Source organism: Mesorhizobium sp. B2-3-12, from assembly GCF_006442205.1.
GTDB lineage: Bacteria > Pseudomonadota > Alphaproteobacteria > Rhizobiales > Rhizobiaceae > Mesorhizobium.
The window spans coordinates 1-111,962 of the sequence record NZ_VFVR01000009.1; the positions used below are offsets into that span (position 1 = coordinate 1).

The window sequence follows — 111,962 nt, forward strand, 5'->3', positions numbered from 1 at the left end:
CCCCCGACACCGCCCAGCAAAGCGCCGACCGGTTGCTGCGCGACCAGTTCGGGGCGGGCAAACAGCCGCGTCACGAAATCGAGATCTGCTGCCGTTGGCTGCCGCAGCAGCAAGCGGGCGGTGCGCCGACCGCCGGTTGGCCGCGCGTCGCCGCCATGGTTCTCGGACATGGGCTGCCTTCAGGTGCTGGGCCGAAATGACGGCGGGACCGGATCGCGCCCAGCTATGCAGCCAATTGCGATGCGATCATGGCAGCGCCATGCGACCGAGCCGCCGGCTCACTTCGTATTGATCACCGATGCCGGCCGGTAAGTGTCCATCGTCGCGCCGTTGCGGTCCTCGTCGAAGAGGGAGTCGCTGCCGAAGCTGGCGCGCAGGCCGATGACGAGCTTATTGGCCCTGGTGTCCTGGGTGGACGTTTCGAACTTCCTGCGTTCGAATTCATAGCGTCCGAACACCGACCACGGCGTTTCGTCGAACCGGTACATGGCCTGGACGGCGGCACCGACCACGTCCTCGTTGGTGCCATCATAGTCGGTTCGGTTGAAGTCGAGTTCCGCATCGAGGCGAAGGTTCCTGCGGACGAAATAGCGCGCCACGGCGCGCAGGCCCCATTGGTCGCCGTGAAAGTCGTTGATGGTGAGCTGGCCGACGCTGGCCTGGCCATAGAGGGTCAGCTTGCCGAAATAGAGCTGCGCTTCCGGGCCGACGGCATGGTTGTTCACGGTCACGCCGCTTTCGCCGAACGATGTGTAGGCGGCGAAGAGGCCGGCGGCAAAACGATCGGGATCGCGGTAGTAGCCATGGATCGTGCCGCTGGTCCCGTCCAGCGGGGAATAATGGCCCCATATGCGGTCATAGGTCAGGTCGCCCTGCAGGTTCCAGCGCTGGGCGAACGGAATGTTGACGCGCACCGCACCCCCGCCGGCCCGGGTGGTGTAATCGTCGCCGACGAAGCGAAGGCCGCCAAGGTAGAGTTCGCCGTAACCGGAAACACGCGGCGTCACCACCGTCTCCGTGGCCAACGGCTGCAGCGTATCGGCGGCGTACGCGGTGGTCGCGGCGACCAGCGACGACGCGGCGAAGATTGAAAAGCGATGCATGTGAAAGCCCCGAAGATGAATATGAGTTCTGGATGCGTGTATGATGCGCGAGGCCAATCACCCGGGCTCAGTTGATGTTTATCACCGCGTTGGCTCGGTAGGTGTCCATGGTCGCACCAGTGCGATCCTCGTCGAGCAGCGAGTTGCTGCCGAAGCTGGCGCGCAGGCCGATGACGAATTTGTCCGCGCCGAATGATCCGCCCTTGGTGCGTTCGAATTGATAACGCCCAAACAGCGACCATGGCGTTGCGTCGAACCGGTACATGGCCTGCACGGCTCCGCCGATTACGTCCAGGTTGAACCCCTCATCCAACCTGTTGAACAGGAACTCGCCATCCAGGCGAAGGTTCTTCTGGATGAAGTAGCGGGCGACGGCGCGCACGCCCCATTCGTCGCCGTGAAAATCGCCGAAGTTTAGCTGGCCCACATAGGCCTGGCCGTAAAGGGTCAGATTGCCGACATAGACCTGGACTTCCGGGCCGACCGAATAGCTGCTCGGGTTCAAGTCGCCACCGAAGTCAAAGGCTGTGTAGGTGGCGAAAACACCGGCAGCGAAACGGTCGGGATCGCGATAGTAGCCATGGATCGCTCCGCCGCTGCCATTCCGATCGTCGAAGTCATCCCAGGTGCGGTCGTAGGTCAGGTCCCCCTGGAGGTTCCAGCGCTGGGCAAATGGGATGTTGACACGGGCAGCACCGCCCGCTGTGCGGAGCGTGTCATCGCCGTCGGGATAGCGAAGTCCTCCCAGATAGAGTTCGCTGTAGCCGGACATATGCCGCGTCACCACCGTCTCCGCGGCCAGCGGCTGCAGGGTATCTGCGGCGTAGGCGGATGTTGTGGCGACCAGCGACGCGGCCATGATTGAAAAGCGATGCATTGAACCCCCGAAGTGCGAATGTGTTCCGGACCCCACATCCGGTAATGGAAGACGTGACCCGTCCGGCCCCGCTGCCGGCCTTGTCAGCCTCCGGTGTTGCATTGTTCGCCGTTCCGCGTCTTGGGCTGGGCCGCACTCGAATTGTCAGGGAAAGCGCGGCGGTGCTTTCCCGGTCAGTGTGGCCATCCGGCCGCACGCCATTTGGGGATGCCGGGGGGAATCGCTGTCGGGTGAAACTACCTGGCGCTGCTCGGCGTCGAGCCGAAGCGGCGGCGGAAGCATCGGTTGAAATAGGAGACGTCGGAAAAGCCGCTCAAGAGCGCGATCTCGCTGACCCGCATGCGGTCGTTGCGCCGGTCGCGCAGCATGCGATGGGCTCTCTGCAGGCGCAGTTCGAGAATATGCTCGGCGAAACTGGAGCCGGTTTCCTGCAGGAGATCGTGGACATAGCGCGCGGAAAGCCGCAATTGCCGGGCGATGTGCTGGGCCGAGACGCCGGGATCTGCGAAGTTGTCCCGCATCTTCTGCAGGATGGCCTGCAGCCTGGCCGCGCGCAGGCCGCGCACGCCCGCCAGCTCGGCGATCTCGCCCTTGGCGCCGGTCGCCAGGCCGATCAGGTCGACGATCGTCTCGGTGGCGTGGGCGACAAGATCGGGCGAGAGCAAGGCCGGCCCCGCTTCGAGGAAGCCGCAATAGCGCTTGAGCATGTCGAGCGCTTCATTGTCGGCGCCGATGGTCAGCGCCAGGCGGTCGTCGACATGGGGAAAGGCGTTTTCCAGGATTTCGCGGGGCACCACGACATTGGTCCAGACATTGCGGTCGCCGCCGGTCATTTCCAGCGCCTCCGAGGCCGAGACCAGCGCGCCCTCGCCCCTGCCGATGCTGTAGTCGCGGCCGGTCTGCACGCCGCTCAGCCTGGTGTCGCCGTCATTGACCAGCAGCAGATAGCCGTCGCGCCCGTCATCGGCGATGTTGCGTGTCTTGCGGCTGGCATGCTTGATCGTCCCTGCCATCCGCCCGAGCACCAGCGGCCCGATGGCGGTGGCTTCGATGTCCGCCTGGAACGGCACATTGCCGGAGATGGCGTATTCGACCGACCATATCTCCGCGACATGGATGTCCTGCCAGAGCGCGAAACGCGCCCGGTCGTCGAGATGCGGCGGCAGATCGAGCGATGAGAAGACGTTCTTTTTCAACGAGCAACCGGCCTTTCCCGCGCACGCGTCTTCCCTGAAGCCGCACCGTATGGGACCGATTCGCCTCTTGTCCAGAGCCGGCGCCATCCCTTGCCCTGCAGGACAATTCCAGTGCCGCCCAGGTCAAGAATCCGGCCGGATTCGCCCGCCCTGGCGTTCGAATTTCCAAGAATGCCTGGAAAATGCGGCGTGGGAATCACCCCAGGCTCGCCCTGGCGCTGCAACTTGCAACACCGTCACGGGCTCGGGTGTGTTGAGATTCAGCTCAGGCCGGCCTCACCTGAATATCGATACACCCTAGAAGGTGATCTTCACGGAGGCCACGCTGCGGTTGGCCGGGCCGTGGTGGACGGCCTCGATGTTGTTGCCGTCGGGGTCGAGCAGGAAGGCGGCATAATAGCCGGGATGATAGGGCCGTTCGCCCGGCGCGCCATTGTCTTTGCCGCCGGCCGCCAGCCCGGCCTTGTGGAAGGCGTCGACCATGGCGTGGTCCCTGGCCTGGAAAGCCAGATGATGACGGCCGGTCAGCTTGCCCAATGCGGCCCGGCTGTCCGCGCTGGAGATGAACAATTCGTCGGCCCAGAAATAATCCTCGCCGGCGCCGCCGATCGGGATGCCAAGCACCTGGAACAGCGCCTCGTAGAAACGCCGGCTGGCGGGGAGATCCCTGACCACGAGCTGGAGGTGGTCGATGAGCCGGCCGCGATGCAATTCCTGGGTTTCCATGAAGCTCCTCCTCGCAAGCTCCTCCTCGCAATGCCTCGAATTTAGGCGCCGGCGGCAAGGCGTCAACGCGGGGCGCGTGCATCTGCTGACAACCAGCGACAATTTTTCGGGCCGGATGGAACTTTTCGGCTGAACGCAAGTTTGGTGCCGCGGCGGGAGGGAATTGCCATTGGATTGTTTTGAGAAGCTGGAAGCGCTGGTCGACGGCGCCGATGCCGGTGCCATCGAGGAAGCGAACGCGTTGCTGGCAAGGTTCAGGGACAGGTCCGAACAAACGAAGCGGGCCATCGAGGAGTTCATGCTGGACTTCAAGACCTTGGTCTTCGTCGTCGAAACCGGCGAGGAAGGTTTCCAAAAACCGATCCGCAAGCTCGCCCGCGCCAGGCTCGCGAAGCTCAAGCATCTGGTCAGCCAGACGGCATGAAGGTCTGGTTGCGGCCTATCCCTTCAGGACGGCCGCCAGCCGGGGAATGCCCTCGCTCACGGCGCGGCGGTCGGCCAGCGTGAAGGACAGCCGCAGCGTGTTGCGTCCGGTGCCGTCGGCATAGAAGGCATTGCCGGGCACGAAGGCGACACGCGCCTCCTTCACCGATCGCGCCAGGAGTTCGGTGGCGTCTGCGCCTTCCGGCAGCGTCACCCAGACGAACATGCCGCCTTCCGGGCGGCTCCAGGTCACGCCCTTGGGCATGTGGGCTTCAAGCGCGCCGAGCAACCCGTCGCGGCGCTCGCGATAGGCGCCGATCAGCTTGTCCACCTGGCCGTCGAACACGGATTCGGCGACGCGGTGCATCACCATCTGGTTGACCGACGGGCTGTGCAGGTCCGAGGCCTGCTTCATCAGCACCAGTTTTTCGACCACATGGCGAGGCGCGCAGACCCAGCCGACACGCATGCCCGGCGACAGGATTTTCGAGAACGAGCCGCAATAGAGCGTGCGCGCCTTGTCGATGCCGCCAGACCTGATGCAGTCGAGCGCCAGGATGGGCGGCACGGCCTCGCCGTCATAGCGCAGGGCACGATAGGCGGCGTCCTCGATGACGGCGATGTCGAGTTCGCCGGCAAGGTCGAGCACCGCCTCGCGCTGCTTCTTGTCCAGCGTGTTGCCGGTCGGGTTGGCGAAGTCGGGCACCAGATAGGCGAACTTCACCCGCCCGCCATTCGCGGCGGCGGCCGCGCGGTAGGCCTCGGGCGTCATGTTGCCGCCCTCGGGCCGCAGCCGGTCGTAGCGCGGCTCATAGGCGTTGAAGGCCTGCAGCGCGCCGAGATAGGTCGGCCATGTCACCAGCGCGGTGTCACCCGGCGACAGGAACAGTTTGCCCAGATAATCCAGCGCCTGCTGCGAGCCCGACGTGATGAAGATGTTGGCCTCGTCGCAGGCGATGCCGAGCTTGCCCATCTGCCCGGCAAGCCATTTGCGCAGCGGCGCATAGCCTTCCGAGACCTGGTACTGCAGCGCCGCTCCGGCTTCCGCGCCGCTGAGCACATCGGCATAGGCATCGCGGATGGCATCGGCCGGGAACAGTGAGGGATCGGGAATGCCGCCGGCGAAGGAGATGATGTCGGGCTGGTCGAGCAGCTTCAGCAGCTCGCGGATTTCCGACGCCTTCATGCGCGACGAGCGCGAGGCCAACAGGTTCAAAAGGGTCACGACACGCCTCCCCGGACGTTTCTTATATAGGTCAACTTGGCTGACCTATATCCGCTCTTGCCGGCAAATTGAATAGGGCCTGGAAGGCTTCCGCTATACGCCAGTTGCCGCCGGCGTCCGTGTCTGAAGGCTCTTCTTGTAACCAATATGGCTGGCCGTGAAGCCGAGCCCTTCATAGAAACGGTGCGCATCCGCCCGGCCCTTGTCCGTCGTGAGCTGCACCAGGCCGCAGCCGCGCGCCTTGCATTGCCCGATCGCCCATTCGACCATCTTCCTGCCGATGCCGTCGGAGCGCCTGCCATCGGCGACACGAACCGCCTCGATCTGCCCCCGCCACGCGCCCTTGCGCGATAGCCCGGCGAGGAAGGTGATCTGCAACGTGCCGATCACCGCGCCGCCATCCACGGCCACCGCCAGCAATTGGTTGGGATCGGCGTCGATGGCCGCGAAGGCATCGACATAGCCTTGCGCCAGCGGCAAGGAAGCATCCTCGCGGCCAGCGCCCAGCGGATCGTCGGCCAGCATGGCGACGATGGCCGGCAGGTCGGCGGCGACAGCTTTGCGGAATTGGATGTTGGTCATGGGCGGATGAGATACGGCTGGCCGGCCCCGGCGGCAAGGGTGGATGCGCGGCCCAATCACCAAACGCCAGCGCCGCCCCTCATCTGCCTGCCGGCATCTTCTCCCCGTATAGGGACGGGAGAAGGACGCTGTGGCATCCCTCGGCGCCTATTTCCCAGCGCCGGCAATTGGCGAAATCGCCAGCGACTGCGTCTTTCTCCCCGTCCTATACGGGGAGAAATGTCCGGCAGGACAATGAGGGGCGGCGCCGAGGCTCAATCCCCGTCCGCCGGCTTGGCCTTGCCACACTGCGCCAGCACCTTGCCGATCGCCCCACTGGAGCCCTTCAGCGGAAAACCGATCTCGCCATATTTGGCCGAACTGACCGACAGGTCGCCCTTCGAGCGTAAGAGGTCGAGCAGCGGATCGGCTTTCGCCAGATTGACCACGAAATATCCGTACATTTCCTCCAGCTGCAGCGTCCTGGTCACCGTCTTGCCGTCGGCCTTGAAGTCGAAAACGCCGCTGGCTCCCGGTTCCAGCTGCTGGCCGCTGGCGCCCAGATCGTAGCTCAGCACCGGTTTGTCGTAACAATTCAGCATCAGATACGCGTCGCCCTTCGGCCCGCCGCAGACGGAAGCTGTCAGCACGCTGCCGCCCTCGTCTTCTTCCATCTTCGCGCTCCAGCCGCCGCAGGACGCGGCGAAGGACGATTGTGCGCCCAGCAATGCCGCCAAGGCACCGGCGGCAACGAGATATCTTGTCATGGCTTCCCCCTCCGACATTTGCAGCACCCGCCGCCAGCATATAGGAAAAGCCGTTGAATGGCATTGCATCTACGGCAAGGCCGCGCGTCCCGGAGAGAGCGGTGTTGAAAGCCTGTATTCGCCTGTGTCTTCTGACCGCCGCCCTGATGGCCTTGCCGCTCACCGCCCATGCCGAATGGAAGCCGGTCGAGAAGGTCGAGACCTACGCCATATCAGGCCAGTCCGGGCTGGAGCTCTACCGGTCGATCGGCGAGAACGGGCCGAATGTCGGTATCACCCGCGCCATCGCCTACACCAACTTCAAGCTGACCTGGGGTGTCAGGGACTACAAGCCCAGGGGCAAGGACTGCGTGCTGACGGCGGGGAATCCGAAACTCATCATCACCTACACCTTGCCAAGCCCTTCCGAGCCGCTGCCGCCAGCCCTCCAGAAGAAATGGGAGGTGTTCATCGCCGGCGTCAGCGCCCATGAGAAGGTGCATGGCGCCAGCATGATCCAGATGGTCCATGACATCGAAGCCGCGACAGACGGCCTGACCGTCACTGACGATCCCAAATGCAGCAAGACCAGGGCCGAGGTGGTCCGTCGGCTCGACGCGATCTCGAAGACGAGGATACAGGGCAGCCGCGATTTCGACCGCGTCGAGTTCGGCCAGGGCGGCAATTTGCAGAAACTGGTTTTCGCTTTGGTGAATGGCGGCTGAGCGCCAGCCTCACCCCTCCCAACACTAGGCAAGGAAAGGCGCCAAGCTCGGCAAACGCGCGCCTTTCCTCTCCCCCGTCGATCGGGGGAGAGGTGGCTCGGCGAAGCCGAGACGGAGTGGGGGTCGACCTGGTTCGGCCGCTGTGTTTCAAGCCCGGGTGATATCTCGCTGTGACTGAGGCCTGGGTGTCAGCGGCAGCGCGGTCGAGAACCGCCTTCCCCCACTCCGTCGCTGCTTCGCAGCGCCACCTCTCCCTCCGGAGGGCTCCGGAGGGCGAGGAAAGGCACCAAGGTCGGTGAACCAGCGCACCTACCGGCTGAGATCGAGCGCCGCCGACAAATCCCCCATCGGCGGCTCGCCATTGGCGGCCAGCGCCTTGTCGCGGGCGACGATGCCTGAAAGCACCGGCAGGTCGTAGCGCGCGGTGATGAAGCGCAGGATCGACGTCGTGTCGTATTGCGTGTGGTCGACCGTGCCCATCCTGGCATAGGGGGAGACGATGAAGGCCGGGATGCGGTTGCCCGGGCCCCAGCGGTCGGCCTTGGGCGGCGCGACGTGATCCCAGAAGCCGCCATTCTCGTCATAGGTGACGACCACCAGCATGTGGCCCCATTGCGGGCTCCTCTCCAGATGCGAAACGAGGTCGGCCAGATGCTGGTCGCCCGAGGTCACGTCGGCATAGCCCGAGTGCTCGTTGAGATTGCCTTGCGGCTTGTAGAAGGCGACTTGCGGCAGCTTGCCGTCGTCGATCGCCTTGATGAATTCCGCGCCGTCCATGCCGCCGTCCCTGAGATGCTCGGTGCGAGCCGCGGTGCCCGGCGCGTAAGCGGCGAAATAGTTGAAGGGCTGGTGGTGGAACTGGAAGTTCGGCACCGGCGTGGCGTTCTTGCCGTCCAGCGTTGCCTGCCAGGCGCCGGCGTACCAGGCCCAGCTCACACCCCTCAGCGACAGGAGATCACCGATGGTGACGTCGTGCTGCGGCGGCAGCGTGGTGGGCGCGGCCGGATCGGCCAACGCCTTGTCGCCGCCCTCGGCCGGCTTGTTGGCGCTCGGCTCGTAAGGCGGCTGCATGGTGTTGACGGCATGGAAGTCGGGCGTGATGGCGCCGTCATTGACGAATTTCGGCACGCCGCCAAGCGCCGAGGCCGGCGAATTGTCGGCCACCTTCAAGGTCGTGCCGTCGGCCTCGACCACGGCGATCTGGCCCTTGATCGGGCTGGTGTCGGCGTTGGGATAGACCGGCGCGCAGGCGCAGGCGAGCTGGAAATGGTTGAGGAAGGAGCCGCCAAAGGCGCCCTGGAAGAAATTGTCGGCCAGCACGTATTTCTTCGCCACCTGCCACATCGGCAGCCTCGAGCCGTCATAATGGCCCATGACCAGGCCGCCGGAATCGGCCCAGGCGACGAACTTGTCGTTCTTCCCGCCGTCGATCTGCATCTGCTCCTGGTAGAAGCGGTGCCACAGATCGTGGGTGATGACGTTGGTGCCCTCGTGAAAACCCTTGGGATCGTCGATGGCGAAGGCGGCGTTGGCGAGATGCGCGGTCTCGGCCTCCGTCACCACGGGCGTGACGCCCTTGCCGGTCAGCCCACCCCAGGCCGGCGGCAGTTCGGTCAGCGGCTTGCCGTCACGGTCGAGCTGGCGCGCCTGATCGGCCGAGACACTGGCCAGACCATTGGCGCCGGGGAAGCCGCCGTAGAGATTATCGAAGCTGCGGTTCTCGGCATAGATGACGACGACGGTGTCGATCTTGTCGAAGCCCGGAGGCGCGGCATGGGCGGCGGCAGCGAGCGATGCCAGCGCCGTGGAGGCGAGGCAAAGGGAGAGAAAGGACCTGGTCATGGGAAGACGCCTCGTGGCTGGGGAGTGGCTGGAGGAACTTTTGGACGCTAGGGCCGCTGCTTGTCAGCTTTGTGACAGGGGCCGTTACGCGCAGCCGCATTGATACAACCTGATACGTTGGCGGGACAGCACCTCCCTCTGGCCTGCCGGCCATCTCCCCCGCAAGGGGGGAGATCGAATACGGCTATGCGTTCGCCAATCACCAAAGTGTGAGGGGCGCAGTCGCTGAAGCTGCCAATCTCCCCCCTTGCGGGGGAGATGTCCGGCAGGACAGAGGGGGGTGTGACGGAACTCGGCGTCGGCCGCATGTCCTTGCTCGGACACGGGTCATCAATTCGTAGCAATGCCAGTTCCAGACTAGCAGACCACATAACAGGCCAACCGACATGCCAGCTGCACAATGGAAGAAACGCGCCTTCGCCGCATCGATGCTCGTCATCATTGCGATCTCCTCTGCCAGCATCGTCAGCGCCGGAACCGGCAGCGTCCATCCCGGCCCCCTGTCGCGCGCCGACGCCTTCGCCCGGGCCCAGGCACTCACCGCGCTTGGCAAGAAAATGTTCTTCGACCCGGCGCTGTCGGCCTCGGGCAGGCAGGCCTGCTCGTCCTGCCATGACCCGCGCCATGCTTTCGGGCCGGCCTCGGCCTCGCCGGTCGAGATGGGCGGGCCTGATCTCGACCAGCCGGGCGTGCGCGCCGTGCCGTCGCTGCGCTATCTCCAGGCCGCACCCGCCTTCACCGAGCATTTCTACGATTCCGAGGACGAGGGCGACGAGAGCGTCGACAACGGCCCGACCGGCGGCCTGACCTGGGACGGCCGCGTCGACCACGGCAAGGACCAGGCGAAAATACCCCTGCTCTCGCCCTTCGAGATGGCCAACAAGGATGCCGGGGCGGTCACCGCCGCCTTGCGCAACTCGGCCTATGCCGGCGACATCAAGGCGGTGTTCGGGCAGGACGTCTTCGACCGCCCGGGCGACGCCTTCGACGCCGCCGCCGAAGCGCTCGGCACGTTCGAGCAGAGCGCGGCCGACTTCTACCCATACTCCAGCCGCTACGATGCCTTCCTCGCCGGCAAGGCGACATTGTCGACGCGGGAACTGCATGGCCGCGAACTGTTCGAGGACGAGAAAAAAGGCAATTGCGCCTCCTGCCATCTCAGCGAACCCGCCAATGACGGCGAGCCGCCGCAGTTCACCGATTTTGGCCTGATCGCCATCGCCGTGCCGCGCAACCCGGCCATCCCGGCCAACGCCGACCCCGCCTATGCCGATCTCGGCCTGTGCGGCCCGCTGCGCACCGATTTCCATGGCCGGCCGGAGTATTGCGGCCTGTTCAAGACGCCGACGCTGCGCAATGTCGCGCTGCGCCAGAGTTTTTTCCACAATGGCGAGTTCCACACACTGCGCGACGCCGTCGCCTTCTACGCCAGCCGCGACACCGATCCCGGCCGCTGGTACCCGAAAAATGCCGAGGGCACGGTTAAGAAATATGACGATCTGCCAAAGGCTTACTGGGGAAACCTGAATCAGGATCCGCCCTTCGACGGCAAGAAACCCGGCGACAAGCCGGCGCTCGATGACGCCGAGATCGACGACATCGTCGCGTTTTTGCAGACGCTGACGGATGCGGATCAGGTGGGCCACTGAGGCCTAGCACGGAAGCCAAAAACGAAATGCCGGCGGGCCAGCGCCCCCCTCTGTCCTGCCGGACATCTCCCCCACTTGGGGGGAGATTGGCAGCTTCCGCGCCCCGCGCGATTCTACACGTTGAAGATTGGCGAACCCGATGTGCCACCGATCTCCCCCCTCGTGGGGGAGATGTCCGGCAGGACAGAGGGGGGCGCTGGCCCGCCGGCGTCTCCAAGATTCCTCACAGCGCCCGGATGACACCCCCATCGACACGGATATTCTGCCCGGTAATGTAACCCGCCCCTTCCGAGGCCAGGAAGGCGATCGTCGCGGCAATCTCCTCACTCGTCCCATAGCGCTGCATCGGCACGTTGTCGCGGCGCTCTTCGGTCGCCGGCAGGCTGTCGATCCAGCCGGGCAGCACATTGTTCATGCGCACATTGTCCGGTGCATAGGTGTTGGAAAAAATCTTGGTGTAGGCCGCAAGGCCGGCGCGGAACACGGCCGAGGTCGGGAACATCGCGTTCGGCTCGGCCACCCACGCCGTCGAGATGTTGATGATGGCGCCGCCCTTCTGCTTGATCATTTGCGGCGCCACGATGCGCACCGGCCGGATGACGTTCATCAAATAGACGTCCATGCCGGTGTGCCACTGCTCGTCCGTGATCTCCAGGATCGGCGCGCGCGGCCCGTGGCCGCCGCTGTTGACCAGCACGTCGATGCGGCCCCACTTTTCGAGCGTCGCGTCGGCAAGCCGCTGCAGATCGTCATTCGACTGGTTGGAGCCGGTGACGCCGAGCCCGCCAAGCTCCCTGGCCAGCGCCTCGCCCTTGCCCGAGGAGGACAGGATGGCGACCTTGAAGCCATCCGCCGCCAACCGCTTTGCCGCCGCCGCCCCCATGCCGCTGCCGCCGGCGACGATGACTGCTGTTTTTTCTGAGCTCATTCGGTTTTCCTCATCGGGGTTGGCGATTGCAGCGGTCCTATAGCCGGTTTCGCCAGCCAGTTCGAACCAGAAAGACTGAACCGACCTGCAAAAAACTTGGGCGGGCAGCGCTGCCCCTCACCTGCCTGCCGGCATCCTCTCCCCGTATAGTGACGGGAGAGGGGCGCTGTGTCAGGCGCTTTCGCCAATCCCGAGCGGTGCAAGAAGGGTGTGCCGGCGCTGCGGCCAGCTTCTTTCTCCCCGTCACTATACGGGGAGAAATGCCCGGCAGGGCAATGAGGGGCGGCGCCAACCACGGCAATCGAAACGAGACGCCCCCTACCCCTCCACCGTCTCCAGCACACTGAGCAGCGTGCCTTCCATGTCCGGTTCGTCGCCGGAGCAGACGCACAGCATCTCGGCGTCGCCCTCGCCTACCGAGAGGTAGGCGTGGCCCATGGTGGAATCGATGTAGACGCTCTCGCCCTCCTTCAGCCGCACCGGCGCGTACTGGTCGGTGTGCAGTTCGATCTCACCCTTGAGCACGATCAGGAATTCCTCACCGGCATGCCGGGTCAGCGGGCCGAACTGCTGCGGCGTGCGGGCGCGCGCATAGGCATGGATCGGCACCATGCGCTTGTGCACCAGGTCGGTGGCGAGATACCGATAATCGTAGTTGCGGGTCAGCTGGCGCAACGTGTTGGCTGGCGACGTCACCGAGCGGCGGGTGCGCGATGCCGGCTGCTTGCGGTCGCCGCTGAGCAGTTCCGTCACATGGATGCCGAGGCCCTCGCAGATCTGCAGCAGCTTGTCGTAGCTCAGCGACATCTGGTCGTTCTCGACCTTGGACAGGGTCGACACCGCGACACCGGTGAGAGAGCTGACCTCCTGCAAGGTCCAGCCATGGGTTTTTCTCAAGGCCCGCAGACAATCACCGAGGTTCGGTTGCTCCGACATTGCCAGCTCCATGGCGGCGATCGCGCCGTTCTCCACCCTAGGTAGTCGAACTCTCCGTCGTCATCAACAACACCAACAATTTTCTTATACGCTAAATGTTGACTGGATACGAAAATATTTTTACGACTGATGGATGCAGTCAAAGTCCTCCCAGAAAATCGTCGTCATCGGCGGCGGCATTGCCGGCCTCTCGTTGGCCGCCGCCGTCGCCGGCTGGGCTGACGTCACCCTCATCGAGCGCGAACCGCATCTGGGTTATCACGCCAGCGGCCGCTCCGCCGCTTTGTTCACCGAGACCTATGGCAACCGGCTGGTGCGCGCACTGACGCTGGCCAGCCGGCAGGCCATCGTCGAGGGCGGCTTCGTCGCCCACCGGCGCGGCGCGCTGCATGTCGGCTGGACCGGCGACGACGCTGCCATCGACCGGCTGGCCGGCGAATTGCAGGCTCTGGTGCCCAGCGTGCGGCGCCTGTCGGCGGCCGAGTTGCACGCGCTGGTTCCGGTCATTGCTGGGGAAACCACCTGCGGCGGCGTCCATGAGCCGGGCGCGGTCGATGTCGACACGGGCAAGATGCTGGCGACCTGCGCGTCCAGGCTGAAGGCCAGCGGCGGCATCATCCGCACCGGCGAGGAGGTTCGCGAGATCGCCCGTACCGGAAATGGCTTCCACGTCATCACCAATGCCGGCACCCATCAGGCCGACATCGTCGTCAACGCCGCGGGCGCCTGGGTCGATGTCGTCGCCGGCATGGCGGGGCTCTCCGGCCTCGGCTTCCAGCCGAAACGGCGCACCGCTTTCCTGTTCGATCCACCCATGGGCATCGACATTGCCGGCTGGCCGCTGGTGGTCGACCTGCACGAACAGTTCTACTTCAAGCCCGATGCCGGCAGGCTGATCGGCTCGCTCGCCGACGAGACGGACTCCGAGCCTTGCGATGCGTATCCGGAAGACATCGACGTCGCCATCGCCGTCGACCGCATCGAACAGGCGACGTCGATGCGCATCGGCCGTCCGTCGACGCCATGGGCGGGCCTGCGTACCTTCGCGCCCGACCGCACGCCGGTCGCCGGCTTCGACCCGCGCCTGCCCGGCTTCTTCTGGCTCGGCGGCCAGGGCGGCTACGGTTTTCAGGTGTCGCTGACACTGGCCAGGCTGAGCGCGGCGCTGATGCGCGGCGAGCCCCTGCCCGGCGATGTCACCGCGCTCGGCGTCACTGCCGCGGCGCTGGCGCCCGATCGCTTCCTTACCCCGGCGGCGACGCCGTGAAGTTTCCTCCCTCAACCCCGAATGTGTCATCAGGAGCGTTTGCGATGAAATCCCTGCGCGCAGTGCTTGCCCCATCCCTTGTGGCCTCGACCCTTCTGGCTTCATCCGTCCTTCTGGGCGGGCAGGCCCATGCCAAGACGCTGGTCTATTGTTCGGAAGCAAACCCCGAGACCTTCAACCCGGCGATCGGCATCGCCGATTCCACCATGGACGCCGCCGCCAAGACGATCTTCAACCGGCTGGTCGAGTTCAAGCCGGGCACGACCGAGGTCGGGCCGGCGCTGGCCGAAAGCTGGGATGTCTCGCCGGACGGCAAGACCTACACCTTCCACCTCAGGCACGGCGTGAAATTCCAGTCGAACGAGCATTTTGCGCCTTCGCGCGACTTCGACGCGGATGACGTGCTCTACACATTCAACCGCCAGCGCGACGCCAACAATCCCTATCACAAGCTCGGCGGCGGCTCTTACGAGTACTTCAACGCGCTGGGCATGGGCACGCTGATCGACAAGATAGACAAGGTCGACGATTACACGGTGCGCTTCACGCTGACGGCTCCCAACGTCACCTTCCTGGCCGGGCTGGCGCTCGACTATCTATCGATCCTGTCGCTGGAGCAGACCGAAAAGATGGTGGCGGCCGGCACGCCGGAACTGATCGACAGCGCCCCGGTCGGCACCGGCCCGTTCGTGCTCCAGGCCTATGTGCCCGACAGCCAGGTCCGCTACGCCGCCAACAAGGATTACTGGCGCGGTGCGCCGAAGATAGACACGCTGGTCTTCGCCATCACGCCCGAGCCGACCACCCGCGTCGAGCGCATCAAGGCCAATGAATGCCAGGTCGCCGCCCCGCCGCCGCCAAGTGCGGTCGCCGACCTGCGTTCCGATCCCGACATCACGGTGCTCGACCTCAAGGGCCAGAACATCGGCATCCTCGGCTTCAATGTCGAACATCCGCCGCTCGGCGATGTGCGCGTGCGCACCGCACTGGCCAAGGCCATCGACCGCAAGGCGATCGTGGAAGCCGTCTATGCCGGCGCCGGCACGGTCGCCGGCAGCGTCGTGCCGCCGGCGCAGCTCGGCGCGGTCACCAATGCCGGCATCGACTATGATCCCGATGGCGCGAAGAAACTGCTCAGGGAAGCCGGCCACGAAAGCGGGCTGAAGATCAGCCTGTGGGCGATGCCGGTGTCGCGCCCCTACAATCCCAACGCCAAGCGCATGGCCGAGATGATCCAGGCCGACTGGGCAAAGGTCGGTGTGCAGTCGGAAATCGTCAGCTTCGAATGGGGCGAATATCTCAAGCGCACCGCGGCGGGCGAGCAGGACACGTTCCTGCTCGGCGGCAGCAGCGACAATGGCGATCCCGACAACATGCTGAGCTATCTGCTCTCCTGCGACGGCGTGAAGGGCGGCTCCAACCGTTCGCGCTGGTGCGACAAGGATTTCGAGAAACTGCTGGACGAAGGCCGCGTCGCCGCCGACCCGAAGGAGCGCGCCGCGATCTACGGCAAGGCGCAGGCAATCCTGAAGGCCGAGGCGCCGGTGGCGCCGATCGCCCATTCGATGGTGGCGATCCCGATCCGCAAGAGCGTGCTCAACTACGTGCTCGACCCCTTCGGCCGGCAGAATTTCGCCGCCGTCGATATGGCCGAGTGAGGCGGGGCACCGTCCCCTCATCCGGCCGCTACGCGGCCACCTTCTCCCCGGTGGGGAGAAGCGATCTTCGAGCGCCGAGTTCCTCTTTCAGCGGCTCCGACAGATGAGCCTGATGAAGCGTGGCGCCCTCTTCTCCCTGACGGGGAGAAGGTGGCCCGAAGGGCCGGATGAGGGGGTCTCTCCAAGGGCATAACGCCAGCCGATCTTGCGAAAATCCCGTGCTCCACAAAAGCGAGACCATCATGCCAAAAGACCTGAACGCCCTCCTCGCCTCTTACCTCGCCGATGGCGCTGTAGGCGCCTCACTGGCCTATGCGCGCAAGGGCGAAACGCCGACCGCCCTCACCGCTGGCCTCGCCGACAGCGCGCGTGGCACCCCTGTCACGCCGGACCGGCTGTTCAAGATCGGCAGCTGCACCAAGACCTTCGTCGCCGCGGCCCTGGTCAAGCTCGCCGAGACCGGCAAGCTCGATCTCGGTGCGCCGATCTCGGCCTGGTTCCCGGACCTGCCGGGCGCCAAGGATATTTCTGTGCGCCAGCTGATCAACCATCGCAACGGCCTGCCGGAATTCGAATATTACATCCCCATGGACCCGAGCCGGCAATGGACGCCGCGACAGCTGGTCGACATCGCCTTCGCTTCCGACAAGCAGAAGGCGCCGGGCGGACCCGCGGTCTACAACAACACCGGCTATGTCCTGGCAGGCATGGTGATCGAGGCTGTCACCGGCCAGCCGCTGGGCGCCTACGTCAGGAGCGCGATCCTCGAACCGCTCGGCCTGAAAAACACCTGGTCGCCGGCGACCGAGGCGTTTCCCGAGAAATCGATGGTGCGCGGCTATTATCACCGGCCGCCGCCAGCGCCCAACGCGCCCACCGACATCGCCTCGGGCGGCGAGATGTGGCGCATGGACGGCGTGCTGCCCTATTCCGACGCATTGCAGGATTCTTCCGATTCCTTCCCGTTCGGCGCCGCCTATGGCTGCGGCGACATGGTATCGACGCCATCCGACATGGTGGGCTTCATGCGCGGCCTGTTCTCAGGCAAGCTGTTGTACCAGCCCTTCTTCGCCGAGATGTTCGAACAGCGCGTGCCGGCGAGTTTTCCAGGCACGCGCATGCGCGAGACGGGTGCCGGCATGTTCCAGAGCGCCTATGCCGGCCGCGCCTTCTACGGCCACCAGGGCAGCATTCCAGGCTACGTCGCCGTCATGCTGCATGATCCCCTGACGGACCTCACCATCGCCATGACCAGCAATGTCGGCTCCGGCAACCGCCTGTCCTTCCAGGCCAGCGGCCTGCACCCGGTGGTCGATCAGGCGATCGAGGCAATCTTGGAACGATGATCTTCCAGGGGGAAATCGAGTTGCGGCTTTCAGAGGACTGACGCGGCGTGGTGCGCGAACGTCAGCCACCTCTGCGCCTTTCGAAGAGCTGAAGGTATCGTTCGAACACGAAAAGCCGATTACGCCTTTGGCCGGTGACTTCGGCCAGAACGCCGTGGCTTATGAGATCGGCAATCAACGACGTGGCCGTGTTCGTCGTCGTGTCCAGTAGAATGGTGACGCCTTTTACGTCGACCAATGGACGCTTGTAGAGATGTCTTACAAGCTGTTGCGCGTTTCCTTGACGGCGATGGCTGAAGCGCGGCAGCGTTTCCCGTTCTATCCGCTCTTTGAGCACCAAAATCTTGCGGAACACGTCAGCAGACGCGCGCGCTGTCTCCTCAACCCCATGGAGAAAGAAGATAAGCCACTCCCGCATGTGGTTACCTTCGCGCACGGCCATGAGGTGATCGATGTAGGCGGTCTTGTTGCGTTCAAAATAGTCGGACAGGTAGAGCGCCGGTTTGACAAGGAGGCCCTGCGAGGAGAGGTAAAGCGAGATCATAAGGCGGCCTAGCCGCCCGTTGCCATCCAGGAACGGATGGATGGTTTCGAATTGATAGTGGGCGATCGCAATGCGGATGAGCGGCGGCACGCGCAGGCTGTCGTCATGGATGAATTTCTCCATGTCGCTCATGAGCTCGGACACATGCTCATGATGCGGGGGCACGAACGCCGCGTCTCTTAGACTGACGCCAATCCAGTTCTGACTGTTTCGAAATTCGCCGGGCTGCTTGGTTTCGCCGCGCACGCCTTGCATGAGGATGGCATGTGTTTCCTTCAGCAGTCTGTTGGATAAAGGCAGGCGCTCGAGGCTAACAATGGCGCTATTGATCGCTTGGATGTAGTTCTGTACCTCTCCCCAGTCGTCACGCGCTTCGGGAGACAGGTCTTCGATCTGTTTGAAGGCGTCCTCGATATTGGTCTGGGTGCCCTCGATGCGGCTCGACTGCGTGGCTTCCTTCGCGACATACATGCTGATGAAGAAATCAATGTCGGGGACGAGTTGCGCGAATGCGTTCAATTCGGCCAATGCGCGGTCGGCGCGACCCAGCACATCTATGACTTCCGGGCTGGAGATGATCCAGGGATGATGGACCGGGGTCGGCAAGAAACTACGATATTCCAGCCGCTTTTCGTAGCGTCCCGACCTGTAGGCTGACAAATCCATATTTCAGAAACATCCCCGATTTCTGCAATAAGGAAATCCATATGTCAGATTCTGCCAACTTCCAACAGATGTTTCATTTTCGGGGGCATGTTTCTGAAATAACGGTCGACCCTGTTTCAGAAACTTTCCGCTACGCGGCGCGGCGAGATGATGGATTGCATCCCGCCATATGAGACGCTGTCCGACCCTGACACGAGATGCCGCCATGAAGTCCATACTGCTGTTGCGGCTCGCGTCGCGGGACGAGAAGGCCAGGTAGGCAACGTCAATCTTCGTCCGTCCAGATCAGGCGCAGCAGGCGGAGCAGCGTTGCCCGCTCCTTGGCTGTCAGCCGTTGCAGGAACCGGTCTTCGTGCCGGCGCACCTGTTGGCGCCATCCAGGCATGGCCTTGCGCGCGGCCGGTGTCAGCGTCAGCACCCGCACGCGCTTGTCGTCCGCGTGGTCGTCGCGCTCCACCAGCCCTCGCTCTTCGAGGTCGGCCAGCAGCGGCGCCATGTTGGCGCTCTTCATGCCGAGCTGGCGGCAGAGTTCCGCGGCACGGATGCCGGGCTGTTCGTCGATAAGCGCCAGCATGCCGTAGGTGACCGGGCGCAGCGCCGCATCGGCCAGCTCGACGGCGAAATCACTCAAGGCCAAGGTCGAGGCACGCCTGAGATTGTAGCCGATCTGCGCGTCGAGCGCGTCTTTTGCCGACACGTCCGGGGCGCCGGGAGCAGCGTGAGCTTCTTTATCATCCATGGCTGAACCGATCGCCGCGACCAAGGTCCTTGTCAAGCGAAAAAGACTATGCGACATAGCAAAGTAGATAGCTATGCAACATAGCAATTTCCGAACGGAATGGGAGGACGCAGACCATGACCGAAGAGCCCGTCGCCTTCGATGTCGAGAACGGCATCGCCTGGGTGCGCTTCAACCGGCCGGACAAGCGCAATTGCATGAACCCGGCGCTCAACCGGCGCATGATGGAGGTTCTGGACGCGCTCGAATTCCGCGACGATGTCGGCGTGCTGGTGCTGTCGGGAGAAGGCAGCGCCTGGTCGGCCGGTATGGACCTCAAGGAGTATTTCCGCGAGACCGAAGCCAAGGGCCTCGGCGCCATCCGCAAGGCGCAGGCGGAAGCCTATGGCTGGTGGCGGCGCCTGCGCTGGTACGGCAAGCCGACCATCGCCATGGTCAATGGCTGGTGTTTCGGCGGCGGCTATGGCCCGCTCTTCGCCTGCGACCTCGCCTTCGCCGCCGACGAGGCGCAATTCGCCTTGTCCGAGATCAACTGGGGCATCCTGCCCGGCGGCGGCGCCACCAAGGTGGTGGTCGACCTCCTGTCGATGCGCGACGCCATGTATCACGCGCTGACCGGCGAACTCATCGACGGCAGGAAAGCCGCCGCCTGGAAGCTGGTCAATGAAAGCCTGCCGCTGGCCGACCTGAAGACGCGCGTCACCGAGGTCGCGAACGTGCTTTTGAAGAAGAACCCGATTGCCCTGAAAGCGACCAAGGACGCCATCCGCCGCGTCGCCGAAATGACTTATGACAATGCCGAGGACTATCTTGTGCGGGCGCAGGAAGCGGCCAACTCCCACGACAACGAGGGCCGCAAGGAAGGCATCCGCCAGTTCATCGACGAAAAGAGCTACAAACCGGGTCTCGGCGCCTACGACAAGGCGAGATGACGCGGTAAGACGCAATCTGGGAGGAGATGCGAATGCCGGCCCCGACGACATCGGATCCCATCGCCCTGCATGCCGGAGGCCAGCCGGACCGTCTCGCCTGTGTCGACCTGGCAACCGGCCGGCGCTGGACTTATGCGGCGCTCGACGAGGCCATCCAGCGCGCCGTCGGCGTCCTCGAAACCGCTTGGGACGTCGAACAGGGCCAACGCATCGCCACGCTTGCCCGCAACAGCGCCGATCTCCTGATCCTGCAACAGGCCGCGATGCGGCTCGGCGCCATCTTCGTGCCGCTCAACTGGCGCCTCGCCGGTGCCGAACGGCGGGCGATCCTGGCCGATTGCGGTCCGGCGCTGCTGCTGCATGACGCGGCCCTTGGATTGGCGCCAACCGACGGCTGCATGTCGGTGGACATCGCTGCCTTCGCAAGGGCGGTCGAGGCCCAGGCGCCGGCGCCGCGCCGCGTCTTGCCGGCCAGCGATGCGCCGTCGATCATCCTCTACACGTCGGGCACGTCGGGCCAGCCCAAAGGCGTCGTCGTCACCGAGAGCAACGCCTTGGCCACGGCAGTCAATTTCGGCGTGCTCGGGCGCGTCGGCAATGCCAGCGTCTTCCTCTGCGATGCGCCGATGTTCCATGTCATCGGCCTCGTCACCAGCCTGCGTCCACCGCTGCTGCAGGGCGGCACGGTGCTGATCTCGCCCGGCTTCGATGCCGATGTGACCAACCGCCGGCTGGCCGATCCCTCACTCGGCGTCACCCATTATTTCTGCGTGCCGCAGATGGCCCGGATGCTGCGGGAACATCCCGACTTCGCGCCGTCGCGCTGGACGTCCCTCACCGCCATCTTCACCGGCGGCGCGCCGAACCCGGCCATCGATGTCAACTGGTGGCTGGCTCAAGGCATCCGCATGGTCGACGGCTTCGGCATGACCGAAGCCGGCACCGTGCTTGGCATGCCGGTCGAGGCCGGGCGGATCGCCAGCAAGGCCGGCTCGGCCGGCCTGCCGGCGCCGACGATCGGCCTGCGTATCGTCGACGACGACGGCAAGGAGGTCGCGGCCAACGAACCGGGCGAGATATGGCTGTCCGGCCCGTCGATCACGCCGGGCTACTGGAACCGGCCGGAAGAGACGGCGCGCGCCTTCACCAGCGATGGCTGGTTCCGCACCGGCGACATCGCGCGGCGCGATGACGAAGGCTTCGTCACCCTCGTCGACCGCCGCAAGGACATGTTCATCTCCGGTGGCGAGAACGTCTATCCCGTCGAAATCGAGATGGTGCTGCTCGAGCATCCCGACATCGCCGAAGCCGCCGTGATCGGCGTCGCCGACGAGCGCTGGGGCGAAGTCGGTCGCGCCTTCGTCGTGGTCAAACCCGGCCGGACCGTGGATCCGGCCGCGCTGGCAAGCCATTGCGGCGACCGCATCGCCCGCTACAAGGTGCCGAAGCAGTTCCTGCTCGCCGAGGCGCTGCCGCGCACCGCGTCCGGCAAGATCCAGAAACACATTTTGCGTGGCTGGACAGCACCGGACGGGCAGCGAGTCTGACCCGAGCCGAGGTTCAGCTTAACTCGCGGAGCGGAAGATTGCTGTCGCCTCGGCAACGATCCGCGCATTGTCCTTTGCCACCGTTCCGTCGGCAAGCGTCTTGCCGTCCTCCAGCCCGACCCGCGTCGACCAGCGCTTTTGCCGCGCCAGGTCCACGAACGGCCAGACGGTGCCGTCGACGCCATGCAGCAGGATCGGCCGCCGCACCCCGGCGCGTTCGAGCACGGCGGCGATGCCGTGCGCCTCGTCGAGGGCCGTGGGCAGGTCCGGTATGTCGATCTCGATCAGGATACGCAGCACGCGGCCGCGGTCGGCGAGCCCCACGAAGCGCTCCGCATCTTCCGTGGTGGCAAGCCCCGCCTCGATGCCGACGCCCTGCTCGCGCAACAGCGCCATCACGGCGGGCGCGTCGGCTTCCGAGAGATTGACCGAGGCATAGTCGGGCAGCTCGCGCCAGGCGGCGATCGCCGCGCGGGTCCGCGCCACATCGTTCTCGATCCAGGCGCCGGTCGACACGCCGATCAATGTGCCCGGGCAGGCCTGCCGCACGGCAAGGACCGTCGCATCCACCGCCGCCAGGCTTTCGCGGCCGTTCTCGCCGCGCGGATGGATGTGCAGTTCGGCGGCACCCGCGCCGACGCAGGAAACGGCATCCGCGGCCATCGCGTGCGCCGTCAGCGGCAGGCTGGGATGGAAATCGCGCGGCCGCGCGCCGTTGATGCAGGCCTGGACGATCATCGATTTCACCTCGGACAAAAGAGCGCAGTCTAGACAGCCCGCCACACCGCGCAAAGCCCGTGGCGCCGTCACTCCTGACAAACGGGCACCGCCACCGGCTGCCCCTCTCCAGTGCGTTCGCCGGCATTTGAATAAAAGGCGCTTGTGGATATTTACCCCACATTGCGCCAGACCGGCCAAGATACATTAGGGCGGGTTAATGGAGGGACCATTGACCAGCGATTTTTCAGCCGCCCGTCTCCATCTCGAACGCGCCTACCACTATCTGCGCGGCAATGACGAGACGAGCCGCGCCACATGCGAGGCCCTCGACCTGTTGATCGAGATGGTGGCGGAAGCACAACACAGGAAGCCGGAACCCGGGGTGCTGGAATTTCCCCGAGCGGCGGCGCGTCGTCACGGCTGACAAAACGCGTCGCGTTCAGCGGATTCAGCCCGCGCGCATCGGATCTTCGCCTTCACGCATGTCGCTGTCCAGATCGCTTAGCGACATGCGTTTTGTCCAATCAGGACGCCGTGCGTCTCGATGCGCCGCCGGCCAATCCCGCCGCGCGCGCCACGATCCCATCCAGCGGTTCGGGCCGGTGCAGCAGAAACCCCTGGCCGAACTCGACGCCCATATCGTCCAGCATGGCCACGATGTCCTGCCGCTCGATCTTCTCGGCCACCACGGCGCAGCCGAGGCTGCGGGCGATGCTGGTGATGGCCAGCACGATCTCGCGGTCGAAGCGGCTTTCGGCGATGTTCTCGATGAAGGAGCCGTCGATCTTGATGGCATCGACCGGAAAGCGCCTGAGATATTCGAACGAGCTCATGCCGGCGCCGAAATCGTCGAGGCTGACCCTGCAGCGCCGCTCGCGCGCCCTGCGCACGAAGGTTTCGGCGGCATCGAAATTGGTGACGGCGGCGGTTTCGGTGATCTCGAAGCCGATGCCCGAATGCGGCGCCCCGGTTTCCTCGATGATGCTGTCGACGAAGTCCCACAGTCCGGGATCGCTCAGCGTCTGCGCCGACAGGTTGAAGCCGAGCGTGATGGCGCCGGATTTCATCGCCGCGCCGTGCCGTGACAGCGCCGTGCGTATGATCCAGCGGTCCAGCCGCGCGGCAACGCCGAAGCGCTCCGCCGCCGGAATGAATTCGCCGGGCGGGATCAGCCGGCCGCCCTTTGCGGCCAGCCGCGCCAGCACCTCGACGTGGCGGCTCTCTTCCCAGGGCCTGCCCAGCCGGTGGATCTCCTGGCCGAACAGTTTCAGCCTGCCGTCTTCCATGGCGTCCACCGTGTCGGCGGCCAGCCGTGCGGCGTTGAGGCCGCCCGAACCGGCGGCGGTCTCGGCCGAAAACAGCGCGAAGCGATCGCGCCCGGCGGCCTTCGCCGCGTAGCAGGCATCGTCGGCGCAAGCCAATGCGTCGGCAACCGTGGTGAGAGGGTCGTGGATGATGGCGATGCCGATGCTGGCCGCCAGTCGCCGCGACGTCGCGGCGAGGCCGAGATCGGCGTCGCGCACGGCCGTCAGGATCGCGCCTGCCAGTTGCTCGGCCTGATCGACATCGCAATCGGGCACCATCAGCGCGAACTCGTCGCCGCCGAGCCGCGCCGCATGCGCCGATGGCGGCAGGCAGCGGCCAATGCCCGCCGCGACGCCCTTCAGCGCCAGATCGCCGGCGGCATGGCCGGCGAAGTCGTTGAGCGCCTTGAAATAATCGAGGTCGACATAGAACACCGCCAGCGGCACGCGCGTGGCGATATGATCGGCGAGCAGCCTGTCGAAGGCGGCGCGGTTCCAAAGGCCGGTCAGCGCATCGTGGCGGGCGGCGAAGGCAAGCTCCTGTTCGCGCAGTCTGTCCTCGGTGATGTCGCGCACGGTGCCCAGGACCTGGCCGGTGGCACCGGCGGCGGCGACGAAGCGCAGCAGCGATTCGACATGGCGGATCTGGCCGTCACGCTTGATAATCCGGTACTGCGCGGCGATGACGCCGTCGGTTTCCAACGGCACCTTGTGGGCGCTTTCGGCGGCGTCCTTGTCGTCGGGATGCAAGTAGCTGTGCCAGAGATCCGCCGTCACCTCGTCGGTCACCGCGACGAGGCCGAATATCTCTCTTGTGCGCGAGTCCCAATAGCTCTTGTTGGTAGCGATGTCGTAGTGCCAGATGCCGGTGCCGCTGGCGGCGAGCGCCAGTCGAAAGCGGATGTTGACCTGTTCGAGCGCGGCTTCGGCCGCCTTCTGCTTGGAGATGTCGGTCTGCACGCCCATCAGCCTGAGCGGCTTGCCGTCAGCGTCGCTCTCGACGATGCCGCCTCGGTCGAGCACCCACACCCAGTGGCCCTGCTTGTGCTTCAGCCGGAGTTCGGTCTCGATGGCGTCGGTCAGCCCGGCAATGTGGCGGTCGCCGCTTGCCAGCGCCCGCTCGCGGTCATCGGGATGGGTCAGTTGCAGCCACAGGTCGCTGGTGGCGGCAAGCTCGTTCTCGTCGTAGCCAAGCATCCGCGCCCAGGTCTCGGAGTAGAAACAATCGCCGGTGCGGAGATCCCAGTCCCAGACGCCAAGATGGGCACGCTCCAGGGCCTTGGCCCAGAACGCTCCGTTGCGATTTTTCCTACCCTGACGCGCCATCGTCCGTTTCGCCTGCCCCATCCCGCGGGCAATCTGCGGCAAAACCAGAGAAGAAACAGTTACTGGGACGCCGGGGCCGGCGTGCTGGCTTTCCTCGCCTGCCATGCCGCCTTTCGATTGGCCGGCAAGAACCGGAGTTTTGCGCGCGTCCGATCATCGTAGGGATAGCCAGGGATCATCGACCCCGGTGATCCAGACAAGAAGAGGACCTCCCTATGACCAAGCAGGAAGACAACAAGGCCGTCGTCGTCAGATGGTTCACCGACTTCTGGGGTGAAACCTGCGACCTCTCGGTCGTCGACGCGGTCGCCGCGCCCGACATGCTGCTGAAATACTCGCTGCACGAGCCACGCCGGGGCCGCGACGACATCAAGGCCTTCATGACCGATTTCCGCGCCGCCTTCCCGGACCTCAACTTCTGGGCCACCGCCGACCTCATCGCCGAGGGCGACTATGTCGTCGGCCAGTGGGAGGGCGGCGGCACGCATACCGGCCCGGCCTTCGGCGATTTCCTGACCGGCTCGCTGCCCGCCGCCACCGGCCGTACCATGCGCTTCACCGGCACCACGGTGCTGAAGGTGATCGACGGCAGGATCGTCGAGGAAATCGGTCTCGACGACGGCGTCGCCGCCCTCACCCAGCTCGGCCTGATCAAGGCGGCCTGACAAACTTAGCCGAAATCGAGGCTTTGGCCAGGCGGCATTGCCGCCGCCTGGCCATGCCGGTTACTGGCTCGGCGCCATCGCGTGTTCGCACGACACTTTCGGATTCATGTCGGCGAAGGTGCCGGTCGGGTTGCCTTTCCAGGCCCAGACATGCAGCTCGTAGAACTCTCCCAGGCCATAGCGGTTGGGCGCGCTGTTGAAGTTGAACAGCTGTCCCTCCAGCGACGCCGGCCCCTTCGAGGTGATGTATTCGACCGCCACCAGCTTCAGCGTGCCGTCGGCCATCGGCTCGTACATCACCGCTTCGGGACGGGCGATGTCGATCCTGTCGTCCTTCAGATACCCGCCATTGACATAGTGGATGCCCATCGCGCCGCCGGTGGTGCCGCTGGCGCAGGGAATGGGCGCATAGCCTTCCGCCGTCGCCGCATTGACGTCGAGAAACCGGCTGTTGGCGGCCCGCACCTTTTCGGCCAGCGGATTGGCATCCGGCGCGCCCGCGGCCGCCTCCTGATGTGCTTGGGCGAAACCCGTATAGACGGCCAGCATGGCCCCCGCCATGAGAAACCCGTTGCGAAAGTTTGATTTCATATCCATTCCATTCCTGTTGATAAAGCACGGCTGGCCGGCCGCCGGAAATACGGCGGCGCGACAGGCAAGCGCCGTGGCTGTTGCTGCTTGAAGATCCCGAAAACGCGGCGAATGCCGGTTATCCCTTCGGCAGATACGGGATCGTTCCCGCAAGATCGGTGTCGTCGATCAGCTGGAAACGGCTGTCGCTGCCGCCCTGGCGAGCCGAGACGAAAGGCGCGTAGGCCGGATCGCTGGTGAAGGCGCGCGCCGCCGCTTCGGACGGGAACGCCATCAAGGCGATCAGCGTGGTGTCGAGCGGCTGGCCTTCGAGCGTCTTCACATTGCCGCTGCGCGACAGATATCTGCCGCCATGCTTGTGGACGAGTTCGTGCACCGACGCGGCATAGGCCGGCACCCATTTCGGGTCCTTCATCTTGATGTCCGCGATAACGTAAGCAGTCATGATGGTCTCCTGGTTGCGGCGCACAGGAGTATCCCGTGCAGCCGTCCAGAGGGCTCGCATGGCGGGGCCCGAGCCAGCCAGTCCGCGATCTGTACCGGGCCGGTACAGTTTCTGTACTCGCCGCTTCAATCACGAAGGACTAATGTTCTGCCGCAGGTTCGAGGGAGAGGCACGGTCATGACCCAGCACGGATACAAACAGTTCTGCCCGCTATCGATGGCCGCCGAGGTGCTGTGCACCCGCTGGACGATGGTGCTGATGCGCGAGCTGGTCGCGGGTTCGACCCGTTTCAACGACCTGCGCCGCGGCGTGCCGAAAATGTCGCCGACCCTTCTGTCGCAACGGCTTAAGGAGCTTGAACTGGCGGGGATCGTCGAGCGCAAGGAGGTCCAGGGCGAGAAAGGGATTTTCGAATACCGGCTGACCGAGGCCGGCCGGGATTTGCGCCCGGTCGTCGAGGCGATGGGGTTCTGGGGCCAGAAATGGGTCGAGTCCCGGCTGTCGCTGAAGAACCTCGATCCGTCGTTGCTGATGTGGGACATGCGGCGCAATCTGAACCCCTCGCCCCTGCCGGAAGGACGCACGGTGATACAGTTCCTGTATCAGGAACTTCCGGCCTCCAAGCGCTCCTGGTGGCTGATTGTCGAAAAGCACGGCGAGGTCGACCTGTGCTGGTACGATCCAGGCTTCGACGTCGACCTCTATGTCTCGACCGACCTGCACACGATGACGGCGATCTGGATGGGAGTGCTCACCGTCGAGAAGGCCGGCGCGAAGGTCGTCCTGACCGGCGACCAGGCCATCGGCAGGCAAATGCAGACCTGGCTCGGCCTCAGCCCCTTCGCGGTGGAACCCAAGCGCGCGGCGTAGGAGCCAATGCTGTCGGCAAGCGGGTGGACAACGCTTTAGGCGCGCTTGCCGCCCCTATCCTTTGCGAGGTGATAGGGTCGCACGAGGATTTCGGCGGGAATGTTCCATTCCTTGTTCAGTTTGAAGATCATGTCGAGGGTAAGGGCGCGCTTTCTGTTCAGCACCTCGGTTGCCCGAGGCGATGATCCGATCACCTCGGCCAAAGCCTTTCGCGACAGGTTGAACAATTGCATGTGCGAATGAATGGCTTCGACGGGATCGGGTGCCTGAATCGGGTAGTGCTTATCCTCGTAAGCCTCGATCAGGGTTGCGAGGACGTCGAAGCGATCACCGTCGAGAGAGCCGACCTCCGGCTCATTCTCGAAGTATTTGGTGATTTCGGCGATCGCCCAATCGTAATCGGCTTCGGTCTTAATGGGTCGAATGTTTTCCATCACACCTTCTCCGGATCAATCTTGTCATACTCTTTATGTGTCCCGACGAATTTGATCAGGACCCGGTGAAATTTGTAGGCGACGTGGACGATCAACCGATATTTGTTGCCGCCAATATCGAAAATGACGCGGTTATCGCCCACGAAATCGACGGTGGCTCCGAACGCGTCCTTGATGTCGGCTGGCGTCCTCCAATCGGCCCTGCCGACAGCAATATACCAAGCCGTCAAAGGCGCTTCGGACTGATGGTGCTTGGCCCAAAAATCCTTCAGCGCTTTCTTGGCGATGATTTGCATAGCCTGATATAGCGAATTCCCAAATCGGGAACAAGCAGTATTCCCGGTTTGGGAAGGCTGCGCGTCGTTCTCGGCCGGATGGATCCAGTTCGCCCTCAATCACCCTTCTTCCTCTTGGCAGTTGTCAGGAAACGGGTGGCGCGGCTGGCCCTGCGCGGCTTCAATGCGCTTATGTTCATCACCCTGGCCAAACATCTGCAACCCGCCACACTGCTGGTCGCTGACGATCCGCGCTGGGCGCGCATCGTGGCGCGCGACAAGTCGGCCGACGGCGCATTCTGGTATTCGGTGGCAACGACGGGCGTCTATTGCCGGCCCTCCTGCCCGTCGCGGCGCGCCAACCCTGCCAATGTCCAGTTGCACGACACTTTACACCAGGCCAGGGCGACAGGCTTTCGCCCATGCCGGCGCTGCAATCCGGACGGCCCTTCGCTCGAGGCCGCCAACGCCGCGATGGTGGCGGATGCCTGCCGCAGGATCGAGGACAGCGAGGCCGAACCCTCGCTCGCCGAACTGGCCGATGCCGCCGGCCTCAGCCCCGGCTATTTCCACCGCGTTTTCAAGGCGGTCACCGGGCTGACGCCGAAAGACTACGCCGCCGCCCGGCGTGCCGCACGGGTCCGCCAGGGCTTGGAGGACGGCGTCAGCGTGACTTCGGCGATCTACAATGCCGGCTTCAATTCGAGCGGGCGTTTCTACGAGAAATCCACCGGCATGCTCGGCATGACGCCGACGCGCTACCGTGCCGGCGGCGCCAATGAGGAAATCCGCTTCGCCGTCGGCGAATCCTCGCTCGGTACCATCCTGGTCGCCTCGAGCCGCAAGGGCGTCGCCTCGATCCTGCTCGGCCAGGATCCCGACACGCTGGTGCGCGACCTGCAGGACCGTTTCCCCAAGGCGCGGCTGGTCGGCGGCGACCGCGACTATGAGGCGCTCGTCGCCCGCGTCGTCGGTTTCGTCGAGGCGCCGGCGCTCGGTCTCGACCTGCCGCTCGACGTGCGCGGCACTGCGTTCCAGCAGCGCGTCTGGCAGGCCTTGCGCGACATCCCCGCTGGCCGCACCGTCTCCTATGCCGAGATCGCGGGCCGTATCGGCGCGCCCAAGGCGACCCGCGCCGTCGCCGCCGCCTGCGCCGCCAACGCCCTTGCGGTCGCGATTCCCTGCCACCGGGTGATCCGGAAGGACGGCGCGCTGTCCGGCTATGCCTGGGGCGCGGAGCGCAAGCGCGCGCTGCTCGACCGCGAGGCGGCATCCGCCAAGGCCGACCGGTCCTCGCGGGCCTGACGGAGGACCGGCGATGCGCACCATGGCAAGGTCCTCCACCGCCGGTGCGAATGTCCAGATCGCCAATAACGGGGCCGTAGATGCGAAGTCGCTGGTGTTGGCTTCCATCGGCGAATTGGTCGATGGCGGCAAGGCAGAGTGGAGCGGCACCGCTACGGGTGAGATCGAGCTGCGGTTGTTGAGCGGCGAGGTCTTTTTGCTAGGCGAGGTCACCGTCACGCGTGTCGCGTAGGCACACTCGGTGCCTGTGCATCCTTCATCCTCGAACGCGGCAAATTTGAATTTGAAAGCAAGCACCGGAGTGAGGACCAGCCGGCATGGGGCTAGGGTTCAGGCACACAGAAGGAGTGAAGGCAATGAACCACATGCAAACCCATGGGACGGCGGCCACCAGCGCCGCCCTCGAGACCATCACCTACGCCATCGGCCAGTCCGCGCTTGGAAACATCCTCGTGGCGCGCAGCCCTATTGGCGTCCGCGCCATCCTGATCGGTTCCGACGCCAAGACGCTGGAACAGGACCTCGCCAACCGCTTCCCCGGCAGCGTCCTGATCGAGGACGAAGCCGGCCTGCGCGACGATCTCGCGGCGATCGCGCGCTTCATTGAAACGCCCGGCGCCGGTCTCGACCTGCCGCTCGACACGCGCCACGGCACGCCCTTCCAGCAGCGCGTGTGGGAGGCGTTGCGCACCATACCGTGCGGCGTCACGGTCACCTACACCGCCCTTGCCCGGCGCCTCGGCATGCCGGACGGTGCCCGTGCCGTGGCGACGGCCTGCGCCGCCAACGCCATCGCGCTCGGCATTCCCTGCCACCGCGTGCTGCGCGCCGACGGCGCGCTGTCCGGCTACCGCTGGGGCATCGAGCGCAAGCGCGCCTTGCTGGAAAGGGAGGCGGCGATATGAACGCCGACGCCAGGGTTGCCGCATCGCTGGTCGAAGCCGCGCGGACACGCATCGCCACTTACGACTGGTCGGCGCTCACCGCCGAACTTGACGGCTTCGGCTGCGCGGTGATGGAAAAGCTGCTCTCGCCTGAAGAGTGCCGGCAGATCGCCGGCCTCTACACGGACGAAAAACATTTCCGCAGTCACATCCACATGGCCAGGCACGGTTTCGGCAAGGGCGAATACCGTTACTTCCGTTATCCCCTGCCCGACCTCATCGGCGGCCTGCGCACCGCGCTCTATCCCAGGCTGGCCGAAATCGCCAACCGGTGGAACGAGCGCATGGGTATCGCCATGCGCTACCCCGCCACGCATGGCGCGTTTCTCGACCAGTGCCATGCCGCCGGCCAGGTCAGGCCGACGCCGCTGTTGCTGCAATATGTGCCTGGCGACTTCAACTGCCTCCACCAGGACCTCTATGGCGACCTCGCCTTCCCGCTGCAGGTGGCGATCCTGCTTTCAGAGCCCGGCGAGGATTTCACCGGCGGCGAATTCGCGCTGACCGAACAGCGGCCGCGCATGCAGAGCCGGGTCGAGGTGGTGCCCCTGCGCCAGGGCGATGCGGTGGCCTTCGCCGTCCACAACCGGCCGGTGCAGGGCACGAAAGGCAATTACCGCGTCAATCTGCGCCACGGCGTCAGCCGCCTGCGCTCAGGCATGCGCCACACGGTCGGCATCATTTTTCACGATGCTAAGTGAGCGTCATGGAGCATGAAGCGCTTCATTCCGCGTCCGCGGCCACCATCTCCAGGATCCAGGGACACGCATAATAGTCGGCAATGCTTTTGATCACGCCGCCTTCGGCATGGATCCGCACCAGATAATCCTGCCGCCAGACCTCGCCATGCATCCGCTCGACGACCAGCACGAACTCCCCTTCGACCGCGCCTGGGATCGCGCCTGGCCGCATGCGCCAGGGCGGGCCGCGCTCGTATTCGACGAAGTAGGGCGAAGCCGAGAGCAAGCCATTGTAGCAGTCCGAGACCCGCAGCCGCGCATCGGCGCTGGTCAGTGCCCGCACACCGTCCCAATCCCTGGCATTGAAGAGCGCGACATAACGGCCAAGTAGCTGCGCCAGTTCGGGGTCGTGTGCCGGCGCCGCGCCCGGTTGCGCCGGCAAGGCGGCGAGCTTGGCGCGGCCGCGGTTGAGCGCCGACTTCACCCCGCCCGATGTCGAGCCGACGAGGTCGGCGATTTCTTCCAGCGAGTGGTCGAAGACGTCCTTGAGCAGCACGCAGGCGCGCTCCTTGGGCGGCAGGTGCACGACCAGCCGCTCGATGGCGCGGCCGGCGCCAGGACCAGCGGGCTCGACAGGCAGCACGATGTCGTCGGCCGCATAGCCGGCTTCGGCCTTGAGCCGCGCGCGGCGGCTCCTGATGAAATCGATGCACCTGTTATGGGCGATGCGGAACAGCCACGACCGCAGCGCCTGCGCATCGTCGAGCAGCTCGATCTTGCGATAGGCCTCGAACAGCGCCTCCTGCATGATGTCCTCGCCGTCGAGAGCCGAACCGGTCATGCGCGCGCAGTAGCGGTGCAGACGGACACGCAAATGCGAGACCGTCTCCAGGAACGCCCTGTAGCGCATGTCGAACAGGCCTTCGGGGTCAAGGCGCGGCGCAATGCCTTGCGCCGTCTGATCGGATTTGCGGATCTGCTGGTTCATCGCGGCACGTCGCTCAGCGTCACTCCAGCATCGCGCAAGTGCCGCACATTCACAAGCACGACGCTCGACCCGGGCAGATGGTCCACGGTCAGGCCGCCCTGTTGTCGGCAACTTTATCAGCGGCATCCGGCAGTCCCAGCCTCGGCCGCACCCAAGCGGCGAAGCGGCCGATCGCATCGTCGGCCTCCGGCGCCCGCCCGGCCATCATCTGGAAAGAATGCAGCATGCCGTCAAAGACGTCGAGACGCGTCTCGACGCCTGCCTGCCGCGCACGCTCGGCGAACATGCGGCTTTCGTCGACCAGCGTCTCGTCAGCGCCGGCCTGCAGGAAGACGGGCGGAAAGCCGGAGAGGTCGGCATAAAGCGGGCTGACTTCCGGATCGCGCCGGTCGGCATCGCCGATGAAATTGGCCGCCAGCCAATCGACGGCTTCCCTGGCGAAGGCCGGGTCCTTTTCGCGGTTGGTCTCGTAGCTGGCGGCGGTCATCGCCATGTCGAACCAGCCGGAGATGATGAGCGTGGCAACGGGCAGCGGCCGCCCCTGCGCACGCAGCCGCTGCAAGACGCCATAGGTCAGCACCGCGCCGCAGGAATCGCCGGCGATCACGATCCGCCCGGGGTCGAAGCCCTGGTCGACAAGCCAGTTCCAGGCTGCCATCGCGGCCTCGAGCTGGGCCGGGTGCTTGGCCTGATGCGCCAGTGGATAGTTGTAGGCCAGCGCCCGGCAGCCGACGGCCTTGGCAAGATGCCCGACCAGCTTGCGATGCGTGTAGATCGAGCCGCCGATGAAGCCGCCGCCATGCGCATAAAACAGCACCCGCTCGTCGTCGGCGCCCTTGGGCACGACCCACATCGCCGGCACGCCGCCGGCATCGACCTCGATATAGTCGACGCCGCGCGGCTCGCCCGTCAGCGCCGTCCAGTGGACATCGTTGTGGTCGATGATCGCCTGCGGGCTGGTCAGCTTGCCCGCATTGGCCGCGATCGCCGCGTAATGGGTCCTATTCGCCTCGCTCTCGATGCTTGCCATGATGGTCTCCTCGATCCGCCGATCGCGTGTCTCGCGATGGTCCGAAGCTTGAGACGGACGGGCCGACAAAAAGGATACGGACGGGATGCGTTTATCTCCGGGCATGGCTGACGGCCGCTTGCCAGCAACAGCATGCGAAAGGCGAAGACAGGCCGGCAAGGGACTCTGCCCGCACAATATTTCGGCCAGGTCAGCCAGCCGCCGCGTAGCGGTTGACCACCATGCCGCAGGCATAGGCCTTCGAGCCGAGCAGACGCAGCTTGTGAAAGCCGCCCTGGTCGAAGATACGGCGGCCGGCGCCCAGCACGGCCGGATTGACGAACAGCTGGAACTCGTCGACCAGCCCGGCCGCGACCAGCGCCGAGGCGAAACCGGCGCCGCCGAAGACGGCCATGTTGCCGCCCTTGCCCGCCTTCAGCGCGTTGACCTCGCGCGCAAGGTCGCCGCTCACCACCGTGGTGCGTTCCCACCGCGAGGCCTCGAGCCTGTCGCTCGGCACCACCTTGCGCGCTTCGACGATGCGCTGGGCGAAGGCATAGAACGGATCGGCCGGATATTTCCGCGCCGCCTTGCCCCAATGGGTGAGATAGCCCTCCTCGGCCATCTTGCTGCTCAAGAGGATGGTGTCGATGCCGGCGAACACGGCGTTGAAATCCCGTTTCAGCTCGGCGTCCCAGCCATTGTCGTCGCCCCACTCCCAGAGCTGCCACGGATGATCGGCCTCGGCGCCGACGAAACCGTCGACCGACATCTGCATCTGAAGGATGAGCTTTTTCATTGATTGTCCTCCTCGGATCGCGCAGTAAATGCTTTACTTTCGGAACCATTTGACGCATGCGAACAATGACGTCAATAGTAAAGTGATTTAAAAATGGAACCATAGAAATGTCGACCCGCGAAAGATCCGGCTGCCCGATCAACCTGTCGCTGGAACTGCTCGGCGACCGCTGGACGCTGCTCATCATCCGCGATCTGGTCTTCGCCGGCAAAAAGCATTTTCGCGAGTTCCTGCAATCCGATGAAGGCATCTCTTCGCGCACGCTGGCCGAGCGGCTGCAGACGCTGCAGGACGAAGGCATCCTCACCCGCAGCAACGACCCGAGCCACGGGCTGAAGGCGATCTACCGGCTGACCGATGCCGGCATCGACTTGCTTCCGGTGCTGGCCACACTGGGCGCCTGGGGCAGCAAGCACCGCAAGTCCGACGACAAGCTGGCCCGCATCGCAAACGAACTGACGGCTGGCGGCGAACCGGCGCTGGAACGGATGAAGGTGGCGCTGCGGGCGGAGCATACTGTGTAGAAACAGGCGCTCCGAGGAAAAGCTGCAACGTTGGCGCAGCCCCTCATTGCCCTGCCGGGCATTTCTCCCCGTGAACGGGGAGAAAGAAGCTGGCGGCAGCGCCGGCCGCATCCTTGCAACGCTGGCGATTGGCGAAAGCGGCGACGACAGCGTACTTCTCCCCGTTTACGGGGAGAAGATGGCGGCAGCCAGATGAGGGGCGGCGTCAACGCCCGCAAGTCCCGGCTCACATTGACAGAGATCCCTTTTTGTTCTCTATTCGTTCCGATGTATCAGCAATCGCGGATGAGCGGAACGGGATGGAGACGACGGCAACCATGCTGCATGCCGATCTCGACGCCTTTTATGCCTCGGTCGAGCAATTGCTCGACCCGACGCTGCGCGGAAAGCCGATCGCGGTCGGCGGCGGCGTGGTGCTCGCGGCCTCGTATGAGGCGCGTGTCTTCGGCGTGCGCGGCGGCATGCCGGGCCGCAAGGCGCGTGAGCTTTGCCCGCAATTGATCTTCGTCGGCGGCAATTTCGGCCACTACCAGCGGCTGGGTGACGCGGCGATCAAGGTCCTCGACGATTTCACGCCGGTGGTCGAGCGCATCTCCATCGACGAGGCCTTCGCCGATGTCGCCGGCTGCACGCATCTGTTCGGCTCACCCCGGGAGATCGCCACGGCGATCCGCGGCCGTGTGCGGGCAGAACTCGGCCTGCCGATCTCGATCGGTGTCGCGCGCACCAAGCATCTGGCCAAGATCGCCTCGCAGGTCGCCAAGCCCGACGGGCTGGTGGTGGTCGACCCCGGCACCGAGCTTGCCTTCCTGGATGATCTGCCGGTCGGCCTGATGTGGGGCGTCGGGCCGGCAACCAGGGCAAGGCTGGCCGAAATCGGCGTCGAGACCATCGGCGAGCTCGCCCGCACCCACGGCGGCGCCCTGGCCCGGCTGCTTGGCCCCGCCGCCGGCGAAAAGCTCGCGGCGCTGGCGTGGAACCGCGATCCGCGCAAGCTGGAGACGAAGCGCCGGGCGCACTCGGCCGGCGCGCAGTCGGCGCTCGGGATGAAACCCGCCGTGGCGCGCGTCATCGTGCCGACATTGCTGCATCTGGCCGACCGCGTCGCCAGCCGGCTGCGCGCCAAGAACCGCCCCGGCCGCACGGTGACGGTGCGCGTGCGCTTTGCCGATCTCCGCGCCGTCACGCGTTCGATCACGCTGGAGCAGCCGATCTCGGCGACCGCCATGCTGGCCGAGATCGCGGGAGATCTGGTGCGCGGCGTGCTCGCCGACCACCCACGGGAGAAAACCATCTCGCTGCTGGCGATCTCGGTCTCGCACCTGGAGGAGAGTGCCGAGCTGCAGCTCGACCTGCCGCTCGGCCTCGCCGACGAGAAGCGCCGCCCCGGAAGTCAAAAAGGCCTCGCCCGCTTCGGCGCCGACCGCGCCATCGACAAGATCCGCCAGCGCTTCGGCAAGCAGGCTGTCGGCTACGGCACGGTGGCGCTGGAGGCGGCCCGCTCGGTGCCCGACGAATTCAGGGAATTGGCGCAAAAGGAACTGTGAGCGGAGGAGCCCTCCCCGGCGCTCACGCCTTGCGGATCAACGTCCCGGACCAGGCGGCGCCGCGGTCACGGCGGACAGTGGCTCGCGCTTCACCAGCTCCGGCTTTTGATAAGTCTTCCTCACGGCAATTCCCCACGCCCAAGCGTCTGGCGGCAACCAACATCCGGCAGGCAAGGCTTATCAAGAAGAGGCGAAATTAGGTAGCGGGTCAGTTTGCAGATCGCGAACATGGTTGCAATGATAGAGGCGAAGGGAGCGGAGACGCCGACGGTCCGAGATCTTACAAAAGAGAGTTGCCGTGTGACCCTCCTTGACAAGGCAAAGCAATGGGCAAGGGCCATCAAGCGCGATGTGATGGCCTTGTGGCTGGCCGCCCGCGATCCGCGCGTTCCCTGGTACGCCAAAGTTGCCGCCGGCATGGTCGCCGCCTACGCGCTCAGTCCTATCGATCTGATACCCGATTTCATCCCTGTACTCGGATATCTGGACGACCTGATCATCGTACCGCTCGGCATCCTGCTTGCGGTGAAGCTGATCCCCGCCGATCTGATGGCCGAGTTTCGCGCGGAGGCCATTCGCCGATCCAAACCGACCGACCGTGGCGGTCTCGTATTCATCGTTGGAATTTGGATTCTGATGGCCGCCGCGCTCATCTGGTTATTCTGGCCAGATCGTTCGGCCTAGACTTCAGGCCCAGCGTTTCTCATCGCCGAGCAGACCACAAATCATGTTTGTGGCCTGTCGAAAAGCCCCTGCCCACGTCAAGGCCGCGCGGTGCCGAAAATCCGGTCCCAGAATATCGACGTCACGCCGAAATTGGCGCTCTCGTCGACATGGTGGTGCACGGCGTGACGACGCTTCAGCGTATAGAGATAGCTCGGATGCGCCGGGTGCCAGTGATGGATCATGTGGTGGACGCTGATGTACCAGAGGTAGCCCAGCATCAGCCCGCAGCTCACCGCGCTCGCGGCCGCGAAGCCGGAAACCATCCAGACAGGCAGGAACGCCACCAGCGCATGCACGCCGAGACTGAGCCAGGTGGGCGTGCCCACCGGACTGCGCTCCTCGACATGGTGACGGTCGTGCAGGTCCCGGATCCAGGGAATGTGGTGCAGCACGAACCTGTGCAGGACGTATTCGATCAGCGTCCACAGGCCAAGGCAGATCAGTGCCATGCCGATCCAGTCCGGCGCGCTTTCTTCTCCGGCCTCTATCAGCCCGGCCACCCCCAACACGGCGATCACCAGGGGATAGACCACGAAGTCGCTATAGTAGCCGATCAGACCCAGCTGCATTCGGACGCCTCACCCTGACTTTCGACGCCGCCCCAAAAACGCTATCAGATTGCCGGACTCGCGCATGAGGTGCAATGCGCATGCGCCTGACATAGCGTCGCAATTCCCAGGTGCAAGACCGGATGCGGAATCGGTCGACTTCGCACCACAACCGCGAACGGACATGCAAACATGGCAAAACGCAGCGCGGGCCTGCTGATCTATCGCCGCGGCGGCGGTGACATCCAGGTGCTGCTGGTGCATCCCGGCGGCCCGTTCTGGGCGAAGAAGGACGATGGCGCCTGGTCGATCCCCAAGGGCCTCGTCGACGATGACGAGGACGAGCTGGCGGCGGCGCGGCGCGAGACAAGCGAGGAGATTGGCATCACCATGGACGGCCCGTTCACGCGCCTTGGGGACTACAAGCAGCCGGGCGGCAAGACCGTCATCGCATGGTCCGTCGAGGCCGACATCGAGATCGATGCGGCCGCGATCAAGAGCAACACTTTTACGATGGAATGGCCGCCGCGCTCCGGGTCGATGAAAGAATTTCCGGAAGTCGACAGAGCCGGCTGGTTCAGCTTGGCCGAGGCCGAGGTGAAGATTTTGCAGGGGCAACGCCCAATGCTATCGGATTTGGTGGAGCGACTGGACAGGACAACGAAGTAACCGGCAAGGCGCTTTAGCGGCTGGTGGACCAGTAACGATGAACCCTGACGCCGCTAGGGCTGCCACCATGCCAGGGCTCGCAGGCAATACCGTCATGGTCGGCATCGTGGGTCGGCCAATAGCCGGGTTCGCCCCTTCGAGCGGGGGCGAGGCCGACCAATCGGGCGGCGGTGCAGTTCGGAAACGCGGCAAGGTGCCTTAGCACCGAAAAAGGTGTGTCGAACCGGATGCCGACGAAGCCATAAACGATGTAACCCGAAAGCAGAATGAACGGCGCAAACAGAGCCACCCATCTCAGCCTGCCAAGACGGCGACGAGGTGACGGCCAGCGTAACAACGGCAGGAGCATCCCCGCCAGCTCCGGTTAAAGTGCCCGAATCAACCTAACGTCGCCCCAGCGCCGTGACAATGGCGTCCACCTCACCCAAACCGCGCAGCCGTCCACGCCCCGCCGGCCGCGTTCGACTCGACCGCCGCCGCCACGAACTTCACGCCGCGCGCGCCGTCGACCACGTCGGGCACCTGCGCCGCTCGCGCGGGATCGACAGTGCCGCCCGAGCGATGGGCGCGGATGATGTCGGCGGCGTCGCGGTAGAAATTGGCGAAGGCCTCGATATAGCCCTCCGGATGCGCCGCCGGCATGCGCGAGACGCGACGGGCTTCCGCCGTCGAACCATGGCCGCCGCGCACCAGCGTGCGGGTTTCCTCGCCATACAGGGAAAAGCGCAATTCCTCCGGCCGCGCGCCCGACCATTCGAGCCCGGCTTTGTCGCCATAGATGCGCAGGGAAAGATCGTTGTAGTGGCCGGGCGAAGTCTGGCTGGCGAGGATGGTGCCGCGCGCGCCGTCGGTCCAGCGCACCAGCACATGGGCATTGTCGTCGAGCCGCCGTCCGGGCACGGCGGTGAACAAATCGGCCGAGACCGACTCGGCCTCGCGACCGGAAATGAAGCTTGCCAGGTTGAAGGCATGCACGCCGATATCGGCCAGCACCGCCGACTGCCCCGCCCGCGCCGGATCGGTGCGCCACTCCGCCTGCTTCTGGCCGTCGGCGTCGATCGGCCTGGTCAGCCAGTCCTGGATATAGGCGCCATGCACCGACACGATCCGCCCAAGCTCGCCCGCCATCACCATCTCGCGCGCCTGGCGCACCATGGCGTAGCCGGTGTTGTTGAGCGTGACGACGAAGCGGCGGTTTTTCGCCCTGGCGAGCGCCACCAGCGCCTCGGCATCATCAAGCGTCGTCGACAGCGGCTTGTCGCAGATGACGTCGATGCCGGCCTCGAGGAAGGCTGTGGCGATCGGCGCGTGCAGATGATTGGGCGTGACGATGACGACCGCCTCGATGCCGTCGGGCCGCGCAGCCTCCGCCTTGGCCATGGCGCGATAATCGGCATAGCTGCGCTCGGGCGCGATGCCGATTTCGGCGGCCGAGGCGGCGGCATTGTCCGGATCGGACGACAGCGCGCCGGCGACCAGCGCGATCTGGTCGTCGAGCCGCATGGCCAGCCGATGCACCGCGCCGATGAAAGCGTTGCGCCCGCCGCCGACCATACCGACCCGCAAGCGCCTGCCGGCTGCTCCATCCGATGTTGCGTAGACCATGGTTTCTCCTCCTGGCTATCCCTATCGCGTCGTCATCCCATAGCGAAGCAAGGAGCGACGCGGCGAAGACCCCTGGGATGACGAAACCGCCGAGCCCTCGCCTCCCCACCTTCGAACAGGATTTCCAAAATCCATATTGTAAAACGATCGTATCGCGCTAGCCTGAATTCATGAGCGGGGCGAGAAAACCATCCGGACGATCCAGTGCCGACGAGGCGGCGACGCGCAAGCGCGGGCGTTCGCTGGCGGCCCTGGGCTATATACAACCGCAGACCTATGAGGAACTGCGTGCGGTGCTGTCGTCCGGCACGGTGCATTTCCCCAAGCGCCTGCGCCAGGTGGCGATCTTCCTGTGGCAGCATCCGAGCGAAGTCGCGCTCGGCACCATCGCCCAGGTGGCGTCGCAGGCCGGCGTGCAGCCCTCGACGCTGGTGCGCTTCGCGCAGATCTTCGGCTATTCCGGCTTTTCCGATTTTCAGGGCCTGTTCAAGGACCACGTCAAGGGTTCCTGGCCGGAAGGCCGTGGCGAGCCGCGCGCCGAGGCCGAGCCCAACGCCGCCTTGCATTTCCTGCACGGCATGGTCGGCGCCTCGCAGGCCTCGCTCGGCCGCATCGAGGCCGGCTTCGATATCGAAAGTTTCGAGAAGATGGTGACGCTGCTGGCCAGCGCCGACCTGATCTATGTCATCGGCTCCAAGCGCGCCTTCCCCGTCACCACCTATCTGTCGCTGACGCTTTCGCAGCAGGGCGTGCGCAATGTGCTGGTCGACAATGTCGGCTCGACCGCGCTCGACCAGGTCGGCTGCATCGGCGCGCGCGACGCCGTGCTGGCGGTGTCCTTCAGCCCCTACAATTCGATCACGCCCGATCTGGTCGCGGTGGCGCATGAGCGCAAGGCCCGCATCGTCACCATCACCGACTCGACCTTTTCGCCGCTGATCCGGCTGTCGGACAGCTGGCTGGAAGTGGTGGAAACCGACTTCGCCGGTTTCCGCTCGCTGGCCGCCTCGCTGGCCGTCGGCATGGCGCTGGTCCAAGGGGTGGCGGCAAAGCGCGGCAAGTGAATATCGGAGGTTGATCGAGAGTTTCGACTTGTGGCAGCGAGCGCCAATTGTCAACGTCGCGCCGCCCCTCATCGCCCTGCCGGGCACTTCTCCCCGTATAGTGACGGGGAGAAGGGGCTGGCCGCCACGTCGGCGCCTTTCTTGCGACATTGGAGATTGGCGAAATCGGCGATGAGGGCGCCCCTCTCCCCGTCACTATACGGGGAGAGGATGCCGGCAGGCAGGTGAGGGGCGGCGCAGACTTTAGTGATTGTCGTCTGATGAACCGCCACAGGCACAATTGACTGCCGGGAAATCCTGTTCCATATTTCTGAAAATAGAAACTTTGTTCCGGGAGGAGGAATGGAGCTTCATCTCCAAGGCAAGATCGTGCTGGTCACCGGGTCGACGCAAGGCATCGGCCGCGCCATCGCCGAGGCGCTGGCACGTGCCGGCGCCGGTGGCCTGCTGATCACCGGCCGCGACAGCAAGCGCGGCGATGCGGTGGCGGGCGAGCTTTCGCAATTGGGCACGCCGACAATCTTCGTCGCCGCCGACCTCTCAGACCCGGAAACTCCCGCCCTTCTGGCGCGGGCCTGCATAGACCGCTTCGGCCGTATCGACGGCCTGGTCAACGCCGCCGGCCTGACCGACCGCGCCTCCTTCCTCGACGCGACGCTGGACGACTGGGCGGCGCTGTTCGCCGTCAACGCGCGCGCGCCGTTTTTCCTGATGCAGGCCGCGATCGCCGACATGAAGAAACGCGGCCAGCGCGGTGCCATCGTCAACATCCTGTCGATCAACGCTCATTGCGGCTCGCCGGAACTCGCCGTCTATTCCGCCACCAAGGGCGCGCTGGCGACGCTGACCAAGAATGCCGCCAACGCCCACCGCTTCGACCGCATCCGCGTCAACGGCATCAATGTCGGCTGGACCGACACGCCGGCCGAACGGGTGATGCAGGCCGACACGCTGGGCAACGGCCCGGGCTGGCTGGATGCCGCCAACGCCGCGCAGCCCTTTGGCCGGCTGCTCAGGCCGGACGATATCGCCAACCTCGCCGTCTTCCTGCTTTCCGACGCGGCCGGGCCGATGACCGGCGCGGTGATTGACCAGGAGCAGGCGGTGATCGGGGCGAACCGGTGAGCGCCATCGAAACGCTTGGGCCTGGCCTGCTGGAGCGGCTTCCCGCCGCCGTGCAAAAGCCGGCCTATGACCGGGCGTCGCTGGCGCCGGGCATGGCCCATCTCGGCGTCGGCGCCTTCCACCGCTGCCACCAGGCCGAATACACCGACGACCTGCTCTCGCTGAAATTCGATCGCTGGGGCATCGTCGGCATCAACATCCGCCCGCCCGCGCTCGCCGGTACGCTTGGCCGCCAGAGCGGCCTCTACACAAGGCTGATCCGCGACAACGACCATGTCGAGGCGCGCGTCATCGGCTCCATCGTGAAAGTGGTCGACAGCATGGAAAGCCCCGATCCGGCGCTCGCCGTGCTCGCCTCGCCCGACATCGACCTGGTGACGATGACGGTGACGGAAAAAGGCTATTGCCACATCCCGTCGACCGGCGCGCTCGATCTCGATCATCCCGACATCGTCCACGACCTCGCCAACCCGCAAGCGCCGCGCAGCCTGCCCGGCATTCTCGCGCGGACGCTTGAACTGCGCCGGTCAACGCATGGCCGCAAGCTGACGCTGCTCTCCTGCGACAACATCCCGGCCAATGGCGTCATCCTGGAAAATGTCGTGCGGACATTCGCCGAAATGCGCGGCGATGGCCTGGCCGACTGGATCGCGGCCAATGCCGCCTTCCCCTCGGCCATGGTCGATCGCATCGCGCCGGCGGTGACCCGGCAGGACCTCGACAGCGTCGAACAGCGCTATGGCTACCGCGATGGCGCCGTCGCCGTCGGCGAACCCTTCCGGCAATGGGTGATCGAACGGAATTTCTCCGGCCGCATGCCACGCTGGGACCTGGCCGGCGCGACCTTCGTCGACGACGTCACACCGTTCGAGCATCTCAAGATGCGGGTGCTGAACGGCGCCCAGACGACACTCGCCACGCTCGGCGTGCTGGCCGGGCTGGAGCACACATCCGATGCCATCGCCGACCCGCTGCTGTCGGTCTTCGTCAGGCGCATGCTGGTCGAGGAGACGCTGCCGACACTGACGCCGGTGCCGGGCGTGGAGCCGCATGCCTATATCGAGCAGAGCCTTGGCCGGTTGAAGAACACCGCGATCCGCCACCGCAACCACCAGATCGCCACCGATGGATCGCAGAAGATCGTCCAGCGCCTGCTCAACCCGATCCGCGACCGGCTGAAGCAAGGCGCCGGCATCGGCCTTCTGTCGGTGCCAGTGGCCGGCTGGATGGCCTATCTCATCCTGGCCTCGGCGCGCTTCGGCAAACATTGGACGGTATCCGACCCCTATGCCGGCAAGGTCGCCGCGATCGCCGACGCGGCGGGCCGTGATGCGCCGATGCTGGCTTCCGCCGTCCTGGCCATAGACACGATTTTCGATCCCGGCCTTGCCGCTGACGAGACGTTTCGCAAGGCGGTGACTTCGGCACTTGGAGAGCTGCTTTCGGGCGATCCGATGGCGGCCGTCCGTCGCAGTCTCGAACAAGATGGCGTCGCGAGGTTGAAGCGATCCAAACAATCGGCATTATAGGCACTGGCTTTAGGGGAGGCATGATGAAACTTGGTGTGCTCACGGCACCATTCGCGGACACGCCGCTTGGCGATGTCGCCGGCTGGGCAAGCTCTGTCGGCTTCGAGGCGCTGGAGATCGCCTGCTGGCCCAAAACCTCCGGCGCCACCCGCCGCTATGCCGGCACCAGCCATATCGACGCCGCCGGCACGTCGGCCTCGCAGGCGAAGGAGATAGTCGCCTCTCTGTCGGAAAAGAACATCTCCATTTCCGGCCTCGGCTACTACCCCAACCCGCTGCATCCCGATGCCGCGCACCGCGAGGCGGTCATCGGCCACCTGAAGAAGGTGATCGTGCTCGCCGCCAATATGGGCGTGCCGGTCGTCAACACCTTCTGTGGCGGCGATGCCTCGAAAACCGTCGACGTCAACTGGCAGGACGCGCTGAAAATCTGGCCCGAGATCGTCGCCCATGCGCGCGGCCATGGCGTCAAACTCGCCTTCGAGAACTGCCCGATGATCTTCAGCCATGACGAATGGCCGGGCGGGCACAACATCGCCTATTCACCGCAGGTCTGGCGCCGCATCCTGGAGAGCTGGGGCGGCGATGTCGGCATGAATTTCGACCCCTCGCACCTGGTCTGGCAGATGATCGACCAGCCCCGATTCATCCGGGAATTCGGCCCCTATATGCTGCATGTCCATGCCAAGGACCTGATGATTGATCATGATGGTTTGTACGAGCGCGGAATTCTGTCGGCCGGCATAGGCTGGCAAGTGCCGCGCATGCCGGGGCTGGGCGATGTCGACTGGAGCGGCTTCTTCTCCGGCCTCTACCGCGCCGGCTATGACGGCTCCGTCATCATCGAACACGAAGACAGACGATTTGAAGGCAGCGACGAGCAGGTGAAGCGGGGGTTTCTGCTCGCCCGCGACGTGCTGCGTCCTTTCGTCAAATGACGGCAAGCCGGGCCACTTGACTCTGTTTGTGAGTGGCGCGGCTTAACGGGTTGGAACTGAACTGAAAAACAATGTGGAGGAAGTCTGACATGAAGAAGATACTGACCATGGTTCCGCTGCTTGCGGGCGCCGCCCTGCTGGCCTCGATGAGCGTCTCATCGGCCGAAGGCAAATATACGATCGGCATTTCCAACACCGTGCAGGGCAATGGCTGGCGCGAGGAAATGGTCTGCGCCATGAAGGCGCAGGCGCTGGCGTCGGGCGAGGTCACCAAGCTCAACATCGCCCACCGCAACACCGATGCGGCCGGCCAGCTCGAGGACATCCGCAACCTGATCAGCGCCAAGGTCAACGCCATCGTCGTCAACCCGGCCGATCCGGCCGGCATCAAGGCGGGCCTGGAAGAAGCCACCAAGGCCGGCATCGTCGTCGTCGCCGTCGACCAGGCGGTCACCGAGCCGTCGGCCTACATCATCTCCAACAACCAGGAACAATACGCCTATCTCGGCGCCAAATGGCTGTTCCAGCAGATGGGCGGCAAGGGCGAGGTGTTCTACATGCGCGGTGCCGCCGGCGCGTCGGCCGACAGCGATCGCGACAAAGGCTTCAAGAAGGCGCTGGCCGAATTCCCTGACGTGAAGGTCGCGCAGGAAGTCTTCACCGGCTGGCAGCAGGACCAGGCCAAGCAGCAGATGCTGTCGTTCCTGGCCACCGGCACGCCGTTCAACGGCGTCTGGACCTCCGGCATCGACAACGTCATCGTCGACGCGCTGGTCGAATCGCAGGCGCCGCTGGTGCCGGTGGTCGGCGCCGACAATGCCGGCTTCGTCGGCCAGTTGGGCTCGGTCAAGGGCCTTGTGGGTGCTGCGGTGACCAACCCCGGTTCGATCGGCGGTGCCGGTGTGACGCTGGCGCTGCAGATCCTCGACGGCAAGAAGCCGGCCCAGCAGACCGTGCTGGTCGACCCGCAACTCTGGGACAACGCCACCGACGAAGGCAAGGCCAAGCTGAAGGCCGCCGCCGATCCGTCGCTCAGCCCCGAATGGCCGGTGTCGATCTCGATCCCGGACTGGACGACCTACACCAAGGAGCAGATCGTCGCCTGCAAGGGGCCGGGGGAGTAAGGCTGGGCTCCCGCTGACCATCATCCGTCGGCGCTGCCCCTCACTGTCCTGCCGGACATCTCTCCCCGTGAACGGGGAGAGAGAAGCTGGCCGCAACGCCGGCGACAAGCCCCCCTCTCCCCGTCTCTATACGGGGAGAGGATGCCGGCAGGCAGGTGAGGGGCGGCGCCGACATTTCTAATTATTCGACCTCATAAATCGAGAACCGAACAATTTGACCACCAGCCCCCTCCTCGACGCCTCCGGCGTTGCCAAGAACTACGGCGCGGTCGCCGCCCTGCGGGACGCCTCGCTCTCCGTCCTGCCGGGTGAGGTGCATGCGCTGATGGGCGCCAATGGCGCCGGCAAGTCGACGCTGGTGAAGATCCTGACCGGCGCCATTTCAGCCAATGCCGGGCGCATCCTGATCCGTGGTGAGGCGCGCGACATTCGTTCGCCGGCGGCCGCGCGCCGCGCTGGGCTGCTGCCGGTCTACCAGGAGCCGTCGCTGATCCCGGATCTCGACGTGCTGTCCAATCTCAGGCTCACCGGCACGCCGGTCGAGCCGTTCCGCGCCTGGGTGCGCGAACTCGGCATACCAGACCTCGACCTGCGCGACACCGCGCGCGACATTCCGCTCGCCGTATTGCGCGTGCTTGACCTTGCCCGCGCGCTCGCCGTCGAGCCCGACGTGCTGCTGCTCGACGAGATGACGGCGGCGCTGCCAGCCAACCTTGCCGAAAAGGTGTTGGAAGTGGTGCGCCGCCAGGGTGACGCCGGCCGCTCCGTGATCTTCATCTCGCACCGCTTCGTCGAGATAGCGGCGCTCTGCGACCGCGCCACCGTACTGCGCGACGGCGCGACCGTCGGCGTCGTCGACATCGAACCTGGTGTCGAGGAAAAGATCGTCGAGCTGATGCTCGGCACCCGCATCGTCAAGACCCATGTCGCCGCCCGCAGCGTCGCGGACAAGGCCCGCCCCCCTGCCCGACCGCGCATCACCGTGAAGAACCTGCGCGTCGGCACCAAGCTCAGCGATGTCTCCTTCGATCTCGCCGACGGCGAGGTCGCCGGCGTCGTGGCGCTCGAAGGCCAGGGCCAGGACGAATTGTTCGCAGCCCTTGCCGGCTCGATCAAGCCATCGGGCGGCACGATCGAGGTCGACGGCAGCCCAGTGAAATTCACCCACCCCATCGACGCCATCCGATCGGGGATCGCCTATGTGCCGGGCGACCGGTCCGAGGCGCTCGCCATGCAGCGCTCGGTGCGCGAGAACATCGCGCTCCCCTTCAGCGCCGCCCTGCGCAACTGGGGGCCTATCCATATGCGCAAGGAGCGCGCCACGGTGGCAAGCGCCATCGAGCGCCTGCAGATCGACACCCGCGCGCAAGGCGAGGTGCAGCGTCTCTCCGGCGGCAACCAGCAGAAAGTGACCATTGCCCGCTGGATCGCGGCGGACGCCCGCACCATCCTGTGCTTCGACCCGACGCGCGGCATCGATGTCGGCACCAAGCAGGAGATCTATCATCTGATGCGCGAACTCGCCGGCAACGGCAAGTCGGTGCTGTTCTACACCTCGGAGCTCGAAGAGGTGCAGCGCGTCTGCGACCGCGTCATCGTCATCTTCGGCGGCCGTCTCGTCGACATCTTTCCGGTCGAGGAAGCCGACGAGCCGGCGCTGATGCGCGCCGCCTACGGCCTGCCGCGCGGCGCCAAGGCCGATGTCGGCATATTGGCCGACCCCCATTCTTCCACTCAGGCGTCGAATGCGTCCGATGCGGCGGAGGCGACGCCATGAACCATTTCCTGCGCCGCCAGGGCTGGGTAACAGGCCTGTTCGCCCTGCTCATCGTCCTGTTCATCGCCACCAAGATCATCCAGCCCGGCTATGGCAGCGGCGATTTCGGCTCGCTGGCGCGGGCCGTCCTGCCCTACGCCTTCGCCGTCGCCGCGCAGACCGTGGTGGTCATCGCCGGCGGCATCGACCTCTCGGTCGCCGCCATGATGGCGCTGACCAGCGTCACCGCCGCCTCGATGATGGCCGGCGCCTCGGAGGAATACGCGCTGTTCGTGGTGCCTTTCGTGCTGGCCATGGGTTTTGTCCTGGGCGCGTTCAACGGCCTGCTCATCGTCGTCACCCGCGTGCCCGACATCGTCGTCACGCTCGCCATGCTGTTCGTGCTGCAGGGTGCTGCCCTGCTGGTGCTCGGCGCGCCGGGCGGCGGTGCCGCCGAATGGCTGAAAGCACTGATCTCGGGCACCGTGCCGATCCCCGGCCTGCCCGCCGCCATCGACGCCTGGCTGCCCAAGGCGCTGCTGGTGCTGATCGTCTGCCTCTGCGTGATCTGGATCCCGCTCAGGCGCTCGCGGCTCGGCCTCTCCATCTATGCCATCGGCTCCAGCGAGTTGGCGGCGTTCCGCTCAGGCGTGCCTGTCGCCCGCACGCGGGTCATCGCCTACGCGCTGTCCGGGCTGTTCGCGGCCATGGGCGGGCTGGCGCTGACCATGAGCACCGGCATCGGCGCGCCCATCCCCGGCCCCTATCTCTTGGCCAGCGTCGCTGCCGTGGTGCTGGGCGGCGTGGCGCTCGGCGGCGGCAAGGGCGGCCTGCTCGGCCCGATCGTCGCCGTTTTCGTCCTGCGCCTGGTGCGCACCGATCTCACCTTGCTCGCCATCGACCCCAACGTCACCGCCATTATCGAAGGCGCTATCATGGTGGCGGTCGTGATGTTCGGCGCGTTTATTACCATGCGGGGGCGGCAATGATGAGGGAGAGTAGTGCTCTACGGCGCCCCCCTCTGTCCTGCCGGACATCTCCCCCTCTAGGGGGGAGATTGGCAGCTTTGGCGCCGCGCTCATTCTTGCGACGGCGGAGATTGGCGAAAGCCGCGACAACAGCCAATCTCCCCACTAGAGGGGGAGATGGCCGGCAGGCCAGAGGGGGGCGCCGTAGGGCACAAACCTCCCAGAACACCAGGCAAACCCCATGAGCAGCACCGCGATCACCCCCTCGCCCCTCCCCCTCGGCCGCCGCGCAAAGCGCTTCATGGCCGACCGGCCACTCATCCCGCTGATCATCCTGCTCGTCATCCTGGTGGTCATCCTGCAGATCCTGCGCCCCGGCATCGTCAACGAGCGCTGGATCGCCAACACCATCAAATTCGCCATTCCGCTGGCGATCCTCGCCGGCTGCCAGACCATGACCATGCTGACCGGCGGCATCGACCTTTCGGTCGGCACGGTGGCGACGATGAGCGCCTTCATCATGGCGACGCAGATCGTCAACCAGGACCCGGCCGTGGCGTTCCTGCTGGCGATGATGCCGGCGGTGCTGATCGGCCTCGTAAACGGCATCGGCGTCGGCGTCTTCCGCGTCCATCCGCTGATCATGACGCTGGGCACCACCCTGATCGGCACCGGATGCCTGCAGGTCTACCAGCGCACGGTGATCGCGTCGGGCGCCAAGATCCCCGACTTCCTCGCCTGGCTGGGCACGGGTGTCACCCCCATGCTTGGCTTTGCCTTGCCCAACGCCTTGCTGTTGTTCGTGCCGCTGGCGGCGCTGATCGTCTTCACGCTCGCCCGCACCGGCTTCGGCCGCCTGCTCTACGCCGTCGGCGACAATGAGCGCGCCACCCGCCTGTCGGGCGTGCAATACTGGCAGGTCATCACGGCGCTCTACGTCACCTCGAGCCTGCTCGCCGGCATCACCGGCCTGCTCTATATCGGACTGATCAAGGCGCCGTCGCTGTCGCTTGCCGAGCCCCTCGTCCTGCCCTCGGTCGCCGCCGCCGTCATCGGCGGCACCTCCATCTTCGGCGGCCGCGGCGGCTACACCGGCACCATCATCGGCGCGCTGATCCTGACGGTGCTGACGACGCTGTTGACCATCCTGCAAATGCCGGAAGGCGCGAGAAGGATCTTGTTCGGGTTGATCGTGCTGTTCGTCACGGCGGCGTATCTGCGCATTGTCGAGGACAAATAGGCCGGGACTGTTGACGGGCGGCCGACAAGGGAGACGACACCATGGAAAAGATCATCCTGGATTGCGATCCCGGGCACGACGACGCCATCGCTATCCTGCTCGCGGCCGGCAATCCGAATATCGATCTTCTCGGCATCACCACGGTGTCCGGCAACCACAATGTCGAGAACACCACGCGCAATGCGCTGGCCGTGTGCACCGCCTATGGCATCAAGGTGCCGGTGGCGAAGGGCTCTCCCGGCCCGCTCATCGGCGACCAGGTCCTGGCCATCGAAATCCATGGCGATACCGGGCTCGACGGTCCCGTCCTGCCGCCCGCCTCGTTCGAACTCGACACGCGGCATGCCGTCGACTTCATCATCGACACCGTCATGGCGCATGAGCCGAAAACGGTCACGCTGGTGCCGGTGGGTCCCTACACCAACATCGCGCTCGCCATTCGCAAGGATCCGCGCATCGTCGAGCGGGCGAAGCGGGTGGTCGCGATGGGCGGAGCCTATAACAGGGGCAACATCACGCCGGCGGCCGAGTTCAACGTCTATGCCGACCCGGAGGCCGCCGATGTGGTGTTCCGCGCCGGTTGGGACGTCACCATGGTGGGGCTCGACCTCACGCACCAGGCCATGGCCACCAAGGCGCTGCAGGACCGGGTGCGCGCCGTCGGCGGCCCGATCGCCAAGTTCATCCTCGACATCTGGGAGTTCATTGCGACCACGCATGGCGGCCTGCTGCAGATCGAGTATCCCGCCGTCCATGACGCATGCTGCGTCGCGGCCATGATCGACGGGAGCGTCTTCACCACCGAGAAGGCCGATATCCGCGTCGAGATCGCCGGCCGCTGGACCAAGGGCATGACGGTCTGCAATTTCGAGAAGATGGGCGGCATGCACCATTTCGGCGGCACGGCGAGCGAGCAGGTCGACTTCCGCCACACCGTGGCGATGACGCTCGACCATCCGAAATTCTGCGACCTGATTGTGGATGCGCTGGAGCGGTTGACCCGCGCCAAGGCCTGATGGACGGCCCGTTGCTCGCACGAGCCGGCTGGTGGCAACGGTTCAGTTGAAGGTCACATCACCGTGGTGGGTTCGGCGATGTTCGCAGGACTACGTGGCGCCGTATAGAAAGCCCGCCGCGCCATTTGAGGCACGGCGGACTACCCCCGTTGACCAGGGGCGAGCTACCAGCATCACTCGATGATCTGCACGACCCTGCGTGTATAGGGTTCCACCAGAACCGCATGGTCCCCGACGAGGATGTATTTGTATCTGACGTCGGGGACGTCGATTGTGTGAAGCTCGACAGTATCAGGCAGAGCGGTGCCAACATTGAACTCGACGCCGAGCAGGCTCACCGATGCGAGTTTTTGCTTGTGGATGTATTCGCGGACGACCATCTGCTACTCAGGTTTGAGAACTACGACGTCTCCCGCGAAGGAAGCACCAATTCCAGCCACAAGCGCGAGAGCCGCTACGGCGCCGACAAGATATCCTTTCATAACAAGTCCTTTGTGAATCAAGAACGTTTTCCAAGACCAGAACAATTCCGGCCTCTGCTGCCGCCAATCAGCCGCCATTGGCAGGTGCGGCCGGCTTCGCTGGCGCTGAAGTGGCCGGAGCCTCAACCTTTGGCGCTTCAACTTTAACGTCGATGTTCTTCCCGCTGCCACCGATATTGATGACGCCTGTAAATATCAGCAGGACCACGATAGCGATGATTGCAAGAACAATTGCGACCGCGGTACCGCCACCACCACCAGAGTTAACAACAGTTGGGCCATCAGCCATGGTTTTATCCTCTCCTATTCTTGAGTTACCACTGGTCAGCAACGGCTTTCGCTGCATTGCGTTCCCGGGCAAGGCTTAGGTCCAGGAGCTGGCCGGACTGAAGTCTTATGCGCGCAACTCACGCCTGGCCCACACGTTACGTTTGCTCGCCAGAGCACAGTCAATCATCGATCCTCACGGATCCAGCTTGATTGCCGGATATTTTGAGAGCGAGGCAAGCAGTGACATCAGCCCAGAGACCGAGCACCCGCGAAGACAATCGCCCCGCGAATGACAATGATGCTCGGGCCTCGGAGATTCCCCCCGTCTGGTCCGCCTGTTTGACCGAGGACGCCGACATTGCCGATCTTGTCAGGCGAACCGAGCGCCTGGCCATCGCGGTTGTCGTGGGAATGGCGATCTGCCTGACACTTGCCCCGGCGATCTATGTTGCCCTGATCCACGGAATGTAGAAGGTATCAGTCGTCTGTCCGCAGGTTCCCCGCGCGCCACGGTTCAATCCCGACAGGCTCAGCCCGAAAGAAAGAACCCGCCCTGGCGTTAACCGAAGGCGGGCTCTCGCCGTTTACCAGTCCGTTGATAAAGCACTCGACAGGACCCTAACTTCCAACAGCCGAGCGTGTTCCACCGGAGCGGTGTCATTCGTTAGCCGGCCACCTTGGCCTGCCGCGGCTTCGATCTTCGGGAGGCTTTCGCTCCGGCGAACTCAATCTTTTTTCCACAGCGAAAGCAGCGGGCCTCTGCTTCCATAGACCGGGTCCTTGCGCGGCCGGCCGACTTTGGGGATCGTCGCCACCGCTTTGGCGTGATCGGCGGTGGTCGTGCATTCGTCATAGGTACCGGACGGCGGATAGCCGCCAACGACGAGAAAGTCGTCGGAGGCGGAGAGGCGCTGGTGCCCGGTGCCGGCCGGAAGAACCGCGACATCGCCGGCCTTTAGGGCCAGCGTCCGGCCCTTCTTGCCGCCGAATTGGACTTTCGCCGTGCCGCGCGCCACGCCGAGCACCTCGTGAATGCGCGAATGGTAGTGGACATAGTCGTAGATGCCGTCGCGCCAGCTGTCCCCCCAACCATTGGCCTCAAAAAGAGCCTCCAGGACAGCCGCGGGATCGAAGTCTTCCGGTAACCTCACGGCGCCGCGATAGACGACAAGCGGCCAGGACGGATGGTTGGGCACCAGGCCGTCATCGCCAAACCTGAACTCGTTCGGTTTTCGTGGGCTGGCAAGATCAGCCACCTGCCGACTGTCCGGTCTCGCGACGCCGGTGACGCGTTCGGCTGCTTTCTTGATGCCTTGCAGGATGCTCATGACGTCGCCTCGCCTTGAGGAACCAACGCAGATTCAACCCGATGGCCATCGCTTGGTTCCCGCGGGCTCCGCCCCCGCAACGGCCGCCGGGCGGACCGCTGAAGATTGGACGGACCTGCCGCCTCACCCCGCATGCACCGCATTGCCGAGCGCGGCGGCCGGCGAAACCATATCCGGCAGCAATATGTCGTTGCGGCGTGCGAAGGTGACCAGCGTCGCGCGCACCGTCTCAGGGTCGATCTCACCGGCGATGCCCGCCTTGCAGGCATTGAGGGCTACGGCATGAGCGCTGTTGCGGCTGGCGGCCGGCCAGTCCTGCAACAGCACGTAGGCTTCCATCACGCTTTCGATCTTCCTCGGAAAGCCCATTCCAACCAGAATGGTCACCGGTTCTTCAAATTGTCCGCGATTCATGGCTTGTGCCTCCTCTCGATTGTGCAGGACCAGCGGCGAACCGAACACCCGAAAGCGCGGTCGGCCGCGTAAGGGTGAATGGGACTGGATGTCTGCGCTCAGCCGCCGGTCGATGACTCGGACGCCTCCGACACCTGTTGCGCCGCCAGGAACATCAGCGTCGCGGCCACGGTCCGCCGCTTCCAGCCGGCGGCTTCAGCCCTGTCGAGCAATTCCGCCAGCAGCGGCTTCAGCGCACCGCGGCATTCGGTTTCATAGGCCAGGAACTCCCTTGCCTGATGCGTCGGCGCGGGCACGGATCCAGGCTCGATCATCGCATCCATATATCTCTCTCCCTTGAACTGAAGCCCGCTCCCTCTCCGGAAGGGAGGGAGCGGGCGGACTGGTCGGACCTCAGAAGTCCATGCCGGCGCCGGCCGGCATTGCCGGGCTGGCGGCTTCCTTCTTCGGCTTCTCGGCCACCATCGCCTCGGTGGTCACCAGCAGGCCGGCGACCGACGCGGCATCCTGCAACGCCGTGCGCACCACTTTCGCCGGGTCGATCACGCCCTGGCCATAGAGATCGCCGAACTCATTGGTCTGGGCGTTCCAGCCCCAGCCGAATTCGCTCTTCTCGCGCAGCTTGCCGACGATGATCGAGCCTTCCGCGCCGGCATTTTCCGCGATCTGGCGAACCGGCGTCTCGATGGCGCGGCGCACGATCTCGACACCGGTCTTCTGGTCGGCATTGTCCGTCTGGACCGCATCGAGCGCCTTGCTTGCCCGAAGCAGCGCGACGCCGCCGCCCGGCAGCACGCCCTCCTCGACAGCCGCGCGCGTCGCGTGCAGCGCATCGTCGACGCGGTCCTTGCGCTCCTTGACCTCGACCTCGGTCGAGCCGCCGACACGGATCACCGCGACACCGCCGGCGAGCTTGGCCAGCCGCTCCTGCAGCTTCTCGCGGTCATAGTCGGAGGTGGTCTCCTCGATCTGCGCCTTGATCTGCGCGACGCGGCCCTGGATTTCTTCCTTGCGCCCGACCCCGTCGACAATGGTGGTGTTTTCCTTCTCGATCACCACCTTCTTGGCGCGGCCCAGCATCTCCAGTGTCACATTCTCGAGCTTGATGCCGAGATCTTCCGAAATCGCGGTGCCGCCGGTGAGGATGGCGATATCCTCCAGCATGGCCTTGCGGCGGTCGCCGAAGCCCGGCGCCTTGACGGCCGCGACCTTGAGGCCGCCGCGCAGCTTGTTGACGACCAGTGTCGCCAGCGCCTCGCCCTCGACATCCTCGGCGATGATCAGCAGCGGCTTGCCCGACTGGACCACCGCTTCCAGCACCGGAAGCAGCGCCTGCAGGTTGGAGAGCTTCTTTTCATGGATCAGCACGTAGGGCTCGTCGAGTTCGACGCGCATCTTGTCCTGGTTGGTGACGAAATAGGGCGAGAGATAGCCGCGGTCGAACTGCATGCCCTCGACGACTTCGAGCTCGGTCTCGGCGGTCTTGGCTTCCTCGACCGTGATGACGCCTTCATTGCCGACCTTCTCCATCGCTTCGGCGAGGAAGCGGCCGATCTCGGCGTCGCCATTGGCGGAGATGGTGCCGACCTGCGCGATCTCGTCATTGCGGGTCACCTTGCGGGCGTTGGCCTTCAGCTCGGCGACGACCGCCTCCACCGCCTTGTCGATGCCGCGCTTCAGGTCCATCGGGTTCATGCCGGAGGCAACAGCCTTGGCGCCCTCCCTGACGATCGCCTGCGCGAGAACCGTCGCGGTCGTGGTGCCGTCGCCGGCAAGGTCGTTGGTCTTGGAGGCGACTTCGCGCACCATCTGCGCGCCCATGTTCTCGAACTTGTCCTCCAGCTCGATTTCCTTGGCGACGGTGACGCCGTCCTTGGTGATGCGCGGCGCGCCGAAGGACTTGTCGATGACGACGTTGCGCCCCTTCGGGCCGAGCGTCACCTTCACCGCGTTGGCCAGGATATCGACGCCGCGCAACATCTTCTCGCGCGCCTCGGTGTGGAATTTTACCTCTTTGGCAGCCATTGGATTACTCCTCTATCTAGGCAGCATTCGTTGACTGGTGGATTTTCGAAGAAGCCGTTATGCGGCCTTCTTCACTTGCACGGCCTGCTCGATCACGCCCATCACGTCGCTTTCCTTCATGATGAGCAGGTCCTCGCCGTCGAGCTTGATCTCGGTGCCGGACCATTTACCGAACAGGATGCGGTCGCCGACCCTTACATCCAGTTCGCTCAGCTTGCCGCTGTCGTCGCGCGCGCCGGGGCCGACGGCGATGACTTCGCCTTCCTGCGGTTTTTCCTTGGCAGTGTCGGGAATGATGATGCCGCCGGCGGTCTTTTCTTCGGCCTCGATGCGGCGGACCAGGATCCGGTCATGCAATGGACGGAACGCCATGTCGTTCTCCTCTTTGGACAAACAGGTTTGAGGTTCCTCCGCGCCGGACCGGCAATTCGGACCGGAGCGGGGTGCGGCGACCCGTTCAGGCATCGCGCGCGCATATCGAGCTAGTTTTGCCATTTTCCGGTTTCAAGGGGTCGGCCAAAAAAATTTAGCACTCGCACGGATGGAGTGCCAACACACTGTTATCGCAAGGTTATTCTTCGTGGGGCGGGTACGGCCGCTTGAATTCCGCCGCGATCCAGCAAAATATCCGCAGCCGGCGCAATCGTGGGCGCTGGAACCGCTCACCCTCTTGGAGAGTTGGGTTTAGACGACCGCCGAAAGGAGACATGAATGGTTGAAAATGTCAGCAAGGAGTTCCGCCTCCAGATGGAAGGCTATGGCCTGACCACCGCACAAATCCATTACCATCTGCCTGACCATCGCAGCCTGTTGCAACTCTATGTCTGGCAAGACTACGACCTGGCGCCGGAATTCCCCGAACTCAAGGAATTTCTCTCCTATTGGGCGCGCGAACTCGACGGGCCGCTCCACTCCGTCCAGGTCGCCCATCACCGGCTCATAACCCCCTCGGAGTGGCGGGCCGTCGACGGGGTCATCACCGTCCAGTAAGGCGGCGCCGTCACGCATGCGGGACTCACCAGAACCCGACCAGCGACCGCAGCATCGCCTTCGCGCCCGCCGCTTCCCGGCATTGCTCGCGAAATCCTGGCCTGCCCGTCGCACCCAGCACATCCTCGTCGATGTCGCGCAGGATGAGGCGCGCATTGCGCCAGCCGATCCTGGCGAGCGCGGCCGCCAGATCCGCTCGGGCAGGATCGAACGGACCCTGCTTGGCAGCCGGATCGGCCGGCCGATCGATGTCGTTGCTTGCGCCGATCGTGTGGCGCGGGATGGTCACCGTGGTGCCGGCGTCGAAAGGCGGAGAAAGATCGAGGAATCGGGAGATGGAAGCCAGGCAAGCGGCCGGCGCAGAAACGAGCTGCTCGTAGCAGACGAAATGCACCGGCGCGCCGGTGCGGCGAAGCGCGTCCATGGCGAAGTAGAACTGGTTCCAGTAGTCGGCAGGTGAGCGGAACCGATACTCCATCTGCCCGGGCTGGGTGAAATCCTGCCTGATTTCGAACGGCTGGTTCAGGAAGGGACCGAGATATTTGGCTGGCCTGAAGATGCTGTCGTTCCGGGAGAAACGGAACCATGACAGAAGCTGGGTAATGGGGTCCTTGCTCATCACGATGATGGGAAGGTCTCCATATTGCAGCCTGCGCCCGTCCATCAAGGCCGGAAAGACCCCATGCTTCCAAAAACCCTGGTCGAAGACGACCGGCATGCCGAGATGGGTTTCGACCAGATGCTTGGCCAGATTCGTGCCGGATCGCGGCGTGCCCATGATGCGGACCCGGGCGGCATTGCCGCCGGGCTCAATCCGCGTTTCCCCGAGGCTAGTCATCGGCCCTCATAGCGCCAGGCTGCCCTGTTCCGCCACCTCGGCGTTGGGGTCACCCGGCGCGGTGGCCCAGGCAAGTTCGACCAGCGTCACCGTGCGCTTTCCCGTGCCGTCGAGCTGGCAGACGATGAGGCCCTGCTCCTCGATATAGGTCAGCAGGCGCCGGGCCCGGCGCATGGAGTGCGAACCATAGGCACGCGCGATCGCGCCATCGCTCGGGCACGGCCAGCCCTCCTTCGCCGCGCGCGCGATCATCATGAACACGCCCTGCATGTCCTCCGGCAGCAGCGAGGCGCGCACCGAAACATCGCGCCATGCGTCGTCCTCGGCCATGTCGGACCCCACTCCGGCACGGGCACGCGTCAGCATGCGGCGGAATTCCTGGAGATCGGGTATGACCGAAGCCAGCCCCTCGATGCGGCAGCGCACGACGAATTCCTGGTAGAGGACGCCGATGACGCGAAATCCAGCGTCCGGTTCGGCCAGGATGGCGCGCAGGACGCGGTCCATCCGCGCGCGCCGTTCGGCCAGGTCCTCGGCGCTGGGCGCCGGCCCGGCCGGTTCGGGACGGATGTCGAGCGGCGCTGCTTTCGCCGCCATCAGCTGCTCCAGCAGGTCCGGCGACGCCACCCGGCGCGGCGCGCGCATCGTCTCCGGCGGCGGCGCGGCCAGGATGATGGCGCGGGCATCCTCGAGCGCTGATTCCGGCATCGCCATCAGCCTGGGCGTGCCGTTGCGCGGGCTGGTGTCGGTCGGGCCGATGCGCAGGCCGAGCGGCCGCCGCGACAACGCCGGCCCCAGCGCCATGAACTGACCGCGCTCCAGATCGCGAAACGCTTCCGCCTGCCGCCGCTCCATACCCAGAAGGTCGGCGGCGCGCGCCATGTCGATGTCGAGGAAGGTGCGGCCCATGAGGAAATTGGAGGCTTCCGCCGCGACGTTCTTGGCGAGCTTGGCCAGCCGCTGCGTGGCGATGATGCCGGCCAGCCCCCGCTTGCGGCCACGGCACATCAGATTGGTCATGGCGCCGAGCGAGAGCTTGCGCGCTTCGTCGGGCACCTCGCCGGCCACCGCCGGCGCGAAAAGCTGCGCCTCGTCCACCACCACCAGCATCGGATACCAATGGTCGCGCGCGACCTCGAACAGCCCGCCCAGAAAAGCCGCCGCGCGCCGCATCTGGTTTTCGGCGTCGAGCCCTTCCAGGTTGAGCACTGTGGAGACGCGGTGGATGCGCGCCCGCTCGCCGGCCGCCTGCAGGCCGCGCTCGGTATGCTCCTCGGCATCGATCACCAGATGGCCGTAGCGCTCGCCCAGCGAAACGAAGTCGCCCTCGGGGTCGATGATGGTCTGCTGCACCCAGGGCGCGCTCTGTTCGAGCAGCCGCCGCAGCAGATGCGACTTGCCGGAGCCGGAATTGCCCTGCACCAGAAGGCGGGTCGCCAGCAGCTCCTCGAGATCGAGCTTCGCCGGGGCGCCCGCCGTCGTCTGTCCCATCTCGATCGCAACGGTCATGTCAGACTCATCGGCTCCTTCACGGACGGGCTTATCAACCCGAGCGCGGCCCGTCGAGCCGCGCGGGCCAGGCGATTCGCGTTGCGCACAGATCAGAGAACGTTGCCGTGGCCCGCAATGGACGGCCGGAAACAGGCTGGCCGCCTGCCGGTTATCGCCCCAGGCCTGTGGATAGTAACCACCTGTTCACCATGAGACGGCGTTCCGATTGCGGACACCGGGCATCCGCCTAGCCTGACCCTGCATCGCGCCCCAACGTGATGCGCCCCAACGCCCCCAAATGGCGGCCGGCGTTTTCAAGTTTCTCTCCAACGTATACGCCGGTCGCCACCCCTTTCGGTTACAGCTCATGCGGCTCGACCTGTCCCGGGACTGGCGGCAACCGCGGCGCATCCAGCCCCCTGAAGGGATCGCGCCAGGCGTCGATGGCTTCAAGCCGCCGATACCAGCTGTTGACCCGCGGATAATCGCCGAGCGGCAAGCCCGCGACATCGTTGAACGGCAAGAACGTCGCCATGCGAAAGTCAGCATAGGAAACCGACGTCCCGACCAGCCATTGCCGCTCGGCAAATTCGATCTCGAGGATCGCGGCGGTCTTGCCGAACGCGTCCAGCCCCTCCCCGACCTTTTCCGCGTCGATCGGCCCGATTTGATAGCGCTGCTTGGTGCCACGCTCGAAATGAACCATGTCGCAGGCCCGCACGAAATTCTCCTTGCCCCAGCTCAGCCAGCGGATCATGTCGGGTTCGTCGTCGCCGCTCCGCCAGAAGTTCGAGCGCGCATCGCGCGACAGCCGGCAGGCTATGGCGTCGGCCTCCCACAGGCTGCCGCCCGGCCACGCCAGTATGGGCAGGGAAAGATTGGGATTGAGCGGCCGGAATCGCTCCGCTTGGCCCGGCGCGAAAGGCGACGCAAATTCGAAGGTCACTTGCGCCTCGAGGTGACGCACCACCGCGACCGCCAGGCGAGGATTGGGGTTGCGGCTGAAATACAGTTTTGTTTCCGTCCCAGCCGGCATCGCCTCGACCCTGTCACTCATGTCTGCCTCTCCTTGTCCCCGGCGACCATCGTCGGATCAAGGACGGATGCGACTGGCGCGATCCGACAAATCATACACCCCATGGTAGGGGTGGAACGAGCAGCCCATCGAAACGGGATGGCCGCGCAAAGTTTGGGTTGACCGTCTCCGATGGCGAGGCGACACTTCATCCCGCAGCAAGGCAGGAGAAAGAACGATGGATGAACCCGACCGCTGGCGCCACATGTCCAGCGCGCCGAAAGACGGCAGCCGGATCCTCGTTACGGTCCGCCCATCCGAACAGGGGCCGGCGGAAGTCGACCTTGCCTACTGGTCGCGCACCGATCAATTCGGTGAGGAAGGCTGGCGCGCTTCCGATTCCTCGCCTGGCCGCGTCGTCGAATATGCCGAGCCCGAGCTGAAATGCTGGATGCCGATGCCCTCGGCCAATCTCGGCCGGGGCGCCTCGATGCCGGCGCCCTGGGAAGGCGACGACGCGCAACAATTGGACGGCTCCGGAATTTAGCGCCGGGGGGCGAAGCTGCCAATCTCCCCCCTCGTGGGGGAGATGTCCGGCAGGACAGAGGGGGGCGCCGTAGAGCGCCGGCATCAATCGTAGTCGAAACTGCTATGCCTCATACGCCATTGCCTCCGCGAAACCGCGCGAACGCCAAATCGATGCGGAAGGCTATGACGGATGCCGAGCTGAAGCTCTGGAATGAACTTCGTGCACATCGGTTAATGGGGCTGGGATTTCGCAGACAGTTTCCAATTGCCGCTTATATCGTCGACTTCGCATGCCCGCAGAAGAGGCTTGTCGTCGAAGTCGACGGATCGCAGCATGGCGATAAAAGTGTTGCAGTGGATGACACTGTCAGGACGATGTACTTGGAACAGGACGGCTGGACCCTGTTGCGGTTCTGGAATGACGATGTGATTCACGACATCGACAACGTCTGCCAACATATTGTCATCGCGGCAGGTTTGAGCGGTGTCGACTTATAGGCCGGCGGGACAGCGCCCCCCTCTGCCCTGCCGGGCATCTCCCCCACATGGGGGGAGATTGGCAGCTTCGACGCCAGCTCCTTCAGAACAGGAACGCCGCCGTGGCCGGGTTTGGGCCGCCTCGGCCGTCAGCCGAATCCATGCCTCGGATGGTCTCCAGGTCCTGCGCGTCCAGTTCGAAATCGAAGACGTCGAAATTGGCCGCGATACGGTCCTGGCGGATCGACTTCGGGATGACGATCAGCCCTTGCTGGAGATGCCAGCGGATCATGGTCTGCGCGGCTGACTTACCATGCTTCCTGGCGATGCCCGCGATGGTCGGGTCGCCGAGCAGCTTGCCGCTGCCCAGCGGGCTCCAGCTTTCCGTATGAATGTCGTGCTTGGCATGGAATTCCCTGAGCGCGCGCTGCTGGAAACGGGGGTGCAGTTCCACCTGGTTGACGCTTGGCACCACGCCCGTCTCGCCGATGATGCGTTCCAGATGATCGGGATTGAAATTCGAGACGCCGATCGACTTGATGCGGCCGGCCTGCTTCAGCTCGACGAGCGTCTTCCAGGCCTCGACATATTTGTCCTGGCTGGGCACCGGCCAGTGGATCAGGAACAGGTCGAGCTGCTCGACGCCGAGCTTCTTCATCGTGCCGTCGAAGGCGCGCAGCGCCGCATCGCGCTGGTGGGCGCCGTTGCGCAGCTTGGAGGTGATGAACAGCTCTTCCGCCGGCACGCCGGCGGCGCGGATCGCCTCGCCGACGCCCTCCTCGTTCTGATAACCCTCGGCGGTATCGATCAGCCGGTAGCCGGCCTCGATCGCCCAGCCCACCACTTGCGCGGTGATGTCGTGATCGACCTGCCACACGCCAAGGCCAAGCTGGGGAATGGCGGCGCCGTCGTTCAAGGTGATCTGTTCGGGCATGGTTTCTGGCATGGTTGGGTCCTCGGCAAATTGGCAAAAGAGTGTCAGGTGGGCGAACGTGCGGTGCATATCTAGGCCTGGCTCGAACGATCGGCCAGGCGGCTGCGACAAATGGCGAGTTCGCCGGGAAGGCTACTCGGTCTCGAACGGGATGAAGCGGCGGTCGACATAGCGATCCAGATATCCGGTATGGACCGGCTCGGCCAAGTGACGGGCCTTGAAATACGCCAAGGCAAGAAGCGGTTGTCCGCCTTCAATCGGTTCCACGCTGACGCATTCGCGCAGATTTCCAGGCTTTCCAATGGACTCCAGTCGGTCGAGTTTCGCCAGCCGCTTTGCGTCCACGCTGTAAAGTTCGCCGAGCACCTGATACCCGGTGCCGGGCTCGTTGAACATCATCGGAGCGAAACGCGGGCCGGCGACAAGCATCGGCAGGCGCTGGCGCGTCTTGTATGCACCGAGAAAGCGCGCACCGGACAGCCCCCGGGCGTGCAGCGGAAATCCCCTTTTCAGTGTACCGAAGACAAACAGGTTTTCGTCCATGTACGGGAACGCTCGTGCCACGTCAAAGTTCATGGAGTGAGGGGCTTATCGCCGTGCGGGGAGCAGCGGCCTGTGGGGGCGGACCGAGTTGGGCCTGCTCTTCCTCGATATGTTCTTCGTGCCCGGGCATTTGCGTGGGAAATCCTATGGCACGCGGCTTCTCGCCCTGGTCGAGGTGGAAGCACGACGCCGTGGCTGCAGCCGGGCCGTGGTGGAGACGAGCAGTTTCCAGGCACCCAGGTTTTATGCCAGACATGATTACGAGGAATTCGGCCGGGTCGAATTCGGCATTGGCGGACACGCCCGCATTTTCCTGCGCAAGCATCTCGAGTGAGCGCTCGGTCCCAAGATGCGGGCCGTGGCGCTCGGCGCGATCCTGGCGGCCATTTGTTTCACCGCAATTCTGCAAGCGAAGCGCCTACACTTGCTGGAATTGCGCTAGCGAGGCCGGCGCACCGCCCGCACCACGCCGGCGTTTCCGCTGCCGCAGAAGAGACGGTCGCCGCCATCGGATTCCAGCCCGGAGATTCCCATGCCGGCCGGCATGTCGAGCTTCTCCAGAACCTTGCCCGTTTGTGGGTCGACGCGGCGCAGATCGCTCTCGTCGCCTTCCCAGGTGGCGTGCCACAATTCGCCGTCGACCCAGGTCACCCCGGTGACGAAACGGTTGGATTCGATGGTGCGCAGGATTTTTCCGGTCTCGGGATCGATCTGGTGGATCTTGCGCTCCCGGTGCTGCCCCACCCAGAGCGTGCCTTCGGCCCAGGTCAGCCCGGAATCGCCGCCATTGCCGGGTGCCGGAATGGTGGAGATGACCTCGCCCGTATCGGGATCGATCTTCTGGATGCGATCATTGGCGAGTTGGAAGAAATGCCGGCCGTCATAGGCGGTACCGGCATGCGCCGCGACGTCGATCGAATGCAACGCCTGTCCGCTCTCCGGATCGAAGGCGTTCAGCCTGTCGCCCGAGGCGAACCAGACATTCTTGCCGTCAAAGCTCACTCCGGCCACCGCCTTGGCGCCAGGAAAGGGTCCGTATTCCCTCAGGATTTCAGCAGCTGCATGTTTCATGTCTCGATCCTCAATCGTTGCTGCTCCCTTCCTAATCGTTCGGCAGCGGCGCGGGGAGTAACAAGGTGGTCGTGAATCCAGCCACCGGCGGCGTCATCCAGCGGCGCGCCCGGCCATGGCCGAAGGACTGTACCTTGCCGGCCCCGGCAAGCGGCTCGAGCGCCCGCTGCACGCTGCGTTGGCCGGTTCCGAGCGCCAGCGCCAGCGCCGAGCTCGACCAGGCCTCGCCGTCGGCCAGCAAGGCCAGCACGGCCGCGTGCCGCTCCTCGATCGGCCGCGCCAGCACCAGCACCGCCCGTGCATGGCGCGGCGCCAGCCTGAAGCCCTGCTTGGTTGCGCTGATGCCGGCCAGCGCGCGAAGCTCGGCGCGCAACCGCCCGATCTCGACGCGCAGGCGCGCGCGATGGGATTCATCGGCATGCTTGCCGCCGAAGGCCCGCGCCACGAGTTCCCCCCGCGACACGTCGCCTGGCCAGGCTTCGGCGAGCGTCCGCGCCAGGGCGAACAGCACAGGCCGGCTCGCCAGCGAAACGGTGGTCCTGTCAGCGCGCACGGCGTAGCGGAAGGCATCGACGACCAGACCGGGCGCTCCCTGCAATGCCTCGACCTCTTCGAGCAGCAGCGGCCGCTCCGTCCCTTGCACGATCAGCCGCGCCGCCGGCGTCTCCAGCGCCTGGCTTGCGCTCTCGACCTCCGCGACGAGGCCTGGAATGCCGGCTATGCGGGCGGCATGGCGCGCCCATTCCAGTGCCGCGCGCGCCGGCCGGGTCCTGAGCTGCCGCATGGCAATGCCAGCGACGGCGAGCTCGTGCGCGGCCCTGGCCGCCGGCGGAAGCGGCGCCGGGTCGAGCCCGGCCAGCACATGCTCGGCCTCGTCGAGGCGGCCAATCAAGAGCAGGCGCCGGACCTTGAGGTGGCCGGCATGCGCCGCGTTCAACCGGTCGCCATGCTTTTCCAGTGCCGTGCGGGCCGCGTCGAGCGCCTTGGCCGGCCAGCCAAGATCACGCGAGACCAGCGCGATCTCGGCCTCGGCGACGACGCAGCGGGCGCGCGCGACGGCCTCTTTCGGGCTGAAAGCGCGCGCCGCGCGCCGCAACAGGAGCTTGGCACGATCGAAGTCGCCGAGCTGCGCCATGGCGATGCCGCGCAACGCCAAGGCCGGCGCATCCTCGCGCAGGGCGACGCGGTCGAGCGCGCCGAGCGCATCGCCCGAAGCCAGCGCCAGCGCCGCCGCGTTGATCAGCGAGTCCATTCAAATCCCGTCACACTTGTAACTCCCACCCCGGCGCGCCGCCGCCCTACCTTAGGTCAGTACCGTCAACCAGCAAGTCGTGCCGGCCATGACGGCATGCAAGGGAGAACCAGAAAATGCCCGCCTCCACCGAACTCGACCTCGCCGCGGCGAATGATACGGCCAAGCACGCCGGACGCCACCCCTGTTGCGCCGGCCCGGATCTTCTTGATCCCCCCGCGCCCGCAACGCCCCGCCTTCCCCAGGCAACGACACACCGCAACGACGCCACGACTGGCAAAGGAGAAGACCAATGACCACGACCATGAACACCCCGCCGATCGTTTCACGGCAAGACTGGGAAGCCGCTCACAAAGAGATGCTGGTGAAGGAGAAGGCGACGATGCGCGCCAGGGATGCGCTGTCGGCCGAACGCCGGCGCATGCCATGGACGGAAGTGGACAAGGCCTATGTGTTCGATGGCCCCGACGGCAAGGTCAGCCTGCTCGACCTGTTCGAGGGCCGCCGCCAGCTGATCGTCTACCGCGCCTTCTTCGAGCCCGGCGTCTATGGCTGGCCAGATCACGCCTGCCGCGGCTGCTCGCTCGGCGCCGACCAGGTCGGTCACCTCGCCCATCTCAACACCCGCGACACCACGCTCGCCTACGCCTCGCGCGCGCCGCAGGCCGACATTGCGCGGCTGAAGCAGCGGATGGGCTGGGAGATGCCCTGGTACACCATCACCGACAGCTTCGACAAAGACTTCGGCGTCGACGAATGGCACGGCCACAACGTGTTCTTCCGTGACGGGAACCGCATCTTCCGCACCTATTTCACCAACAACCGCGGCGACGAGGCTTTGGGCACGGTCTGGAGTTATCTCGACATCACGCCGCTCGGCCGCCAGGAGATCTGGGAAGACTCGCCCGAGGGCTATCCGCAGACGCCGCTCTACAGCTGGTGGAACTGGCACGACAATTACGATGCCGGGGCCGACAAGAAATGGGCTGAAGTATCCGCCGCCGGCGAGGCCGCCTTCCGCGACAAGGGCGAGAAGTAGCTGGCGCAAGCCTGTCTGGGTTCCTCGCCCCGTCTCCGGCGCGGGCGAGGAACCGGCCTCGCAACCATCAAGGGAAGAAGATCATGAGCGATATCCATTCCGGCATCGGCGGCGCGTCCCCCGAAAACATCGCCACCCCAGGCATTGCCGACTGGCTGTGCCTCGCGGCCGCCCCGACTTTCGCCCTGATGGCTCTGCTTTCCCACGGTCTCGGCGGCGATGCGGCCATGCAATGCATGGGCGCGCCTTCGCCAATCACGGGAATGCCTGCCATGTACCTGCTGATGAGCGCCTTCCATCTGGCGCCGTGGCTGCGGGTGATTTCCGGCCGCGCTATAAAGGCGAGCCGGACCTGAGGGAACGCGGCCGGCATGCCTACCGTGCCGGTCTTACATCGCGATGTCGTTACCGGCAGCAACGGCTTCTGCAGGCCGCTCTCGCCAAGCCCGGCGCGCATCTCGATCTCGATGTCGCGCCAGATCCGCGAGAACGGCATGTCTCGCCGACCTGAATGCCGGAGATGGGCGCGGAACATCTCCCGCGCCCATCACGCTTAGCCCTGCTCAATTGCACTTCGGCTTGGCGCTGTTGCAGGCATCGACCAGCTCGGCCGGCGGGTCCTTGTGGAACACCGTCTTGAACGATTCCAGCACATTGGACTGCACCACCGGCAAGGACTGGACACCGACCCAGGCGGGCGTCGGTTGACCGATAAGCGCCTTCATCATGGCAAGAGCCTCTGCGACGCCCTGGTCATAGGGACGCTGCGAGCCGGTTGCCTTGAGCGGGCCGCCCTTGGCGATTTCGATTGCCGATTGCAGGCCGAGATCGACGGTGGTGATCGGAATGTCGATGCCTTGCGCGCGCATCGACGACAGCGTGTCGAGCGCCGGCTGGTCCCATACCGCGTACAGGCCCTTCACATCCGGATTGCCGGTCAGGAAATCGCCTGCGATCTGCGAGACCTTCGACGGATCGGTGAAATCGACCTGCTTCATGATGATATCGGGGCGGTTTTTCTTCATCCACTCCGAGACGCCCTTGGTGCGCTCATTGGTGCTGAAATAGTCGACGCCGAAATTCACCAGGCCGATCGTGCCGCCCTTGGGCATGCAGGAGGCGAGGATCGTTGCGGCGATCTGGCCATTGCCCTGGCTGTCGGCCGAAACCATCGTGGCAAAATCCTTGGGAGACGAGAGGCCGACCGGAATGCTGTCCATGAACACCAGCTTGATGCCGGCCTCGCCCACCTTCTTGTAGGTCGGCGCCGTCGCGGTGAAATCGACGGGGATGGAAATGATGCCGTCCGGATGCTGCTGGATGGTGTTCTCGATATCGGCGATCTGCTTGTCGACCTGGTATTCGGCCGACGCCACGCCGGTGACGGTGACGCCATATTTGGCAAGCGTTTCGCTGATGCCTTGCACCTGGAGCTGCGACCAGTCGAGGTTCACCGTCTGCATCGAAATGCCGACCTTGAACTTGCCGGCCTTGACCTTCGCGGCCTCGTCGTCGGTCAGTTTCAGCTCGTCTGGCGAGGCCGCCTTTTCGCCATGCGGACCCTGGCCGACAATGCCCTTGGGGCCGAGCGTGGCCATGTCGACGCCGGTAACGCAGGTGTCGGGCGTCTGCGCCAGGCTGATGGACGTCGACAGGGCGAACGCGCTGACGGCGAGGCTCAATGTGCCGAATAGGATTCTTGCCGAATGCTTCATGACTTCCTCCGTTGATTGTTGATGTCTGGCTTGCCGTTTGGAGCCGGCGATTTTCTGCTGTGATCCGTGGATGCGCGCCTTACCTCCTCGTGAACGCGACCGCGGCGACGATGATTGCTCCCTTGATGACGAGTTGCAGCGACGAGCTGACGCCAAGCAGCACCAGCCCGTTGTTGAGCGTGCCGATGATGAGACTGCCAAGCAGCGTGCCGAGCACGAAGCCGCGACCGCCGAACAGGCTGCAGCCACCGAGGATCACCGAGGCGATGACATCGAGTTCCATGCCTTGCACCACGTCGGGCCGCGCCGCATGCGAACGCGCTGACAGGATAAGCGATGCGAGGCCCGCCAGCGTCCCGGTCAGGACGAAGGCCAGCGTGGTGACCCGCTTGATATCGACGCCGGAATAAAGTGCAGCCGTCGGATTGCCGCCGGCCGCATAGACCCGCCGCCCGTAGACGCTGTAGTGCAGCAGCAAAATGCCGGCGACGGTGACGCCAAGCGTCCACAGTATGGGCGCCGGAATGCCGAGCACCGAGCCCTCGCCGAAGATATTGAAGTAATACTCGTTGGTGATGATGACCGGCTTGGTGTTGGTGACCATCAGCGCCAGGCCGCGCGCACCGCTCAGCGTGCCCAGCGTCACCAGGAAGGACGGGATTTCCAGCCGGGTGGTGAGCACGCCGTTGATCAGCCCGATCAGCGCCCCGGTGCCCAGTCCGGCAGCCGCGCCGACCACCCAGTTGTTGGCGACGAAGGCCATGGCCAGCGACGCGCTCATGCCCGAAAGCGCCAGCGTCGAGGCGACCGACAGGTCGATCTGCCTGGAGATGATGACGAACGTCATGCCGACGGCAATGATCGAGACCAGCGTGGTCTGGCGGCCGATGTTGAGAAAATTATCCACCGACAGAAACCAGGGCGACGCCAGGCTGAAGACGATCAGCATGATGGCGAAGGCGATATAGAGCATGTAGGGGCGCTCGCCCTGCAGCAGGTTCAACAGCGCCAGGCGACCGCCGGGCTGATTGACGGCCATTGCCGCCGCCGTTGATGCCTTTGCCCGACCTTCGGTGTCCGTCATGCCGCGTGCTCTTCCGATGGCTGCGAAATCTGAATGAGATGATGAAGGTCCTCGGCGCTGCCGAACGCTTGCCTGGACACCGTCTTGATGATGCGGCCGTCGACGACGATCGAGATGCGGTCGCACAGTTGCAGCAGTTCCGACAGGTCCGACGACACCAGAAGCACACCGCTTCCGGCCGCCGCCGCGCCACGGATGACGCCGTAAATCTCCTCGCGCGCGCCGACATCGACACCGACGGTCGGCTCGTCGAGCAGGAGCACGCGCGGCCTTGGCTCATTCCATTTGCCGAAGACCACCTTTTGCTGGTTGCCGCCGGACAGGTTCTTTACGGTGGTCGCGGCGCTCGGCGCCTTGACCGCCAGCCGCCGCATGGCGGTATCGGCCCGCTCGCTCGAGGCACCACGCCGCAGCCAGCCGAAGCGGGAAAACTCTCGCAGCCTTGGCAGCACCAGATTGCGCTCGATCGAATGCTCGAGCACCAGCCCCTGCACGTGCCGGTCCTCCGGCACCAGCGCGATGCCCTGTCGTATCGCCGCCGCCGGATTACTTCCCCTGAGCGGCACGCCGTCGAGGCTGGCCCCGCCCGACTGGACGGGCCGCAGCCCGAAGATGGTCTGCAGGATTTCCGTACGCCCGCTGCCGATCAGCCCGGCGAGGCCATGGATCTCGCCGCCGCGCAATTCGAGGTTGACGCGATCGAGCCGGTCATTGCCGACATCGGTCAATTCGAGCACGGGATTTGCGAGAGGACCAGGCGAGGACGGCACGCTTTGTCCCGATGCCGCGCCATCAGCCTTCAGAACCGCGTGATCCGGCCCGACGATCGCGCCGACCAGTTGGCGCATATTGGTCTGCGCCGTGACGAATGTCCCGGCGTTCTGCCCGTCGCGGAACACCGTCACCCGGTTCGAAATCCGGAACACCTCGTTGAGGCGATGCGTGACGTAGATGACGCCTACGCCCCGCGCGGCGACCGCCCGGATCGCCTCGAACAGGATCTTCTCCTCGTCATCGGTCAGTGCCGAGGTCGGCTCGTCGAGGATGAGCAGGCGGACATCGCCCATCAACGCCTTGGCGATCTCGGTCATCTGGCGGTAGGCGAAGGGCAGCGAACCGACCATGGCGCGGGCATCGAGCGGAATGTTCTGCGATTTCAGGAAAGCTTCGGCCTGCGCCACCAGCTGGCGCTTCCTGAGGAAGCCAAGCCGTGTCTTCGGTTCCCGCCCAAGCAGCAGATTGTCGGCGACCGAGAGCGATTCGACCAAGCTCAGATCCTGGTAGACGACCGCCACGCCGGCATCGCGCGACTGGGCCGGCGAAGCGAAGGAGACAGGCCGGCCGTCGATGTCGATCGAGCCGCCATCATGCACATGCACGCCGCTCAGGATCTTGATCAGCGTCGATTTGCCGGCCCCGTTTTCACCGAGCAGGGCATGCACTTCACCGGAACGGATTTCGAGACTGACGCCGCGCAGCGCATTGACGCCGCCAAACCGCTTCCTGACGCCCTCGACGCGCAGCAAGGGTGTCCCGGACATCGGCGCAATCGAACCCTGTTCGACCATGATGCCCGCGCTTCCTCCCTTTGACGCGTCCCCTACCCAGACTGTCCGCGAGTCTCTTTTGAGACTTCCCTTACTTTTTTTGTGACTTTTCCATCAGCGATGCGAAATGTCAAACGAAGCTTGGTGAAATCAAAACGAGCCCGACCCGGCCTCGCCATGTTCGGTGATCACCGCATCGAAACCATCCATGCCGGAGAAGAAGGCGCGCTTGAGCTTGCCGATCTTGCTCGAATCGATGACCAGGTAGTTTTCCCGCGCCAGGCTCATCACCTTCTGCTTCACCACCGCCTCGTGGAAATGCTCGCAAGTGGCGCCGCGCTTGGCATCGACGCCGGCGGCCGAGAGGAAGGCGGCGTTGATGCCGACGCTCTTCAGGATGTCGAAATCATGCGTGCCCGAGAAAGACGCCGAGGCCGGATGGTAGACGCCGCCCAGCATGATGATCGTCACATTGGCCTTGCGGGTCAGGCGCTCCGCGACATTCATGGCGTAACATATTGCCGTTATTCGGTAATCGTCGGGAATGAGGTCGATCAGATGGATCAGCGTCGTGCCGCAGTCGACGAAGATCGTCTCGTCGGGCCGTATCTTGCGCACCGCGTGCAGGCAGGCTTCGCGCTTCGCCGCCGCATGGCTGTCGGCCGCGGTCGCCAGTTCGTAAGGGATATCGGCGTCGATCTCGGCCGCGGCCAATATGTGTCCGCCGAGATAGGCGATCTGGCCCTGGTTGGTGGCGATGTCGCGCCGCACCGTCATTTCGGAGACGCCGAGCAGCGTGGCCGCTTCGCTGAGATGGATAACCCGCCGTTCCGACAAGAGATGGATCAGCCGGGCTGTCCTTTGCGCTTTGCGAGCAGTCATGCGTGAGGCCTGTCGGTCACCTGAAATGTGAGGAATTTAACAACTGCTCCCGCTCGGATGCAAGCGACGCGTGCGGACCGCCCGCCGTGAGCCACGAACATGCCTGTTTACAAGGCTGTTGCCTGCCTGGAACCGATGGTGCCGACCATCAGGCGCTGGTGGATTTTCCCGCCCCGAACCGCAGCCCGTCCATCAACAGCTTGACCAGCCGGCGCGAGCGGTCGCGCCACTCGGGCGTGTCGGGTGCGGAGTAGATGCCGCCGAGCGCGTGCAGCACGTCGGAGGCATCGACGTCGCCGCGGATCGTGCCGTCGGCCACCGCGGCCTCGACCAGTTGCCGCAGCGCCTGCGAAACCCTGCCCGACGTGTCGGAAAACAGCGTGGAATTGGTGGTGAGCAGGATGCGCAGGCTGGTCGAGAGTCCTCGCTTGGTGGCGATATAGTCGACGAAGCGGCGCATCCATTCTTCCAGCGCGACATCGGAGGCATGTTTTCCCGCGAGCTCGCCCGCTGCCGCGCACAGCGCCTCCACCTCGCGGCGGTAAACCACTTCGACCAGATGCTCGCGCGTCGGGAAATGCCGGTAGAGCGTGCCGATGCCGACGCCGGCCTGGCGCGCGATCTCCTCGAGCGAAGCATCGATGCCGCGCTCGGCGAAGATTGAAGCCGCCACCTCGACCAATCGGTCGCGGTTGCGCCGCGCATCGGCGCGCAGCGGTTTTTGCGCCGTCTCGGGCTTTGGTTCGACAGATGCGGGCGGCTCAAAAGCCAATTTTTCTCTCCACCTGGGATATGGGGGCTTGAACCATGCCTGGCCAGCCCCCACGTAAATAAACGGAGGCACCTCCGCTTTTAGTGGAGAAGCCTTATCATATAATCAGGGGAACCGGTATGTCACGTCTCTCGAAGCCGCAAGCCGCCACTTTCCCACCCCGGTGGAGATTGGCTGTCGCCTGACCTTGCCCTTCCCCGCCTCTACCCCAATTCATTCCCCTCAGCGTCAAGCAACTGGAGCCAGACGCCCATGACCAGTCTTCCCATCTCGCTCACCGTCAACGGACACCGACACGAACTTGAGGTCGACCCCCGCGTCACCTTGCTCGACCTGCTGCGCGAGCGGCTTGACCTCACCGGCACCAAGAAGGGCTGCGACCGCGGCCAGTGCGGCGCCTGCACGGTGCTGGTCGACGGCAAACGTATAAACTCCTGCCTGGCGCTGGCGCTCAGCCATGACGGCGCCGAGGTGCTGACCATCGAAGGCGTCGCTCACGGCGAAGAACTGCATCCGGTGCAGGCCGCCTTCATCAGCCATGACGGCTTCCAGTGCGGTTTCTGCACGCCCGGCCAGATCATGAGTACGCTCGGCCTGATCGCCGAGGGCCAGGCCGGCAACGATCCCGAACGCATCCGCGAGGGGCTGAGCGGCAACATATGCCGCTGCGCGGCCTATGGCGGCATCGTCGAGGCGGTCCTGGAAGCCCAGGAGCAACTTGCCAAGGCCAACCGGAGGACAGCGGCATGAGAGACTTCGATTATATCAGGCCCACCTCCATCCCCGATGCCATCGCGGCGGCGGCCGAGCCGGGTTCGGCCTACCTGGCCGGCGGCACCAATTTGCTTGACTTGATGAAGGGCGGTGTCACCAGCCCAGAGCGCATCGTTGACATCTCGCGGCTGCCGGAACTCAACCGCACCGAAAGGCTGGACGATGGCGGCCTGCGCATCGGCGCGCTGGTCCGCAATGCCGACCTTGCCCATGACGCGGCGTTCGCCAAGGATTATTCGGCGGTGGCGGAAGCGCTGCTGTCAGGCGCCTCCGCGCAGCTTCGCAACGCCGCCACTGTCGGCGGCAATCTCCTGCAACGCACGCGCTGCAGCTATTTCTACGACACCGCCAGCGCCTGCAACAAGCGTGTATCAGGCGCGGGCTGCGCGGCACTTGGTGGCGAAAACCGCCTGCACGCCGTGCTTGGCTGGAGCGATGCCTGCATCGCCACCCATCCATCGGACTTCTGCGTGCCGCTGGTGGCGCTTGACGCCGTTGTCGAGATCGAAGGCACAAGGGGCCGGCGTCATGTCACGCTGGAGGAATTCCACCGACTTCCCGGCGCAGCGCCGCAGCGGGAGAATGCGCTGGAGCCCGGCGACCTGATCGTCGCCGTGCGCCTGCCGGCGGAGGCTGCCTCCTTCGCCGCCAATGCCCGCTACCTGAAAGTCCGTGAGCGCACCTCCTATGCTTTCGCCGTTGTCTCGGCCGCGGCGGCACTCGTCGTCGACGACGGCAAGATCCGCGCCGCAAGGCTGGCGCTCGGTGGCGTCGCGGCCAAGCCGTGGCGCGCGCGCGCGGCGGAAGCCGTGCTGCTTGGCGCCGACGCCAATGAAGCGACCTTTGCCAGCGCGGCCAATGCCGCATTGGCCGATGCCAGCCCTTCCGGCGACAATGCCTTCAAGATCGAGCTTGCCCGCCGCATCGTGGTCAGGGCGCTGATGTCAGCGCAGGCGGGAACGCCCGAGCGGCTGCCGGCCCTGCCTGCCTCCCCCTTTTCCTCTATTCCCGGAGCGCGCCATGACGCTTGAACTCAGCTTCAACCAGCAACCCGGCCATCTCAGGCAAGGCTCCAGCATTGGCCAGCCGCTGACCCGCCGCGATGGCTTTCTCAAGGTCACCGGTGCCGCGCGCTACGCGGCCGACAACCATCCGCCGGGCACGCTCTACGCCGTGCTCGCTGTCGCGAGCATCGCGCGCGGCCGCGTTGCCTCGCTGGATGTCGAGGCGGCCAAGGCGCATTCGGGCGTGGTCGAGGTGATGACGCCCAGGAACCGGCCGGCGCTCGCCACCGACCCGGATGCCAAGGACCATCCGTTCATGTTCCGGCTCGACCTGCTGCAGAACGACCAGGTCCGCTACCCCAACCAGAGCATCGCCGTGGTGATCGCAGAAACGCTGGAGGCGGCGACCGAAGGGGCGGCACTGCTGTCACCGCGCTATGAAGCATTGCCGGCGCGCGTCGGTCTCGACGGCGCCAAAAGCTTCGTGCCCCGTGGTGTCGGCGTCGGCAACCCGGCGGTGCAGGAGAAGGGCGATGTCGAGGCCGGCCTCAAATCGGCGAAGACGCGGATCGAGGCCTCCTACGAGACGCCGGCCCAGTACCACAACGCCATGGAGCCGCATGCAATCGTCGCCGCCTGGGATGGCGACAGGCTGTCGATCGACACGCCGAGCCAGGGCCTTGCCATGGCGCAGGGCCGCATCGCCGGTCTGTTTGGCATCCCGCCGCAAAACGTCCATATTCGCAGCCCTTTCCTGGGCGGCGGCTTCGGCTCCAAGGGCATGATTTCGGGGCCGCAAGTGCTGGGCATTCTGGCGGCCAGGCTTGTCGGCCGCCCGGTCAAACTGGTGCTCCGGCGCGAGCAGATGTTCGGCCCGGTCGGCCATCGCGCCCCGACTCGCCAGACATTGCGCATGGGCATGGATGGCGAAGGGCGGCTGACGGCGATCGACCACCGCGCCAAGACCGCGTCAAGCACGTTCGACGATTTCTTCGAACCGGCGGCGGACGCTTCGCACACGCTCTATGCCAGCCCGGCCATCGCCACATCGCACGAGGCCGTGCGGCTCGACACCGGTACGCCGCTGTTCATGCGGGCGCCCGGCGAAGCCACCGGCTCGATCGCGCTTGAGAGCGCCATCGATGAGGCGGCGCATGCCTGCGGCATGGACCCGCTGGAATTCCGCCTGAAGAACTATGCCGAAGTCGAGCCGATGACCGGCAAGCCGTTTTCCTCCAAGGCGTTGCGCGAATGCTATAGCCAAGCCGCGAAGGCATTCGGCTGGGCGAGCCGCCCGCTTCAGCCGCGACTGATGCGCGACGCCGACGGTTTCCTCACCGGCTGGGGCTTGGGCACGGCGACGTTCCCCGCACTCATGTTCCAGGCCGAGGCACGCGCGGTGCTGCGGGCCGACGGCAGCGGCTTGATGGAGACCGGCGCCCAGGACATGGGGCAAGGCGCCTGGACCGCTTTCGCCCAGATCGCCGCCGACGGGCTGGGGCTCGACATCGACCAGGTCGATTTCAGGGCCGGCAGCTCCGACCTGCCCAATGCAGGCATTGCTGGCGGCTCCGGCCACACGGCGACGGCCGGCATGGCGATCCACAATGCGGGTGCCGCCGTCATCGCCAGGCTCGCCGATCTCGCCACCGGCAACGAGGCCTCGCCCTTGTTCGGCGCCGGCAATGAGGGCGTTGTGGCGCGCGGCGGCCGGCTGTATCGCCGCGACGACGAGAACCGGAGCGAAAGCTATGGGGAGATCCTGACCCGCGCAGGCCTCATCGAGATCGAAGGCCACGGCACGGGCGCCCCGGATCCGGCGTTCCAGGAAGCCTATGCCAAGCACGCGCATGGCGCGGTATTCGCCGAAGTGAAGGTCGATCCCGATTTCGGGCAGATCCGCGTCACAAGGCTGGTCGGCGCGTTCGCCGCCGGGCGGGTCATCAATCCCAGGCTGGTGCGCAGCCAGTATTATGGCGGCATGATCTGGGGCGTCTCCTTCGCGCTGCACGAGGAAGCCATCACCGACCGGCGCTCTGGCCGCATCCAGAATGCCAACCTCGCCGAATACCATGTCCCGGTGAATGCCGACGTGCCGTCGGTCGAGGCGATCCTGGTCCATGAGGACGACCCTTACGTCAACGCGCTCGGCATCAAGGGCGTCGGCGAAATCGGCGTCACCGGCACGGCCGGCGCGGTTGCCAATGCCGTCTGGCATGCGACCGGCGTGAGGCCTCGCCGCTTTCCGATCCGCATCGAGGACCTGCTGGGGTGAGGAGTGGTCCGCGTGGCGGACGGGAAGCCAATTGCCCGGCTTCCCGGACGACGACCGCCTGAAGCGACAGCAAAGGCCGGGCAGTTTTAACCAGCCGGCAGCCCGGCCGCGCAACGTGATCAACCGACTTCGCGTCAAGCAACTGGAGCCAGACGCCCATGACGAAAATGACCAAAATTCCCGTTCATCTCGATATCAACGGCCACCATCACGACCTCCAACTCGAACCGCGTGTCACGCTGCTCGACGCCTTGCGCGATCGCCTCGGCCTGACCGGCACCAAGAAGGGCTGCGACCACGGCCAGTGCGGCGCCTGCACCGTCCATGTCGACGGCGAGCGCGTGCTGGCCTGCCTGACGCTGGCAGCGCAAGCCGAGGGCCGCACGATCACAACCATAGAGGGGCTTGCACGGGAGGGCGAACTGCATCCCGTGCAGGCTGCCTTCCTCAAACAGGACGCCTTCCAGTGCGGCTATTGCACGCCGGGCCAGATCATGTCGGCGGTTGCCTGCATCCGCGAGGGCCATGCCGGCTCGGATGATGAGATCCGCGAATACATGGCCGGCAATCTCTGCCGTTGCGGCGCCTACCCCCACATCGTCGCCGCCGTGCGCCAGGCGGCGCTGGAGGTCGCGTCATGAGGGATTTTTCCTATCTTCGCGCCACCTCGGCCGACGCCGCCCGCCAGGCGGCGGCACTCCCCGGCGCCATGCTGCTCGCCGGCGGCACGACGCTGATCGACCTTGCCAAATGCGGCGTCGCCGAGCCCGACACGCTGGTCGACATAACCCATCTCGAGGGGCTCGACCGGATCGAGATCGACGAGCGCGGCGCCATAATCGGGGCACTGGCCAGGATGGGCCATGTCGCCGACCACGCTGACATCAAGAGCCGCTTCCCCGCCATATCCGAGGCGCTGTGGCAGGCGGCCTCGGCGCAGATCCGCAACATGGCGACCATCGGCGGCAATCTGATGCAGCGCACGCGCTGCCCCTATTTCCGCGATCCCTCGAACTTCGCCGCCTGCAACAAGCGCGAACCCGGAAGCGGTTGTTCGGCGATAGGCGGCGTCACCAGGGGCCATGCCGTGCTCGGCACCAGCGAGGCCTGCATCGCCCTGTATCCCGGCGACCTCGCCGCAGCACTTGTCGCTTTCGATGCGGTCGTCCATCTCGGCGATCGGCGCATCCCGGTCGACGACTTTTTCCTGCTGCCGGGCACGACGCCCGACAAGGAACACGCGATCGAACCGGGCGAAATGATCACCGCCATCGAAATCCCCGCCTCCGCGGCCGCGCGGCGCTCGACCTACCTGAAAGTCCGCGACCGGCAGTCCTATGAATTCGCCGCGGCCAGTGCCGCTGTCGGACTCGAACTGGAATCCGACGGACGCACCATCCGCGATCTGCGCGTGGCGCTCGGTGGCGTTGCCACCAAGCCCTGGCGAGCAAGGGCCGTGGAAGAAGCCTTGAAGGGCAAGGTATTGGAGCCGGAAACTGTCCGCGCGGCCAGCCTGCTCGCCGTCGAAGGCGCCGTCGACCATGGCGCCAACCACTACAAGATCGAACTCGCGCCGCGCGTCGTCGCACGCGCCATCCTCAAATTGGGAGAAGCGGCATGACCGTTCACAACATCAGAGTTGGTGAAACAAAACGGGGCGACGCCGCCGACGGCGCACTGGTGGAGGCCGTCGGCGGCCGGCTGTCGCGCGTCGACGGCCCGGCCAAGATCACGGGTGCGGCCAGATACGCGGTCGAGCAGCAGCTCGAAGGGCTCGCCTATGCCGTGCTGGTCGAAAGCACCATCGCATCCGGCAAGGTGCGCGCCATCGACAGCAAGGCGGCCGAGGCGGCACCGGGCGTGCTCGAGGTGCTGACGCCAGACACCATCATCAGCCTGAGAACCGCGGCGGACTGGTTCGGCACGCCGCCGCCCGACAAGCCCTATTGCCCGCTGGCGCGCGACATTACCTTCTCGGGCCAGCATGTCGCGGCCGTCGTCGCCGAGACCTTCGAGCAGGCCGTGGCCGCCGCGGCGATGGTCAAGGTCAGCTATGGCGAGACGCCTGCCATCGTCGACCTCAGCGACGGCAAGGCCGGCGACGGCATCCCGATCGATGCCATGACCAAGGAATGGGGCGACGCGGCGGCCGCCTTCGCCTCCGCCCCCGTGCGTATCTGCGCCGCCTACAACACGCCGCGCGAATACCAGGCGCCGATGGAGCCGCATGGCCTGATCGCCCACTGGGAGGGCGACCACCTCACGGTGTGGGAACCGAGCCAGTGGCTGGACGGCATGGCCCGCACCTATGCCGAATGGTTCGGCGTACCCTTCGAGAATGTGCGGCTGGTCTCGCCCTATGTCGGTGGCGGCTTCGGTTCCAAGGCGCTGGCGCTCGGCCATGGCGCGATTGCCGCGAGTGCCGCCAAAATGCTCGGCCGGCCGGTGCGGCTGGTGATGACGCGGGCGCAGACCTTCACCGGCTATGGCGGCCGCGCCGCGACCCGCCAGACAGTGACGATCGGCGCCGACCATGACGGTAAAATCCAGTCGATCGTGCATCGCGGCGTCAACGAAACCTCGATCGAGGGCATGTGGGTCGAGCCGCTGGGCTCGGTCACCTCGATCATGTACGCGACGCCGAATTTCTCATCGAAACAGAATGTCGTGCGGGTGAATTCGGTGGTGCCGGGCGCCATGCGCGCGCCGGGCGAAAACCCCTCGGCCTTCGGCATCGAGAGCGCCATCGACGAGCTCGCCTACGAGGTCGGCATCGATCCGCTGGAAATCCGGCTGAGGAACTATGCCGAGCAGGATCCGCATGCGAAAAAAGCTTGGTCGACCAGGCAGTTGCGCGAGGCTTTCGCGGCGGGCGCGGAACGCTTCGGCTGGGCCAGGCGCACGCCTGAGCCACGCTCGATGCGCGACGGCAACCATCTGATCGGCTGGGGCGTCGCCGCCGGCACCTATCCGGTGCGGCGCGCCTATGGCGAGGCCATCGTGCGCATCCTGGCCGACGGCTCGGTCGAGGTCGAAAGCTCCTCCATCGACATGGGCCAGGGCACCTACACCATCCTGGCGCAGACCGCCGCCGAGACGGTCGGCGTGAGCGGCGACGACGTCGTGGTGAAACTGGGCGATTCCCGGTTCCCCCGCGCCGGTGTCTCCGGCGGCTCGCGGCTGGCCGGCGTGATGACCGGCGCGGTCTACAAGGCGGCGACCTCGGCGCTCGACCAACTGATCGGTCTGGCAATCAGCGATCCGCGCTCGCCCTTCCATGCGCTGCAGGCCAACACGCTGGTCGTCGCCAAGGGCCGCATCACCGCGCCACGCGGCGATGGCCCCGATGTCTCGATCGCCGAACTGCTCAAAAGCGTCGGCCGCGTGCATATCGAGGCGACCGGAGACACCATGCCGGCCAATTCGAGCGCCGAGGACCGTTACAAGAACTACACCACCATCGCCATGGCGCTGCCGCACACCGAGGGCGACTATTCCCGTCACTCCTGGTGCGCGCATTTCGTCGAGGTGCGCGTCGACGAGGATTTCGGCACGGTGCGCGTGTCGCGCGTGGTGTCGGCGCTGGATTCGGGCCGGCTCTACAATCCAAAGCTGGCCGAAAGCCAATGGAAGGGCGGCATCATCATGGGCATCGGCCAGGCGCTGCTCGAAGAAGGCATCGTCGACCGCCGCCACGGCCGCATCGTCAACAACAACCTCGCCGACTATCTCGTGCCGACCAATGCCGACATCCCCGACATCGAGACGATCTCGGTCGGCATCCCCGACCCGCACTCCTCGGTGCTCGGCGGCAAGGGCGTCGGCGAACTGGCGATCGTCGGCATCGCGCCGGCCATCGCCAATGCGGTCTTCCACGCGACGGGAAAGCGGATCAGGGATCTGCCGATCACCCTGGAGAAGCTGATTTAGACAGAGGCGTGGTGCGAGGCGCCCCCCTCTGCCCTGCCGGGCATCTCCCCCTCAAGGGGGGAGATTGGCAGCTTTGGCGCTCCGCCAGCTCGACAGCCTTGATCATTGGCGAAGACGATGAAGCGAATGATCTCCCTCCTTGAGGGGGAGATGGCCGGCAGGCCAGAGGGGGGCGGCCAAGCGCAAACCTCACCATTCCAATGCGAAAACCAGCTTGCCGAAATGCAGGCCGCCGGCGGCCATGTGGGCGTAGGCTTCGGTCGCCTCACCAGGTGAAAACACCTTGTCGACGACCGGCTCGATCCCCGCCGCGCCGATGGCCCGGGCGGCGTCGATGAGATCGGACACAGATCCGGTGTTGTTGCCGACCACCTTCAGCGCCTTGATGATGATCGGCAGCAGGTTGATCGTGGCCTCGGCGCCGGTGACGAAGCCTATGGTGAACAGCGTGCCGCCGGGCGCGGTGGCGTTGACGGCGCGGGCGAAGGTGGCGCTGCCGCCGGTCTCGACCACGAGGTCGGCGCCGAGGCCGTCGGTCAGCTCCAGCACCTTGCCGTCCCAGTCTGATGTCGCGCGGTAGTTGATGAGATGATCGGCGCCCAGGGTCTTCGCCCGTTCCAGCTTTTCGTCCGACGACGAGGTGATGATGACGGTGGCGCCGGCGGCTTTCGCGAGTTGCAGGGTAAAAATCGAGACGCCGCCAGTGCCAAGCAGGACGACGACCGAGCCCGGACCGACATTGGCGGCGCGGATGGCGTTCCAGGCGGTGGTGCCGGCGATCGGCAGCGTCGAGGCCGCCTCGAAGGAGAGGTGCGCCGGCACCGGCACCAGCGAATTGGCCGGCAACACGACATATTCGGCCAATGATCCCGGCAGCGAGACGCCGCGCATCTGCGTCATCTCGTAAGGCCGCGGCGGGCCGCCGATCCAGCGCGGCTTGGCATGGGCGACGACGCGATCGCCGATGGCGAACCTCGTCACGCCCTCGCCCAGCGCGACGATCTCGCCGGCGCCGTCGGCGACGGGAATGAGCGGGAAACTCGGTCCGGGATAATTGCCGCTCGCCACCGCCACATCGACGAAATTGAGGCTCGCCGCACGCTGGCGGATCAGCACCTCGCCGCGCTGCGGTTCGGGGTCCGCGACAGTGGCGGCGCGGAAGGCGCCCAGCTTGGGCTGGCTGAGTTCGATGGCTTTCATGGTTTCACTCCGGTGGACGATTGATGGATTGAGTGAACCTATTTGCTGCGCTATCTCTGGATAATCCTTGTTTTCTGCAATTGAGAACTGTGAATGATGCAGCAATCTCACGAGCCCGCGACCCTTGCCGAAATGGCTGCCTTCGCCGCCATCGCCGAGGCGCGGTCCTTCACCAGGGCGGCGGCCCGTGTCGGGCGTGACGCGACCATCCTGTCGCGGCGCCTGCAATCGCTGGAGGCGCGGCTGGGGGTAAGGTTGCTCTCGCGCACGACGCGCAGCGTGTCGCTGACCGAAGCGGGGGCCGAGTTCCTGGTGCGCGTGCGCGCCATTCTCGCTTCCGTCGACGAGGCCGAGGCCGTCGCGTCCGCGCATGCGGGCGGGCGCCCGCGCGGCGTGCTCAGGCTGGCGCTGCCCGGCACGTTCGGGCGCATGTGGATCGGGCCGCTACTGCCTCAATTCCTTGCCGAATTTCCCGATGTCCGCATCGAGGCCGAATTCTCCAACCGCTTCACCGACCTGGTCGCCGAGAATTTCGACGTCGCCGTGCGGCTGGGCAGCCTGGAGGATTCGCGCCTGGTGGCGCGCAAGATGGCGACGCGGCGCCGGCTGCTCTGCGCGGCTCCCTCCTATCTCGCCCGCAGGGGCAGCCCGGAAACACCGCAAGCGCTGCTCGACCATTCTTGCCTGGGCTTCTCGGGCTTCCAGACCTTTCCGGCCTGGGAGATGACCGACCGCAAGGGCCGGCGCGCGCGCGTCGAGGTTTCGGGGCCGCTGGTCAGCGACGATGCCGAGGTGCTGGTCCAGGCCGCCGTGCAAGGCGCCGGCCTGATGATGAGCACCGACTGGCTGGTCGGCCGCGAGCTCGCCGACGGACGGCTGGTGCCCGTGCTGGAGGAATGGACGCTGGCGGACGAAGGCGCGGTCTATGTCGTCACGCCCTCGGCCAAGGGAAAGGCCGCCAAGACCCGCGCCTTCGCCGACTGGATCGGCAAGCGCTTCGCGCCGGAGCCGCCGTGGAGGGGGTGAGTATGCTGGAGCGTCTATCCCAGGCGTGACGCCCGGTCGCCGCCCCTACTCCGGCGACGGCACCGGCGGCTTCGATGTTAGCGCGGTGCCGGCAGCGGCGACAATGACCGCCGCGATGCCGGCCAGTTGCGGCATGGTCAGGCTTTCGCGCAGGAACAGGAACCCGGCGAGCGCGCCGAGGCCCGGCTCCAGGCAGGTCAGCGTGCCGTAGATGCGGGCAGGCATGCGGGTCAGCGCCACCATTTCCAGGAAGAATGGCAGCGCGCTGGAGAACAGGCCGACGAGCAGCGCGCTGACCAGGATCGATGGCGCGAGCAGGCCGCTCCCTGCCTCGGCAATGCCGAAGGGTAGCACCAGCACGGCGGCGATGGCCATGCCATAGGCGGTGGTGCGGGTGCCGAGTTCCGCGCCCGCCTTCTGCGCCAGCACGATATAGAGCGCCCAGAAACCGCCGGCCGCCAGCGCCAGCATCACCCCGATCGGATCGAGCGGCTTTAGCGAGTGGATGAAGGGCGACAACAGCACGATGCCGGCGACGGCAAGCGCGATCCAGGCAAAGTCGCTGGCGCGCCGCGAGGTCAGCGTCGCCACCAGCAGCGGCCCGGAAAACTCCAGCGCCACGGCGACGCCAAGCGGGATCCTGGCAAGGGCGGCGTAGAACAGAAGGTTGAGCGCGCACAGCGTCACCCCATAGGCGACGAGCCACGGCAGAGTGGCGCGCGACGGTCGCATCTGCCAGGGCCTGAGCACGGCGATCAGCATCAGCGCGCCGATGACCAGCCTCAGCGTCGTTGTGCCTTGCGCGCCGATCACCGGGAACAGCGTCTTGGCGAAGGTGGCGCCGATCTGGATCGACACCATGGCGCCCATCAGCGCCGCGACCGGCAAGGGTGCTGCTTCGCGGCTGGCAACCGGCATCGATGTCACTTTGGTCCATCCTCCATGCCGGCAGGCGGAAACCTGCCGGCACCAACGCAATAGGGTGAACCGGCCTAACTGTCGTGATGCAGTGCGGATGCCTCGATGAGGGCACGGCTAAATGGCATGACCGGCGAGCATTGCCGTCGAACGTCACATCAGGTCGCCGCGCCCGTCCGGCAGTCTCGTGATCGCTGCCAGGACCAGCAGCGCGGCACTGCCCAGAACCGCCATCGCCCCGAGCGACCAGGCAATGCCGACATGCACGATGGCGACCGACAAGGCAAAAGGCGCGACGGCCGACACGATCAGCCGGGCCGACATCACCCGCCCTTGCAGCCGGCCGTAGCCCTCGCTACCGAACAATCCAAGCGGCAGCGAGCCGGTGACGATGCTGAAAAGCCCGTTGCCCATGCCGAAGATGACGGCGAACGCCATCGCACCGGCGATGGAGGGCGCGGTACTATCCAGCACGACCACACCGGCCGTCATCAGGCTGGCCGAGATGATGGCAAGCATCAAGGGCGACAGCTTGCCGCCGAAGATCATATTGACGAAACGGCTCAACACCTGTGACGGCCCGAACAGCGTTCCGACGATGGCGGCGGTCGCGCCGAGGCCAAGTCCGGAAAGCAGCGGCACCATATGCACCAGCACGGCGGCGGCGATCAGGTTCTGCAGCGAGAAGGCAATGACCATCAGCGCCAGGCCGAGCGGCCGCGACGAGGCGGGAAGCGATCCCTTGATATGCCGTGGCGGCGCGCTTGCCGCCCGCCTGCCCTTGGCAAGCCCATGCGAGAGCCAGGCGTGCAGCGGCAGGCAGACAAGCAGGTTCAGCCCCGCGAAGACAAGATAGACGCTTTGCCACGACATGTGCGCGTGCAAGGCCGAGGTGATCGGCCAGAACACGGTCGAGGCGAAGCCGGCAATGAGGGTGAGGTAGGTAATGCCGCGTTGCGCGGCATGCGGCCTGATCTGCACCAGCAGCGCGAAGGCGGCGCCGTACTGCACCAGGTTCGATGCCACTTCGAGGACGATCAGCGCCGCCACGAAAGCCACGGCCGCGGGAGCGCTCGCGCAGGCGGCGAGTGCCGCCGCTGCCAGCACCGAGCCGGCGGTCATGACTTTCCCGGCGCCGAAGCGGTCTATCCAGCGTCCCAGCCAGGGCGCCGTCAGGCCGCCAACCAGCAAGGCGGCCGAAAGCGCGCCGAAAATCCATTCGGTCGGCCACCCCAAATCCCTCGCCATGTCGGCGGCAAGGATACTGAAGCTGTAATAGAGCGTGCCATAGCCGATGATCTGGGTGATCCCCAGGGCGGCAATCGCGGCTATCGGCGCGCGTTCCGAGGCATCGAGGTCGGATAGGCCCCGATCACTTGCTGCCACGGTCACCGGTGACCACCTCGCCGTCTTCCTTGGTGAAATGGTTCACCGGATGGTCAAGCAGGTCGAGCACAAGCTCGGACGGCCGGCACAGCCGCGTCCCCTTGGACGTCTCGACGATCGGCCGGTTGATCAGGATCGGATGCCTCAGCATGGCATCGAGCAGCTGCTCGTCGCTGCATTTGGGATCGGCAAGGCCAAGCTCGGCATAGGGCGTGCCCTTTTCGCGCAGTACAGCGCGCACCGGAATTCCCATGGCGGCGATCAGCTGGCGCAGGCGGTCCCGGTTGGGCGGATGTTTCAGATACTCGATGACGACAGGCTCCTCGCCACTCGCCCTGATCATGGCAAGCGTGTTGCGCGAGGTGCCGCAGTCGGGATTGTGGTAGATCGTTACGGTCATGGCGCGGCCTCGACGGCAAGAGATTGGATTTCGGATTGCGGCTGCAGCAGCCACGTCATCAACACCAGCGCGAAGCCGGCGCCTGCGAACTCGGCGGCGATGAAGCCGGGAAGACTTGCCGGGCTGATTCCGGAATACGTGTCCGTGAGCGCCCTCGCCACCGCGACCGCGGGATTGGCGAAGGAAGTCGAGGCGGTGAACCAATAGGCAGCGGTGATATAGAGGCCAACCAGCCAGGGCACGGCCACGCGTTCGAAGCGCAGGCCGGCGAGGATGACGGCAAGCAAGCCGAAGGTCGCGACGCCTTCCGAAAGCCATTGCCCGGCGCCGGTGCGGTCATGCGTCGACAGCGCCAGCGGCGCCAGGCCGAACATCAGATGCGTGATCGCCGTGCCGGCAATGCCGCCGGTAAACTGCGCCAGCATATACAAGGCGCAGTCGCCGGCCGACAGCCGGCGCGAAAACGTCAGGGCGAGCGACACGGCCGGATTGAAATGGGCACCGGATATCGGGCCGAGGATCGTGATCAGCACGACGAGGCTCGCACCGGTTGGCAGCGTGTTGCAGAGAAGTGCCAGCGCGCCGTCGCTCGTCAGCGACTGTGCCATGATCCCCGAACCGACGACCGTGGCCACCAGCAGCGCCGTGCCGAGGCTTTCCGCGACCACACGGCGCGGCAGGTCGAACTGCCGCTCGACTGTCATCGCGCCGTCTCCCGCGCATCGGCCGCACAGCAGCTTGGCGTCAGCGCCGGCGCGCAGATTTCCGGCCTTCCGGAGCAGCAATCCTCCATCAGGAAGCGGATCAGCCCGCTCAGCGCTTCATATTCGGCGCTGTAGACCATCGAGCGGGAATCGCGGCGCACGCTTACCAGCCCTGCCCGTTCAAGTTCCTTCAGGTGGAAGCTCACATTCGAGGCCGAGACCTCGACCTTCTCGGCGATGGCGCCCGCGGCAATACCATCCGGACCCGCGATCACCAGATGCCGCAGGATGCGCAGCCGCGTTTCCTGCGAAAGGGCCGCGAAGGCGGACAGGGCTTGACGTTCATCCATATTTCAACAATCCTATAAATATTGAAACAAGGATTACCTCACATGCTCGCCTCTGACAATCGGGAATTTGAACCCGCCACTGGTGACCCCGAGGACATCACCATCGCTGGTCTCCTGGGCTTTCTGGCCGGCCACGAGGACAGGCAGCTGGTGTTTTTCCATGATGGCCGGTCGGTGAAGCCCGGCTACCACGTCACCGAGGTGAAGGCCGGCACATTCGCCGCGCTGGACTGCGGCGCCAACCCGGAAGCCTGGGCCGAGATCTTCATCCAGCTCTGGGACGTCGACGAGGGCGACCGCACGCATATGCCGGCCAGGAAATTCTCAGCGATCATCCGCAAGGTGACCGAGCATGTCGATCTCAACCCTTCCGCCCGGCTGACCTTCGAGGTCAGCGACGGTGTGCGTCCGATCGCGCTTTATCGGGCCGCCCTTCCCCAGCTCGCCGACGGCGCCGTGCATGTGGACCTTTCGCCCCGGCCGGCAAGCTGCAAGCCGCGCGACCGTTGGCTGGAGGAGGGTCGAAAACCCAAGGCCTGCTGCGAGCCTCCCGTCGGCTCGCAACCGTGTTGCGGATAAATTGCTCGCCTCCAGGCAAGGAAGGCTTCGTCCCTCAGTTCAGGGCTGGCATCGGGCGACAGTCCCGGTGCGATGCACCATCCAACTCGCTGTTTCACCCAATTACCAAGGGAAAACGCTAGGCACACTTCAGGAACGGCCTTAGGCCGCGGCGGCGGAGCGCTTGAACACGATCGTGACCCGGGTGCCCGCATCGGCGCTGGAAGCCACGTCGAACTCGGCCTTGGCGTTCTCCGTCAGCGACTGGGCGATGAGGGCGCCGAGCTTGCCTTGCTTGGGCCAGCTCTCGCCTTCCGGCAAGCCGATCCCATCATCGGCGACGACGACGCGGCAGCCATCACCGTTCACGACGCTATGCAGCGTGATCGTCCCGCTGTCACGCCCGCGAAATGCATGTTTGAGCGCGTTGGTCAGCAGTTCGTTGACCACCAGGCCAGTGGGCATGGCAACGTTGATGGAGACCGGATAGGTGTCCACCTTCATGTCGAGGCGAATGCCCTCGACAGCATGCGAGGCCATTACGGCCGAAGCGATCTGGCTGAGATAAACGCCGAGATCGACCTCTTCCTTGTGCTCCTCGCCCGAAAGCGTCTGATAGAGGATCGCCAGGGCATCGACGCGGCCGGCCAGTCTTTCGAATCGCTTCTGGTCCGGCTCGGTCGCATTGCGCGTTTCGAGCCGGATCAAGGCGGTGATCATTTGCAGATTGTTCTTCACCCGGTGCTGCAATTCGCGCAGCAAAGTGTCCTTCTCGCGGACCCGCTCCTCGATCGAACGTGCATCTTCGGTCTCGCCATGCGCCGAGACGTCGACCAGTGCCACCAGACGGAAGCAGGCCTTGCCATTGTCATCCTCGATGACGTTGGAATAGACGTCCACGATGGTAGGTTTGTCCTCGACCCGCTCCAGCCGGAACGTACCGATGAAATCGGTATCTTCTACGACCGCGTCGGACAGCGCGCGATCTTTGTTCTGGTGCAGGCCGACGCCGGAAAGTGCCGCCCAGTCCATCTGGGCGAGCCTGGCCGCCTTCAAGCCGGACAGTTTCTCGAACTCCGGATTGGCATAGACAACACGTTCCTGCCCGCCGAGATCCGAAACCGCGATTGCAATCGGCACCTGGTCGAGGAATTTCTTAAACTGTTCGCTTTCCAGCGCGCTGGCTAGATCCGGCGTTTCGAGCAACTGCTCGACCGTCTCCGCCTTGTCTGAATTCGACGTCATATTGTGCATCCAGGATATTTCTGGATGGCACTAATATCAGCGAAGCGACGGACGAGCTATCGCCAAAGCGGCAGTTCCAACGGCATCATGAATAGGCCGGCACCAGCCTGGTCTCGCGCAACGGCAGCGCCATGGTGAAATGCAGGCCGTCGCGAAGATAGTTCAGCCTGATGCTGGCATCGCACTGCACGGCCACCACCTTTTCCAGGAGCGTCGTGCCGAAACCGCGCCGCGTTGGCGGCTCGACCCTGGGGCCGTCCAGTTCCTTCCAGTCGAGATTGACGATCCGCGCGTCGCCGGCCCTGCCGACCGACCAGCGCACGTCGAGCCGGCCGAGCGGGCGCGAGAGCGCGCCGAACTTGGAAGAGTTGGAGGCAAGTTCATGGAACGCCATGCCGACCGGGATCGCGATATCGGCGATCAGCGCGACATCGGGGCCTTCGATCACGATGCGAGGCGTGTCGCGCGTCTCGTAATGACGAAGCTCCCGCTCCAGCAGCTTGTGCAAAGAGGCCGTTTGCCAATAATCATCGGTCAGCATCGAGTGCGTGTCGGCCAGGGAGACGATCCGGGCCGAGAAGTCCTTCATGAAATCCTCGATGCTGCCGCTCGACCTGGCGGTTGCTCCCATCATCGCCCGCACATTGGCCAGTGTGTTCTTGACGCGATGATGCAACTCGCGGATGAGAAGCTTCTGCCGGTCGGCGACCTCCTGCTTCTGTTCGATATAGGATTTGACCTCAAGCTGGCGAGCGCGTGCGCGCAGCGCCGAGCGCACGGAATTGGTCAGGCTCGACGCCAGGAAGGGCCTCTCCAGCACGATGAGGTAGCGATCGAGAAAGGCCAGTCGCTTGTCGAAATCGGTCCCGCGCATCACCAGAAGCACGATCGGAAAATCCGACCATGCCGGCTGCCTTTCGAGCCACGCCGCAAGACGGCCTCGATCCACGTTGATAAGGGCTTCCTCGGCAACCACCAGGCACTGAGCCCGCTCCAGCAGCGGCAAGGTGTCCTCGAGGGAAGAGCAGATGTGCGCGTCTATCTTGCTCGCCGCCAGAATAGAGACGGCGATCCGGGCGTCGCGTCCGACCGGAGTCAGCACGAGCACGGAGGTTTCCGCTGCCGTCACGACGGCTTGTCCTTGAGAAGGTCGGACTGCTTGCCCTCGAAAAACGGCACGCCGGTCAGGATGCCGCGAAACTCCTCCAGCGGCACGCCCACGGCAACCCCGGTGCCGCTGATCTTGAACTCGCGGATCGTATCCTCGTGCGGACCGACGCGCTTCTTGACCACCGAGATGGCACGGCGCAGGCGCCCGCCACTTTCGAAGAAGCGCAGCAGCATTATGGCATCGCATAGATACGTCATGTCGACGGGAGCGGCCATCTGGCCGATGAGCCCGTGATTGGCCAGAAGCAGGATGGTGACCACGCCCCTCTGGTTGAGGTAAGTCAGGATCTCGTGCATCTGCAGCAGCAGGTGCTGCTCCTCGGACAGCGCATTGAGATAGCCGGTAAGGCTGTCGATGACGACGATTCTCGCGTCCGATTGCTCCACCCCCGACTGGATGCGCGTCGACAGCTCACCAGGTGAAAGCTCGGCCGGATCGACCTGCTCGAGCAACAGGGAGCCGTCATTGACGTAACTGGCGAAATCCATGCCTAGGCTAGCCGCCCTGGCGAGGAAGATGCGCTTGGTTTCGTCGAACAGCAGCACCAGTACCCGCTCGCCGCGCGCAAGCGCTGCATGGGCGTAGGTGCAGGCAATGCTCGACTTGCCGATGCCGGAAGGCCCCATCAGCAACGTGCTGGTACCGCGATCGAGGCCGCCACCGATCAGTGCGTCGAGGGAGCTCGTGCTCACTGCCGGCGTGCCGTGCTCGCCCAGCTCATGCTCGGAGGCGACAAGCCGGGGAAACACCACGACGCCGCCCGGACGGATGGCGAAATCGTGGAAGCCACCACGGATCTGCACACCGCGCATCTTGATGACGCGCAGGCGCCGCCTTTCGCCGCCATAGGCCGGCGAAAGTTGCTCCATTCGAATAACGCCGTGGCTGATCGAATGCAGGTTGAGATCGTCATGCTCGGCGGTAAGGTCGTCGAGTAGCAGCACGGTGGCGTTGTTGAGCAGAAAAAAGCTTTTCAGCGCCAGCACCTGCCGGCGGTAGCGCAAGGACCCTTGCGACAGCAGCCGGATCTCCGACAACGAATCGAACACCACCCGGTCGGGCTTTATGCGCTCTATCTCGGCAAGCGCCGACTGCACGGTTTCGCCAAGCTCCAGATCTGACGAATGCACCAGGGTCTGCAACTGGGAGGGATCGAGACTGAGCTCGGGCGGCACCAGTTCGAGGATCTCGATGCCATTCAGATCCCAGCCATGGCGACCCGCGACCGACAGCAGTTCGCGCCTGCTCTCCGACAGTGTGATGTAAAGGCATGTCTCGCCCTTGCGGGCGCCCTCGATCAGGAACTGCAGGCCGACGGTCGTCTTGCCGGATCCGGGCCTGCCCTCGACGAGATGCGAGCGGAATTTGGCGTAGCCCCCTCGCAGCACATAGTCGAGGCCTTCAACGCCGGAAGCGACTGGTGAGGCATCGTCTTCTCTGTCCACATTATCCCCTCGTGTTTCGTGAACACCGTAACGGACGTGGGTTGCGATGGTTCCCCAGCCGGGAGCGCTCCTAAACACAAACCGGTCAGCCCTGGCCCGCCGCCTTAGCCAGCCGCGGACCGGTCTTGACGTCGACGATCTCGGGCCTGGCGGTATCGACCGCGCCGTCCCAGCCGCCGCCGAGCGCCTTGTTGAGGGCGATGTAGTTGGTCGCCAGCAGGACGCGGCTCTGTAGCAGCGAATCCTCGGCAGAGTAGAGCGAGCGCTGGGCGTCGAGCACGTCGAGCAGGCTGGTCTCGCCGGCCTTGTAGAGCGTGCCTTCCAGCCGCGCCGCATCGCCATAGGATTTCGCCGACGAGGCTAGCTTGCCGATCCGGATACGCTCCTGCGCCAGCGATACGAGCGCGTTCTCGACATCCTCGAGCGCGGTCAGCACCGAAGACCGGTAGGCGATGAAATACTGGTCGCGCTGCGCCTGAGCCACCTCAACGGCCGCCTTGAGCTGCCCGGCATTGAACAGCGGCACGCTGAGGGTCGGCCCGAAGGACCAGCCGATAGAGGAATTCTTGCCGAGATCGCCGAGCTTGTAGGCCGTGGTGCTGATGTCCCCGGTCAGGCTGACCGTGGGATAGCGCGCGGCTTCCGCCTGGCCGACCTTGGCGGTGTATTGCGCGTATTGCCGCTCGGCCATGAGCACATCCGGGCGCGACAGCAGGATGTCGGCGGGGATGCCGGTCGGGATCGGCAGCCGTGGCGCCGGGATCGGGGCGCTTCGCTTCAGCCGCTCGCTGAGCGCGGCCGGCGGCCGGCCGGTGAGCACCGAAAGCCGGTGCACGGCCTCGGCATAGCTTGCTTCCAGTGTCGGCACCGAGGCCTCGGTACTGCTGGCCTGCCCCATCGCCTTGGCGACATCGGCGGCGGTCGCGGTACCCGCCTGCGCCATGGTGCGCGTGAGTTCGGCGGTCTGCCGTTGCGATGCGGCCGAGCGCCGGGCGAGTGCGATGCGCGCCTGGTAGCCGCGCGCCTGGGCATAATAGGACGCCACGTCGCCGACCAGCGTCAGCAGCGTCGAGCGCAGTTCCTGCTCGGACGCGTCCACGCCGTAGCGCGCGGCCTCGACGCCCCTGCGGTTGGCGCCGAACAGGTCGAGTTCCCAACTGGCGTCGAAGCCGGACTGGTACTGGCTGTAAGCGTCGCTGGCGGTGCCGCCCGACGCGGCGGCCGACGTCTTGTTGCGCGTCGCCGACGCCGAGCCGTCGGCCGACGGGAACAGCGCGCCGGCGGACTGCCGGTAGCTGGCGCGCGCCTCGCGGATCTTGGCCCTGGCGGTCGCGACATTGAGATTGCCGGCGACCGCTTCCTCGACAAGCGTGTCGAGCTGCGGGTCGCGCAGGCGCCGCCACCATTGCGAAAGCCGCGCCGGCTGGACGGATTTCGTCGGCTTCTGGCCGCTCCAGTTTGCCGGCATCGGCAGGATGGGCGTCCGATAGTCGGGACCGACGACGCATCCGGCGAGCATGGCCGCGCTGAGGATGGGCGCAAGGAGCCGCTTCGCGGCCACCGAGCCACGTTCAAGACCTGTCATGTGCAGAACCCTTATTGCTGGTTGGCCGTCACCGGCGTTTCGCCCGTATCCTGCCCAGGATCTGGTTTGGCCACCCTGCCCTTGAAGATGCGCCGTACCGTGACGAACAGCAGCGGCACCATGAACACGCCGATCACGGTCGCCGCGATCATGCCGCCCATCACGCCGATGCCGACGGAGTTCTGCGCGCCCGAGCCCGCACCGCTGGCGATCGCGAGCGGCGTGACGCCGAGGATGAAGGCCAGCGACGTCATCAGGATCGGCCGCAATCGTTGTCGTGCCGCCTCGAGCGTCGCCTCCACCAGCCCCATCCCGGCCGCCTGCCGCTCGATGGCGAACTCGACGATCAGGATGGCGTTCTTGGCGGCAAGGCCGATCGTGGTCAGCAGGCCGACCTTGAAATAAACGTCGTTGGTCTGGCCGAACAGCGTTGCCGCCGCCAGCGCTCCGAAGATGCCGATCGGCACCGACAGCATGACCGCGAACGGGATCGACCAGCTCTCGTAAAGCGCGGCCAGGCATAGGAACACGACCAGCGCCGAGATCGCGTAGAGCGACAGCGCCTGGTTGCCCGAGAGCCGCTCCTGATGCGACAGCCCCGTCCATTCATGCGAATATCCGGGAGGCAGTTGCGCGACGAGTTTGTCGATCTCGTCCATCGCCGCGCCCGAGCTCACGCCCGCCGCCGCCGCGCCCTGGATCTCGACCGCGGCCGAACCATTGTAGCGTTCGAGCCGGGGCGAGCCGAATGTCCAGTGGCTGGAGGCGAAGGCCGAAAACGGCACCATGGCGCCGCTGGCATTGCGCACCTGCCATTTGTCCAGATCTTCCGGCTGCATGCGGAAGTTCGCGTCCGACTGCATATAGACCGGCTTCACCCGCCCGCGATCGATGAAATCGTTGACATAGTCACTGCCCCAGGCGCTCGACAGCGTGTTGTTGATGTCGGCGAGGCTGACGCCGAGCGCGCTGGCCTTTTCCTGGTCGATGTCGATGGCGAATTGCGGCTGGTCCTCCTGTCCGTTCGGCCTTGTGGCGGTGAGCAGCTTGCTTTGGGCCGCGAGGCCGAGAAGCTGGTTACGCGTCTGGATCAGCGCATCATGACCGGCGCCGTTGACATCCTGCAGGTAGAAATCGAAGCCGTTGGTGTTGCCAAAACCCTGGATCGCGGGTGGCGCAAGCGCGAAGACCTGCGCATCCCGGATCTTGGAGAAGGCACCCATGGCGCGGCGCGCGACCGCTTGCGCCGACAGGGCTGGCGATTTGCGCTTGCTGAATTCCTTCATCGGCACGAAAGCGATGCCGACATTCTGCCCGGCGCCGCCGAAGCCGAAGCCGGAAGCGGTGAAGACACCTTCGACCGCGTCCTTTTCGTCCTTGAGATAGTGGTCGGTCACCTGAGCCAGGACGCGCTCGGTCCGGTCCTGCGTCGCGCCGACCGGCAGCGACACGCTGGTGATCAGGATGCCCTGGTCCTCTTCCGGCAGGAACGAGCTCGGCAGCCGCGCAAACATCCAGCCCATGGCGATGACGATGGCGAGGAAGATGGCGAGGAAGCGCCAGGACCGGTTGATGATGCCATGCGAGCCGTCGCGATAGGCCGTCGTGCCGCGGTCGAAGACGCGGTTGAACCAGCCGAACGGGCCGGTCTGCGTAGCATGGTCCTTGGGCCGCCGCAGGATCGTGGCGCACAGCGCCGGCGTCAGCACAAGTGCGACCAGCACCGACAGCACCATCGCCGAGACGATGGTGACCGAGAACTGCCGGTAGATGATGCCGGTCGAGCCGCCGAAGAAGGCCATCGGCACGAACACGGCCGACAGCACGGTGGCTATGCCGACCAGCGCGCCGGTGATCTCGTTCATCGATTTTCGCGTCGCCTCTTTTGGCGACAGATCTTCCTCCTGCATCACGCGCTCGACATTCTCGACAACGACGATGGCGTCGTCGACCAGAAGGCCGATGGCCAGCACCATGGCGAACATGGTCAGCGTGTTGACCGAATAGCCGAAGAAGGAGAGCACGCCGAACGTGCCGAGCAGCACCACCGGCACCGCGATGGTCGGGATGATCGTCGCCCGCAAATTCTGCAGGAAGATGAACATCACCAGGAACACCAGCACGATCGCCTCGGCCAGCGTCTTGACCACCTCCTCGATCGACAGCCGCACGAAGGGCGAAGTGTCGTAGGGGTAGACGACCTCGACCCCTTGCGGGAAGGTCGAGCTCAGCCGGTTGATCGTCGAGCGCACCGCCTCAGCGGTGCTGATGGCGTTGGCGCCGGTCGCCAGGCTGACGGCGACGCCCGCCGCCGGCTTGCCGTTATAGTTGGCCTGCGTCGTATAGCTCTCGGCGCCGAGTTCGACGGTGGCGACGTCGTTGAGGCGGACCAGCGAGCCGTCCGTCTGGCTCTTCAGGATGATGTTGCGGAACTGTTCGGCGGTCTGCAGCCGGCTCTTGGCGGTCACCGTGGCGTTGAGCTGCTGGCCCTTGCGCGCCGGCAGGCCGCCGAGCTGGCCGGCCGAAACCTGCGTGTTCTGCGCCTCGATCGCGCTCGCCACGTCATTCGGCATCAGCGCGTATTTGGCGAGCTTGTCGGGGTCGAGCCAGATGCGCATGGCGTAGCCCGAGCCGAAAAGCTGCGTCGAACCGACGCCTTCGACGCGCTTCAGCGTGTCGTTGACGGTAGCGTCGACATAGTCGGCGAGGTCGGTCGAGTTCAGCTTGCCGTCGCTGGAGACGAAGCCGATGACCATCAGGAAGCCGGTCGAGGATTTTGAAACGGTGATGCCGTTGCTCTGCACCACCTGCGGCAGCTGCGACTGCACCAGCTGCAGCTTGTTCTGCGTCTGCACCTGCGCTGTGTCGGGGTCGGCCGAACTGGTGAAGGTCAGCGTGATCGAGGCCGAGCCGGTCGAGGTCGACGTCGCCGTCATGTAGTCGAGATTGTCGATGCCCGTCATGCCTTGCTCGATGACCTTGGTCACCGAATTCTCAACGGTCGATGCATCGGCGCCCGGATAGGTGGCGCTGATGTTGACCGTGGTCGGCGCGATCTGTGGATATTGCGAGATCGGCAGCGTGGTGAGCGCGAGCAGGCCGCCCAGCATGATCACGATGGCGATCACCCAGGCGAAGATCGGCCGGTTGATGAAAAAAGCTGACATCGTCTCAGTTCCCGGTCGAGGCGGCGGGTTGCTGGCCGGTGGCGGCCATCTTGGATGGGGCCGGCAAGGCCGAGGTCTGACCGCGGTCCTTGATCTCGCCGGTCGCCTCGTCGATCGTCACTTCGACGCCGGTCGCATCGCCGCCGGGGCGCACGAGTTGCAGCCCCTCGACGATGACGCGGTCGCCGTCGCCGACGCCGCTATCGACCAGCCAGTTGTTGCCGACGGTGTTGCGCACGGCGAGCACGCGCGTCTCGACCTTGCCCTGCGCGTTGATGACCATGGCCGTAGCCTCGCCCTTGGTGTTGCGGGTGACGCCGCGCTGCGGCACGAGAAAACTGTTCTGCGCGACGCCCTCCTCGACCAGCGCCCGCACATACATGCCGGGCAGAAGCAGGCGGTCGGGATTGGGGAACTCGGCTCTGAGGGCGAATGTGCCGGTGGTCTGGTCGACATTGGCGCCGGCGAATTCCAGCTTGCCGGTCTGCGTGTAGATGGTGCCGTTCTCGAGCTTGAGCTTGACCGAGACATTGGGGCCGCTGAACTTCAGCCGCCCTTCCGAGATCGCCTGGCGCAGGTTGAGCAGATTGGTGCTCGACTGCGTGACGTCGACATTGATCGGATCGAGCGAACGGATCGTGGTCAGCACCGTCTCCTGGTTGGCGGTGACCAGCGCGCCCGGCGTCAGCGTCGACTTGTCGATGCGGCCGGCGATCGGCGCGGTGATCGAGGTGCGATCGAGGCTGATGCGCGCGGTTTCGGCGCTGGCCTTGGCGGAAGCCACATCGGCCTGCGCTTGCGCAAGCGTGGCGGCGGCATCGTCATAATCCTGTTTGGAAACAACGTTCTGCTTCAAGAGGCCGGCATATCTGTCGAACTTGGCTTGCGCGGTGGGCACCGCCGCCGCCGCCTTCTGCTGCGCCGCGACCGCGCTGTCATAGGCAGCCTTGTAGCTCGCCGGATCGATGAGGTAGAGCGGCTGTCCCGCCGCCACCTCGCTGCCTTCCTTGAACAGGCGCTGCTGGATGATGCCGTTCACTTGCGGACGCACCTCGGCGATCAGCGATGCCGCCGTGCGCCCCGACAGTTCGGCCGTGATCGCGACCGATTGCGGATGCAGCGTGACGACGCCGACTTCCGGCTTACCGACACCGCCCATGCCGGCGGGCGCCTTGCCGCCCTCCTGCGAGCAGGCCGCCAGCAAAAGCGCGGCGGCGCACACCATGCCTGCCCAGGGCGACAGACGGCGCGCCGGCAGCGCAAAATGATTAGACTGGATAAGCATGGTCTGGATCTTTCGCTGGGGTTGCTGTCGCCGCCTGGCGGTCGGCATCGGATCGCTCCACGAGCAGCCGGCCAAGATGGCGGCCAAGGAAGCGCTGCATGTCGTCCATGAAAGTGTAGACGACGGGCACGTAGACGAGGCTGAGCACGGTCGAGGAGATGAGCCCGCCGATCACGGCGATCGCCATCGGCGCGCGGGTCTCGGCATCGGCGCCGATGCCGAGCGCGATCGGCAGCATGCCGACACCCATGGCTATCGATGTCATGACGATGGGCCGTGCCCGCTTGCGGGCAGCGTCGAGCAGTGCCTCGAAGCGGCTCATGCCACGCTCCTTCTGCGCGACCAGGGCGTACTCGACAAGCAAGATCGAGTTCTTGGCCGCGATGCCCATCAGCATCAATATCCCGATCAGCGGCGATATGCCAAGCGCCTTGCCGGCGATCAACATGAAGCCGAGCGCGCCGCCGATCGAGAGCGGCAACGCCACCAGGATGGTCACCGGCTGCACGAAGCCGCGGAACAAGAGCACCAGCGTCAGGTACATCAGCAATATGCCGGCGGCGATCGCGGTGGCGAAGCCCGAGAACAGCTCCTGCATGCGGGCCGCGTCGCCGCGCGACAGCTCCTGCACGCCGGCGGGCAGGTCCCGCATGACCGGCAAGGCGCGGATCGCCGATGTCGCCTGCCCGAGTGTCAGGCCGGAGAGATCGGCCTCTATCGTCGCGCTGCGGCTGCGTCCGACCCGGGTGATGCTGTTGGGTCCGGCATTGAAGCCGATATCGGCGACGGCGCCGAGCGGCACCGTGCCCTTGCCGCCGACCAGCGGCAGGACGGCCAGCTTGGCCGGATCGTCGATCGCACCGTCGGGCAAGGTCACGACAACAGACACCTGGCGGTCGCCGAGATTGAACTTGGCAAGGCTGGTGTCGGTGTCGCCGATGGTGGCGATCTTCACCGTCGAGGCGATTTCGGTCGGCGTCACGCCGAGCGCGGCCGCCCTGGCGCTGTCGGGCCGCACGATGAGTTCCGGCTTGGTCGTCGCCGCCGTCGAGGTCGGGTTGATGAGGCCGGGGACCGATTTCATTTGCTCGATCAGCGCATCGCTGGCCTTCTCCAGCGCCCTGCCATCGTCGCCGACCAGAGTGATCGCCACCTTGGCGCCGGCAAACCCGTCGGCCCCGAACTGGATGCGCGCGCCGGGTATGTCGTTGAGCTTTGGCGATGCTTGCGCCTCGAACTGCTGCTGGCTGATCGAGCGTTCGCCGCGCGGCTTCAAATTGACGGTGACGTTGGCGCTGCGCACTTCGGCCGAAGTCGAACCGCGGTTCGGGCCGCCTCCGGACGAGGCCGCCGTGCCGATGGTGGCGAATATGCTGTCGACGGCCGGCTCGCCCTTCAGGCGCTTCGTGATGTCCAGCACGACGGCGCTGGTCTGTTCGATCGTCGATCCCGGCTGCAGCTCGACCGAGATCATCGAGCGGCCGCGATCGGTTGCCGCCATGAATTCGGTCGGCAGCTTCGTCGCCAGGAACATCGAGAAGGCGAAGAAGGCTATGCCGGCGGCAAGCGTGATCCAGCGGTGGTCGAGCGCCTTGCGCAACAGCTTGAGATAGGTCGGCACCCAGGCCGGCATGTCGTCCTCGCTGTGGCCGCCGGCGCGCACCAGATAGGCGCCCATCAGGGGCGTGACCATGCGCGCCACCAGCAGCGAGAACAGCACCGACACGCAGACCGCGACGGCGAAGGAGAAGAAGAATTTTCCCGGTATCCCCGGCATGAAGGCGACCGGCAGGAACACCGCCACGATCGTCGCCGTGGTCGCCACCACGGCAAGCCCGATCTCGTCGGCCGCCTCGATCGCCGCCCGGTAGGCGCTGGCGCCGGTCTGGCGCATGTGGCGCACGATGTTCTCGATCTCGACGATGGCGTCGTCGACCAGGATGCCGACCACCAGCGACAGGGCCAGCAAGGTGATGTTGTTGAGCGAGATGTTGAACGCCGCCATGACCGCGAAGGTCGGGATCAGCGACAAGGGCATGGCGACGGCGGACACCAGCGTCGCCCTGATGTCGCGCAGGAACAGCCAGACGACGCCGACCGCCAGCAATGCGCCGAGCCACAGCGCCTCGAGCGCGGCGTCGTAGCTCTCCTGCACGAAACCGGACGAGGACGTGACTTCGGTGAATTTCGCCGCGCTGGTCCTGGCGCCCACCCGGGCGATGGCGGCGCGCGCGGCCTTGACCACGTCGATCTCGCTCGATCCGACGGAGCGGTAGACGTTGAAGGCGACCACCTGCCGGCCGTCGAGATAGGCCGCCTGGCGCGGTTTTTCCCAACTGTCGACGACCCGGCCGAGATCGGAGAGCTTGACGTCGCCGGCGCCCGACAGCGCGATGCGCGTGTCGGCCAGCGCCTCGACGGTTCCGGCACTGGCCAGCGTACGGACCGACTGCTCCTGGCCGCCGACGCTGGTGCGGCCGCCCGGCTGGTTGACGTTGTTGGAGGCGAGCGTCTGGCTGACATCGCCGGCGCTGATGCCGAGCGCGGCGAGACGGTCGGGATCGAGTTCGACGCGGATGACCCGGTCGACGCCGCCCGAACGGGTGATCTTGGAAACGCCGTCGACGCCGAGCAGCGCCTTGGCGACATCATTGTCGATGTACCAGCTCAGCGCGTCGGGCGACATTGCGGGGGCCTCGACGACATAGGTCAGCACCGAATTGCCCGTCGCATTGACCTTGGCCACGACAGGCGACTCGGCCGCCGCCGGCAGGCTGGACTGCACTTCCGAAACAGCGTTGCGCACGTCGTTGGCGGCCGTCTCGGGGTCGGTGCCAAGCGTGAACTCGACCGTGGTGACGGAAGAGCCTTCGCTGATCGAGGTCGAGACGTCGTCGACGCCTTCGAGCGTCGCCACGGTGTTCTCGATCACGCGCGCGACCTGCACCTCCATTTCGCTGGGCGCCGCACCCGGCTGCGAGACGGTGACGGTGACCGTCGGCAGGTCGATGTCGGGCATGTTGTTGGTGCGCAGTTGCATGAACCCGTAGAGACCGGCGATGGTCAGCGACAGGAACAAGACGATGGTCGGCACCGGGTTGCGGATAGACCAGGAGGAAATGGCGTTCATCGCGCCGCCTCCGGCGCATGGCCGGCGACATCGGCGCCGGCTTGTGCATCGGCGACACGCACCAGATTGCCGTCCGAGAGGAAACCGGCGCCGGCGACGACCACATGATCGCCTTCCGAAAGGCCGCTTTCTATGGCGACGCGGCCGTTCTGGTGGGCGCCCGCGGCCACCATGCGCGCGGCTGCCCTGCCGGCGGCATCGACCACGAAGACCACCGGCTTGCCGTCCTGCCAGACAAGGGCGGCCTCGGCGACGCTGAGCCGCCGCGAAGCCGGACCCGCGATCGAGACGCGGGCGAACATGCCGGGCCTCAGCCCCGAACCTTCGCCGAGCGCGACATGGACGGTGGCCAGCCGCGTCGTCGAATTGACGGTTTGGGCAATCGAGGAGACGCTGCCGGCAAAGCGGCGGCCGGCCGCGTCGACGACATCGGCCGCCTGCCCGACCGACACCGCCGGCAGATCCTTTTCGGGAACCAGCACGCCGACCTCCAGCCTGCCGTCGCGGATGATCTTCATCAGTTCGGTGCCGGCCTGGACGATCGAGCCGGCGACGGCCGGCTTGCTGGAGACGACGCCATCGAAGGGCGCGCGGACGGTGGTCCGGTCGAGTTCGGCCTGCAACTTGTCGGCGGCGGCCTGCGCCTGCTCGACCCCGGCCTGGCCGGTCTTGACGGCGGTCGTCTTTTCCTCCGCCGTCTCGGCGCTGATGGCGTTGCTGGCGAGCAGCTTGTCGGCGCGGGCGGCGGCCGAAATCGCGGAGTCGAGCGTCGCCTGGGCCTGGGCGACGGCGGCCTTCTGCTCGGCCAGTTCGGCCTTCAGCAACGCGGCGTCGAGCCGGGCGACGACATCGCCCGCTTTCACGTGATCGCCTTCGGCGACCAGGACGTCGGTCAGGCGCAGGCCGCTCTCTTCAGCGCCGATCGTCGCCTCCTGCCAGGCGGCAACGGTGCCGGTGGCGCTGATCGACGAAGCGATCGCCTCGGAGCGCACCGCCTCGACCGCAACCGTCAGGCTCGCGCGCGGCGCCGCCACCGCCGGCGCGGCAGGTTCGGCGTTGCCGCGGCCATAGGCCCTGAGCGCCGCCATGGTGGCGAGCGCGAGCAGCAGGGCCGTCAGGGCGAGATATGTCCTACGCGATCTTACGGTCATGATTTTCGTGGCCATCGGGCCGTTGCGAAAGCGGGAGCGACAGGCGCCAGGCGGCGAAGTCCAGCCGGATCGCGCCCTTCAGCGTATCGGCCGGCAGCGCCGTAACGCCGGCGCGCCTGGGCAGCGCGGCGCGACCGGCGCGCCTGGGCTGGCCGAGCGAAAATCTCGGGCTGGCCGATGCGATGAGCCGCAGCAGCATCAGGGCATCCCACATTGTCGTGCCTTCACAGCATAGGGTGAATCCGGGATGGCGCGATCCGCCATCCCGGGCAAGGAGACCGGCCGGCCCGGGAACGGGTTGGATACCGGGCCGGCCGGCGCAGCGGGTCAGAGTTGCGCGCCGTTCCCGGGCTGGGGCGGCGGCATCAGGCCATCATTGGGCGGGCCTGCTGGACCGGCTGCATCATTCGGCGGACCGCCCCAGGGACCGGGGGGTGGTCCGTGCGGTCGATCCGCCGAAGCGAGGATTTCGAGTTGTTCGGGCGAGAGCTTGGCGCGCAGCTCGGCGATCGCGTCCTTCAGCTTGGCCGCAGAGCCCGCGCGCGCCGTGACATCGTCGGCCAGCCTTTCCTGGAAGGCGAAGGGATCGGCGTTGCTGGCCGGACCCGCATCAGGACCTTTCGCTTCCGGACTGCCGGTCCCGCCGGGGCCTCGATCGTGCCGTGGCGGCGAAAGCACCGCCTGCAGCGCGCTGGTATAGTCGCGCCAGGCGTCGAGCTGCTCGCTGCGGATGCCGACGCGGGTTTCGAGCGCGGCGAGCCGGGCGGCCAGCATGAATTCCGGTGGCGGCCCCATGCGGCGGGGACTAAAACCTTGCGGTCCAAAGCCTTCCGGGCCGGGCCGCATCGGCCCATGCGGGCCGAAACCCTGCGGGCCCCATCCTTGCGGCGGATACCGCATCGGGCCGTGATCCGGTCCATCCTGCATGGACATGACCGGCGGCTCGCCGGGCGCGGCGTCCGGACCGGGCTGCGCCGCCAGCGCGGGGTGGACGGCGGCGGCGGAAAACAGGCCGAGCGCAAGAAGTCTGCTTCGCATGACGGTATCCCTTTCATCCATGTTTTGGATGCCGGGAGGATAGGAAGCGTGTTTGTCTGCTTCGCGTCGGCGTGTTGCCGAAGGTTTCCGCAAAAGGGCAATTTGTTTCCCAATGTTTCCCGATCCGGGTGAGAAACATTGCGTTGCAATTTTCCGTGCCGCTTGCGCGCGCGCTGCCTATAATCAGGACAAGCCCCATCATCACAGGCAAGGGCACCGCAATGCAGTCACAACCCCATATCCTCGTCGTCGACGACGACCGCGAAATCCGCACGCTGCTCGGGCGCTATCTCGACGGCCAGGGTTTTCGCGTCTCGGTGGCGGCCGACCGGCGCGAATGCGAGCAGAAGCTCGCCTCGGGCCAGTTCGACCTGACGGTGCTCGACGTCATGCTGCCGGACGGTTCGGGGCTCGACATCTGCCGCGGCTTGCGCGACCGCAAGCCGCATATCCCCGTCATCCTGCTGACGGCGCTGAAGGAGGATGTCGACCGCATCATCGGGCTGGAGCTCGGCGCCGACGACTATCTCGGCAAGCCGTTCAACCCGCGCGAACTCACCGCCCGCATCCGTGCCGTGCTCAGGCGCTCGGCACCCGAGGAAGCCGCCACCGCGCCCCCGCCCCGCGCCTACCGCTTCGCCAGCTACCGGCTGGAGCCGGACACCCGCAAGGTGACGGACGGCCGGGGTGAGCTCGTCGACCTCACCGGCGCCGAGTTCGACCTATTGCAGGTCTTCCTCGACCGTCCCGGCCGGCTCTTGTCGCGCGACCAGTTGCTGGACCTCACCCAAGGCCGCGAGCGCGACCCGCTCGAACGCTCGGTCGACGTGCTGATGAGCCGGCTGCGCCGCAAATTCGCCGACACCGGCGACGGCCCGCTGTTCAAGACGGTGCGCAATGGCGGCTACCAGTTCACCGCGCGCGTCGAGACGGTGGAGGCGCAGGCGTGAACTCGCTGCGCCGGCGCCTCATCCTGTTGCTGGTCGCCTCGATCGTCGGCGTCGTCGGCCTGGCGACCGCCGCCGTCATCAGCGTGCGCGGCGGCGGGCCGCCGCCGGAACTCGTCGTGCCCTGGGTTGCCCAGCAGATGGAGCTGGTGGTGCGGCTGCTGCCCGGCCCGATCCCCGACGTGCTGCAGGTGCAATTCAGCGACCGACCGGCCGATGGCAAGGTCGACCGGCCGGAGACGGCGATGCTCAACGATCTGCTGCGCCGCCGTGGCTTCGACGTCCTGGCCGTCGTCAGTGACAAGCCGGATGAACCCGGCCAGCGTGCCTCCATGCGCCTGCCCGACAGCCGCTGGGCAATCCTGGAAATCGCCCATATCGATCCGCCCAGGCGCGAATGGCTGGTCCTGGCCGGCTGGATCTCGCTGATCGTGGCCGGCGCCACCGCCGTCTCGGTCTATTTCACCTCGGTGCTGATCAGGCCGGTCGAGATGCTGGAGGCCGCCGTCTCCAAGATCGGCTCGGACGGCGTGCTGGCGGCGGTGCCGGAAGTCGGCTCCGCCGAGGTCAAGGCCACCGCGCATGCGCTGAACCAGCTCTCGTCCAGGCTGAAAACCGCCATGGAAAGCCGCATGCGGCTGGTCGCCGCCGCCGGCCACGACCTGCGCACGCCGATGACGCGCATGCGGCTGCGCGCCGAATTCCTCGACGAGGACCGCGACAAGTGGCTGCACGACCTCGACGAGTTGGACCGCATCGCCGACAGCGCCATCCGCCTGGTCCGCGAGGAGGTCAACCAGGACGCCGTCGAGCCGCTGGACCTGGAAAGGATGGTGCGCGATATCGAGGCAGAAATGGCCACGCTCGGCCATTCCGTCTCGCTCGGCCATCTCGACAAGGTTTCGGTACGCGCCGGCGCGCTCGGCCTGCGCCGCGCGCTGCGCAACCTGATCGTCAACGCCGCCACCCACGGCAAGGCCTGCACCATCGCGCTCGACCTCGTCGACAGACGCGCCGTGATGACCATTGCCGATACCGGTCCCGGCATTCCGCCCGACCTCATCAACAAGGCCTTCGAGCCCTTCTTCCGCGTCGACCCCGGCCGCCAGCAATTCATCCCCGGCGCCGGCCTGGGCCTCGCCATCGCCAAGGAGATCATCGAGCGCTACGGCGGCACCGTGACGCTGGAGAACCGCAGGAACGGCGGACTGGCGCAGACGGTGGTGTTTGCGGCGGTGTGAGGAGGTGTAAAAAACAGCGGGGCACGCCCCCCTCTGGCCTGCCGGCCATCTCCCCCTCTTGGGGGGAGATTGGCTGTCATCTCGGCTTTCGCCAACCACCAACGTTGCAGGAATGGGCAAGGCGCGCCCAAGCCGCCGATCTCCCCCCTTGAGGGGGAGATGTCCGGCAGGACAGAGGGGGGCGCCTGGCGCCAGCCTGGCAGAACCTGATCCTCGCCCACGAATGTACTCAGGCGGAAGACGAAAGCTGGCTCGAAGAGCGTTGGCCGCGATAGATTCGCGCCCGTTCCTCTCCCCCCTCCGGAGGGAGAGGAACGGGCTGGCTGGGAAAGCTTCGCGACCGTCCCTTTTACCCCGCTATCGCCAGAGGCACCGCGCTCTTGTTGGGGATCTGGATGTCGATTTCCAAGGTCGACATGGTCTCGCCGCGGTCCATCGAGACCTGGAGATAGTCCTGGTCGATCTGCACGTGCTTGGCGATGACGGCCATGATTTCCTCGCGCAGGATGGAGACGAGGTCGGGCTGGCCGCGGCTGGCGCGCTCATAGGCGAGCAGCACCTGCAGCCGCTCGCGCGCCACCGGGGCGCTGGAGCGCCGCCTGAAGAGGTCGAAAACGTTCATGCCGCCCTCCTTCCGAGCAGACGGTCGAGGAAACCCTTGCGTTCGAAGGGCACCACCACCGGCAGGTCCTCGCCTTCCAGCCGCCGTGCCGCTTCGAGATAGGCCTTGGCGGCGCTGTTGAGCGGATCCGTCAGCGTCACCGGCGAGCCGAGGTTGGAGGCGCGCAGCACATCCTGGCTTTCCGGGATGATGCCGAGCAGCGGCACCGACAGGATTTCCAGGACATCGTCGATCGACAGCATTTCGCCGCGCGCGGCCCGCGCCGCGTCGTAGCGGGTGACCAGCACGTGCTTGGCGATCTGTTCGCCCTGTTCGGCGCGCATGGTGCGGGCGTCGAGCAGGCCGATGATACGGTCGGAATCGCGTACCGACGACACTTCCGGATTGGTGACGATGACCGCCTCGTCGGCAAAGCGCATGGCGAGCTGCGCGCCGCGCTCGATGCCGGCCGGGCTGTCGCAGAAGACATAGTCGAACACCGAGCGCAGCTTGTCGATCACCTCGCCGACGCCGTCTTCCGTCAGCGCGTCCTTGTCGCGCGTCTGCGAGGCTGGCAGCAGGAACAGCGTGTCGACGCGCTTGTCGCGGATCAGCGCCTGCGACAGCTTGGCCGTGCCCTGGATGACGTTGACGAGGTCGAACACGACGCGCCGCTCGGCGCCCATGATCAGGTCGAGATTCCTGAGGCCGACGTCGAAATCGACCAGCGCCACCTTCTTGCCGGTCTTGGCGACCGCGGCCCCAAGTGCGGCCGTCGAGGTGGTCTTGCCGACGCCCCCCTTGCCCGATGTGACGACCACTACCTTGCCCATGGAAAAAGCCTCCGTTGCCTGTTTTCGTTTGTTGTGCCGCGCGCCGCGCGGCTGTTGTCAGAGCCTGCCATCATGCCATCCCAAACCGGTCCCAGGCTTGCGCGCGGTGCCCCAGCGCCTGTCAGGGCCGGAACCGTGAAGCCGGTCGCCACCATCGGGCCACCCCTAGTTAAGCGGCACGACGGCGAGCATGTCGCCTTCGAGAAAAGCCTGCACCGCCTTGCCGCGCGAGACGCCTTCCATCTCCTCGGCCGTCGTGTACCAGCCATCGACCGAAATCAGCTCCGCCTCGTTGCGGCGGCAGAAGATGCGCGCCGACCTGTTGCCCTGCGAGCCGGCGATGGCGCGGCCGCGCAGCGTGCCATAGACATGGATCGAGCCCGCCGCGATGATCTCGGAGCCGGACGCCACCGAGCCCAGCACGATGACATCGCCATGCGGATGGAAGATCGACTGGCCCGAGCGGATCGGCGACTTGACCATCAGCGTGCCGGCCTGCACGGCCTCAGCCGCGCCGATGTCCTGACCAGCCTTGGCCGCCCTGCCCTTGCCGGCCTCGATTTTGACTTCGGCGGGCTTGCCCTCGTCGGACTTGCCGGCATCCTTGCCGGGTTCGGAAAACACCGTCTCCAGTTTGCCGGTCTCGTCAGCCGCCTCCGCCTTGCCCTTGCGGCCCGAAAGCAGCCCGTCCGAAGTCGCCTCCTTGGGGCCGGTCAGAAGCGGCGGCAAATCGAGCCCCAGCGAAGCGCCTTCGAGCTCGATCGCATAGACCCGGATGCCGCGCGCGCCGAGCGAAGCGACCAGCAGCCCGATGTCGGCGACATCGGGCTTCAGCACGTTCAAATCGAGCACCACCGGTCGCCCGGCAAAATAGCCCGGGGAATTGCCGATCCAATGATCCAGTCCCTCCAGCCAAGCCGAAATCGGCGCCTCCGGCGCCAGCGTGAAGGCGACGAAGGAGCGGGCGCGAAAACGAATGGATTTGGTCTCCAGGGGGGCGGCAAAGGTCACGGCTGGCGAATCCTTACTGAGAGGTAAACGCTAGGGGGTTAATGGTTAACGAATGGTTAACGGAGGGCGCGAAGCTGGCGCGAGAAATTGGGAGGTCGGCTAAGCGCCCTCCAAAGATCGACGAAAAAGCGGTTCCCCCAACCGCGGCCTTCAGCGGCGACGCGAAGCTGATCGAATGGCTGCGACCAAATGGGCATCTTCGAAAGGTTTGCTTATCAACGCCACGTCGTGAGGGCGATCCGAGATCTTCTCGGCATCGGCGTAGCCCGTGACGATGAGCGCCGGCCAGTCCGCGCGCAGGCTTCGGGCGAAGCGGATGACGTCGATGCCCGAAATGAGCGGCATGGCAAAGTCTGTCACGATGACATCGAAGCGCTCCGGTTCCTTTTCGATGGCGGCCAGGGCCTGGGCGCCGCCGGAAAACGCCGTCACGTCGAAACCCGATTGCCGCAGCGACATCGCCGTCAACTCCCGCAGGGACTGACTGTCGTCGACGAGCAGAACGGTCGGCAACTGTTCCTCGGCCGTAGCCGGGAGATCCGTGCCGGCATTTTTGGCGGCGCTGACTTCGAAAACGGGTTCATCCCTGGCAGCGACGTCCTGCATCTCGCGTGAGCGGGGCAGCCAAAGCTCCATGGTGGTGCCGTGGCCAAGCTCGCTGTCTATCCTGAGCGTGCCACCGGACTGCTTGGCGAAACCATAGACAGTGCTGAGGCCAAGGCCCGTGCCCTTCCCGATCGGCTTTGTCGTGAAGAACGGTTCGATCACCTTGCTGATGACATCCGCGGCGATACCTGTCCCGGTGTCCTCGACCGCAAGCCTGACATAGTCGCCCGCGGCCAGCCCCTGCCCGGTGTGGCCGATGCTGCGATTGTGAGCCCTGACGCAGATTGTCCCGCCCGAAGGCATCGCGTCGCGGGCATTGAAGACCAGGTTCATCAAGGCAAGCTCGAGCTGCGCCGGGTCCGCATGAACCGGCCATATATCCTCACCGATATGCCAGTCGAAGCGCACCAAGCCGCCCAGAATCGGCGCCACCAGGCCGGTCATCGTGTCTCCCAGGCTCGACATCCGCACGGCAACCGGTTTCAGCTCCTGGCGCCTTGAAAAGGCAAGCATGCGCTGGATGAGATCCTTGCCCTGCGAAGCGGAGCGGCGCGTCATCTCGAGAACCTGGGCCGCCTTGGCGTCGAGGGCCACTTGCCTTTCGAGCAGGCTCAGCCCGGACAGGATCGCCGCAAGCAGATTGTTGAAATCGTGAGCAAGTCCGCCGGTCAGCTTGCCGATTGCATCGAGCCGCTGCGATTGCAGCAATTGGCTTTCCAGATGGCGCTGCTCGGTGATGTCCTGCATGGTGCCCAGCAGTTCGAGCCCGGCGCCATCCCTGGCGACCACACCCTGGTCGAGGAATATCCGGTATTCCTCATTGGCGCATCGCCAGCGGAACTCGCACGCATAAGAGCCGGTGTCGTGGGCGGCCGAAAGCGATCTTGTCACCGCGTCGCGATCGGCGGGATGGACCCGGCTGATGCCGAAATCGGGATCAGCCATAAACCGGTCCGGAGAAAATCCCGTTAGCCGCTCGACCCCTTTGGAAACGTAGCTTGCGGCGAATGGCGCCTCGGCCGCTCGGGCGTGAAAACAAATCGGCAGCGAGGCGAGGATCGTCTCCTGCCGGGCCTCGGAATGCCGCAGCGCCCGCTCGGCATCGAGTTTGTCGGAGGTCGCCTTCAGCGCCCGCTCGAGCAGCAGTTGCTCCCTGGCCGCATTCCGTTCGATTTCCCTCGTCTTTTCATAGAGATCGACGAAGACCATGACCTTGGACCGCAGCATCGCCGGGTCGAATGGCTTGAACAGATAATCCACCGCGCCGGCGTCATAGCCGCGCAACATATGCGCCTCTTCCTTGTTGATGGCGGTCAGGAAGATGATCGGTGTGGCGTTCGAGCGTTCGCGCCTCCGGATCAGCGAGGCGGTTTCGTAACCGTCGAGACCAGGCATCAGCACATCCAGCAGAATGACGGCGAAGTCGTCCTTGAGCAGAAAACGCAGCGCCTCGTCGCCCGACTGGGCGCAAATCACCTGCCCCACTCCGTCAAGCGCCTCCTCTATGGCAAGGAGATTTCGCGCGTCGTCGTCGACGGCCAGGACGCGAACCGGCCCAAGGTTTTCGAACGGTTCGCTGCTTTCTGCTTCCATCGCGGCCATAGACTAAATCCGCCGAGGCGCGATCAGATTGCGGTCGTCGCCGTCTGCCCGCGATGTTCCCGAGCGCGAGCGCGAGCGGCCGACCCATACCCGCAGCAGGGCGAGGAGCAGGTCGAGGTCGACGGGCTTGGCGATGTAGTCGGACGCGCCGGCGTCCAGGCATTTCTGGCGATCTCCTTTCATCGCTTTGGCCGTGACGGAAATCAGCGGAATGTGCGCGATCTCCGGCTGCGAGCGGATCCGGCGCATTGTCTCGTACCCGTCCATCTCGGGCATCATGATATCGATCAGGGCGACATCGACATCCGGCGCCTCTTCAAGCATGGCTATGCCGTCCCGCCCCCGCTCGGCATGCCGCACCTCTATGCCGTAGGTCTCCAGCACGCTGGTCAGCGAATAGATGTTGCGAATGTCATCGTCGACGATCAGAACCTTGGCCCCGGCCAGATCGGCATTGTCGAGTTGCTCGGAAGCAAGGGGGCCCTTGTCGGGCCTGTCGCCTGGAAGGGCCGCGGACATCAACAACCCAAGCTGGGCAAAGTTGTCGGCGCGCGGAACATCGCTGAGCGGCGGATGCAAGGCGACCTGCTGTTGAAAGGCGTCCGGATGGGGCGTGAAGAAGAGCAGGCGCGGGACGAAATCGCCGAACTGGGACATGATCTCGTCGAGCATCTGGGAGTTGTCCTTGGCCGAACGGCCGAATCCGAACACGACGGCGTCATAACCGGCGATACCACCCCCGTCCGCATTGGCCGCGACGCGGCCGATTGCGGTGACCGACGTGACGCCGTCGCGAATGGCTTCGACCAGCGCCAGGCGACGCTCGGGATCCGGATCGGCGACCAGGACATTGCGTTGTGTCCTGAGCGTCCTTGACTGAATGTCGTCGAAGACACGCGAAAGTTCGCCGGCGGACACCGGCTTGCTGGAAACGCTTGCGGCGCCTCGGCGCATCAGAAGCTCGATGTCTTCGGCGCCGGAGATAACGTGGATGGGTATATTCCTGGTCTTCGCATCGTGACGTAAAAGGTCGAAAAGAACCCAGCCATCAATGTCCGAGAGGCCGAGATCCAGCGTGATCGCATCGGGCATGAGCTTGCGTGTAAGCGCAAGCGTTCCCGAGCCCGCAGTGGAAAGCACGCCTTTCAAACCGGCCGATCGCGCAAGACCAAGCAGCAGCCCGCCAAAAGTCGGGTCGTCCTCCACGATCAGCACCACCCTGTCCGACGGATCGATCGCGTCACGATCGTCGGCGAGTTCCGGCGTTCCTGTCGTGGCAGCGGCCGTAACGGACCCGGCGGCCGGCGAATGCTCGATTTGCGGTGCAAGACTGCTGCTGCGCGGACCGTCGAAGGGAATGACAAGCGTGAAGGTCGATCCCGTCCCAGGCTGGCTTTCGACGCGCAACTCGCCGCCGAGCAGGCGGGCGATCTCCCGGCTGATCGAGAGGCCGAGCCCTGTGCCGCCATATTTGCGGCTGGTCGTGCCGTCGGCCTGTTGAAACGCCTCGAAGATCAGCTTTTGCTTGTCTTCCGGAATGCCGATGCCCGTGTCGGTGACAGCGATTGCCAGTGCCCGCGGCGGTGCCGCCGCGCCGTTTGCGCGGCCGGTCCGCTCTGCATGGATGCTGAGCGTCACGTCGCCTTGGGAGGTGAACTTGAAGGCGTTGGACAAAAGATTGAGGACGATCTGCTGCAGCCGTTTTTCGTCCGTACGGATCGTCTCGGGCAGGATCTGATCGATCTTGATCGTAAACCCAAGCCCCTTGTCGGCCGCGAGCTGCCGGAAGGTTCGCTCCATATGCTGGCGCAGATGCGCAAGCGGCATGTCGTTGAGCTCGATCGAAACCGTGCCGGATTCGATTTTCGAAAGATCCAGTATGTCATTGATGAGGCTGAGCAGATCCGTGCCCGCCGAGTTGATCGTGCGAGCGAACTCGATCTGCTTGTCGTTCAAATTGCCCTGCTGGTTGGTGGCGAGCAAATTGGACAGGATCAGCAGCGAGTTCAGCGGCGTCCTCAGCTCGTGGCTCATATTCGCCAGGAATTCGGATTTGTACTTGGACGTCAGCGCCAGCTGTTCCGCCTTCTCCTCGAGGGCCCGTCTGGCCATTTCGATCTCGAGATTCTTGTTCTCGACCTGTTTTTTCTCGTTCTCGAGGAGCTGCGCCTTCTCCTGCAATTCCTCGTTGGTGGCGTGAAGCTCTTCCTGTTTCTTGGTGAGCTCGGTCTGGCGCGACTGCAGTTCGGACGTCAGAAGCTGTGACTGCTTGAGAAGCCCTTCGGTGCGCATGGTCGCGGCGATCGTATTGAGCACGATGCCGACCGACTCCATCAGTTGCTCGAGGAACAGGCGATGCGTGTCGCTGAAGCGGCTGAACGAAGCGAGTTCGATAACCGCCTTAACCTCTTCCTCGAACAATGCCGGCAGAACGATGGCGCTGGCCGGCGGCGCTTCGCCAAGGCCCGAGGTGATGCGCAGGAAGCTCGAAGGAACCTCGTCGAGCATGATCGCCCGTTTGTCGGCCGCGCTTTGACCGATCAGGCCTTCGCGGAAGTCCACACGTTGGCGGATCTTGGCTTTGCCCTCGGCGGCGTAGGACGCGGCCAGTTCCAGATAGGATTCTTCCTCGTCGCGATTGGTCACGTAGAAAACGCCATACTGCGCGTTCACCAGCGGCGCGAGCTCCGAGATGATCATGCGCGACACCGTGGCCAGATCGCGCTCGCCTTGCAGCATGCGCGAGAACCGCGCGAGGTTGGTTTTCAGCCAATCCTGCTCCGCATTCTTGAGCGTTTGATCCTTCAGGTTGCGGATCATTTCGTTGATGTTGTCCTTGAGCGCCGCGACCTCCCCGGAAGCCTGGACGCTGATGGAACGGGTAAGATCCCCCTTGGTGACCGCGGTCGACACCTCGGCGATGGCCCGCACCTGGGTGGTCAGGTTCGCCGCCAGCTGATTGACGTTGTCGGTCAGGTCACGCCAAAGACCGGCTGCGCCCGGCACCCTGGCCTGGCCGCCGAGCTTGCCTTCGATACCGACCTCGCGTGCGACGTTGGTCACCTGATCGGCGAAGGTCGCCAGCGTCTCGATCATGCCGTTGATGGTGTCCGCCAGGGACGCGATCTCGCCCTTGGCATCCACGGCGAGTTTGCGCTTGAGATTTCCCTGTGCCACGGCGGTGACGACATCGGCGATGCCACGCACCTGGTTGGTCAGGTTGGTCGCCATGAGGTTGACGTTGTCGGTCAGGTCCTTCCAGGTGCCGGCCACGCCCTCGACCTGTGCCTGGCCGCCGAGCTTGCCCTCGGTGCCGACCTCGCGCGCCACACGCGTCACCTCGCCGGCAAAGGAGTTGAGCTGGTCGACCATGGTGTTGATGGTGGACTTCAACTCAAGGATCTCGCCCTTGACGTCGACGGTGATCTTTTTCGACAGATCGCCTCGCGCCACCGCCGTCGTCACATCGGCGATGTTGCGGACCTGGCCGGTAAGATTCTCGGCCATCGAGTTGACGTTGTCGGTCAAGTCCTTCCAGGTGCCGGCGACACCGCGCACCTGTGCCTGGCCGCCAAGCTTCCCCTCGGTCCCGACTTCGCGCGCCACACGCGTCACTTCCGAGGCGAAGGAGTTGAGCTGGTCCACCATCGTGTTGATGGTGTCCTTGAGTTCGAGGATTTCGCCGCGAACGTCGACGGTGATCTTTTTCGACAGGTCGCCCAGCGCAACGGCGGTCGTCACTTCGGCGATGTTGCGGACCTGGCCCGTCAAATTGGCGGCCATGGCGTTGACGTTGTCCGTCAGGTCTTTCCATGTGCCCGCGACACCGCGGACCTGTGCCTGGCCGCCAAGCTTGCCGTCCGACCCCACTTCGCGGGCGACGCGCGTCACCTCGGAGGCGAAGGAGTTCAGTTGGTCCACCATCGTGTTGATGACGTCCTTGATCTGCAGAATCTCTCCCAGCGCATCGACGGTGATTTTCTGCGTGAGATCGCCGGTCGCGATCGCGGTCGCGACCTTGGAGACGTCGCGCAGCTGCACGGTCAGGTTGCCGGCCATGGCATTGACGTTGTCGGTCAGGTCCTTCCAGGTGCCGCCGACCCCCTCGACATGGGCCTGGCCGCCGAGTTTTCCCTCGGAACCCACTTCGCGGGCGACGCGCGTGACCTCGGAGGCGAAGGAGTTGAGCTGGTCCACCATCGTGTTGACGGTGTTCTTGAGCTCCAGGATTTCGCCCTTGACGTCGACCGTGATCTTCTTGGAGAGATCACCGCGCGCAACGGCCGTGGTCACATCTGCAATGTTGCGCACC

107 protein-coding genes and 1 pseudogene (1 of these 108 running past the window's edge) are annotated in these 111,962 nt (G+C 65.3%); 44 read left to right on the top strand and 64 right to left on the bottom strand.

Annotation, left to right across the window (positions count from 1 at the left end; translation table 11 throughout):
- Positions 1-278: 278 nt before the first annotated feature.
- The 4 genes from FJ948_RS23185 to FJ948_RS23200 form a co-directional block, all read right to left on the bottom strand.
- Positions 279-1,103, bottom strand: a complete 825-nt coding sequence (locus tag FJ948_RS23185) for an outer membrane beta-barrel protein (RefSeq protein ID WP_140708551.1) — start codon at positions 1,101-1,103, stop codon at positions 279-281.
- 67 nt (positions 1,104-1,170) lie between these two features.
- On the bottom strand, positions 1,171-1,962 hold the full coding sequence (locus FJ948_RS23190) for a hypothetical protein (RefSeq protein WP_140708553.1): 792 nt from the start codon (positions 1,960-1,962) through the stop codon (positions 1,171-1,173).
- A 254-nt stretch (positions 1,963-2,216) separates the two neighbouring features.
- On the bottom strand, positions 2,217-3,176 hold the full coding sequence (locus FJ948_RS23195) for an AraC family transcriptional regulator (protein ID WP_140708555.1): 960 nt from the start codon (positions 3,174-3,176) through the stop codon (positions 2,217-2,219).
- 297 nt (positions 3,177-3,473) lie between these two features.
- Positions 3,474-3,902 (bottom strand): VOC family protein, encoded by a 429-nt coding sequence (locus tag FJ948_RS23200; RefSeq protein ID WP_140708557.1) that lies wholly within the window; start codon positions 3,900-3,902, stop codon positions 3,474-3,476.
- A gap of 169 nt (positions 3,903-4,071) precedes the next feature.
- Between FJ948_RS23200 and FJ948_RS23205 the strand changes: the two genes are divergently transcribed.
- The gene (locus FJ948_RS23205; RefSeq protein WP_246677590.1) at positions 4,072-4,326 is read left to right on the top strand and encodes a hypothetical protein; all 255 of its coding nucleotides are present in this window, start codon (positions 4,072-4,074) and stop codon (positions 4,324-4,326) included.
- 15 nt (positions 4,327-4,341) lie between these two features.
- Here FJ948_RS23205 and FJ948_RS23210 read toward each other — a convergent pair whose 3' ends face one another.
- From FJ948_RS23210 to FJ948_RS23225, 3 genes are all read right to left on the bottom strand, one after another.
- The gene (locus tag FJ948_RS23210; RefSeq protein WP_181173800.1) at positions 4,342-5,511 is read right to left on the bottom strand and encodes a PLP-dependent aminotransferase family protein; all 1,170 of its coding nucleotides are present in this window, start codon (positions 5,509-5,511) and stop codon (positions 4,342-4,344) included.
- Positions 5,512-5,643: 132 nt separating this feature from the next.
- Complete coding sequence (locus FJ948_RS23215) at positions 5,644-6,132, bottom strand: GNAT family N-acetyltransferase (protein WP_140708562.1); 489 nt, start codon at positions 6,130-6,132, stop codon at positions 5,644-5,646.
- A 254-nt stretch (positions 6,133-6,386) separates the two neighbouring features.
- On the bottom strand, positions 6,387-6,878 hold the full coding sequence (locus FJ948_RS23225; RefSeq protein ID WP_246677591.1) for a hypothetical protein: 492 nt from the start codon (positions 6,876-6,878) through the stop codon (positions 6,387-6,389).
- Positions 6,879-6,982: 104 nt separating this feature from the next.
- Between FJ948_RS23225 and FJ948_RS23230 the strand changes: the two genes are divergently transcribed.
- Positions 6,983-7,582 carry a DUF922 domain-containing Zn-dependent protease gene (locus FJ948_RS23230; RefSeq protein ID WP_140709073.1) on the top strand — a complete coding sequence of 200 codons (600 nt, stop codon included), beginning with the start codon at positions 6,983-6,985 and terminating at the stop codon, positions 7,580-7,582.
- Positions 7,583-7,891: 309 nt separating this feature from the next.
- On the opposite strand, the gene FJ948_RS23235 is transcribed toward FJ948_RS23230, so the two are convergent.
- Positions 7,892-9,424 (bottom strand): acid phosphatase, encoded by a 1,533-nt coding sequence (locus tag FJ948_RS23235; protein WP_140708563.1) that lies wholly within the window; start codon positions 9,422-9,424, stop codon positions 7,892-7,894.
- A 428-nt stretch (positions 9,425-9,852) separates the two neighbouring features.
- Between FJ948_RS23235 and FJ948_RS23245 the strand changes: the two genes are divergently transcribed.
- On the top strand, positions 9,853-11,073 hold the full coding sequence (locus FJ948_RS23245; RefSeq protein WP_246677610.1) for a cytochrome-c peroxidase: 1,221 nt from the start codon (positions 9,853-9,855) through the stop codon (positions 11,071-11,073).
- Positions 11,074-11,296: 223 nt separating this feature from the next.
- Here FJ948_RS23245 and FJ948_RS23255 read toward each other — a convergent pair whose 3' ends face one another.
- Both FJ948_RS23255 and FJ948_RS23265 read right to left on the bottom strand, forming a co-directional pair.
- Complete coding sequence (locus tag FJ948_RS23255) at positions 11,297-12,001, bottom strand: SDR family oxidoreductase (RefSeq protein WP_140708566.1); 705 nt, start codon at positions 11,999-12,001, stop codon at positions 11,297-11,299.
- A 318-nt stretch (positions 12,002-12,319) separates the two neighbouring features.
- Positions 12,320-12,937 carry an XRE family transcriptional regulator gene (locus FJ948_RS23265; protein WP_140708568.1) on the bottom strand — a complete coding sequence of 206 codons (618 nt, stop codon included), beginning with the start codon at positions 12,935-12,937 and terminating at the stop codon, positions 12,320-12,322.
- A gap of 133 nt (positions 12,938-13,070) precedes the next feature.
- Between FJ948_RS23265 and FJ948_RS23270 the strand changes: the two genes are divergently transcribed.
- The 3 genes from FJ948_RS23270 to FJ948_RS23280 all read left to right on the top strand — a co-directional run bounded on the left by FJ948_RS23270 (position 13,071) and on the right by FJ948_RS23280 (position 17,208).
- Positions 13,071-14,204, top strand: coding sequence for an FAD-dependent oxidoreductase (locus tag FJ948_RS23270; RefSeq protein ID WP_140708570.1), 1,134 nt, complete (start codon positions 13,071-13,073; stop codon positions 14,202-14,204).
- 44 nt (positions 14,205-14,248) lie between these two features.
- Positions 14,249-15,862, top strand: a complete 1,614-nt coding sequence (locus FJ948_RS23275; RefSeq protein WP_140708572.1) for an ABC transporter substrate-binding protein — start codon at positions 14,249-14,251, stop codon at positions 15,860-15,862.
- A gap of 242 nt (positions 15,863-16,104) precedes the next feature.
- Positions 16,105-17,208 carry a serine hydrolase domain-containing protein gene (locus tag FJ948_RS23280; RefSeq protein WP_140708574.1) on the top strand — a complete coding sequence of 368 codons (1,104 nt, stop codon included), beginning with the start codon at positions 16,105-16,107 and terminating at the stop codon, positions 17,206-17,208.
- 61 nt (positions 17,209-17,269) lie between these two features.
- On the opposite strand, the gene FJ948_RS23285 is transcribed toward FJ948_RS23280, so the two are convergent.
- Together FJ948_RS23285 and FJ948_RS23290 are read right to left on the bottom strand one after the other, a co-directional pair.
- A complete protein-coding gene (locus FJ948_RS23285) occupies positions 17,270-18,418 on the bottom strand; it encodes a Fic family protein (protein WP_140708576.1) in 1,149 nt (382 codons plus the stop codon).
- A gap of 265 nt (positions 18,419-18,683) precedes the next feature.
- Positions 18,684-19,181, bottom strand: coding sequence for a MarR family transcriptional regulator (locus FJ948_RS23290; RefSeq protein ID WP_246677592.1), 498 nt, complete (start codon positions 19,179-19,181; stop codon positions 18,684-18,686).
- Between the two features lie 92 nt (positions 19,182-19,273).
- Between FJ948_RS23290 and FJ948_RS23295 the strand changes: the two genes are divergently transcribed.
- On the top strand, positions 19,274-20,089 hold the full coding sequence (locus tag FJ948_RS23295; RefSeq protein ID WP_140708577.1) for a p-hydroxycinnamoyl CoA hydratase/lyase: 816 nt from the start codon (positions 19,274-19,276) through the stop codon (positions 20,087-20,089).
- Positions 20,090-20,121: 32 nt separating this feature from the next.
- Entirely contained in the window at positions 20,122-21,636 is a 1,515-nt protein-coding gene (locus tag FJ948_RS23300) for an AMP-binding protein (protein WP_246677593.1), read from the top strand.
- Positions 21,637-21,654: 18 nt separating this feature from the next.
- Here FJ948_RS23300 and FJ948_RS23305 read toward each other — a convergent pair whose 3' ends face one another.
- Complete coding sequence (locus FJ948_RS23305) at positions 21,655-22,374, bottom strand: 3-keto-5-aminohexanoate cleavage protein (protein WP_140708580.1); 720 nt, start codon at positions 22,372-22,374, stop codon at positions 21,655-21,657.
- Positions 22,375-22,585: 211 nt separating this feature from the next.
- Here FJ948_RS23305 and FJ948_RS23310 point away from each other — a divergent pair, with 211 nt between their 5' ends.
- Positions 22,586-22,780, top strand: a complete 195-nt coding sequence (locus FJ948_RS23310; protein WP_181173788.1) for a hypothetical protein — start codon at positions 22,586-22,588, stop codon at positions 22,778-22,780.
- A 100-nt stretch (positions 22,781-22,880) separates the two neighbouring features.
- On the opposite strand, the gene FJ948_RS23315 is transcribed toward FJ948_RS23310, so the two are convergent.
- Positions 22,881-24,986, bottom strand: a complete 2,106-nt coding sequence (locus FJ948_RS23315) for an EAL domain-containing protein (RefSeq protein ID WP_140708584.1) — start codon at positions 24,984-24,986, stop codon at positions 22,881-22,883.
- Positions 24,987-25,201: 215 nt separating this feature from the next.
- Between FJ948_RS23315 and FJ948_RS23320 the strand changes: the two genes are divergently transcribed.
- Entirely contained in the window at positions 25,202-25,651 is a 450-nt protein-coding gene (locus FJ948_RS23320; RefSeq protein WP_140708586.1) for an ester cyclase, read from the top strand.
- Positions 25,652-25,711: 60 nt separating this feature from the next.
- Here the strand turns inward: FJ948_RS23320 and FJ948_RS23325 are convergent, their stop codons facing one another.
- Positions 25,712-26,248 (bottom strand): hypothetical protein, encoded by a 537-nt coding sequence (locus FJ948_RS23325; protein WP_181173789.1) that lies wholly within the window; start codon positions 26,246-26,248, stop codon positions 25,712-25,714.
- A 112-nt stretch (positions 26,249-26,360) separates the two neighbouring features.
- A complete protein-coding gene (locus tag FJ948_RS23330; protein ID WP_140708588.1) occupies positions 26,361-26,687 on the bottom strand; it encodes a DUF1330 domain-containing protein in 327 nt (108 codons plus the stop codon).
- A 177-nt stretch (positions 26,688-26,864) separates the two neighbouring features.
- Between FJ948_RS23330 and FJ948_RS23335 the strand changes: the two genes are divergently transcribed.
- Positions 26,865-27,557 carry a helix-turn-helix domain-containing protein gene (locus tag FJ948_RS23335; protein WP_140708590.1) on the top strand — a complete coding sequence of 231 codons (693 nt, stop codon included), beginning with the start codon at positions 26,865-26,867 and terminating at the stop codon, positions 27,555-27,557.
- A 35-nt stretch (positions 27,558-27,592) separates the two neighbouring features.
- Here the strand turns inward: FJ948_RS23335 and FJ948_RS23340 are convergent, their stop codons facing one another.
- Both FJ948_RS23340 and FJ948_RS23345 read right to left on the bottom strand, forming a co-directional pair.
- Positions 27,593-27,991: a type II toxin-antitoxin system HigA family antitoxin gene (locus FJ948_RS23340; protein WP_140708592.1), complete on the bottom strand. Its 399-nt coding sequence runs from the start codon at positions 27,989-27,991 to the stop codon at positions 27,593-27,595.
- Positions 27,991-28,287 (bottom strand): type II toxin-antitoxin system HigB family toxin, encoded by a 297-nt coding sequence (locus FJ948_RS23345; RefSeq protein ID WP_140709078.1) that lies wholly within the window; start codon positions 28,285-28,287, stop codon positions 27,991-27,993. Before FJ948_RS23345 ends, FJ948_RS23340 begins: the two co-directional genes overlap by 1 nt.
- 171 nt (positions 28,288-28,458) lie before the next feature.
- Between FJ948_RS23345 and ada the strand changes: the two genes are divergently transcribed.
- The 4 genes from ada to FJ948_RS23365 all read left to right on the top strand — a co-directional run bounded on the left by ada (position 28,459) and on the right by FJ948_RS23365 (position 31,216).
- The gene (gene ada / locus FJ948_RS23350) at positions 28,459-29,571 is read left to right on the top strand and encodes a bifunctional DNA-binding transcriptional regulator/O6-methylguanine-DNA methyltransferase Ada (RefSeq protein WP_140709080.1); all 1,113 of its coding nucleotides are present in this window, start codon (positions 28,459-28,461) and stop codon (positions 29,569-29,571) included.
- 13 nt (positions 29,572-29,584) lie between these two features.
- On the top strand, positions 29,585-29,803 hold the full coding sequence (locus tag FJ948_RS23355) for a hypothetical protein (protein WP_140708594.1): 219 nt from the start codon (positions 29,585-29,587) through the stop codon (positions 29,801-29,803).
- A gap of 124 nt (positions 29,804-29,927) precedes the next feature.
- A complete protein-coding gene (locus FJ948_RS23360; protein WP_140708596.1) occupies positions 29,928-30,476 on the top strand; it encodes a methylated-DNA--[protein]-cysteine S-methyltransferase in 549 nt (182 codons plus the stop codon).
- Positions 30,473-31,216 (top strand): 2OG-Fe(II) oxygenase, encoded by a 744-nt coding sequence (locus FJ948_RS23365; RefSeq protein WP_140708598.1) that lies wholly within the window; start codon positions 30,473-30,475, stop codon positions 31,214-31,216. Before FJ948_RS23360 ends, FJ948_RS23365 begins: the two co-directional genes overlap by 4 nt.
- A 22-nt stretch (positions 31,217-31,238) precedes the next feature.
- On the opposite strand, the gene FJ948_RS23370 is transcribed toward FJ948_RS23365, so the two are convergent.
- From FJ948_RS23370 to FJ948_RS23380, 3 genes are all read right to left on the bottom strand, one after another.
- Positions 31,239-32,183 carry a sigma-70 family RNA polymerase sigma factor gene (locus tag FJ948_RS23370; RefSeq protein ID WP_140708600.1) on the bottom strand — a complete coding sequence of 315 codons (945 nt, stop codon included), beginning with the start codon at positions 32,181-32,183 and terminating at the stop codon, positions 31,239-31,241.
- Between the two features lie 88 nt (positions 32,184-32,271).
- On the bottom strand, positions 32,272-33,213 hold the full coding sequence (locus FJ948_RS23375; RefSeq protein WP_140708601.1) for an alpha/beta hydrolase: 942 nt from the start codon (positions 33,211-33,213) through the stop codon (positions 32,272-32,274).
- Between the two features lie 190 nt (positions 33,214-33,403).
- Positions 33,404-33,991 (bottom strand): dihydrofolate reductase family protein, encoded by a 588-nt coding sequence (locus FJ948_RS23380; protein ID WP_140708603.1) that lies wholly within the window; start codon positions 33,989-33,991, stop codon positions 33,404-33,406.
- Between the two features lie 107 nt (positions 33,992-34,098).
- Here FJ948_RS23380 and FJ948_RS23385 point away from each other — a divergent pair, with 107 nt between their 5' ends.
- From FJ948_RS23385 to FJ948_RS23395, 3 genes are all read left to right on the top strand, one after another.
- Positions 34,099-34,515, top strand: a complete 417-nt coding sequence (locus tag FJ948_RS23385; protein ID WP_140708605.1) for a helix-turn-helix domain-containing protein — start codon at positions 34,099-34,101, stop codon at positions 34,513-34,515.
- A gap of 299 nt (positions 34,516-34,814) precedes the next feature.
- Positions 34,815-36,062, top strand: a complete 1,248-nt coding sequence (gene dinB / locus FJ948_RS23390) for a DNA polymerase IV (protein WP_140708607.1) — start codon at positions 34,815-34,817, stop codon at positions 36,060-36,062.
- A 300-nt stretch (positions 36,063-36,362) separates the two neighbouring features.
- The gene (locus FJ948_RS23395; protein ID WP_140708609.1) at positions 36,363-36,746 is read left to right on the top strand and encodes a YkvA family protein; all 384 of its coding nucleotides are present in this window, start codon (positions 36,363-36,365) and stop codon (positions 36,744-36,746) included.
- A 77-nt stretch (positions 36,747-36,823) separates the two neighbouring features.
- On the opposite strand, the gene FJ948_RS23400 is transcribed toward FJ948_RS23395, so the two are convergent.
- Complete coding sequence (locus tag FJ948_RS23400) at positions 36,824-37,357, bottom strand: sterol desaturase family protein (protein WP_140708611.1); 534 nt, start codon at positions 37,355-37,357, stop codon at positions 36,824-36,826.
- A 171-nt stretch (positions 37,358-37,528) separates the two neighbouring features.
- Here FJ948_RS23400 and FJ948_RS23405 point away from each other — a divergent pair, with 171 nt between their 5' ends.
- The gene (locus FJ948_RS23405; protein ID WP_140708613.1) at positions 37,529-38,005 is read left to right on the top strand and encodes an NUDIX domain-containing protein; all 477 of its coding nucleotides are present in this window, start codon (positions 37,529-37,531) and stop codon (positions 38,003-38,005) included.
- A 13-nt stretch (positions 38,006-38,018) separates the two neighbouring features.
- Here FJ948_RS23405 and FJ948_RS23410 read toward each other — a convergent pair whose 3' ends face one another.
- Both FJ948_RS23410 and FJ948_RS23415 read right to left on the bottom strand, forming a co-directional pair.
- Positions 38,019-38,294: an excalibur calcium-binding domain-containing protein gene (locus FJ948_RS23410; protein WP_246677594.1), complete on the bottom strand. Its 276-nt coding sequence runs from the start codon at positions 38,292-38,294 to the stop codon at positions 38,019-38,021.
- Between the two features lie 131 nt (positions 38,295-38,425).
- Entirely contained in the window at positions 38,426-39,610 is a 1,185-nt protein-coding gene (locus FJ948_RS23415) for a Gfo/Idh/MocA family oxidoreductase (RefSeq protein ID WP_140708617.1), read from the bottom strand.
- A 170-nt stretch (positions 39,611-39,780) separates the two neighbouring features.
- Between FJ948_RS23415 and FJ948_RS23420 the strand changes: the two genes are divergently transcribed.
- From FJ948_RS23420 to FJ948_RS23470, 9 genes are all read left to right on the top strand, one after another.
- Positions 39,781-40,674, top strand: a complete 894-nt coding sequence (locus tag FJ948_RS23420; protein ID WP_140708619.1) for a MurR/RpiR family transcriptional regulator — start codon at positions 39,781-39,783, stop codon at positions 40,672-40,674.
- A gap of 342 nt (positions 40,675-41,016) precedes the next feature.
- Positions 41,017-41,799, top strand: a complete 783-nt coding sequence (locus FJ948_RS23430) for an SDR family oxidoreductase (protein WP_140708621.1) — start codon at positions 41,017-41,019, stop codon at positions 41,797-41,799.
- Entirely contained in the window at positions 41,796-43,328 is a 1,533-nt protein-coding gene (locus tag FJ948_RS23435) for a mannitol dehydrogenase family protein (RefSeq protein ID WP_140708623.1), read from the top strand. The genes FJ948_RS23430 and FJ948_RS23435 overlap by 4 nt, the downstream gene beginning before the upstream one ends.
- A gap of 20 nt (positions 43,329-43,348) precedes the next feature.
- Positions 43,349-44,266, top strand: coding sequence for a sugar phosphate isomerase/epimerase (locus tag FJ948_RS23440; RefSeq protein ID WP_246677595.1), 918 nt, complete (start codon positions 43,349-43,351; stop codon positions 44,264-44,266).
- Between the two features lie 89 nt (positions 44,267-44,355).
- A complete protein-coding gene (locus FJ948_RS23445; RefSeq protein WP_140708625.1) occupies positions 44,356-45,390 on the top strand; it encodes an ABC transporter substrate-binding protein in 1,035 nt (344 codons plus the stop codon).
- A 214-nt stretch (positions 45,391-45,604) separates the two neighbouring features.
- Complete coding sequence (locus tag FJ948_RS23450; RefSeq protein WP_140708626.1) at positions 45,605-47,167, top strand: sugar ABC transporter ATP-binding protein; 1,563 nt, start codon at positions 45,605-45,607, stop codon at positions 47,165-47,167.
- Positions 47,164-48,135 (top strand): ABC transporter permease, encoded by a 972-nt coding sequence (locus FJ948_RS23455; RefSeq protein ID WP_140708628.1) that lies wholly within the window; start codon positions 47,164-47,166, stop codon positions 48,133-48,135. The genes FJ948_RS23450 and FJ948_RS23455 overlap by 4 nt, the downstream gene beginning before the upstream one ends.
- A gap of 220 nt (positions 48,136-48,355) precedes the next feature.
- Positions 48,356-49,354: an ABC transporter permease gene (locus FJ948_RS23465; RefSeq protein ID WP_140708630.1), complete on the top strand. Its 999-nt coding sequence runs from the start codon at positions 48,356-48,358 to the stop codon at positions 49,352-49,354.
- Between the two features lie 41 nt (positions 49,355-49,395).
- Positions 49,396-50,370 (top strand): nucleoside hydrolase, encoded by a 975-nt coding sequence (locus FJ948_RS23470; RefSeq protein ID WP_140708632.1) that lies wholly within the window; start codon positions 49,396-49,398, stop codon positions 50,368-50,370.
- A 173-nt stretch (positions 50,371-50,543) separates the two neighbouring features.
- Here the strand turns inward: FJ948_RS23470 and FJ948_RS23475 are convergent.
- The 7 genes and pseudogenes from FJ948_RS23475 to groES form a co-directional block, all read right to left on the bottom strand.
- Positions 50,544-50,852: pseudogene (locus FJ948_RS23475) on the bottom strand (DUF1236 domain-containing protein).
- A 67-nt stretch (positions 50,853-50,919) separates the two neighbouring features.
- On the bottom strand, positions 50,920-51,141 hold the full coding sequence (locus FJ948_RS23480; protein WP_140708634.1) for a hypothetical protein: 222 nt from the start codon (positions 51,139-51,141) through the stop codon (positions 50,920-50,922).
- 706 nt (positions 51,142-51,847) lie between these two features.
- Entirely contained in the window at positions 51,848-52,450 is a 603-nt protein-coding gene (locus FJ948_RS23485) for a cupin domain-containing protein (RefSeq protein WP_140708636.1), read from the bottom strand.
- Between the two features lie 123 nt (positions 52,451-52,573).
- Entirely contained in the window at positions 52,574-52,864 is a 291-nt protein-coding gene (locus FJ948_RS23490) for a DUF982 domain-containing protein (RefSeq protein ID WP_140708638.1), read from the bottom strand.
- 98 nt (positions 52,865-52,962) lie between these two features.
- Positions 52,963-53,187: a hypothetical protein gene (locus tag FJ948_RS23495; RefSeq protein ID WP_140708640.1), complete on the bottom strand. Its 225-nt coding sequence runs from the start codon at positions 53,185-53,187 to the stop codon at positions 52,963-52,965.
- 70 nt (positions 53,188-53,257) lie between these two features.
- Entirely contained in the window at positions 53,258-54,889 is a 1,632-nt protein-coding gene (groL, locus tag FJ948_RS23500) for a chaperonin GroEL (RefSeq protein WP_140708642.1), read from the bottom strand.
- A 57-nt stretch (positions 54,890-54,946) separates the two neighbouring features.
- Positions 54,947-55,261 carry a co-chaperone GroES gene (groES, locus tag FJ948_RS23505; protein ID WP_140709084.1) on the bottom strand — a complete coding sequence of 105 codons (315 nt, stop codon included), beginning with the start codon at positions 55,259-55,261 and terminating at the stop codon, positions 54,947-54,949.
- Between the two features lie 339 nt (positions 55,262-55,600).
- Here groES and FJ948_RS23510 point away from each other — a divergent pair, with 339 nt between their 5' ends.
- Positions 55,601-55,879 (top strand): usg protein, encoded by a 279-nt coding sequence (locus FJ948_RS23510; protein WP_140708644.1) that lies wholly within the window; start codon positions 55,601-55,603, stop codon positions 55,877-55,879.
- Between the two features lie 25 nt (positions 55,880-55,904).
- Here the strand turns inward: FJ948_RS23510 and FJ948_RS23515 are convergent, their stop codons facing one another.
- The 3 genes from FJ948_RS23515 to FJ948_RS23525 all read right to left on the bottom strand — a co-directional run bounded on the left by FJ948_RS23515 (position 55,905) and on the right by FJ948_RS23525 (position 59,265).
- Positions 55,905-56,717 (bottom strand): sulfotransferase domain-containing protein, encoded by an 813-nt coding sequence (locus FJ948_RS23515; RefSeq protein WP_140708646.1) that lies wholly within the window; start codon positions 56,715-56,717, stop codon positions 55,905-55,907.
- A 6-nt stretch (positions 56,718-56,723) separates the two neighbouring features.
- Positions 56,724-58,226 (bottom strand): ATP-binding protein, encoded by a 1,503-nt coding sequence (locus tag FJ948_RS23520; RefSeq protein ID WP_140708648.1) that lies wholly within the window; start codon positions 58,224-58,226, stop codon positions 56,724-56,726.
- A gap of 340 nt (positions 58,227-58,566) precedes the next feature.
- Positions 58,567-59,265 (bottom strand): glutathione S-transferase family protein, encoded by a 699-nt coding sequence (locus FJ948_RS23525; protein WP_181173790.1) that lies wholly within the window; start codon positions 59,263-59,265, stop codon positions 58,567-58,569.
- Between the two features lie 196 nt (positions 59,266-59,461).
- Between FJ948_RS23525 and FJ948_RS23530 the strand changes: the two genes are divergently transcribed.
- Together FJ948_RS23530 and FJ948_RS23535 are read left to right on the top strand one after the other, a co-directional pair.
- Complete coding sequence (locus FJ948_RS23530) at positions 59,462-59,770, top strand: hypothetical protein (RefSeq protein WP_140708650.1); 309 nt, start codon at positions 59,462-59,464, stop codon at positions 59,768-59,770.
- Between the two features lie 104 nt (positions 59,771-59,874).
- Positions 59,875-60,249 (top strand): endonuclease domain-containing protein, encoded by a 375-nt coding sequence (locus tag FJ948_RS23535; RefSeq protein ID WP_140708652.1) that lies wholly within the window; start codon positions 59,875-59,877, stop codon positions 60,247-60,249.
- A gap of 82 nt (positions 60,250-60,331) precedes the next feature.
- Here the strand turns inward: FJ948_RS23535 and FJ948_RS23540 are convergent, their stop codons facing one another.
- Positions 60,332-61,162 (bottom strand): aldo/keto reductase, encoded by an 831-nt coding sequence (locus FJ948_RS23540; protein ID WP_181173802.1) that lies wholly within the window; start codon positions 61,160-61,162, stop codon positions 60,332-60,334.
- 132 nt (positions 61,163-61,294) lie between these two features.
- On the bottom strand, positions 61,295-61,705 hold the full coding sequence (locus FJ948_RS23545) for a gamma-glutamylcyclotransferase family protein (RefSeq protein WP_140708656.1): 411 nt from the start codon (positions 61,703-61,705) through the stop codon (positions 61,295-61,297).
- A gap of 88 nt (positions 61,706-61,793) precedes the next feature.
- Between FJ948_RS23545 and FJ948_RS23550 the strand changes: the two genes are divergently transcribed.
- Positions 61,794-62,039 carry a GNAT family N-acetyltransferase gene (locus FJ948_RS23550; RefSeq protein ID WP_224542739.1) on the top strand — a complete coding sequence of 82 codons (246 nt, stop codon included), beginning with the start codon at positions 61,794-61,796 and terminating at the stop codon, positions 62,037-62,039.
- Between the two features lie 104 nt (positions 62,040-62,143).
- Here the strand turns inward: FJ948_RS23550 and FJ948_RS23555 are convergent, their stop codons facing one another.
- Both FJ948_RS23555 and FJ948_RS23560 read right to left on the bottom strand, forming a co-directional pair.
- Positions 62,144-62,776: a PQQ-binding-like beta-propeller repeat protein gene (locus FJ948_RS23555; protein WP_140708660.1), complete on the bottom strand. Its 633-nt coding sequence runs from the start codon at positions 62,774-62,776 to the stop codon at positions 62,144-62,146.
- Positions 62,777-62,807: 31 nt separating this feature from the next.
- On the bottom strand, positions 62,808-64,028 hold the full coding sequence (locus FJ948_RS23560; protein ID WP_140708662.1) for a helix-turn-helix domain-containing protein: 1,221 nt from the start codon (positions 64,026-64,028) through the stop codon (positions 62,808-62,810).
- A 292-nt stretch (positions 64,029-64,320) separates the two neighbouring features.
- Here FJ948_RS23560 and FJ948_RS23565 point away from each other — a divergent pair, with 292 nt between their 5' ends.
- A complete protein-coding gene (locus tag FJ948_RS23565) occupies positions 64,321-65,067 on the top strand; it encodes a DUF899 domain-containing protein (RefSeq protein ID WP_140708664.1) in 747 nt (248 codons plus the stop codon).
- 83 nt (positions 65,068-65,150) lie between these two features.
- Entirely contained in the window at positions 65,151-65,423 is a 273-nt protein-coding gene (locus FJ948_RS23570; RefSeq protein ID WP_140708666.1) for a hypothetical protein, read from the top strand.
- 207 nt (positions 65,424-65,630) lie between these two features.
- Here FJ948_RS23570 and FJ948_RS23575 read toward each other — a convergent pair whose 3' ends face one another.
- The 5 genes from FJ948_RS23575 to FJ948_RS23595 all read right to left on the bottom strand — a co-directional run bounded on the left by FJ948_RS23575 (position 65,631) and on the right by FJ948_RS23595 (position 71,067).
- A complete protein-coding gene (locus FJ948_RS23575) occupies positions 65,631-66,782 on the bottom strand; it encodes a substrate-binding domain-containing protein (protein ID WP_140708668.1) in 1,152 nt (383 codons plus the stop codon).
- A 79-nt stretch (positions 66,783-66,861) separates the two neighbouring features.
- Positions 66,862-67,866, bottom strand: a complete 1,005-nt coding sequence (locus tag FJ948_RS23580) for an ABC transporter permease (protein WP_140708670.1) — start codon at positions 67,864-67,866, stop codon at positions 66,862-66,864.
- Entirely contained in the window at positions 67,863-69,434 is a 1,572-nt protein-coding gene (locus FJ948_RS23585; RefSeq protein ID WP_140708672.1) for a sugar ABC transporter ATP-binding protein, read from the bottom strand. Before FJ948_RS23585 ends, FJ948_RS23580 begins: the two co-directional genes overlap by 4 nt.
- Positions 69,435-69,563: 129 nt before the next feature.
- Positions 69,564-70,295, bottom strand: coding sequence for a DeoR/GlpR family DNA-binding transcription regulator (locus FJ948_RS23590; protein WP_140708674.1), 732 nt, complete (start codon positions 70,293-70,295; stop codon positions 69,564-69,566).
- 148 nt (positions 70,296-70,443) lie between these two features.
- Positions 70,444-71,067: a TetR/AcrR family transcriptional regulator gene (locus FJ948_RS23595; RefSeq protein ID WP_140708676.1), complete on the bottom strand. Its 624-nt coding sequence runs from the start codon at positions 71,065-71,067 to the stop codon at positions 70,444-70,446.
- Between the two features lie 252 nt (positions 71,068-71,319).
- Here FJ948_RS23595 and FJ948_RS23600 point away from each other — a divergent pair, with 252 nt between their 5' ends.
- From FJ948_RS23600 to FJ948_RS23625, 6 genes are all read left to right on the top strand, one after another.
- Positions 71,320-71,817 (top strand): (2Fe-2S)-binding protein, encoded by a 498-nt coding sequence (locus tag FJ948_RS23600; protein ID WP_140708678.1) that lies wholly within the window; start codon positions 71,320-71,322, stop codon positions 71,815-71,817.
- Complete coding sequence (locus FJ948_RS23605) at positions 71,814-72,872, top strand: xanthine dehydrogenase family protein subunit M (RefSeq protein WP_140708680.1); 1,059 nt, start codon at positions 71,814-71,816, stop codon at positions 72,870-72,872. The genes FJ948_RS23600 and FJ948_RS23605 overlap by 4 nt, the downstream gene beginning before the upstream one ends.
- On the top strand, positions 72,862-75,120 hold the full coding sequence (locus FJ948_RS23610; RefSeq protein WP_140708682.1) for a xanthine dehydrogenase family protein molybdopterin-binding subunit: 2,259 nt from the start codon (positions 72,862-72,864) through the stop codon (positions 75,118-75,120). Before FJ948_RS23605 ends, FJ948_RS23610 begins: the two co-directional genes overlap by 11 nt.
- A 167-nt stretch (positions 75,121-75,287) precedes the next feature.
- On the top strand, positions 75,288-75,761 hold the full coding sequence (locus FJ948_RS23615) for a (2Fe-2S)-binding protein (protein WP_181173803.1): 474 nt from the start codon (positions 75,288-75,290) through the stop codon (positions 75,759-75,761).
- Positions 75,758-76,741, top strand: a complete 984-nt coding sequence (locus FJ948_RS23620; protein WP_140708686.1) for a xanthine dehydrogenase family protein subunit M — start codon at positions 75,758-75,760, stop codon at positions 76,739-76,741. The genes FJ948_RS23615 and FJ948_RS23620 overlap by 4 nt, the downstream gene beginning before the upstream one ends.
- The gene (locus FJ948_RS23625) at positions 76,738-79,050 is read left to right on the top strand and encodes a xanthine dehydrogenase family protein molybdopterin-binding subunit (RefSeq protein ID WP_140708688.1); all 2,313 of its coding nucleotides are present in this window, start codon (positions 76,738-76,740) and stop codon (positions 79,048-79,050) included. The genes FJ948_RS23620 and FJ948_RS23625 overlap by 4 nt, the downstream gene beginning before the upstream one ends.
- Positions 79,051-79,239: 189 nt before the next feature.
- On the opposite strand, the gene FJ948_RS23635 is transcribed toward FJ948_RS23625, so the two are convergent.
- Positions 79,240-80,250: an NAD(P)-dependent alcohol dehydrogenase gene (locus tag FJ948_RS23635; RefSeq protein ID WP_140708690.1), complete on the bottom strand. Its 1,011-nt coding sequence runs from the start codon at positions 80,248-80,250 to the stop codon at positions 79,240-79,242.
- A gap of 96 nt (positions 80,251-80,346) precedes the next feature.
- Between FJ948_RS23635 and FJ948_RS23640 the strand changes: the two genes are divergently transcribed.
- On the top strand, positions 80,347-81,276 hold the full coding sequence (locus FJ948_RS23640) for a LysR family transcriptional regulator (protein ID WP_140709088.1): 930 nt from the start codon (positions 80,347-80,349) through the stop codon (positions 81,274-81,276).
- 45 nt (positions 81,277-81,321) lie between these two features.
- On the opposite strand, the gene FJ948_RS23645 is transcribed toward FJ948_RS23640, so the two are convergent.
- The 5 genes from FJ948_RS23645 to FJ948_RS23665 form a co-directional block, all read right to left on the bottom strand.
- A complete protein-coding gene (locus FJ948_RS23645) occupies positions 81,322-82,203 on the bottom strand; it encodes a DMT family transporter (RefSeq protein ID WP_140509421.1) in 882 nt (293 codons plus the stop codon).
- A 144-nt stretch (positions 82,204-82,347) separates the two neighbouring features.
- The gene (gene arsK / locus FJ948_RS23650) at positions 82,348-83,586 is read right to left on the bottom strand and encodes an arsenite efflux MFS transporter ArsK (RefSeq protein ID WP_246677596.1); all 1,239 of its coding nucleotides are present in this window, start codon (positions 83,584-83,586) and stop codon (positions 82,348-82,350) included.
- Positions 83,567-83,980 (bottom strand): arsenate reductase (glutaredoxin), encoded by a 414-nt coding sequence (gene arsC / locus FJ948_RS23655; RefSeq protein WP_140708692.1) that lies wholly within the window; start codon positions 83,978-83,980, stop codon positions 83,567-83,569. The genes arsK and arsC overlap by 20 nt, the downstream gene beginning before the upstream one ends.
- Positions 83,977-84,684 (bottom strand): MIP/aquaporin family protein, encoded by a 708-nt coding sequence (locus FJ948_RS23660; protein ID WP_140708694.1) that lies wholly within the window; start codon positions 84,682-84,684, stop codon positions 83,977-83,979. The genes arsC and FJ948_RS23660 overlap by 4 nt, the downstream gene beginning before the upstream one ends.
- Positions 84,681-85,034: a metalloregulator ArsR/SmtB family transcription factor gene (locus tag FJ948_RS23665; protein ID WP_140708696.1), complete on the bottom strand. Its 354-nt coding sequence runs from the start codon at positions 85,032-85,034 to the stop codon at positions 84,681-84,683. The genes FJ948_RS23660 and FJ948_RS23665 overlap by 4 nt, the downstream gene beginning before the upstream one ends.
- A 42-nt stretch (positions 85,035-85,076) precedes the next feature.
- Between FJ948_RS23665 and FJ948_RS23670 the strand changes: the two genes are divergently transcribed.
- The gene (locus FJ948_RS23670) at positions 85,077-85,613 is read left to right on the top strand and encodes a DUF6428 family protein (RefSeq protein ID WP_140708698.1); all 537 of its coding nucleotides are present in this window, start codon (positions 85,077-85,079) and stop codon (positions 85,611-85,613) included.
- A 141-nt stretch (positions 85,614-85,754) separates the two neighbouring features.
- Here the strand turns inward: FJ948_RS23670 and FJ948_RS23675 are convergent, their stop codons facing one another.
- The 10 genes from FJ948_RS23675 to FJ948_RS23720 form a co-directional block, all read right to left on the bottom strand.
- Positions 85,755-86,837 (bottom strand): histidine kinase dimerization/phosphoacceptor domain -containing protein, encoded by a 1,083-nt coding sequence (locus tag FJ948_RS23675; protein WP_140708700.1) that lies wholly within the window; start codon positions 86,835-86,837, stop codon positions 85,755-85,757.
- Positions 86,838-86,922: 85 nt separating this feature from the next.
- A complete protein-coding gene (locus FJ948_RS23680) occupies positions 86,923-87,966 on the bottom strand; it encodes a sensor histidine kinase (RefSeq protein ID WP_140708702.1) in 1,044 nt (347 codons plus the stop codon).
- Positions 87,963-89,453, bottom strand: a complete 1,491-nt coding sequence (locus FJ948_RS23685; RefSeq protein ID WP_140708704.1) for an ATPase domain-containing protein — start codon at positions 89,451-89,453, stop codon at positions 87,963-87,965. Before FJ948_RS23685 ends, FJ948_RS23680 begins: the two co-directional genes overlap by 4 nt.
- 85 nt (positions 89,454-89,538) lie before the next feature.
- Positions 89,539-91,038: an efflux transporter outer membrane subunit gene (locus FJ948_RS23690; RefSeq protein WP_140708706.1), complete on the bottom strand. Its 1,500-nt coding sequence runs from the start codon at positions 91,036-91,038 to the stop codon at positions 89,539-89,541.
- A gap of 11 nt (positions 91,039-91,049) precedes the next feature.
- On the bottom strand, positions 91,050-94,205 hold the full coding sequence (locus tag FJ948_RS23695; protein ID WP_140708708.1) for an efflux RND transporter permease subunit: 3,156 nt from the start codon (positions 94,203-94,205) through the stop codon (positions 91,050-91,052).
- Positions 94,206-94,209: 4 nt separating this feature from the next.
- Positions 94,210-95,490: an efflux RND transporter periplasmic adaptor subunit gene (locus FJ948_RS23700; protein ID WP_140708709.1), complete on the bottom strand. Its 1,281-nt coding sequence runs from the start codon at positions 95,488-95,490 to the stop codon at positions 94,210-94,212.
- Entirely contained in the window at positions 95,474-98,620 is a 3,147-nt protein-coding gene (locus FJ948_RS23705; protein ID WP_140708711.1) for an efflux RND transporter permease subunit, read from the bottom strand. Before FJ948_RS23705 ends, FJ948_RS23700 begins: the two co-directional genes overlap by 17 nt.
- A complete protein-coding gene (locus FJ948_RS23710; protein ID WP_181173791.1) occupies positions 98,617-99,771 on the bottom strand; it encodes an efflux RND transporter periplasmic adaptor subunit in 1,155 nt (384 codons plus the stop codon). The genes FJ948_RS23705 and FJ948_RS23710 overlap by 4 nt, the downstream gene beginning before the upstream one ends.
- Positions 99,752-99,970, bottom strand: coding sequence for a hypothetical protein (locus tag FJ948_RS23715; RefSeq protein ID WP_224542712.1), 219 nt, complete (start codon positions 99,968-99,970; stop codon positions 99,752-99,754). Before FJ948_RS23715 ends, FJ948_RS23710 begins: the two co-directional genes overlap by 20 nt.
- 128 nt (positions 99,971-100,098) lie before the next feature.
- Positions 100,099-100,809 carry a hypothetical protein gene (locus FJ948_RS23720; RefSeq protein WP_140708717.1) on the bottom strand — a complete coding sequence of 237 codons (711 nt, stop codon included), beginning with the start codon at positions 100,807-100,809 and terminating at the stop codon, positions 100,099-100,101.
- 221 nt (positions 100,810-101,030) lie between these two features.
- On the opposite strand from FJ948_RS23720, the gene FJ948_RS23725 reads away from it, so the two are divergent.
- Positions 101,031-101,759: a response regulator gene (locus FJ948_RS23725; protein WP_140708719.1), complete on the top strand. Its 729-nt coding sequence runs from the start codon at positions 101,031-101,033 to the stop codon at positions 101,757-101,759.
- Positions 101,756-102,997, top strand: coding sequence for an ATP-binding protein (locus tag FJ948_RS23730; RefSeq protein WP_140708721.1), 1,242 nt, complete (start codon positions 101,756-101,758; stop codon positions 102,995-102,997). Before FJ948_RS23725 ends, FJ948_RS23730 begins: the two co-directional genes overlap by 4 nt.
- Positions 102,998-103,346: 349 nt before the next feature.
- On the opposite strand, the gene minE is transcribed toward FJ948_RS23730, so the two are convergent.
- The 5 genes from minE to FJ948_RS23755 all read right to left on the bottom strand — a co-directional run.
- Positions 103,347-103,619, bottom strand: a complete 273-nt coding sequence (gene minE, locus FJ948_RS23735) for a cell division topological specificity factor MinE (protein WP_140708723.1) — start codon at positions 103,617-103,619, stop codon at positions 103,347-103,349.
- Positions 103,616-104,431: a septum site-determining protein MinD gene (minD, locus tag FJ948_RS23740; RefSeq protein ID WP_140708725.1), complete on the bottom strand. Its 816-nt coding sequence runs from the start codon at positions 104,429-104,431 to the stop codon at positions 103,616-103,618. The genes minE and minD overlap by 4 nt, the downstream gene beginning before the upstream one ends.
- Positions 104,432-104,596: 165 nt before the next feature.
- Positions 104,597-105,442, bottom strand: a complete 846-nt coding sequence (gene minC / locus FJ948_RS23745; protein ID WP_140708727.1) for a septum site-determining protein MinC — start codon at positions 105,440-105,442, stop codon at positions 104,597-104,599.
- 150 nt (positions 105,443-105,592) lie between these two features.
- A complete protein-coding gene (locus tag FJ948_RS23750) occupies positions 105,593-107,650 on the bottom strand; it encodes a response regulator (RefSeq protein ID WP_140708729.1) in 2,058 nt (685 codons plus the stop codon).
- A gap of 3 nt (positions 107,651-107,653) precedes the next feature.
- A protein-coding gene (locus FJ948_RS23755) for a HAMP domain-containing protein (RefSeq protein WP_348643021.1) crosses the window boundary here: on the bottom strand, positions 107,654-111,962 show its 3' portion. Its footprint extends 1,232 nt past the window's final position; the window shows 4,309 of its 5,541 coding nt (coding positions 1,233-5,541); its start codon lies off the right edge, out of view; its stop codon occupies positions 107,654-107,656.

Excerpts from the sequence above, each read along its gene's own strand:
- FJ948_RS23185 (WP_140708551.1), bottom strand. The coding sequence starts at position 1,103 with ATGCATCGCTTTTCAATCTTCGCCGCGTCGTCGCTGGTCGCCGCGACC.
- FJ948_RS23190 (WP_140708553.1), bottom strand. The coding sequence starts at position 1,962 with ATGGCCGCGTCGCTGGTCGCCACAACATCCGCCTACGCCGCAGATACC.
- FJ948_RS23200 (WP_140708557.1), bottom strand. The coding sequence starts at position 3,902 with ATGGAAACCCAGGAATTGCATCGCGGCCGGCTCATCGACCACCTCCAG.
- FJ948_RS23210 (WP_181173800.1), bottom strand. The coding sequence starts at position 5,511 with ATGAAGGCGTCGGAAATCCGCGAGCTGCTGAAGCTGCTCGACCAGCCC.
- FJ948_RS23215 (WP_140708562.1), bottom strand. The coding sequence starts at position 6,132 with ATGACCAACATCCAATTCCGCAAAGCTGTCGCCGCCGACCTGCCGGCC.
- FJ948_RS23225 (WP_246677591.1), bottom strand. The coding sequence starts at position 6,878 with ATGACAAGATATCTCGTTGCCGCCGGTGCCTTGGCGGCATTGCTGGGC.
- FJ948_RS23235 (WP_140708563.1), bottom strand. The coding sequence starts at position 9,424 with ATGACCAGGTCCTTTCTCTCCCTTTGCCTCGCCTCCACGGCGCTGGCA.
- FJ948_RS23245 (WP_246677610.1), top strand. The coding sequence starts at position 9,853 with ATGCTCGTCATCATTGCGATCTCCTCTGCCAGCATCGTCAGCGCCGGA.
- FJ948_RS23255 (WP_140708566.1), bottom strand. The coding sequence starts at position 12,001 with ATGAGCTCAGAAAAAACAGCAGTCATCGTCGCCGGCGGCAGCGGCATG.
- FJ948_RS23265 (WP_140708568.1), bottom strand. The coding sequence starts at position 12,937 with ATGTCGGAGCAACCGAACCTCGGTGATTGTCTGCGGGCCTTGAGAAAA.
- FJ948_RS23270 (WP_140708570.1), top strand. The coding sequence starts at position 13,071 with ATGCAGTCAAAGTCCTCCCAGAAAATCGTCGTCATCGGCGGCGGCATT.
- FJ948_RS23275 (WP_140708572.1), top strand. The coding sequence starts at position 14,249 with ATGAAATCCCTGCGCGCAGTGCTTGCCCCATCCCTTGTGGCCTCGACC.
- FJ948_RS23280 (WP_140708574.1), top strand. The coding sequence starts at position 16,105 with ATGCCAAAAGACCTGAACGCCCTCCTCGCCTCTTACCTCGCCGATGGC.
- FJ948_RS23285 (WP_140708576.1), bottom strand. The coding sequence starts at position 18,418 with ATGGATTTGTCAGCCTACAGGTCGGGACGCTACGAAAAGCGGCTGGAA.
- FJ948_RS23295 (WP_140708577.1), top strand. The coding sequence starts at position 19,274 with ATGACCGAAGAGCCCGTCGCCTTCGATGTCGAGAACGGCATCGCCTGG.
- FJ948_RS23300 (WP_246677593.1), top strand. The coding sequence starts at position 20,122 with ATGCCGGCCCCGACGACATCGGATCCCATCGCCCTGCATGCCGGAGGC.
- FJ948_RS23305 (WP_140708580.1), bottom strand. The coding sequence starts at position 22,374 with ATGATCGTCCAGGCCTGCATCAACGGCGCGCGGCCGCGCGATTTCCAT.
- FJ948_RS23315 (WP_140708584.1), bottom strand. The coding sequence starts at position 24,986 with ATGGCGCGTCAGGGTAGGAAAAATCGCAACGGAGCGTTCTGGGCCAAG.
- FJ948_RS23320 (WP_140708586.1), top strand. The coding sequence starts at position 25,202 with ATGACCAAGCAGGAAGACAACAAGGCCGTCGTCGTCAGATGGTTCACC.
- FJ948_RS23325 (WP_181173789.1), bottom strand. The coding sequence starts at position 26,248 with ATGGATATGAAATCAAACTTTCGCAACGGGTTTCTCATGGCGGGGGCC.
- FJ948_RS23330 (WP_140708588.1), bottom strand. The coding sequence starts at position 26,687 with ATGACTGCTTACGTTATCGCGGACATCAAGATGAAGGACCCGAAATGG.
- FJ948_RS23335 (WP_140708590.1), top strand. The coding sequence starts at position 26,865 with ATGACCCAGCACGGATACAAACAGTTCTGCCCGCTATCGATGGCCGCC.
- FJ948_RS23340 (WP_140708592.1), bottom strand. The coding sequence starts at position 27,991 with ATGGAAAACATTCGACCCATTAAGACCGAAGCCGATTACGATTGGGCG.
- FJ948_RS23345 (WP_140709078.1), bottom strand. The coding sequence starts at position 28,287 with ATGCAAATCATCGCCAAGAAAGCGCTGAAGGATTTTTGGGCCAAGCAC.
- ada (WP_140709080.1), top strand. The coding sequence starts at position 28,459 with ATGTTCATCACCCTGGCCAAACATCTGCAACCCGCCACACTGCTGGTC.
- FJ948_RS23355 (WP_140708594.1), top strand. The coding sequence starts at position 29,585 with ATGCGCACCATGGCAAGGTCCTCCACCGCCGGTGCGAATGTCCAGATC.
- FJ948_RS23360 (WP_140708596.1), top strand. The coding sequence starts at position 29,928 with ATGAACCACATGCAAACCCATGGGACGGCGGCCACCAGCGCCGCCCTC.
- FJ948_RS23365 (WP_140708598.1), top strand. The coding sequence starts at position 30,473 with ATGAACGCCGACGCCAGGGTTGCCGCATCGCTGGTCGAAGCCGCGCGG.
- FJ948_RS23370 (WP_140708600.1), bottom strand. The coding sequence starts at position 32,183 with ATGAACCAGCAGATCCGCAAATCCGATCAGACGGCGCAAGGCATTGCG.
- FJ948_RS23375 (WP_140708601.1), bottom strand. The coding sequence starts at position 33,213 with ATGGCAAGCATCGAGAGCGAGGCGAATAGGACCCATTACGCGGCGATC.
- FJ948_RS23380 (WP_140708603.1), bottom strand. The coding sequence starts at position 33,991 with ATGAAAAAGCTCATCCTTCAGATGCAGATGTCGGTCGACGGTTTCGTC.
- FJ948_RS23385 (WP_140708605.1), top strand. The coding sequence starts at position 34,099 with ATGTCGACCCGCGAAAGATCCGGCTGCCCGATCAACCTGTCGCTGGAA.
- dinB (WP_140708607.1), top strand. The coding sequence starts at position 34,815 with ATGGAGACGACGGCAACCATGCTGCATGCCGATCTCGACGCCTTTTAT.
- FJ948_RS23400 (WP_140708611.1), bottom strand. The coding sequence starts at position 37,357 with ATGCAGCTGGGTCTGATCGGCTACTATAGCGACTTCGTGGTCTATCCC.
- FJ948_RS23405 (WP_140708613.1), top strand. The coding sequence starts at position 37,529 with ATGGCAAAACGCAGCGCGGGCCTGCTGATCTATCGCCGCGGCGGCGGT.
- FJ948_RS23415 (WP_140708617.1), bottom strand. The coding sequence starts at position 39,610 with ATGGTCTACGCAACATCGGATGGAGCAGCCGGCAGGCGCTTGCGGGTC.
- FJ948_RS23420 (WP_140708619.1), top strand. The coding sequence starts at position 39,781 with ATGAGCGGGGCGAGAAAACCATCCGGACGATCCAGTGCCGACGAGGCG.
- FJ948_RS23430 (WP_140708621.1), top strand. The coding sequence starts at position 41,017 with ATGGAGCTTCATCTCCAAGGCAAGATCGTGCTGGTCACCGGGTCGACG.
- FJ948_RS23440 (WP_246677595.1), top strand. The coding sequence starts at position 43,349 with ATGATGAAACTTGGTGTGCTCACGGCACCATTCGCGGACACGCCGCTT.
- FJ948_RS23445 (WP_140708625.1), top strand. The coding sequence starts at position 44,356 with ATGAAGAAGATACTGACCATGGTTCCGCTGCTTGCGGGCGCCGCCCTG.
- FJ948_RS23455 (WP_140708628.1), top strand. The coding sequence starts at position 47,164 with ATGAACCATTTCCTGCGCCGCCAGGGCTGGGTAACAGGCCTGTTCGCC.
- FJ948_RS23465 (WP_140708630.1), top strand. The coding sequence starts at position 48,356 with ATGAGCAGCACCGCGATCACCCCCTCGCCCCTCCCCCTCGGCCGCCGC.
- FJ948_RS23470 (WP_140708632.1), top strand. The coding sequence starts at position 49,396 with ATGGAAAAGATCATCCTGGATTGCGATCCCGGGCACGACGACGCCATC.
- FJ948_RS23480 (WP_140708634.1), bottom strand. The coding sequence starts at position 51,141 with ATGGCTGATGGCCCAACTGTTGTTAACTCTGGTGGTGGTGGCGGTACC.
- FJ948_RS23485 (WP_140708636.1), bottom strand. The coding sequence starts at position 52,450 with ATGAGCATCCTGCAAGGCATCAAGAAAGCAGCCGAACGCGTCACCGGC.
- FJ948_RS23490 (WP_140708638.1), bottom strand. The coding sequence starts at position 52,864 with ATGAATCGCGGACAATTTGAAGAACCGGTGACCATTCTGGTTGGAATG.
- FJ948_RS23495 (WP_140708640.1), bottom strand. The coding sequence starts at position 53,187 with ATGGATGCGATGATCGAGCCTGGATCCGTGCCCGCGCCGACGCATCAG.
- groL (WP_140708642.1), bottom strand. The coding sequence starts at position 54,889 with ATGGCTGCCAAAGAGGTAAAATTCCACACCGAGGCGCGCGAGAAGATG.
- groES (WP_140709084.1), bottom strand. The coding sequence starts at position 55,261 with ATGGCGTTCCGTCCATTGCATGACCGGATCCTGGTCCGCCGCATCGAG.
- FJ948_RS23510 (WP_140708644.1), top strand. The coding sequence starts at position 55,601 with ATGGTTGAAAATGTCAGCAAGGAGTTCCGCCTCCAGATGGAAGGCTAT.
- FJ948_RS23515 (WP_140708646.1), bottom strand. The coding sequence starts at position 56,717 with ATGACTAGCCTCGGGGAAACGCGGATTGAGCCCGGCGGCAATGCCGCC.
- FJ948_RS23520 (WP_140708648.1), bottom strand. The coding sequence starts at position 58,226 with ATGACCGTTGCGATCGAGATGGGACAGACGACGGCGGGCGCCCCGGCG.
- FJ948_RS23525 (WP_181173790.1), bottom strand. The coding sequence starts at position 59,265 with ATGAGTGACAGGGTCGAGGCGATGCCGGCTGGGACGGAAACAAAACTG.
- FJ948_RS23530 (WP_140708650.1), top strand. The coding sequence starts at position 59,462 with ATGGATGAACCCGACCGCTGGCGCCACATGTCCAGCGCGCCGAAAGAC.
- FJ948_RS23535 (WP_140708652.1), top strand. The coding sequence starts at position 59,875 with ATGCCTCATACGCCATTGCCTCCGCGAAACCGCGCGAACGCCAAATCG.
- FJ948_RS23540 (WP_181173802.1), bottom strand. The coding sequence starts at position 61,162 with ATGCCCGAACAGATCACCTTGAACGACGGCGCCGCCATTCCCCAGCTT.
- FJ948_RS23545 (WP_140708656.1), bottom strand. The coding sequence starts at position 61,705 with ATGGACGAAAACCTGTTTGTCTTCGGTACACTGAAAAGGGGATTTCCG.
- FJ948_RS23555 (WP_140708660.1), bottom strand. The coding sequence starts at position 62,776 with ATGAAACATGCAGCTGCTGAAATCCTGAGGGAATACGGACCCTTTCCT.
- FJ948_RS23560 (WP_140708662.1), bottom strand. The coding sequence starts at position 64,028 with ATGGACTCGCTGATCAACGCGGCGGCGCTGGCGCTGGCTTCGGGCGAT.
- FJ948_RS23565 (WP_140708664.1), top strand. The coding sequence starts at position 64,321 with ATGACCACGACCATGAACACCCCGCCGATCGTTTCACGGCAAGACTGG.
- FJ948_RS23570 (WP_140708666.1), top strand. The coding sequence starts at position 65,151 with ATGAGCGATATCCATTCCGGCATCGGCGGCGCGTCCCCCGAAAACATC.
- FJ948_RS23575 (WP_140708668.1), bottom strand. The coding sequence starts at position 66,782 with ATGAAGCATTCGGCAAGAATCCTATTCGGCACATTGAGCCTCGCCGTC.
- FJ948_RS23580 (WP_140708670.1), bottom strand. The coding sequence starts at position 67,866 with ATGACGGACACCGAAGGTCGGGCAAAGGCATCAACGGCGGCGGCAATG.
- FJ948_RS23585 (WP_140708672.1), bottom strand. The coding sequence starts at position 69,434 with ATGGTCGAACAGGGTTCGATTGCGCCGATGTCCGGGACACCCTTGCTG.
- FJ948_RS23590 (WP_140708674.1), bottom strand. The coding sequence starts at position 70,295 with ATGACTGCTCGCAAAGCGCAAAGGACAGCCCGGCTGATCCATCTCTTG.
- FJ948_RS23600 (WP_140708678.1), top strand. The coding sequence starts at position 71,320 with ATGACCAGTCTTCCCATCTCGCTCACCGTCAACGGACACCGACACGAA.
- FJ948_RS23605 (WP_140708680.1), top strand. The coding sequence starts at position 71,814 with ATGAGAGACTTCGATTATATCAGGCCCACCTCCATCCCCGATGCCATC.
- FJ948_RS23610 (WP_140708682.1), top strand. The coding sequence starts at position 72,862 with ATGACGCTTGAACTCAGCTTCAACCAGCAACCCGGCCATCTCAGGCAA.
- FJ948_RS23615 (WP_181173803.1), top strand. The coding sequence starts at position 75,288 with ATGACCAAAATTCCCGTTCATCTCGATATCAACGGCCACCATCACGAC.
- FJ948_RS23620 (WP_140708686.1), top strand. The coding sequence starts at position 75,758 with ATGAGGGATTTTTCCTATCTTCGCGCCACCTCGGCCGACGCCGCCCGC.
- FJ948_RS23625 (WP_140708688.1), top strand. The coding sequence starts at position 76,738 with ATGACCGTTCACAACATCAGAGTTGGTGAAACAAAACGGGGCGACGCC.
- FJ948_RS23635 (WP_140708690.1), bottom strand. The coding sequence starts at position 80,250 with ATGAAAGCCATCGAACTCAGCCAGCCCAAGCTGGGCGCCTTCCGCGCC.
- FJ948_RS23640 (WP_140709088.1), top strand. The coding sequence starts at position 80,347 with ATGCAGCAATCTCACGAGCCCGCGACCCTTGCCGAAATGGCTGCCTTC.
- arsC (WP_140708692.1), bottom strand. The coding sequence starts at position 83,980 with ATGACCGTAACGATCTACCACAATCCCGACTGCGGCACCTCGCGCAAC.
- FJ948_RS23660 (WP_140708694.1), bottom strand. The coding sequence starts at position 84,684 with ATGACAGTCGAGCGGCAGTTCGACCTGCCGCGCCGTGTGGTCGCGGAA.
- FJ948_RS23665 (WP_140708696.1), bottom strand. The coding sequence starts at position 85,034 with ATGGATGAACGTCAAGCCCTGTCCGCCTTCGCGGCCCTTTCGCAGGAA.
- FJ948_RS23670 (WP_140708698.1), top strand. The coding sequence starts at position 85,077 with ATGCTCGCCTCTGACAATCGGGAATTTGAACCCGCCACTGGTGACCCC.
- FJ948_RS23675 (WP_140708700.1), bottom strand. The coding sequence starts at position 86,837 with ATGACGTCGAATTCAGACAAGGCGGAGACGGTCGAGCAGTTGCTCGAA.
- FJ948_RS23690 (WP_140708706.1), bottom strand. The coding sequence starts at position 91,038 with ATGACAGGTCTTGAACGTGGCTCGGTGGCCGCGAAGCGGCTCCTTGCG.
- FJ948_RS23695 (WP_140708708.1), bottom strand. The coding sequence starts at position 94,205 with ATGTCAGCTTTTTTCATCAACCGGCCGATCTTCGCCTGGGTGATCGCC.
- FJ948_RS23700 (WP_140708709.1), bottom strand. The coding sequence starts at position 95,490 with ATGCTTATCCAGTCTAATCATTTTGCGCTGCCGGCGCGCCGTCTGTCG.
- FJ948_RS23705 (WP_140708711.1), bottom strand. The coding sequence starts at position 98,620 with ATGAACGCCATTTCCTCCTGGTCTATCCGCAACCCGGTGCCGACCATC.
- FJ948_RS23710 (WP_181173791.1), bottom strand. The coding sequence starts at position 99,771 with ATGACCGTAAGATCGCGTAGGACATATCTCGCCCTGACGGCCCTGCTG.
- FJ948_RS23715 (WP_224542712.1), bottom strand. The coding sequence starts at position 99,970 with ATGCTGCTGCGGCTCATCGCATCGGCCAGCCCGAGATTTTCGCTCGGC.
- FJ948_RS23720 (WP_140708717.1), bottom strand. The coding sequence starts at position 100,809 with ATGCGAAGCAGACTTCTTGCGCTCGGCCTGTTTTCCGCCGCCGCCGTC.
- FJ948_RS23725 (WP_140708719.1), top strand. The coding sequence starts at position 101,031 with ATGCAGTCACAACCCCATATCCTCGTCGTCGACGACGACCGCGAAATC.
- minE (WP_140708723.1), bottom strand. The coding sequence starts at position 103,619 with ATGAACGTTTTCGACCTCTTCAGGCGGCGCTCCAGCGCCCCGGTGGCG.
- minD (WP_140708725.1), bottom strand. The coding sequence starts at position 104,431 with ATGGGCAAGGTAGTGGTCGTCACATCGGGCAAGGGGGGCGTCGGCAAG.
- FJ948_RS23750 (WP_140708729.1), bottom strand. The coding sequence starts at position 107,650 with ATGGCCGCGATGGAAGCAGAAAGCAGCGAACCGTTCGAAAACCTTGGG.